An 84,507-nucleotide genomic window follows, 5' to 3' on the forward strand; every position below is an offset into this window, starting at 1 on the left:
ACGAAGGTCCCCGAGACCCGCGACATGACCGGCGACGAACTCTCGGCCGACGAGGCGCTGACGGCGCTGCGCCGCTACGGCCGCTGGCCGCTGGTGCGCGACTCCTTCATCCGGTTCCGCTACGCCGACGGCTTCAGCCATTCCCGCGCGCTCGCCCTCCAGACGGTGCTGTCGGTGATCCCGCTGGCCATCGCCTTCGTCGGGCTCTCCACCGCGCTGCACACGGAGAACATCGGCAGACTCGCCGAACTGACCATCCACCGGCTCGCTCAGGGTCCCAGCGCCGAAGTCGTCGACGACGCGCTGGACCGCAGCCGCCACAGTGCGGGAAACGGTGCCCAGATCGCCCTCTGGTTCGGCCTGCTCTTCTCCCTGGTCAACGTCACCACCGCGATGTGCCAGATCGAACGCGGTGCCAACCGGATCTACGGCAACGAACGGGACCGCCCCTTCCACCGGAAGTACCTGCGCGGGCTCGTGATGGCCCTCAGCGCCGGGATCCCGCTCGGCCTCGGGTTCATCACGATGGTGGCCGGCGGCGACCTGGCCGCCGCGGTCGTGACGGTGTATGACCTCGACGGCGACGCCAAGACTGTCTGCGAGATCCTGCGCTGGCCGTTCGGCCTGCTGCTCGCCCTCCTCTCGGCCAGCGTGATCTTCCGCCGCTCCCCCCGGCGCCGACAGCCCGGCTACACCTGGCTGGCATTCGGCGCCGCCGTGTATCTCGTGCTGTGGACGGTCCTCACCTGGCTGCTGAGCCTGTACCTGGGCATCAGCGGGTCCTTCGACACGATCTACGGACCGCTCAGCGCCTTCATGTCGCTGCTGATCTGGGCCTACCTGACCTCCATCGCACTCTTTCTGGGACTGTCCTTCGCCGCGCAGCTGGAGGCAGCGCGGGCGATGCGGCCCGGCCCGATCACTGCCGACCCGGGAGTCTGAATGGTGGTCCGCGCCACAGCTCAGCGCCTTCGTGACCGTCGCCGCCGGGCGGCCGACCGGAGATTCGGCGTCCGCCTGCTCGGTTCGGCCGCCGTCGCCGCCGTCGCCGCCGTCCCCTTCGGCCTGCTGCTCGTCCTGGTCGAGGGGCACTGGCAGCCGCTGCGCCGTCTCGACGCGGGTGCGGCACGGAGGTTGCACGAGGCCGCCCTCGAACACCCGGCGTGGACGGACACCCTCCGCTTCCTGTCCGACTGGGTGTGGGACCCGTTCACCCTGCGGACGGCCGTCGCGCTGCTGACGGTGTGGCTGCTGTACCGACGTGCGTGGCGGCTCGCCGCCTGGTCCGCCGTGACGGCCGTGGCCGGCGGGCTCATCGGGCTGCTGGTCAAAATCGTGGTCGAGCGGGCCAGACCGTCCTTGGCGGACCCGGTCGCGCACGCACCCGGATTCTCCTTCCCCTCGGGGCACGCGATGACCGCGACCACCTCGTTCGCCATCTTCCTGCTGGTCCTGCTGCCCATGGTGCCGCGCGCTCTGCGGGCGCTGTGCTGGTGCGCCGCGGTCGTGTCCGTGCTCGGCGTCGGCTTCACCCGGATCGCGCTCGGCGTGCACTGGTTCAGCGACGTCGTGGGCGGCTGGCTCCTGGGCCTCGCCGTCGTCGCCCTCACCGCCTGGGCCTTCGAGGCCTGGCGCAGCGACGCGGGCCGCGGACATGCCGACCTGCGGGAGGGCCTGGAGCCCGAACTCACCGACGCCCACCCCGAGCCCGGCCCCTCCGGCCGGGAACATCACGAAGGATCCCTACGCGACCGGCGGCCGAGCCCGAGCGATTCCTGAACCGAACGGAGCAGCGAGCCCACCGACGACGCGAACCGGCTCCTCGACCGCGAGTTCGCCGGCCTTCGTCCGCTCCGGAGCCGAGTCCAAGAGCTGCGGAGAGTCCTCGGCGCCGCCGCACGCACGAGCCTGCGGCGGGTGTTCCGTGAGGGGACCGGGCGCAGCACGCCCAGATGGCCACCAGAGCATCGGCAGGCGGGCCACTCCGTGTAACGTTCCACGAACCAATCCTGCGCACCAGTGCGACCGGCAAGCGGCTCGAAGCAGGTCACCATCACCGACGTCGGCTGCCGTGCGGGCGTGTCGCCTAACAGGCTTCGGACTCGCGCCGAGTACCGCCAAAATTCCCCCCGCGTACCCGCCAGGTTTTTTCCTGGACCTCTCCTCTTGACGTGCCGGACTTCTTCACCTCAGGGTTGAGTCGTTTCAAACGTAGAACGTGCCACACAATGCAGGGGAGCGAAGGTCGGCATGAGCCTTGAGCGTCCGGAACCCGACACCACGGTGGTCTCCGTCCGGTTCGAGCACCGGGAGAACGCACTCGGCGTCGGTACCCCGGAGCCCCGTCTGTCCTGGCAGGTCCGCACCGACGACCCCGCCTGGCAGCAGACGGCGTACGAGATGGAGCTGGACGGCGCCACCGTCGTACGGGTCGGGTCGGCCGAACAGATCCTGGTGCCCTGGCCGTTCGAGTCCCTGCCTCCCCGCAGCCGGGCGAGCGTCCGGATACGGGTGGCCTCCGGCGGGCGCTGGAGCGAGTGGAGCGCACCCGCCACCGTGGAGACGGGACTGCTGCACCCCGCCGACTGGAGCGCCCGGTTCATCACCCCCCGCGACCACGGTGCCCTGGACGCGCCCGCCCCGGAACTCGTCCGGACGGTCACGCTGCGGGCGGAGGTCGCCTCGGCCCGCCTCTACGCAACCGCCCACGGCGTCTACACCGCCTCCCTCAACGGCATCCGGATCGGTGACGAGGTTCTGGCGCCCGGCTGGACCAGCTACCGCCACCGGCTGCGCTACCAGACCCACGACGTCACCGCACTGCTGGCGAAGGGTGACAACACCCTCACGGTCCTCCTCGGCAACGGCTGGTACCGGGGCCGTCTCGGCTGGTGGGGCGCCCGCGCCCGGTACGGCGACCGGCTCGCCCTCCTCGCCCAGCTGGAAGTCCGCTACGCCGACGGGTCGGTGGAGACGTTCGGCACCGACGAACAGTGGCGGGCCCGCGACACCGGGATCCTCGCCGACGACCTCTACCAGGGGCAGCGCACCGATCTGCGGTTCACGCCCGGCGAAGCGACCGGCGCGGTGGAGGTGCTGCCCGACGTGGACGCGGATCCGGCGCGGCTCGTCGCCCCGGAAGGGCCCCCCGTACGGGTCACCGAGGTGCTGCCCGCGCTGAAGGTCTGGCAGTCGCCGTCCGGCCGTACTCTCGCCGACTTCGGCCAGAACGTCGTCGGCTGGGTCCGGTTGCGGGTGCGCGGTGCCACGGACGGCCGGGAGGTCACGGTCCGGCACGCCGAGGTCCTGGAGGACGGGGAACTGTGCACCAGGCCCCTGCGCACGGCCGACGCCACCGACACCTACCTCCTGGCGGAGGCCGCCGAGTCCGTCGTCGAACCCTCGTTCACCTTCCACGGGTTCCGTTACGCCGAGATCAGCGGCGTGCCGGACCTGACGGCCGAGGACCTGCACGCCGTGGTCGTGGGCACCGACCTGCGGCGCACCGGCTGGTTCTCCTGCTCCGACCCGGACCTGGAGCAGTTCCACGAGAACGTCGTCCGTGGCGCCCGCGGCAACTTCCTCGACGTGCCCACGGACTGCCCGCAGCGCGACGAGCGGCTCGGCTGGACCGGCGACATCCAGGTCTTCTCCCCCACCGCCGCCTTCCTCTTCGACACCGCGGGCTTCCTCTCCTCCTGGCTCGCCGATCTCGCCGCCGACCAGCACCCCGACGGCGCGGTCCCCTGGGTGATCCCCGACATCCTGGACGACCCGGCCCCGACCGCCGCGGCCTGGGGCGACGCCGCCCCCGTGGTGCCCTGGGTGCTGTACGAGCGCTACGCCGACCTCGGCCTCCTGCGGCGGCAGTTCGCCAGTGCGCGCGCCTGGGTCGACAAGGCGGCCTCGCTGACCACCGACGGGGTGTGGGCGGGCGGCTTCCAGTTCGGCGACTGGCTCGACCCCACCGCACCGCCCGACGACCCGTTCGCCGCCCGCACCCCCACGGACGTCGTCGCCACCGCGTGTCTGATCCGCTGCGCCGACGTCGTCGCCCGCACCGCCGGGGTACTGGGCCGTACGCAGGAGGAGGCACGGTACTCCGCGCTCGCCGCCCGGACCCGGGAGGCGTTCGCCCGGGCCTTCGTCACCCCGGCCGGCCGGATCGTGGGCGACTCACCGACCGCGTACGCCATGGCACTTCAGTGGGAACTGGTGTCCCTTCCCGAGCAGCGCGAGACCGCCGGGCGCAGACTCGCCGACCTGGTCCGCACGAACGGCTTCCGGATCGCCACCGGATTCGTCGGCACCCCGCTGATGACCGACGCCCTCACCACCGCCGGCCGCCCCGACCTCGCCCACCGGCTGCTGCTGGAGAAGGGCTGCCCCTCCTGGCTGTATCCCGTGACGATGGGCGCCACCACCGTCTGGGAACGCTGGGACAGCATGCTGCCCGACGGCACCGTCAATCCCGGCCGGATGACCTCCTTCAACCACTACGCCCTCGGAGCGGTCGCCGACTGGATGCACCGCACGGTGGCGGGACTCGCCCCCGCCGCGCCCGGATACCGGGAGCTCACCGTGCGCCCGCTGCCGCACCGGTCCCTGACCCACGCCACCGCCGCGCATCTCACCCCGTACGGCGAGGCGTCGGTGTGCTGGCGGCGCGAGGCCGGCCGCTTCCACCTGGACGTCGTCGTCCCCGTGGGCACACGCGCCACCGTCCACCTGCCCGGTTCCGCACAGCCTCCCGTGACCGTGGCCCACGGCACGCACACCTGGACCACCGACGATCCCTGCCCCGACCCGGCACCGTCCGAGGTGGTCAGCGTGCGGGATCTCATGGACGAGCCCGGCCTCTGGGGACGCACGGCCGACGCCCTGACCCGGCACGGCATGGGTGACGACTCCGCACAACTGGCCCGACGGCTCGCGCCCTTCCTGGACGTACCGGCACGTGAGCTGCCCGCGCTGCTGAACAGGGTCCTCTTCGAAGACGGCGGCGCCGGCGCGACCGCCGCTCTGGAGACCCTGCTGAGCGGTACCACTGACTGACCTCCACACCGCGCAACGCGCTTCGCGGCGACACCCGCCGCGGGCACATCACGGCGTCAAACAATTCACCTGGGGATGCCATGCTCCGTAAACGCTCGCTCCTGTTCCTTTTCCTCAGAGGCTTCCTCGTGTTCGCCGTGGTCGGCGGCACAGCGGTCGTGCCCGCGTCCGCGTCTCCCGCCTCATCGGCCCGGGCCGCCGCGTTCTCCGTGACGACTCCGACCACCAACGGCCGGGTGGACCCCCTGGGCATCCCGGGTGAGGACCCGGTCTTCGGCTGGCAGTCGACGTCGGCCCGGCGGGCGGCCTCGCAGAAGGCGTACGAGATCCAGGTCGGACACACACCGGGGACCGCCGACGTGTGGAAGTCCGGCAAGGTCGCGTCCGACCGCCAGGTCGGCGTCCGGTACGGCGGTCCCGCCCTGAAGGCGGCCACCCGCTACTCCTGGCGCGTACGGGCCTGGGACGACAAGAACGCCGTGAGCCCGTGGAGTGCGCCCGCGTACTTCGAGACGGGCCTGCTGAAGTCCGGCGACTGGGACGGCGCCCAGTGGATCACTCGGCCCGAGGCCGCGAGTGAACTCGACACATGGACCGACTACGTCGCCACGGTCGATTTCAGGATCGACAGCGCCGCCCTCGGCATCTTCCTGCGCGCCTCCGACACGAGCAACGGCTACATGTGGCAGTTCAACGTCACGGGCCCGACTCCGATGCTGAGACTGCACAAGCAGGTCCAGGGCAACTACAGCGTGCTGCGGGAGGTGGACCTCGCGCCGTACGGCTTCACCAACGCGAGTCTCCTCGCCGACCGGCACACCGTCCGCTACGACGTGGTGGGCAGCACCATCAGGACGACCCTCGACGGCAAGCTGGTCAGCACCTTCACGGACACCACGTTCGGCAAGGGCTACATCGGTTTCCGCACCCACGGATGCTGCGGCGAGAAGGGAACCGTCTACGACGCCGTCGTGACCGGAACCGACGGCGGCACGCTGCTCGACGCCGACTTCGCCGCCGACCGGAACCCGTTCACCGGCGGTGAGATCGTCGGCTCCGCCCTCGTGGTGTCCGGCACCACGGACGCCCTCAAAGAGCCCGCGGTCCGGCCACTGCCGCTGCTGCGCAAGGGCTTCGCGACCAGGACCGTCAAGAAGCTCGCCTCCGCACGGGTCTACGCGTCGGCGCTCGGCGTCTACGAGCTGGAGATCAACGGCAAGCCGGTCGGCGACCAGGTGCTCGCCCCGGGCTGGACGAACTACCACCAGCGCATCCAGTCCCAGACCTACGACGTGACGAAGCTGCTCGCCCGCGGCCACAACGCGATCGGCGCGTCCCTGGCGACCGGCTGGTGGGCCGGCAAGGTCGGGATCGGCTGGAGCCGTCAGTACGGTGACACCCCCGCTCTCGTGGCGAAGCTGCGCATCACCTACACCGACGGCTCGGTCCAGTGGATCGCCACCGACGGTTCGTGGAGCACGGCGGAAGGCCCCTACACCAAGGCCGACCTGCAGGACGGCGAGACCTACGACGCCGGTCTGAAGCAGCCGGGCTGGAGTCGGCCCGGATTCGACGACTCGACGTGGGAACCCGCCACGAGCGTGGAGTCCCGGACCGCCCTCCTGGTCCCGCAGAGCGACGAACCGGTGCGCGCGACCCAGGTGCTCAGCTCCCGCACGATGACCGAGCCCACCCCCGGCGCCTACGTCTACGACCTCGGTCAGAACATGGTCGGCGTGTCCCGGCTGACCCTCACCGGTTCAGCGGACCAGACGGTGAAGATCCGGTACGCGGAAGTGCTCAACAAGAACGGCACCCTCTACACCGAGAACTTCCGCACCGCCCGGGTGACCGACCGCTACGTCTTCGCCAAGACCGGAACGGTGACCTACGAGCCCGCCTTCACCCAGCACGGATTCCGCTACATCGAGATCACCGGCGTGAGCGAACCTCCCGCGCTGTCCGACGTCAAGGGCGTCGTGTGGGGATCCGACCTCCCGTCCACCGGGACCCTGAAAACCTCGGACACCATGCTCGACCAGCTGGTGAGCAACATCTCCTGGAGCCAGCGGGGCAACTTCCTGTCCATCCCCACCGACACCCCCGCCCGCGACGAGCGTCTGGGCTGGACCGGAGACATCAGCCTGTTCGCGCCGACGGCCAACTACCTGGTCGACACCCGGGCGTTCCTGTCCCACTGGATGGCGGACGTCCGCAACTCCCAGTACGCCAACGGTGATCTGCCCGCGGTCGTACCGACCCCTCAGGGCCAGTTCGGCGACAGCGGTGTCGGCTGGTCCGACGTGATGATCACCGTGCCGTACTCCGTGTGGCGTTCGTACGACGACACCCGCATCCTGCGGGAGAACTACCCCGCCATGAAGAAGTTCTTCCAGTTCGTGCGCGACAGCGCCGGACCGGACCTTCTCGAACCCGGCCGCACCACGTTCTTCACCAACGACTGGCTGCACCTGGACGACCCGACCGAACAGGGCATCCTGGGCACGGCCTACTACGCCGAGAACGCCCGCATGATGGCGGAGACGGCCAAGGCCCTGGGCGACGAGGCGGCGGCCTCCGACTACGGCAGGCTCTCCGCCGACATCCGTGACGCCTTCACCAAGGCGTACGTCGCGGCCGACGGCACCGTCAAGGGCAACTCGCAGACCGGGTACGCCATGGCCCTCGGCATGAACCTCGTCCCGGACCCGGCACTGGTCGCGAAGGTCGGCGAGAGGTTCGTCGCCAAGCTCGCGCTCACCGACCATCACCTCAGGACCGGCTTCATCGGCACACCGCTGCTGCTGCCCGCACTGAGCAGGATCGGCCGGGACGACCTCGCCTACAGGATGCTGCTCCACAAGGACTACCCGTCCTGGGGTTACGAGGTCGCCAGCGGTGCCACCACCATGTGGGAGCGCTGGAACTCGATCATGCCCAACGGCGACTTCGGCCCGGTCGACATGAACTCCTTCAACCACTACGCCTACGGCGCCGTGGGCGACTGGATGTTCCAGAACATCGGCGGTCTCTCCTCGATCGAGCCGGGCTACAAGCGCTCACGGATCGCTCCGGTTCCCGGCGGGGGCCTGACCGAGGGCTCCGGCAGCCTCAAGACCGTCTACGGGCTCCTCGCCTCGAAGTGGAGCACCCGCGACGGCACGCTGGACCTGAAGGTGACCGTGCCGGTCAACACCGTCGCGGAGGTTCACGTGCCCGCCACGTCCCGTTCCGCGGTCACCGAGGGCGGGCGGCCGGCCCGGGCGGCCAAGGGAGTCCGGTTCCTCCGGATGGAGAACGGGGCTGCCGTGTTCGAGGTCGGGTCGGGCTCCTACCGCTTCGGCGCCCGCAGCACCCTCGGCTAGGCCAAGGAAACCTCCGGAGAACAACAAGCCTGGACCTCCGCCGGGCGCACCGACCGCGAGTCGGTGGGCCCGGCGGGTCCAGACCTCGGCCCGCGAACTCGCGCCCCGGCACCGGTGTTCGCGCACCAGCCCGCAGAACGGCACTTACGTCAGCGTGGTCGGCCCTGGGGAGTCGGCGGGGGCCAACCGGTCGGGCCGATACGGGTGGTGACGAGCACTTGGTTCGTGGCCGGCGCGGAACTGCCCGTCGGCGCGGCCACGGTGGGGCGAACGGTGCTCGTCATCGGCCTGTCAGGGATCATTCCCCGGTGCGAGGACACGGCATACCGCTCCCGGTCTTCACGTTCACCGTCGTCGGCGGCGGATCGAACGGGCTGGGCTGACAGGCCTGACTGGGCTGACCACCACACGCGACGCCCGCCTCATCCGCCACAGACGTCGGCTGAGTGGAGCCCGGATCATCCTGGCTCCACTCAGCCGGTGGTGCGGACATGTCACTGGAACTGTGCGAAGAACCTCCAGATCTCTGCTTTGGTCCAGGTGGTGACGCCGCTCTCGCCGGAGGAGCCGTCGACCGGACCGGGTATGTGGCCTCCGTCGAACGCGGCCCATTGGACCGGGTATCCGGCACGGCAGCCCGAGTAGGTGGTGGTGATGTGTGTTCGGCTGCCCGACGCGGGCTCGCGCGGGCTCTGGGAGGTGCAGCCGTTGTTGGCGACGAACTTGTCGCGCAGGGACCGTCCTTGCGCGATGCCGAGGACGTTGTCGCTGATGCCGTGGATTCCGAAGTAGGCGATGGGCTGGGTGCCGCCGCTGCACCCGCTGATCTGAGCGCCGGAAATGACCGCTACGGCCCTGAAGACATTCGCCCGGCCGCATGCGAGGGCGTAACTCATACCGCCGCCCCAGCTGAATCCCGTGGCGAAGCGCTGTGCCGGGTTGACACAGAGGCCGCCCTCGATTCGCCGGATCATGTCGTCGACGAAGGTGATGTCCTCACCGCCCGAATTGGCCCAGCCGTTGCCGAGGCCCTGCGGGGCGACAAGGATCGCGGCGTTGTTCGACTGTTCCTGTTGGCCGTAGTAGGACCAGGCGTTCCCGCTCGTGCCACCCGAGGCGACGTCGCCGGCGGTTCCGCCCCGCCAGTGGAACGCGAAGATCAGCCGGTAGGGGCGGCTGTTGTCGTAGTTGGCGGGAACCCTGAGGATGAAGCTGCGGCTCTTGCCACCGCTCTGAATCGTGTGCGTACCGCTCGCCAGAGTCGGGGTGCTGCCGCATCCACCGCCGCCACCACCACCGGACGACAGCTTGATCATCTGCCATTGCTGGTTGGCTCCGCCCCAGTCGGAGTACTGGACGACGTTGCCGCCGTCGGCGGTGGAGGCACCCTGCACCTCCACCGCCTTGCCGCTGGTGCGGTTGATCAGCCGGACGTGGCCGGCGTCGGAGTCGGCCAGGCGGAACTGCTGGTTGGCCCCGTTGGCGTCGGCCCACTGCTGGATCGCGGCGCCGTCCGCGGTCGAGGCGCCGGCCACGTCGAGGACCTTGCCCGAATGCCGGGCCTTGAGGCGGTAGAAGCCGCCGCCGGAGTCCACGAACTGCCACTGCTGGTTCGTTCCGTCGCTGCGCGTCCACTGGCCGACCCGCGCGCCGTCGGCGGTGGACGTGCCAGAGACGTCCAGCGCCTTGCCGCTGTTGCGATTGACCAGGACGTACCAGGCGTTGGTGTCCACCGTCGCCGCCTCGGCGGGCGCCGGATTCACCGCGACGAGCATGCCGATCGCGAGGGTCGCCGCCACCACGGCGGCGATCCGGGACCACCAGCGGTGTCTGCGTGGAGGGGCGGGGGAAGCCGCACCGTAGGCCTTCATCGATTCACCCTTTCGTTGGTGGCAGGTGCCATCAGGCCCGGGTCCAGCGTTGGTTGCTGCCGTTCGAGCAGGAGTAGAGCTGGATCAGGGTGCCGTTGGCGGTGCCGCCCGCGACGGCGTCGAGGCAGAGGCCGGACTGGACGCCGACGATGGATCCGTCGGAGTTGAGGCGCCATTTCTGGTTGTCGCCGCCCCAGCAGCTGTAGAGCTGGACCTTGGTGCCGTTGCCGGTGCCGGCGGCGTCCAGACACTTGTTGCCGTAGACCCTGAGCTCGCCGGCGGCGGTGGACGTCCACTGCTGGTTGCTGCCGTTACCGCAGTCCCACAGGTTGAGCTGGGTGCCGTCGGTGGTACTGGTGCCGGGCACGTCCAGGCAGCGGCCCGAACCGACGCCCTTGATCGGTCCGGAATCCGAAGGGGGCGTGGTGGAGCCGCCGTTGAGTGCGTTGAGGACGGCGGTGTAGGCGGCCTTCTTGCTGCCGTTGCCGTTGAACAGCAGCGGTGTGTCCCCCGGTCGCCAGGAGTCGGTGTCGCGCACACCCCAGACGGTGATGCCGAGGCAGCGCGGGACGGCCAGGCAGTCGTTGGTCACGTTGGCGTAGGTCGTGGCCGAGGCGCCCTGGATGTCGAGTTCGGTGATGGCCACGTCGACGCCGAGGGCGGCGAAGTTCTGCAGGGTGGTGCGGAAGTTGCTGTTGTAGGGGCTGCCGCTGTTGAAGTGCGACTGGAAGCCGACGCAGTCGATCGGCACGCCGCGCTGCTTGAAGTCCCGGACCATGCGGTACATGCCCTGGGTCTTGGCCCAGGTCCAGTCCTCGACGTTGTAGTCGTTGTAGCAGAGCTTGGCGGCCGGGTCGGCGGCGCGCGCGGTGCGGAAGGCGACCTCGATCCAGTCGTTGCCGGTGCGTTGCAGGTTGGAGTCGCGCCGGGCTCCCGAACTTCCGTCGGCGAACGCCTCGTTCACGACGTCCCACTGGGCGATCTTGCCCTTGTAGTGGGCCATCACGCCGTTGATGTGGCCGATCATCGCCTGGCGCAGGTTGCTGCCGCTGAGGCTCTGCATCCAGCCGGGCTGCTGGGAGTGCCAGGCCAGGGTGTGGCCGCGCACCTGCTTGCCGTTCTGCACCGCCCAGTTGTAGACGCGGTCACCGGCGGTGAAGTTGAACTGGCCCCGCTGTGGTTCGGTGGCGTCGATCTTCATCTCGTTCTCGGCCGTCACCGAATTGAACTCACGGCTCGCGATCGACGTGTACGCCGAGTCGCCCAGCCTGCCCGACGCGATGGCGGTGCCGAAGTAGCGGCCGCTCTGCGCCGCCGCGGCGCCGAGCGTGCTCTCGGCGGCGTGTGCGGTCGGCGGCGCGACCAGTGTGGCGACCGCAGCGAGGGCGCCGACGACCAGCGCCAGCAGCAGGCTGCGGATCCTCCGGCGGACAGCGGGTCTGGGAAGGGCATACGAACCCATGACTGTGCCTCCAAGATAGACATCACGGAAGGACTGAAGCGCGGGGGAACGCGTCGTCCGCTCCCCCTCGGCGGACGGACGGGCGGGCCGGAACCCGGGCAGCACGGAATCGCCGGACATCGCGGTCATGGGACCGGGACGCTCCCGACCGGCACGGACGGCACCCGGTCGGCCCTCGGGTGAGGTACGGCGGCCGGTCGGCGGCGGTGTGTCGGCACAGGCATCGGGGTCCTCCATCGCGGCTCAGCCGGGAGACCGCCACCCGGCGTCGCGCACCTCTCCACTGCGCGAAGAGCCAGGACACGCTGGTGCGATCCTCGCCGGAACGAAACGGGGTGGCGCAGGTGCTCTGGTGCGCGGAACTGTCGTGCGGTGTGCGTGGATCTGCCGTGCGGCACAGATCGCCCCAGGGCCGGAATGGTTCGATATCTCGAATTCTCTGGCCGGCTGCTCAGACAGGGATGATTGAGGCGTTGACGATGGATCGTCAATACTCCCCGCAGAAAAAGTTTCGACTCCTCGACCGAAACTTTTCGGAACCCGGTGAGCCGGAAGGCGCACCCTCGGCGCCGCCATGAGGGATGCCGTAGAGCCGGGCCGGAACGAGTGCGCGGAAGCTGTCACTCGGCTCCCCTCCGCCGCTCGGAGGCCTTGGACCGGCGAGCCGCATCCGCGGACTCGGGAGAGGAATCCGATCGGCGCGACAGCTTGCCAAGCCCAAAGGGGAGGCGCTGTTTGTGGACAGATCAGCGCCAGGCCTTGACCAGATGGCCCTACATTCCTAGCTTGTGGCGTCAAAGCATCCGGGAATTCTTCGAAACTTTCGAGATTTTCCCTGTCCCCGGCCCGTCCGGCTCCGGCGGTTCATCGGGGTCCCCTCACCCCCAAAAAAAGGAGGCCCTCCGATGTGGTTTCGCCATCCGTCCCCCGTCCGCCCAAGACGCTTACTCGCCGTCCTTGCGCCCTTGCTGCTCGTGGCTACTTTCCTGGGTGCCCAGCCCGCCGGCGCGGCGACCGTAGACCCCAACGCCTCGTATGTGCTGGTCAACCGCAACAGCGGCAAGGCCCTGGACGTCTACAACATGGCGACCGGCGACGGCGCCCGCATCACCCAGTGGGCCAGGAACGACCAGGCCCAGCAGCAGTGGCAGTTCGTCGATTCCGGGGGCGGCTACTACCGCGTCAAGTCCCGCCACTCGGGCAAGGTGCTGAACGTCCAGAACGGGTCCACCGCCAACGGCGGCGCGATCGTCCAGTGGACCGACACGAACAGCACCAACCAGCAGTGGCGGCTGGCCGACAGCCCGGACGGCCACGTGAGGTTGATCGCGCGCCACAGCAACAGGGCCCTCGAAGTACAAGGCGGCTCCACCGCCGACAACGCGAACATCGTCCAGTACGACGACTGGGGCGGCACCAACCAGCAGTGGCAGTTCGTCAAGGTCGGCGGCGGCACCCCCGGCACGTGCGATCTTCCGTCGACATACCGCTGGACATCAACGGGCGCGCTGGCGCAGCCCAAGTCCGGGTGGGCCTCGCTCAAGGACTTCACCGTCGTTCCCTACAACGGCAGGCATCTCGTCTATGCGACGACGCACGGCGCCCCGGGAACGGGAGTGGGCTGGGGTTCGATGAACTTCGGCCTGTTCGGCAACTGGCCGGAGATGGCCTCGGCCAGCCAGAACACGATGTCGAACTCCGTCGTGGCACCCACGCTCTTCTACTTCGCGCCGAAGAACATCTGGGTGATGGCCTACCAGTGGGGAGGTGGGAGCGCCTTCTCCTACCGGACGTCCAGTGACCCCTCCAACCCCAATGGCTGGTCCGCACAGCAGGTGCTCTTCTCCGGAAGCATCACCGGCTCCGGCACCGGCCCCATCGACCAGACGCTCATCGCCGACGGCCAGAACATGTACCTGTTCTTCGCCGGTGACAACGGCAAGATCTACCGGGCCAGCATGCCGATCGGGAACTTCCCGAGCAGTTTCGGTTCGAGCTACACCACGATCATGAGCGATACGACGAACAACCTGTTCGAAGCCCCGCAGGTCTACAAGCTGCAGGGCCAGAACCGCTACCTCATGATCGTCGAGGCGATCGGCTCGCAGGGCCGCTACTTCCGCTCGTTCACGGCCACCAGTCTGAACGGCTCATGGACACCCCAGGCCGCGACCGAGAGCAACCCCTTCGCCGGCAAGGCCAACAGCGGCGCCACCTGGACCAACGACATCAGCCATGGCGAACTGGTCCGCGCCGGCGCCGATCAGACCTTCACCGTCGATCCGTGCAACCTTCAGTTCCTCTACCAGGGACGCAGCCCCAACTCCGGCGGCGAGTACGGCCACTGGCCGTACCGTCCGGGTCTGCTGACACTGCAGCGCTGACGGCGTGACACAAGTCCGGCACCGGTAGGGAGCCGGCGTGGCGGGCTCGGCGGAAGGCCGAGCCCGCCAGGGTCACGCGACAACGTCAGCGCCCCTGCGGCGACAGAAAGCGGTGCCGGGGCCACGTTCACGAGCCCGAGGGCCATCCCGTAACCTCCCGCAGCAGGCCGGCGACCGTGTCGGCGGAAACGCGGTGGCCCTGCCTGGTCAGCTCCGCTGCCGGCTTCCGGGTCGGCTTCGTCGTCCACCGCGGCGGCGGCATCGGGCCGCCCCGCTCGTCGGGCTCGACCAACGCCAGCAGTGCCGGCCGCGGTCCCGGATCAAGGTCCACAGCCTTCTTCCGGCCCCAGCAGGACGACGGACCCGCTCCAACAGAGCCTGACCAGAATCCGGTTCAGCCGCTCCGCGCAAGACCGTGCCCTCCCGAACCCCAGCCGCGGCAGCGACGAGCCTGATCCCACCATCCCCCAGCGACAGCGCTTCCGCCCATACGGCCATCCGACGCTGACACTCGTCGAGGTGCGGCAACAACACCTGGAACTTCGCAGCCAGGACGGCCTCGGTCCCCTCCGGTCTCCCCATGCCAGAGCAACGAGCCGCACAGCTGGAAGCCGCGACTCGTTTCCCGGCGAGCCCTGACCGCTCCGGTGTCAGAGCCCGTACCCGCGTACCCCACCGCGCGGGATATCGGGAAGCGGCGTCATCCGCGGCCTCCTCGAAGTCGGCGTGAATGCCGGTACCCGTCAGGGCCCGGGCGCAGGCCGATCGACATCGCCACCCGACTGGTGGACACCGTCGTCGGCATACGGCTGCCACCGGTCACGCCGACACCCGCATCCCGAACCCGAACCCGAACCCTCGCGAAAATTAGTTGAGTTAGGCAAGCGGAACGGTAGGGTGGAGCGCATGCACGGCAGTAGCGCCCGAGCGAAACCGGCACACGCCCGGGGAGCCGGTCAACACCTCCTGCTCGTCGTCCATGAGCCGGGTGTCGCCGAACTCCTCTCCACCACGCTGGAGTTGGCGGGATACCGCACCGCCCTGTCCGGGACCGGGGGTGAGGCTCTGGAGCGGCTCGCGGAGCAGCGGTTCGACCTGATGGTCGTCGACACGGCGCTGCCGGACATGGCGAGCCTGGCCCGGGAACGGCCCGTCGTGGCCCACCGCCCCCCGGTGCTCGTCCTGACGGAGTACGACTCGCTGGGCGACCTCGTGCCCGAACTGGGCCCGGGCGAGCGGGACTACGTCACCAAGCCCTTCCGGGTGGCCGAGGTGCTGGCCCGGGTACAGGTCCTGCTACGGGACGCGCACCCCGAACATCCGCGGGACGGCGCGCTCAGCTACCGCGACCTGGTCCTGGACGACACCCTGTGCAAGGCACGCCGCGGCACCCGCACCCTGGACCTGACGCCGGCCGAGTACCGGCTGCTGCGCCATCTGCTGGTCAACGCGCACCGGGTGCTCTCCAAGGAGCAGATCGGACAGCACGTCTGGGGCGACCACCGCGGCGACAACTCCATCGAGCAACTCGTCTCCCGGCTGCGGCGCAAGATCGACCGTGACGCGCCCGGCCTGATTCACACACGCCGAGGGTTCGGCTACTGGCTCGGGCACGCCGACGCCGAGCACTGACCTGCCACACCGAACGGCGCCTGCGCATACAACTCCTCTATACAGCAAGGCATTTAGACACCTTAGCGCAGCTGTGATCTGGGTCACGTCAGCTTTCTGTCAGGAAACTGATCAGAAGCCGTCAGCCCGCTCTGTTTGCATGTGCTCATCGAGGCCTCGACCACTTCACCCCGGCGCTCCCACTCGTCGAGCGGTGCCCCCACCACCGAGGAGAACCATGGCCGACACCCTGGCAGGACCCGTTCCCGAGGCACCGGACTCGCCCCCCGAGTTCCCGATGCCCCGGGAGGCCCGCTGTCCCTTCGACCCGCCGCCCGCCCTGAAGGACCTCCAGGCGAAGACGCCGCTGGCGAAGGTGCGGCTGTGGGACGGCAGTGAACCGTGGCTCGTGACCCGGTACGCCGACCAGCGCGCCATCCTCGGCGACCCCCGAGTCAGCGCCGACACCGACAGCCCCGGCTACCCGACCAAGGCCAGTCCCGAGGGCGGCGAGGGCAAGCTCAGCTTCATCATGATGGACGACCCCGAACACGCCCGGCTGCGCCGGATGGTGACGGCCCCGTTCGCCGTGAAGAAGGTGGAGGCCCTGCGGCCAGCCGTGCAGAGGATCGTCGACGACCTGATCGACGGGATGCTGAGCCGGCCGGGCCCGCTGGACCTCGTGGAGGAGTTCGCCCTGCCGATCCCCTCCCTGGTGATCTGCGAACTGCTCGGCGTGCCCTACGACGACCACGCGATGTTCCAGGAGAACACCAAGACGATGGTCCGCACGACCGCGACCCCCGAGCAGCGCGGTGTGGCGACCCGGGAGACGGCCGGATACCTGGCCGGTCAGATCGCCAGGCGGCTCGCCGAGCCGAGGGACGACCTGCTCTCCAGCATCGCGGGGCGCGTCACGGCCGGGGAGATCGACCACCAACAGGCCACGGAGATGGCCCTGCTCCTGCTGATCGCGGGCCACGAGACCACCGCGAACATGATCGCCCTCGGCACCCTCGCCCTCTTCCAGAACCCCGGCCAGCTCGCCCTGCTGCGCGAGAGCGACGACCCGAAGTTCGTCGCGGGCGCGGTCGAGGAAATGCTGCGCTACCTGCACATCACCCACCTCGGGCGGCGCCGCGCGGTGACCGCGGACATCGAGGTCGCCGGCCAGGTCGTCAGGGCCGGCGAGGGCGTCATCATGGCCAACGAGATCGCCAACCGCGACCCCGGGGTGTTCCCCGACCCCGACCGCCTCGACCTCACCCGCGACGCCCGCCGCCACGTCGCCTTCGGCTTCGGCGTCCACCAGTGCCTGGGCCAGCCGCTGGCCCGGATGGAACTCCAAGTCGTGTACGGCACCCTCTACAAACGCATTCCCACGCTGAAGCCGGCCTGTGCGCTGGAGGACGTCCGGTTCAAGAACGACGCGTTCATCTACGGCGTGCACGCACTGCCCGTCTCCTGGTGACAGCTCCCCGTCCCGCGAACGAACCAGGAACCACGAGCGAAGCGAGTAAGGGGAATCCCATGAAGGTGGAACTGGAAGCCGACAAGTGCGTCGCCTCCGGGCAGTGCGTGCTCGCCGCGATGGACGTCTTCGACCAGGACGACGACGGCATCGCGATCCTCCTGGAGGAGCAGGTCGGCGACGACCGGCTCGACGACGTCAAGGAGGCCGTCGCGGTCTGCCCGGCCGCCGCCATCCGGCTGGTCGAGCAGTGAGGCGGATCGTCGTCGTCGGTGCCTCGGCCGCCGGACTCTCGGCGGCCGAGACCCTCCGCCGGGAGGGCTACGACGGCACGCTCACCCTCGTCGGCGACGAACCGCTCGCCCCGTACGACCGCCCGCCCCTGTCGAAGCAGATCCTGGCCGCGGAGTGGGAGCCCGAACGGCTGGCGCTGCGCACCCCCGACGCGCTGGCCGCGCTCGGCCTCGACCTGCGGCTCGGCGTGGCGGCCACCGCCCTCGAACCGGCCGACCGGACCGTCGAGCTGGCCGACGGATCCGCCCTCCCGTACGACGGGCTGGTCATCGCCACCGGGGTCCGGCCGCGCCGACTGCCCGGCGAGGGCGCGCACGTCCTGCGCACCGTCGACGACGCGCTGACCCTGCGGGAGCGGCTCACCCCGGGCCGACGGCTGGTCGTGGTGGGCGCCGGATTCCTCGGCGCGGAGGCCGCCGCCGTCGCCTGGCGGCTCGGCTGCGAGGTCACGCTCCTCGAACCCGCCCCGGTGCCACTGACCCACGCCGTCGGCATGGAGGTCGGCAGGGTCCTGACGAACGCCCATCTGGAGCGGGGCGTGAAACTGCGCTGCGGGGTCACCGTCACCGAGGTGACCGAGGACGGCGTGCGGCTCGCGGACGGCGCGCAGATCGAGGCCGACGAGGTGCTGGTCGCCGTCGGCTCCCTGCCCAACACCGAGTGGCTCGCGGGCAGCGGCCTGACCGTCGGGGACGGCGTGGTGTGCGACGAGTACTGCGAGGCCGCCCCGAACGTGTACGCGGCCGGTGACGTCGTCCGCTGGTACAACCCGCTGTTCGGCACCTCGATGCGCATCGAGCACCGCACCACCGCCGCCGAACAGGGCATGGCCGCCGCCCGCAACCTGTTCGCCGCCCCGCAGGCGCGCAAGCCGTTCGCGCCGGTGCCCTACTTCTGGTCCGACCAGTACGACATGAAGATCCAGGCATACGGTTACCTCCGCGGTCATGACGAAGTCGCCGTGGTGGAAGGGGACTTGGCGGACAGCCGGTTCGTCGCCGCGTACCGCGCCGGCGACCGCGTCACCGGCGCCCTCGCCGTCGGCATGCCGCCCAAGGCGATCCGCCAGTGGCGTCAGGCGATCGCGACCGGAGCGGCGTGGCACGACAGCGTGCGCACCACCGTCCCCGCAGTGGAGTCCTGACCTGCGACCCATGAGAACGCGGCGGCCTGGGGACGCTTCGTGCCTGATCAGGCACACATACGCCGGGCGCGACGCCGATCCCTCGCCCGCGCACCGCACAACGGCGTCCGGCCATTCCCAGCCTCCCGAGCCGCCCGTGCCGCACCTCGACAACTTCGGCCCCCCGCATGAGGAGATAGACGATGTCCCCTACTCCATCAGGTCCGCCGTCGACAGCGTCTCCGCACGAGGAGCGCCTGCTGATCGACGGAGAGCTCCGCAGCGCCGCGGGCAGCGCCACGTTCGAGGTCCTCAACCCGGCGGACGGCGCCGTTCTGGGCAAGGTCGCCGACGCCGGCCGGGAAGACATGCTCGACGCGATCGCCGCGGCCCGGCGCGCGTTCGAGGAGACGGACTGGGCCGTCGACCGGCAGTTCCGCAAGCGCGCCCTGACCCAGCTCCTCGACGCGCTGGTCGAGGAGAAGGACGAGCTGCGCGAGGAACTCATCGCGGAGGTCGGAGCTCCGCGCATGCTCACCCACGGTGCTCAGCTGGAGGAGCCTCTGCGGAAGTTCCGATGGCACATCGACCACATCGACCGGTTCGAGTGGGTGCGCCGACTCGACGACGCCGTCAACCGGTTCACCAACGAGCCCAGTGAGCGGTGGGTGGTCAAGGAGCCCATCGGCGTCGTCGCCGCCATCACGCCCTGGAACTTCCCCTTCGGGTTGCTGCTCGTCAAGCTCGCCGGCGCTCTCGCCACCGGCAACACGGTCGTCGCGAAGCCCGCCCCCGAGACACCGTGGAACGCCACTCGCATCGGTCGGCTCATCGTCGAGCGCACCGACATCCCGGCCGGCGTGGTCAACGTGGTGCCGACCAGGAACCTCGACACGGCCGAACTCCTCCTGACCGACCCGCGCGTCGACATGGTGTCGTTCACCGGCTCCACGGCCACGGGGCAGCGCATCCTCGAACTCGCCGCGCCCACCTTCAAGCGCACGATGCTGGAGCTCGGCGGCAAAAGCGCGTCGATCATCCTCGACGACGCGGACCTCACGCAGGCCATCCCGCAGGCGCTCGGCGCACTCGCCCACTCGGGCCAGGGGTGCGCGCTGCCGACCCGGCTGCTCGTGCACCGCAAGGTCTACGACCAGGTCGTCGCCGGCCTTACGCAGGCGTTCCCACAGGTGCCCTGGGGTGAGCCTCAGGACCGGGGCACGCTGGCCGGCCCGATCATCTCGGCCCGGCAGCGCGACCGCGTCGCCGACTACATCCACATCGGCCGGGAGGAGGGCGCGAGGCTCGCGGTCGGCGGCGGCGTCCCCGACCGCGCGGGCTTCTGGGTGGAGCCGACACTCTTCGTCGACGTCGACAACGACTCCACCATCGCGCAGGAGGAGATCTTCGGACCGGTGCTCACCGTGACCCCGTTCGACACCGACGAAGAGGCGATCCGGCTGGCCAACGCCAGCCGGTACGGCCTCGCCGGATACGTCGCCTCGGCCTCGACGGAGCGCGCTCTGCGCATCGCCCGCGCCGTCCGAGCCGGCAGTTTCATGATCAACGGTGGCTCGTTCTCCGGCGGGGACGCCCCCTTCGGCGGTTACAAGGCCAGCGGCATCGGCCGCGAGGGTGGCCGCGAGGGCTTCGAGATCTACACCGAGACCAAGACCATCGGGTCCGCGCTCTCGCTCCCGCTCTCCTGACGCACCACTCCCCCAGCCACGGCAGACCCGCGCCCCGCCATAGGGCGCGGGCGAGAGGAATCGGACACATGGACGACTACCTTCAGTACACCGGCAAGACGGCGGTCGTGACCGGCACCGCCTCCGGGATCGGCAGGGCGACGGCGAGGCGCCTCGTCGAACTGGGCGCGGCGGTCCACGCCATCGACCACGCGCCGACCGACTTGCCGGGGCTCGCCTCAGCGATCCAGGCGGACCTGGCGCTGCGCGACGACATCGACCGTGCTTTCGCGAAGCTCCCCGACCACATCGACGCGTTCTTCGGCGTGGCCGGAGTCTCAGGTCTCCATCATGACTACAACACCACACTGCTGATCAACTTCGGCGCCTACAAGTACATCTCGGACACGTACCTGGAGGCGCGGATGGGCGACGGCGGCGCCGTCGTCTATGTGACCTCCACCGGCGGTATCAACTGGGAGCACTACCAGGAGGAACTCGAAGGGCTGATCCACGTCGCCGGGTGGGATGCCATCGTCCATGCGATCGAAGGACTCGGTCTCAACGGCCGGCCCGGGCCGGCCGCTTATCCACTCTCGAAGCGGGTGCTCAACCTGTTCATGGCGCACAGCGCCACCGCACTCGGGAGCCGCGGCATCCGGGTGAACGCCGTGCTCCCGACGAGCACCGAGACCGGTCTGACGTCGGACTTCGCCGTAATGGCCGGCGGACGCGCATCGCTCGAGTCGCGTGCCGGCCTCAACCAACGCCTGGCCGCGCCGGAGGAGATGGCGGACCCCGTCGTGTTCCTCAACTCTTATGCGGCTCGGTACATCTCCGGGCACCCGCTCACGGTCGACTTCGGCGCCCGCAACCTGCAACTCCTCGGCCGCACTGCCGACGCGCTGGACCGCCCGCTCATCGGGAACGCGCAGGCCGCACGCTCCTGACTCCCCGTACGCCTGCCTGCCGCGGGGGTGCGCGAAGGCCGACGCCCGTCCTGGCCCGCGCGCACCCCTCTCCCCTCACGTCAGGTGAGCGTGACGCACAGCAAACCGGTGACCTGAACCCGTCGAGGAGCACAGTGAACGAGTCGACTCTCACGGAGGCGTCCCCCACGTCCCGACGGCAGGTACTGAAGGCGCTCAGCGGCCTGCTCCTCGCACTCTTCGTCTCGACCCTCAGCAGTACGGTGGTCTCCAGCGCGCTACCGAAGATCATCGAAGACGTGCACGGGACACAGACCCAGTACACGTGGGTCGTCACCGCGAGCCTCCTCACCACGACGGCGACGACCCCGATCTGGGGCAAACTCGCCGACCTCTTCAGCAAGAAGACCCTTCTCCACGTCTCCATCGTCATCTTCGTGCTCGGCACCGTAGCGTCCGGGATCAGCCAGACGGGCGGGCAGCTGATCGCCGCGCGGGCCCTCCAGGGCGTCGGCGTGGGAGGCGCGCAGGCGCTCGTCCAAATCGCCATCGCCGCCATCATCCCGCCTCGCGAGCGCGGCCGTTACAGCGCTTACCTCAGCGGCACCACCTCGACATCGACCATCGGTGGGCCGCTCCTCGGCGGTGTCATCGTCGACACCTCGTGGCTGGGCTGGCGGTGGAGCTTCTTCATCGCCATTCCGCTGGCCGCCGTCGCGTCCTTCCTGCTCCAGCGGACGCTGAACCTTCCTCTCCTGCGCCGCGAGAACGTGCGGATCGACTATCTGGGGGCCACCCTCATCGCCTCCGGGGTCAGTGTTCTGCTCATCTGGGTGTCCTTCGTCGACAACTCCTTCGCCTGGGCCTCGTGGCAGACCGGCGCCATGCTGTCCGGCGGGCTGGCCCTGCTCACCGCCGCCCTGTGGGTGGAGAAGCACGCCACCGAACCGATCGTCCCGCTCGCCATCGTGCGGCAGCGCACCACCGCCCTGGCCATCCTCGGCAGCCTGGCCGTCGGCACGGCCATGTTCGGCGCCTCGGTCTTCCTCAGCCAGTACTTCCAGCTCAGCCGCGGCCGCACCCCCACCGAAGCCGGCCTGCTGACCATTCCGATGATGGCCGGCATCCTGATCGCCTCCATCGTCGCCGGCCGGCTGATCAGCCGCAGCGGGAAGATCAAGCCGTTCCTCGTCACCGGTGCCGCACTGCTCACCGTCGGCTGCGCGGGCCTCGGCGTCATCGACAACAAGACCCCCATGGTCTTCCTGGCCGTGTCGATGCTGTGTGTCGGGATGGGCGTGGGCATGACCCTGCAGAACTTCGTGCTCGCCGTGCAGAACACCGTGCCGCTGAAGGACATCGGGGCGGCGAGCTCCACGGTGACGTTCTTCCGCTCCCTCGGCGGCACGATCGGCGTCTCCGTCCTCGGCGCCGTCCTGGCCCGCCAGGTCGAGGAGGGGACCGCGAGCGGTCTTGCCTCCGCCGGGCCGTCCGGCGCGGACTCGACATCTCCCGCAGTGCGGGAGATCATCCGCGTCGCGTACGGTGACGCGACGGCACACGTCTTCCTCCTCGCGGCCGCCGCGGCCCTTCTCGCCGTCATCGCCGCCGTCCTCCTCGAACCGGTCAACCTGCGCAGCAGCCTCGATCTGCCCGAGAAGACCGATGAAGCAGTGGCCGCGGCGCCCGATCCCGAACAGGGCACGCGTTCGAGCGCGTGATGCCGAGGTGCCCCGTCGCCGCCGTACCGGGAGGATCACGGAACAGCACGAGGGCGCTGGGCTCCCGCTACGACGCGTTCGAGGTTCTCGCCGCGCTGCGCGATCGCATCGAGACGACGCCTTGGCGCGGGGAGCGGGGACGGACCGCGCTACGGGTGCTGCGGGCGCATCTGAACTTCGCCGAAACCGCGGGCGGCCTCCTGCACCACGCCAGTGAGCGTCAGACCGCGGAAGAGGCCGGCATCTCCCGTACGACGTTGCGGGCCGTCTACGAGAAGGTTCTCAAGCCGCAGGGCTGGCTACGTCGACTGCGCGTCGGCCACGGCCGCGAGGGCTCGACCTGGTACCTCAACGAGAGCAGCGCCCCCAGTCACGGTGCCCCTGCTCCGTCGTCTCGTTTCTGGACCACTCAGTTCCCCCCCGACCTGGCACTTGAGGAGTGGCCCACCCCTGAGACGGCCACGACAGCCGACATCGACTCCACCCTCCTCGGCCGGCTGATGGGCCACGACGCCTTCGCCCACCACGGCCTCGACAGCGCCGCCCTCATGATCATCAGCGCTCTGCACCAGCGCCCCCACCAGACCATCAGCGAGCTCATCGGCACCTCCTCGGTCGCCCGCGCGACCGCCTACCGGACCCTTCGGCGCCTCGCCGAGCACGGTCTCGTAGCCCAGATCGGGGAGACCTGGGCCCTCGCGCCCCAGGCGCTGGAGGGCATCGGCAACAGCCACCCCGCAACTGATGCCGGCCGGGCCGCTGCGCCGACGCAGGGCTGGGACACGGTGGCTGAGGAATACGGCACCACGAGTCTCGCCGCCCGGCGCAAGGCTCTCCACGCCGCCCAACGCGCCGCATACCAGCAGGCGTTGGACCGGCGTGCGGAGCACCGCCGCCAGGCCGTGGTGATCGTCCGCGACGGCCGTCAGGTCCTCGTCCCCGCGCCACGCCCCGACGAGATCCCGCCCGCATGGCACACCTCCAGCGGCCGTGTCCTCGATCCGGTCGCCGGCCACGCCGCTCCCGACTGGCGTGTCGCCACCGACGGCCGCCTGATTCTCATCACCCCTGCCGACCAGCGCAGTTACGACGAGCTGGCCGCAGCCCATGCCGAAGCCCTCAGCGAATGGGAGTCCGCAGCATGAACCCACGTCCCGCGAGCACGCCTACCGTGATCGATTCGCCAACCCCGGAAGCCCTGCGCACACAGTACGAGTCCGGTGCGACAGTCGACGAACTCGCGGCTGCCAGCGGCCTCTCGTACGGCACGGTTCTCAACCGGCTTCACGAGGCTGGGACCGAGATGCGCACGTCGTGGCAGACCCGCCGCATGCGCAACGACCCACAAGCGCGCAGGCCGCCCCCTCAGGCCGGACACGTCGATGGTCGGCGGCGGGTACTGACTGGCGCGGTCACCGCGATGATCGTGCTCGGGTTGTGTCTGTTCCGGCGCGAGAGCGTCGCCGTGGTGATCGCCGGGTGACCGAACCGATCCCGCGGGTCCGGGTGGAGGGCACCCCGAGCGGGTCCGCGGTGTCCAAGACCCGTGCCCGGGTGCCGGCTGCGGTCTGGGAACACCTGTTTGTCGCCGCCGCCGGGTGGCGTGCAACCGGATTTACGCCTTCTCGGCGGCAGTGCGCTCGCGGACTGGGAAGCTTGGCCGCGGGGATCCGTCGATGCGGTCCGCCGCCCTCGGCGGACCGCATCAGCTGGTCCGGCGGTCTCACATCATGCTGAGGCCGAGCCACCAGGCGTACGCGGTGTAGCCCTCCTTGGTCGGGTGGAAGATCTCGGTGTACCTGTTCGGGTCGACGTTGTTGATGAACGGACTGGCGGAGCAGGCGCCGTGCTCAGCGAAGGCGAGACGGACGTCGATGAACTCGTAGCCGGCCTTCTCGGTAGCCTGCTTCATGATCTCGGCCGCCTGGTCCGCGGCGTAGTTCATGTATTCGCGCTTCTTGGCTCCGGGTGTGATCACGCCGCAACTGCCGGTGCCGGGGTCGACGAGCCGGGGGTATCCCAGGAAGGCGACGTGGGCATTCGGTGCGCGCCGCCGGACGTCGGCGAAGAGATCCCGCAACCTGCTTGGCAGGTCTTCCCGGATGGCGAGGACGCTGAAGAAGGCTGCCCGGAGGCACTCGTCGTCGGTGCCGGTGAGACATGTCGTGGCGCTTTTCGCGAAGCCTACGTCGTTGCCGCCGACGGTGATCGTGACCAGTTTGGTGCCATTGTCGAGGCCGCCGAGTTGCTTGGTGCGTACGTCCTGGACGGTGGCGCCGCTACAGGTCTGGTCGTCCAGGACGAATTTCGGCCATACCTTCGCCCATTGCCGCGGGTAGCTGTTCGGGCTCTGCCGGCAGTCGCCGCTGGCTTGCAGGTAGGGTTCGGCGCCGACTCCCGAGGCGTACGAGTCGCCGAGAGCGACGTACTCTCCGGAAGACACGGCGGCCTGCGCGGGCGAGGTCATGGCCAGTGTTGCGAGGGCAGCCGCCGCAGTGACGGCCGCGAGAATTCTTCGCATGAGTTCCTTCGATCGTCTTGAGTGCTACCCGATAGACGGATTCGGCGAAGGTTTGGTTCATGCGGGCCTGGCCCATTGACCTAGCTACTTGCCCCTGGAAAAGGGGTTGGCCCGGTGGCAGGGCTGTTGCTGTGGAGTGGTCCGGTTGTCGGGCTGCGGGTGCCGTCGTCGTTCACCGGGCGATGACGGTCATCCGGTGGAGTTGCAGGCGAAGATCCCGAGTCCGGCCCAGGTCTGAGCGCCGGCGAGCCGGCGGAGGCGGGTGCGGCGGAATCCGAGGGGGGTCCGGGCACTTGCGCATGTCCCGGTACAGGTAGTTGAGGCCGTCCAGAACCTGGCCCATCTCTTCAACCGGGAGAGCGCGGGCAGGCAGGCGGTGACGGCTCCGTATTCCTAGCTCGGACACCCACCGCCCGAGACCTGCTCTCCGGAGGCGTTGCCGGCGTTGGCGTGGCTGAGCCAGGTCCCGCCGGCATGGGGCGGCGGGTCTCACTTCTCGACTGTTCCGGGTTCCCCGCTGATGGATTCCTGGTAGACGTCCGCATAGGTGGGACAGTCCTTGACCAGGTCATCACAGAACCCGGCGACGTCGTTGCCGATGAGTTCCAAGACCCCCTTGCCCGCGGCGACGCCCTCCTCGAAGAAGTCGACGATCCCGGTGAGCAGGGGCCCGTCAGGCAGGTCGACCGGTCCGACCTTGAACAGGTACCTCTGCATCTCCTTGTGGACGATCTGGTAGTCCGGCGGGAGTGCCTTGACCCGAGCCGTGTGTGCCCGCCACTGCTTCTTGCCCTCGATGATGTCCTGGATGCCCACGTCAGCCTCCCAGCCGGCTCAGTTTCCTTGCGCCGTTCCTGTTCAACTGCTCGCGCCACCGGTCGCGATAGGTTCGAGCCCCTTCTCCACCGGCCAGCGCCGTGCAGAAGCCTCGGATGTCGTCGCCGAGCACCTCGTGGGCGCTCTGCCCGTCCGCCGCTGTTTCTTCGAGCAGCCCCAGGGCGGCGTCGAGGATCGGCATCAGGTTGCGGCCGGTGAAGCCCCCATGGGGAAAGAGGTGGCCCTTGATCTGTTCCCACGCCGCCCGGTAGTCGTCCGGCAGGGCCTCGGCCCGGGCTTCGAACGCCTTGCATTCCCTGGTGAGATCGCTGCCTGTGATCGTCTCCCAGAAGTTCATCTCCCGCCCTCCTTGAGCCTGTCGATGCGTGATGACTGGCCTGGCAGCGGGACCGTGAACAGGCCGACCTGTGGCCCTACTTCCGCCGGTACGACACCGCCCTCACCACCCGGGCCACCGCCGTGTCCGACACCGGCGTGATCACCCACGGCCCCGACTTCGGCGGCCAGGACTACCTGTCCCTCACCGGCCACCCCGCCGTCCTCGACGCGGCACACCAGGCCCTGCGCGACTACGGCCCGCTCACCGCGGGTTCCCCCGCCCTCGGCGGTGCCAACCCGGTCAGCAAGGCCCTGGAAGCCGGACTCGCCGAGGCCCTGCACACCGACCACGTGGCACTGTTTCCGACCGGCTGGGCCTCGGGCTTCGGCACCATCCTCTCGCTGATGCACCGCCGCGACCACATCCTGCTCGACAGCCTCTCCCACGACTCGCTGCGCCAGGGCGCCGCCGCCAGCGGAGCCACAGTTCTTCCGCCACCTCGACAACGACGCCGTACGACGCCACCTGAAGGGCATCCGCGCCACCGACACCAAGAACGCCGTCCTCGTCGTCACCGAGGGTGTCTTCTCCATGGGCTCCGACACCCCGCAACTGGCCGAACTCCTCGGCTTCTGCCGCGAGTTCGGCGCCCAGCTGATGGTCGACGTGGCCCACGACTTCGGCGCCATGGGCGAACACGGCGGCGGCCAGCTGGAGGCGCACGGCGTCCTCCGCCAGGTGGACTTCGTCGTCGGCCCTTTCTCCAAGACGTTCGCCACGGCCGGCGGCTTCCTGGCGACGCCGTCCGCGTCCGCGCGGGAGTTCGTGCGGATGTTCGGCGGGCCGCAGACCTTCTCCAGCGCGATCACCCCCGTGCAGACCGCGGTCGCTCTCGCGGCCCTCGGCATCGTCACCTCGCCGGAGGGGGCGCGTCGGCGGGCGTCCGTCGCGGCGGTCGCCACCCGGCTGCGCGAGGGCCTCACCGCACACGGGCTGGAGGTCATGGGCGACGTGGTCTGCCCGGTCGTCCTGGTCCTCATAGGCGACACCCCCACCGGCCGCACCGCCTCCGGCCTCATCGCCCGCGCCGGACTCATCGCCCATCTCGTCGAGCAGCCGGCTCTGTCGCCTCGGACGCGGCCCGCTTCCGCCTGCAGGCCATGGTGGACCACAGCGACGCCGACGTCGACACCGCGATCGCCATCCTCGACACCTGCATACGGGAGGCCCGGCTGGCCGCCGCGCCCACCCGCTGAGCCCTCGCTCACACCCCGTGGCCGGGCGCGACCCTCTCGAAGAGGCTCAGCCCGGCCGGCGGGTACCGGGCGCCTTGTGCCCGGTACCTGAGTGTTCGGTGTCCTGGCCTCCTGACCCGATGCGCCGTCGACTCACGCCCGGTCGCTCCTAACGGCATCTTGACGCACATGGAGCACGCTCCCGTGGGCCCGGGCGTCACTCTCTGCTTACGCTGGTGCCGCCGTCCGGGTGATGGCCGGAACCGCACGCCGAGCCACACACCGGGAGCACGCCGATGGTCACAAGCGAACACCCACATCGACGTCTGCGAACGTGGATGCTTCAGGGCCTGTCCGACATGGGCAAGGCCGGCGGCCACACCGGCCCGCACGCCCAGCCGGAGCCCCCGCACAAGGGCCAGCCCTGGTACCGGGTGATGTGCCTGACCGGCGTCGACTACTACTCCACCCTCGGCTACCAGCCCGGCATCGCCGCCCTCGCCGTCGGCCTGCTCTCCCCCATCGCGACCATCGTGCTCGTCATCGTCACCCTGGCCGGCGCCCTGCCGGTCTACCGCCGGGTGGCCGAGGAGAGCCCGCACGGCGATCGACGCCACCGGTCGTCTACGCTCTGACCTGGCATTTCGTGGACCCGTCTGCTCCCACTGGACCGGTATGGACGGCGTTTCCAACCTCTGCCAAGTGGGACCGTCCCGTCAGAGCGTTTGCCCACCGCCTGCGGCCACGGCCAGCGGACGTCGCCCTGCGGTAGCAGCATGCGGGCAGTGTTGGCCGCCGGTGCCACTGCCTGGCCGGAAGTGTGAACAGTTGCCGCTGTACCACCAGCAGGCCAAGAAAGCCGGTGACCACCCCTCAGCACTCGGGCTCGGCATCCGCTCGCGCGACAAGGCGCCATGGCGTCTGATCATCCTGTTGACCTGCAACAACCCACCGCGCCGGGCGAGTGGATGGCGAATTCGACCCGGATTCGCCCCCGCCCCCTCCCCTCACGGCAACGACCAACCTTGATCTGCAGCTATACGAATTCTGCCGCTGTACCAGCCGTACGCAGCCGAGAAGTCGCCACGAAGAATCCAAATCGGCCACTCGTCGCAATTCATCGAAGCTGCAGCGACACGAGTCGTGGGCCAAGAACAGAAAGCACGGCTGCACGTCCCACTCGGCTCGAACACCGAGGCGCATCCGCATCAACCCTCTGACCAGGAATTTTACATCGACCCTTCCGTGAGGCGGAAGCAGCATTGCGCCCCGTGACGCCTTTCCGGACGATGTCGCCATCACCCAACGACGGGAGCCGCAGCCATGCCGCACATGACCGCCTTCGCCAGGAACCAGTGGTACGTCGCCGCCTACAGTCACGAGGTGGGGCGGGAGTTGCTCGGCCGCACGATCCTCGGTGAGCCGCTCGTCTTCTACCGTACCGAGGGCGAGGGAACGCCCGTCGCCCTGCACGACCGCTGTGTGCACCGGCGTTACCCGCTCTCCGAGAGCGGGCTGGACGGCGACCGGATCGTGTGCGGCTACCACGGCTTCACCTACGACACCACGGGCACGTGCGTGTACGTTCCCGGGCAGAAACGCATCCCGCGCACCGCCCGTGTCGCCTCCTACCCGGTGGTCGAGCAGGACGCCCTGATCTGGGTGTGGATCGGCGACCCGGCCCTCGCCGACGCCGACACGATTCCGCGGGCCCGGCACCTCGACTCCCCCGGCTGGGTCACCGTGAAGGGCATGGAGCCGATCGACGCCGACTACGGTCTGCTCGTCGACAACCTCCTCGACCTCTCCCACGAGACCTATCTGCACGGCGGCTACATCGGCACCCCCGAGGTCGCCGAGACGCCGATCAACACCGAGGTCGACGAGAGCGCCGGCATCGTACGGGTGAGCCGGCACATGGACGACGCCGAGTGCCCGCCGTTCTACGCCAGGTCGACCGGCATCGAGGGACGGATCACGCGCTGGCAGGACATCGAGTACCACGCGCCGTGCCTGTATCTGCTGCACAGCCGGATCGCGCCGGTGGGTGTCCTGCCCGAGGCCGACGGCAGCGACCCGAACGGCTTCCACACCGAGATCACGTACGCCATCACGCCGTCGGCCGACGGCAAGGTGTACGACTTCTGGATGGTCTCGCGCGACTGGGCGACGGACGACGACGAGGTCACCGAGTTCCTGCGGGGCAACAACCACACCGTGGTCATGCAGGACGTCGACGCGCTCAACCTCCTTCAGCGGACGCTGGGTTCGGAACGGTCCGGGTACCAGGAGCTGAGCATCAACATCGACACCGGCGGTCTCGCCGCCCGCCGTATCCTCGCCCGGCTGGTCGAGGAGGGCGACAAGCCCGTGGAGAAGGTCCTGTGAGCGGCCGACCCCTTTCCGACCTACCGCGCGAGATCTACCGCATCGCCTGGCTGCCGGGCACGGACGTCCTGCACGGCACCTGTCACTGCGGCCGTGAACACAGCTCGCAGGACCCCATCGAGATGTGGGACTGGATGCTCGCCCACCCGCAGGGACACGAACCGCGGGCAGACCGGACGGACCAGGCGCGAGGAAGCAGCTCATGAGCGCATACGAAGCCGAACTCGTCGTCGAGCGAAGGGAGTCGGCCGCCGACGGCGTGCTGGCGCTCACCCTGCGGCACCCTCTGGGCGAGGAGCTGCCGGACTGGGAGCCGGGCGCGCATGTCGATGTCGTGCTCGGACCGGAGCTGGAGCGACAGTACTCGCTGTGCGGCGACCCCGCCGACCGGTCGGCGTGGCGCATCGCGGTGCTGCGCGAGCCGGACGGGCGCGGTGGATCGGCGTACGTGCACGGGCAGTTGGGGCTCGGTGACAAGGTGCGGGTACGCGGGCCCCGGAACCACTTCGCCCTCAAGCCGGCACCCCGCTACCGATTCGTCGCGGGCGGGATCGGCATCACGCCGATTCTGCCGATGCTCGCCGCCGCCGAGGCCGCGGGCGCCGAGTGGACGCTGCTGTACGGCGGGCGCACCCGCAACTCCATGGCGTTCACCGAGGAGTTGGGGCGGTACGGGGACAGGGTCACGTTCGCTCCACAGGACGAGACCGGGCTCCTGGACCTCGACTCGGAGATCGGGCAGTTGCCGGAAGGCACCCTTGTCTACTGCTGTGGCCCCGGGGCCCTCCTCGACGCGGTGGAGTCGGTCTGCCCGGCCGGTGCGCTGCACGTCGAGCGGTTCGCGCCCAAGGTCCAACAGGGCGGTGAGGACAGTGAGTTCGAGGTCGTGCTGCAGCGCAGCGGTCGTACGCTGACCGTGCCGGTGGAGGTGTCCGTGCTGGACGCCGTGCGCGGCGCCGGGGTCGAGGTGCTCTTCTCGTGCACCGAGGGCACCTGTGGCACCTGTGAGACGGACGTGCTCGAAGGCACCCCGGACCACCGGGACTCGGTGCTCTCGGACGAGGAGCGGGAGGCGGGCGAGACGATGCTCATCTGTGTGTCCCGGTGCCGTGGTCCGCGGCTCGTCCTCGATCTCTAGAGTCCACCTCCTCGCCGCCCCGGTGCCGCACCGGGGCGGCGAGCTTGCACGGCAAGGGCATTGACCCTGCTTCCCCCGGGGCTTTACGTTCCCGCTGAGAACGACCGAGAACGATCCAGCACGTTCGTGCTGGCCGCGCACAACTCTCCACCACCTGGCACACCCTGGCACAACCTGTCGGAGCACCTCGATCGGTCCCACAGGAGGAGTCTTGCGTCGTCTGTTCACCGGTCTCACGGCCGTCACGCTCCTGGTCACCGCGACGGCCTGTGGTTCGTCGGACGGTTCCGGTTCTCCGGACGGCACCACGCCGTCCGGCGGCACCACCACTCTCAAGGTCGGCATCATCCCCATCGTCGATGTCGCACCCCTCTATCTCGGCCAGCGGAAGGGCTTCTTCAGCGAGCGTGGGCTCAAGCTGTCCCTGTCCCTCGCGCAGGGCGGCGCGGCGATCGTGCCCGGTGTCGTCAGCGGGCAGTTCCAGTTCGGCTTCAGCAACGTGACGTCACTGATGATCGCCCAGTCGAACAACGTGCCCGTCAAGGCCGTCGCCAACGGCATCGCGTCGACCGGTGTGCAGGGCAAGGACTTCAGCGCCCTCACGGTGCAGAAGGACAGCCCGATCAGGTCGGCGAAGGACCTGGAGGGCAAGAAGGTCGCCGTCAACACCCTGAAGAACATCAACGAGACCTCGGTGCGCGAGTCGGTGCGCAAGGCGGGCGGCGACCCGGACAAGGTGACCTTCGTCGAGCTCGCCTTCGACCAGATGCCCGCCGCTCTCGACGGCGGGCGGATCGACGCGGCCCAGGTCGTCGAACCGGCCCTCGCGACCGTCAAGAGCCAGGGAGGCCGTGAGATCGCCTGGCCGCTGGTGGACGTCGCGCCGAACTGCACCGTCGCGATGTACTTCACCTCGACCCGGTACGCCCAGCAGAACCCGGAGGTGGTGAGGAAGTTCCAGGCGGCCACCGCCGAGTCCCTCGCCTACGCCGACGCCCACCCTGACGAGGCCCGCCAGGCCGTCACGACGTACACCAAGATCCCGGCGGACGTGCTGGCGAAGGTGACCCTGCCGAAGTGGCCGGCCGAGGCGAACCGTGCCTCGATCGAGGCGCTGGAGAAGCTGGGTGAGACGGACGGTCTCTTCAAGCAGTCCCCCGACCTGGACAAGCTGCTGCCGTGAGGGCGACGAACGCCTGGCTCGGCGCGACCGGGCTCGCGGTCCTCCTTGCCCCGGGCGAGGCGGTACCGCGGCTCGGTCTCGTCGGGGAGGCGTACTTCCCGCCCGTCACCCGGATCACCGGCGCCCTCGGCGACGGACTGTCCGACGACACGTCCGGACGCCCCTCGGCGACGTGCTTCCCGGCTGGGCGCTGGGGCCGGCGGTCGCGGTGAGGGCCGGCATCGTCGTCGGGGTGACCGTCCCGCTCGCGCCGTATCCGCGCGAGGCGACGGCGTCGACGATCGAGTTCCCGCGCCCGACCCCGTCGGTCGCGCTGATCCCGCTCGGCGTCCTCCTGTACGCCAGCGAGCTCCGCTCGGTGCTCCTCCTCCTCGTCGTCTACGCCTCCTTCCGGCAGGTGCTCGTCCAGGTCCTCCACGGCGTCCAGGACGTGGACCCGGTCGCGGACGAGACGGCACGTTCGTACGGGATCACGAGCGCCGCCCGGCTGCGGAACGTGGTGCTGCCCTCGGCTGGCCCGCAGATATTCGCGGCCCTGCGCCAGGCGCTGTCCGTCGCCGTCCTCCAGCTCGTCGAGCGGCACGTGCTCGGCCGGAACCACGGCCTGCGCGCCTCGGCCCGGCGGTCGCAGTACACCTCGTGAACGTGAAAGGGCGATCCATGGGCGCGCTTCTCGATGTATCCGGCCTCAACAAGGTCTACGAGGGTGCGGGCCGCCGGGTCGAGGCGGTGCGGGACCTCACCTTCACCGTCGAGGCGGGTGAACTCGTCTGTCTGGTCGGGCCGTCGGGGTGCGGCAAGACGACGCTGCTGAAGTGCATGAGCGGTCTGCTGGCCCCCACGGCGGGCCGGGTGACGCTCGCGGGGCGGGTGGTGAACGGGCCGCCGCCCGGGATGGCGTTCGTCTTCCAGGAGTACGGCCGCAGCCTGCTCCCCTGGATGCGCGTCGGCGACAACGTCGAACTCCCGCTCAGGCAGAAGACCTTGACCAAGGCCAGGCGCCGCGAGCTGGTCGTGGACGCGCTGCACTCGGTCGGCCTCGCGGACGCCGCCGGGGCCTACCCCTGGCAGCTGTCCGGCGGGATGCAGCAGCGGGTCGCGATCGCCCGCGCGCTCGCCTACGAGCCCGACGTCCTGCTGATGGACGAGCCGTTCGCCGCGGTCGACGCCCAGACGCGCGCCGACCTGGAGGATCTCGTACGGGGGCTGTGGCGGGAGCGCGGGATGACGATCCTGTTCGTCACCCACGACATCGACGAAGCGGTCTATCTCGGTGAGCGGGTGATCGTTCTGTCCGGGTCCCCGACCGTCGTCAGGGAGGAACTCACGATCGATCTGCCGGACGGGCGCGACCAGTTGCACACCCGGGTCGCCCCGCGCTTCGCCGAACTGCGAACCCGCGTGTACGAGCAGATCCAGGCGGCCAAGCGCGGAACACCGGCACCGGGTCCGGTGGACAGGATCGAGGGCGTGCCTCAGGACAGGATCTGAGCCGGTGAAAAGGGCGGTGGCCCCGGTGCCGTCGGCGACCTGAACGCCGACGGTTCCGGGGCCGGATCCCGTCTCACGCCTCCGGGGCCGGCACCACGCTCAGGTGGCTCGCCGAGCGCCGCGGGCGGCGTGGTCCGCGTGCGGCGTCCGCCGGGCGCCGCGTCTCGCGAAGCACCAGCGTCAGCCTCGTATAGCCCATGTTCTCGAGGGACTTGGGGGTTTCACCCACGATTCGGCACTCGGTGGCGCCCCAGCGCGGGTCGGGGTGCAGCAGCGGGCGTACGGCCCCGTCGTGCTCGACGGCCTCCGCGCCGACCGCCCGGATCCAGTGCGGCAGGCCCTGCCGGTAGGCGGCCTCCATGATCGGGTCCTGGGCGATGTCCCGGCGGATGGCCTGGAGGCCCCGGTCCTGGGCGTGCCGCTCCACGGCCGCGGCGAAGCGCGCGAGCATCGGCAGGCACCAGCTCGACTCGTGCTCGCCGAGGACCGTGCCCGCGTCCGGGTGGAAGAGGACGAAACGAAGGAAGTTGTCGCCGGGCATGGCCGTGGGATGCGGGCCGACGGCGCGGAAAAGTGTCTCGAACGCGGTGTTGGAGAGGACCACGTCCCAGCGGTGGTCGAGGACGACGGACGGAAAGTTCACGGCGTCCAGGAGCGTGGCGTAGTCCCGCAGGTACGCCTGGGCCTCGGTGCCCTCGGGGACGGGCCGCGGCGCCGGCCGCTGCCCTCCTGCCTGAAATGCCATCGGGAGGTCACCCCTCTTGCCTATGCGGCCTTCACGCGGCGCCCTGATCCTGCTGCCCTGGAATGAGCCGTGTCAACTATCGTGGCATTTCATGCCTGTTGACGGCTGAATCTGGCCACAGATGTGGCGAGAGCTGGATGTGAGTTCGAACAACCCGCTACTCTCTCCGGGCAGTTCACGGCGACTGACGACGTCGTGGAAGCCGCTCGCGGAGACACAGACACAAAGGCACAAAAACGGTAGGAGACCTGTCGGTGACGGATGGCTACGAGGTTCCGGGCGCCACGGCGACGGTTCTGCTGTCCGCCGTCGTGGCCCGGGTCACCGCGCTCGCGGACCGGCTCGGCGTACCGCACGCCGAGGTCTTCCACACCGGGCGGCTCTCCGTCGCGTCCGGCGTTCCGGAGAGCGTCGTCAAGGCCCTGCTGAGCGGACAGAGCGCCGGCGAACCCGATCTCCAGGCCCGATTCCTCCAGCGTCTCGGCCTGCTGCGCCGCACCCGGCTCAAACCGAACGGCCGCAAGTACACACAGCAGGAGATCGCCGACGGCGCCGGTATGTCACGTCAACAGGCGGGCGCCCTCATCAACGGGGACCGGCGCCCCACCATGGAGCACTGCGACGCCATCCAGCGCTTCTTCAGAGTGCACGCCGGTTTCCTCACCGCGGAGGACCCAGAAGCGCTCGCGGGCGCCCTCCAGCGCTCCGAACAGGAGCTGCTCCAGCAACTCGCCGACCGTGAGCGCGAGGCGGCGAAAGCCGCCAGTGACCCGCTGGAGCGGCTGCTGCAGGACCACGGCGTCCGCGGAATCGCCTGGCGGGCCGCGCAGCTGCCCTCCGACCAGCACCGCGACAAGGTCGCCGAATGGCTGGACATGCTTCTGGAGAGTGTCAAGCGGCCGGAGTCGTGATCCGAGGGATGACTGTGAACATCGGCAAGGAAATGCGCCGCCTGTGCGGCGAGTTGGTGACCGAGCTGAGGCTCCCGGCACCGGCCGAACCCGCCGAGCTCTACGCCGCGCTGTGTGACGCCATGAGCAGACGCCGCGGCCGTCCCGTCGTGTTCCGCGCGGCCCCCTTCCCGCCCGGCACAGCCAGTGGGCTGTGGCTCGACATGGCCGACCAGGACCTCATCGTCGTCGAGGAACGCACCGCTCCCGACCACCAGTTGGTGATCCTGGGCCACGAGCTGTGGCACATGCAGGCCGGGCACTGCGGCCACCATGTCGCGGGCGCCGCGGTCGCCGCGCGGCTGCTCAGCGACACCGCGGACCTCCAGGCCACGGTCCGCAAGGTGGCCGCCCGCACCCGCTCCGACCTCGCCGACGAGCAGGACGCCGAGAGCTTCGGACTGCTGCTGGCCAGCAAGTGCCGTACGTGGCTCAGGGGTTCGGCGCGCCAGCCGGTACGGCGCGACCAGCTCGCGGGCCGGATCGAGGCCTCCCTGGGCTATCGCGGGCCGCAGAGCTGAGGCGGCGCCCGCCGTGAACGACTCCAGCTACTACGTGCCGTCCGCCGCGATGGTGATCGTCCTCCTCCTCAAGGGCCGGGCGGTGCTGCGCGCCTGGCGCGACCCGCTGTTGCGGTCGGTGTACGCGCTGCTCCTGCTGTCCGTGCTGGTGTTCTTCTTCGCGGCCCCGCCGACCATCGCGTGGGTCAACCGCGTCACCGCCGTCCCGAACTTCTCGGCGCCGCTCGTGTACTGCCTGCTGAGCGCCTTCAGCGCCTCCTGCCTGGTGCTGATCATCAACTGGCGCGGCGGTCCGCCCGAGGCCGCCCGGCGCGCCTCGCGCCGCTGGATCGCCGGGTACGCGGTGGTGATCGTGGCCACGGCCGCCCTGTTCGTCCTCGGGGACGCGCCCGAGCAGCGGCTGCGCGACTTCGACACGCACTACGCCAACACGCCGTTCATCCGCGAGATGATCGTGCTGTACCTGGTCGCGCTCACGGTCTCGAACATCGCGATGAACATGGTGTGCTGGCCGTGGGCACTGCAGGTGCGCGGCTGGCTGCGGGTGGGGCTGCTCGTGATCGTGGCCGGCTTCTTCTGCAACATCGCCTTCGCGGCCACGAAGCTGACGGCTGTCGTCGCCCGCTGGAACGGCGAGAACCTCGACTATCTGAGTACGTATGTCGCCCCCGCGATGGCCGCCGCCGCCGAGGTCGTCACCGCGGCCGGCTTCTGCATCCCGCTGGCCTTCCAGCGCGTCGGGGACGTGTGGAGCACCTGGTCGACGTACCGCAGCCTCAGCCCGCTGTGGCGGGAGCTCGCCCCCCTGTCGGACCACGGCGACCGCACGGTCCGGATCGCCTGGTGGTCCCCGGCCGAACTCCAGGTCACCCAGCGGGAGTCCGACATCCACGACGGCATGCTCAGCCTGTACCCGTACTTCGACCCGACGGTCCGGACCCGCGCCTACGAGGCCGCCCGCACCGCGGGCTCCGCCCCCGACGCCGCCCGGGCCGAGGCGGACGCGGCCATGGTGACGGCGGCCCTACGGGCCAGGGCGGCAGACCCGGAAGGCACGGTCATCAGTGCGGCGGCAGCAGGGAACGACGGCCCCCCGTCGGCGGCCGAGGGCCCGCGCGACCTGGTGGCGATGTCCCACGCCCTGCGCCGGTCCCCGGTCGTCGCGGCGGTACGAGAAGGAGCGGTGGCCTGGTAGGAGAGGGCTGCGCAGCCGTTTTCAGGGGCGCGGGGCTGTGTCGATGTGCGGCTCCGCCGCGTGGGCGCGACAAACCACGGCGGCGCCGCAGCCGAAAAACTACGTCGCACTACGCTCACTGACCTCACGCAAACCCTGTTCCACCGCCTGCGCCGGTCGCCCGTCGATCAACAGCTCACGCCAATGCTCCCGACTCCAGTCGGCCGGCGCACTCCCCCCGGTGAACTCCTCCACCAGTGCCACGAACCGCGCCGGATCACTGTGGAACGGAAAATGCCCCGCCCCCTCGAATATCTCCAGCCGGCTCCCGGGCATCGCCTCGTGCGCCCCGTACGCGTGCCGCACCGGCACCACGCTGTCCCGGTCCCCCCACAGCAACATCGTCGGCATGCCCTCGGTGAGATAGCACCGGTCGAGCATGGTCACCACCTGCCCGCGCCAGTCGACCACCGCGCGCAACGTACGGATGAAGGCGTTGCGCGAGGTCTCGTCGGGCAACGCGTCCACGAGGGTCAGCAACTCGGGTGCGTCCCGCCCCAGATCGGTGTCCAGGAGCTTCATCAACTGTACGACGAGCCCGACTTGGAGCCGCATTCCGGGCAACCGCAGTGCGGAGAGCGCGAGGTGGGCTCCGGGCAGCGAGGCCGCCCGCAGTACCGGGTTGACCTCGCGGCCCACGCCGCCCGCGCTGACCAGGATGAGCCGCTCGGTGCGCTCGGGGAACTGGTAGGCGAACTGCATGGCCACCCCGCCGCCGAGGGAGTGTCCGACGAACGTCGCGGACTCGATGCCGAGGGTGGTGAGCAGATCGCGCACGCCGTTGGCGTAGGCGGCCACCGAGTAGTCGGCGCGCGGTTTGTCGGAGGCGCCGTGGCCGAGCAGGTCGGGGGCGATCACGGTGTGGCTGCGGGCGAGGTCGGGGATCAGTTCGGCCCAGGTCGCCGAGGAGTCCCCGATGCCGTGGATCAGGACGAGGGCGGGGCCCTCGCCGGCCATGCGGAAGGCCCGGCGGTACCCGTGCACGACGCGGTACCGCAGTTCCAGTTCGCCGTCGCCGACCGGTCGCAGTCGTACGGCGCGTGCCGGTCCGTGCCGCGGGACGTCCGTCACACCGCTCACCTCCCCGCTTCCTGTGCTCTGAGTCCTTTGCCGAAGACCCTTTCCCCTCCAGCGTAGAAGCCCATTTCCACCAGGCGTTTCGACGAGGTTTCGCGTCCGCTAACCGGGCGAACCGACGTGTACGGAACCGGGATTGTCAGTGGCGGGCGGCAAGCTGGGAGGTGCAGGCATGAGCAGAGATGACGCCGACATGGGGAGAGCCGTCCGATGCCGACCGCCGTACTGACCGACCGTGAGCGCACCGCCGTACAGGCCTACTTGCGGCTGCTGCACACCGTCCGCGCAGCCTTCGACGTACCGCCGGGAAGCCATCGACCACCCGTCGTGCCGCCCGCCGTCCTCGCGGAGGCGGAGGCGGCCCTGGCGGAGGCGGGTCTGACGGGCAACGAGGAGAGGTTCTTCCGGTTGCTCAGACAGGCTGGTGCGGCACGCTGACCGCCGTCGCCAGCAGCCCGCGCCGTACGGTCCAGCGCCCGTCGAAGTACCCGAGTTCCCGGCCGTCGACGACCGGTCCGGGCACCAGCAGACGGGCCCGGAAGGTGCCGTACGGATGCGGGCCGGGGACGGCCGTGAACGCGATGTCGGCCTCGCTGAAGTCCAGCCACTTGCCGGTGAGCGGGAACCACGCCTTGTAGACCGCTTCCTTGGCGCTGAACAGCAGCCGGTCCCAGTGCACACGGTTTCCGTGCGCGCCGGGGTCGTCCGCCGTCAGTGCGCGCAGACGCGCCTGTTCCGTGGGCAGGGCCACGGAGTCGAGGACGCCTTCGGGCAGCGGCTGGTGGGGTTCGGCGTCGATGCCGACGGAGGCCAGGTCGGTGGCGCGGACCAGTGCGGCGGCGCAGTAGCCCTCGCAGTGGGTCATGCTGCCGACCAGTCCGGCCGGCCACCGCGGGGCTCCCCGCTCACCGGGCAGCACGGGCTGCGGCGGTACGCCGAGCTTCTCCATGGCCCGGCGGGCACACGCGCGGACGAGGGTGAACTCGCGGACGCGCTTGGGCACCGCCCTGGCCACGAGCTCCTGTTCCTCGGGATACAGCGTCGCGCCCCCGGGCCCACCGGCTGCCCCGTACGCTCCGTCGGCCGGCTCGTCACCGTACGCCTCCACGGCCACCACCGTGGCCGGAAGCAGCTCCTCGATCATCGGATCCGACCTCCATCGGCAGTATGCGGCGCAGCCTTCCCGGGTCGCCCGGGCGCTTCTGCCATTCGCGGGGGTAGCCCACGGAGACTTCTTCGAAGCGGACGCCCTCGTGCCAGGTGGTCCGAGGGATGTGCAGATGGCCGTAGACCATCGTCGTGACGCGGAACCGGCGGTGCCAGTCGGCGGTCAGGGTGGTGCCGCACCACATGGCGAACTCGGGGTGCCACAGCACGTCCGTCGGATGCCGGTCCAGCGGATAGTGGTTGACGAGCACCGTCGGCAGGTCCTCGGGCAGCTCGGCGAGCCGCCGCTCCGTCTGCGCGACCCGCGCCCGGCACCAGGCCTCGCGGGTCGGGTAGGGGTCGGGGTGCAGGAGGTACTCGTCGGTGCAGACGATGCCCGTGCCCTCCGCGTACGCGAGCCCCTCCTCCTTGGTCGCGCAGCCCTGCGGCAGGAAGGAGTAGTCGTACAGGAGGAAGAGCGGCGCGACGGCGACGGGACCGCCGGGGCCCTCCCACACGGGGTACGGGTCCTCGGGCGACGTCACACCCAGCTCGCGGCACAGGTCGACCAGGTGTTCGTAGCGGGCGACGCCGCGCAGGGTGACCGGGTCCTTGGGGTGGGTCCACAGTTCGTGGTTGCCGGGTGCCCAGATCACCTTGCGGAACCGGCCGGCGAGGGTTTCGAGGACCCAGCGGACGTCGGCCACCGACTCCGACACGTCGCCGGCGACCAGTAGCCAGTCGTCGTCCGTCTCCGGGCGCATCTGTTCGACCAGGGCGCGGTTCTCCGGGTAGCCGATGTGCAGATCGCTGATCGCCAGCAGTTGCCCGGTACCGCCGGCCGTCGTCTCCACTCCCGCCCGCCCTTCCGCATCCGAACTCCGCCCCCGCGGGCGCACGTTCGGATCAACAAGAACACATCCCCGACAGCCGGACAAGTACGGCTTCCCGCCCTCCGGACACCCTCTCCGCGCAGCTCACCGGGCGGACCGAAGATCATTACAGGCGACCACTCGGGGTGCGCAGGACAACACACGGGGTACTGCTGTCAATTCCGTAACACGCGCGTAGCAGGAACAGGGTCTGCGGAGCCTTATGATCGCCTCAACACTTCCGCCAAAAACCCGGTTCGCACCCGGGTGGCTTGTCGTGTTCCCAACTCTCCCATGGCCGGGCTCGGCCTTGCTCCGCCGTGCCCGTGAACCCTGAAAGGTGGCCCTGCATGGTCTCTCGCGTACGCGTCTGGCTCAACCGCACGTACGCGGAGAACGTGTTCTTCATGGAACAGCTGCGGAGAAATCCCAGCGACCGCGCGGTCGAGATCCACGCCACCCACGGGGACGCCGACTCCCCCGTCCTGGCCGCCGCCGACACCGCCGCCATGGAGCCCGAGGGCCTGTCCCCCGCCGCGTACGTGGAGTACGCGCTCGACCAGTGCGACCGTCGCGAGATCGACGTGTTCGTGCCGCGCCTGCACCAGGACGCGATCGTCGAGCACCGCGCGGACTTCGAGGCCGTCGGCACCAAGCTCCTCGCGCCGACGCCCGAGGCGGTGGCCGTCTTCCAGGACAAGGCGACCGCGTACCAGGCCGTCGAGGCGGTCGGGGTTCCGACGCCGCCGTGGTGGCGGGTGCGCAGCGCCGACGAACTCCTCGTCGCCGTCGAGCAGTTGGAGGCCGACGGTCACAAGGCGTGCTTCAAGCCGGCGGTGGGCGCGGGCGGGGTGGGCTTCCGCGTGATCACGCGTGCCCCCTTCTCGATGTCGCATCTCAACGGGTTCCCCTCCCCCTACGTCCAGTTGGACATGGTCCTCGACGTGCTGCGGAACACCGACGAGGACGTCGACTGGCTGGTGATGCCCCGTCTGGAGCAGCCCGAGGTGTCGGTGGACTGCCTCACCGGCCCCGACTCGCGCATCCGGATGGCGATCGGCCGCACCAAGAACGGCCGGCGGCGCGGCTTCACCCTCGACGAGGCCTGGCTGCGGCCCGCGCGGCTCATCGCCGAGGGCTTCGGCCTGCACCACCTGAGCAACATCCAGTTCCGGATGTACGAGGACCGGCCGGTGCTGATGGACGTCAACACGCGCCCGGCCGGCGGCCTGCACCAGCTCCAGCTGTGCGGTATCAACGCCCCTTGGGCAGCAGTGCAGTTGGCGCTCGGCGAGGACCCGGGCGACCTGGTGCCGCCGTTCCTCGGCCAGGACTACGCGGTGATCTCCGCGCCGCGCCCGGTGCGCGCGGTGTCGGCACACGCGGACGAGGCCCCGGCGCACACGTCCACGCTGCCCGCCGTACCGGCGACGACAGCCGTCGAGGAGCCGGTCGCGGAAGCGACGGCAGAGGCATCCGCGGGAGCCCCGGCGACTGCCACCGCGTAACACCCTTCCCGGCCAGGCTGTTCACAGCGGTAGGGCCCGGTGACGGTGACTCGATCCGACACCACCACCGGGTCCTGCCATCGGGTCCGTGCACCTCTGCGCTCCCGGGCGACCACCTCTGAGCAGTCACCAGGAGTTCACCTCGACCACGGTCGGCTCACAGGCTGAGCCGACCGGAGGGAAGCAAAAAAGGACGGGGTCCGGCCGGTAGGCCGGGCCCCGTCCCCATCCGTGGGCCGCGCGTCAGCCGCGCGTCAGCCGCAGCGTCTGCACCTCGAACGGCCGCAGCGTCACCGGTACCGAGTCACCGTCCGTCCGCGCGTCGGACAGCGGACGCTCCAGCAGGTCGGTGATCCTGGCGCCCGCGAGCGGGAACCCGGTGCACAGCGCACCCTCCGCCCGGCCGCCGCGCGACTCGTAGAGACGGACGACGACGTCGCCGGACGCGTCGTCGGCGAGCTTCACCGCCTCGATCGTCACACCGTCGCCGTCCGCCCACACGACCGGCTCCGGGGCACCCGCGGCGTCCGCGACACGCAGCGGCAGGTTGAGGGAGTAGCCCTCGGCGACCGCGTCCTCGATGCTCGCGCCGGGCAGCAGCGAGTAGGTGAAGCGGTGCTTGCCCTGGTCGGCGCCGGGGTCGGGGATGCGCGGGGCGCGAACCAGCGACAGGCGGACCGTGGTCGTCGTACCGCCGTCCTCGCGGACCGTGCGGGAGACGTCGTGGCCGTACGTCGAGTCGTTGAGGACCGCGACGCCGTAGCCGGGCTCGGAGATGTGCACCCAGCGGTGGCCGGAGACCTCGAAGCGGGCCGACTCCCAGGTGGTGTTGGTGTGCGTGGGCCGCTGAACGTGGCCGAACTGGATCTCCGCGCTGGAGTGGGCAGCGCGGACGTCCACCGGGAAGGCCGCCTTGAGGATCTTCTCGGCCTCGTGCCAGTCGATCTCCGTCTCGAAGTCGATCCGGGGGCTGCCGGCCCGCACGGTGATCGTCTGGACGATCTTCGAGCCCTTGCCGAAGGCACGCTCCACGCGGACGGCACCGAGGAGCGGGTCCTCGTCGGTCACCGTGACGGAGGACGTCTCCAGCAGGTCCGTGTAGCGGTTCTGGTAGTGCTTGTCGATGTCCCAGGCGTCCCAGTAGTTCGGGAGGTCCGTGTGCAGGCGGAGCAGGTTGCCCTTGTCGGCGAGAACCTCGCGGTCCGCCTTCAGGTCGCGCACCGAGGCCAGTGTGCCGTCCTCGGCCACCTCCACCCGTACGAGCCCGTTGTCGAGGATCCGCCCGGCGGTGATCGTCACCGGCCGCGGCGGCTCGGCGACGGCCAGCGGGGCGCTGCCGCTCGCCGGGACCTCCACATACATGGGGACACCCGTCGAGGTGCGGACCACCTCGGCCCGGTCGTACGGGCTGGTGTTGAAGGCGCGGGACTCGCCGCCGCCGAGCGCGGCCACCGCCTCGGCGGTCAGCGCCTCCAACTCCTCGGCCACACGGGCGTATTCGGCCTCCGCCTCGCGGTGCACCCAGGCGATGGACGAGCCCGGCAGGATGTCATGGAACTGGTGGAGCAGGACCGTCTTCCAGAGGCGGTCCAGGTGCTCGTACGGGTACGCGTAGCCCGGCGCGTGCAGCGCGGCCGTCGTCGCCCACAACTCGGCCTCGCGCAGCTTGTGTTCACTGCGCCGGTTGCCCTGCTTGGTGCGGGCCTGGGAGGTGTACGTGGCCCGGTGCAGCTCCAGGTACAGCTCGCCGACCCAGACCGGGGCGTCGGGGTACTCCTCGCGGGCCTTGGCGAAGAACTCGTCGGGGTGCTCGATCTCGACCGTCGCCGAGCCCTCCAGGTCGGCGAGCCTGCGCGCCCGTTCCATGATCTCGCGGGTGGGGCCGCCGCCGCCGTCGCCCCAGCCGAAGGGGGCCAGCGAGCGGTTCGCGACGCCCTTCTCCTGGTAGTTGCGCGACGCGCGGGACATCTCCTCGCCGCTGAAACGGGCGTTGTAGGTGTCGACCGGCGGGAAGTGGGTGAAGATGCGGGTGCCGTCGATGCCCTCCCACCAGAAGGTGTGGTGGGGGAACTTGTTGGTCTGGTTCCAGGAGATCTTCTGGGTGAGGAACCACTCGTTGCCGGCGAGCTTGGCGAGCTGCGGATAGGCCGCGGTGTAGCCGAAGGAGTCCGGCAGCCACACGCCCTTGGTCTCGACGCCGAAGTGCTCGATGAAGAACCGCTTGCCGTGGATCAGCTGGCGGGCCATCGCCTCGCCGCCGGGCAGGTTGCCGTCGGCCTCGACCCACATGCCCCCGACCGGCGCCCACTGGCCCTTCTTCACCGACTCCTGGATGCGCGCCCACACCTTGGGGTAGTTGTCGCGCACCCACTCGTACTGCTGGGCCTGCGAGCAGGCGAAGACAAAGTCCTCGTACTCGTCGGCCAGCGAGGTGACGTTGGAGAAGGTGCGGGACGTCTTGCGCTTCGTCTCGCGGATCGGCCACAGCCACGCCGAGTCGATGTGCGCGTGGCCCACACCCGAGATCTTGTGGGCGCTGGCGTTGGCCGGCTTGGCCAGCGCGGGCGCCAGGGCCGCTCGTACCGCCGCCGCCGAACCGGCCACGTCGTCCAGGTCCAGCAGGTCGAGCGCGCGGTCCAGGGTGTGCGCGATCTCGTGGCGGCGCGGGTCGTGGTCGCCCAGCTCCAGCATCAGCTCGCGCAGCACCTGGACGTCGAGGTCGAGGTGGAAGACCTCCTCGTCGAGGATGGCGAGGTCGGCGCGCTGGAAGGTGTAGATCGGCTTGTCGCCGGCCGTGAGGATGTCACCCATGGGGGTGATCTTGGAGAAGTTGTCGGCGAGGATGTCCGGGTTCGAGGCCGCCTCGACGAGGTAGTCGATCTCCTCGCCGCCCGTGGCCGGGTTGGCGATCGGCACGTACTGGTTGAGCGGGTTGACCGCCTTCAGCGGGGTGCCGTCGGTGAGGTGGACCAGGGCCTCGGCCTGGTTGCCGGGCCAGTCGCCGACGAAGCCGAGGTCGATGACCGCCTCGACGCGCCGGCCGGCCCACTCGGCGGGCACCCGGCCGCGCATCCGGAACCAGGTGGTGCCCCAGGGCGGGCCCCAGGGGGTGTCCATGGCGAAGGGCGCGTACGACGCGGCCGCCGCCTCCTCGAAGGAGACCGGCTCGCCCGGCGCCTGCCAGGCCTCGACCTCGAAGGGAACCGTGGCCGCGTAGATCGCCGCCTTGATCCGCTGGTCGTGGAGACGCTGGACGCGCTCCTCGATCCGCCGGCGTTCGTCGTGCATGAGAAGTCTCCAGACCAGATTCGAGCAGACCGGATGTGAGCAGACCGGACATGAGTGGGAAAGCGCTTACTTAAGGTACGCCAGGCCAGGGTGGACCGCGGTGTATCCCTCGACCAGTCTGCGGGCCACGTTCACGGAGTCGACCAGCGGGTGCAGGGCGAACGCCTTGACCGCCGTAGCACGGGAGCCGGACTCGGCGGCGGCGAGCACCTCGCGTTCGACCGCCTTGACCGAGCAGACCAGGCCTGAGGCGTGGTCGGGCAGCGGGTCGACGGTGACGGGGTGGGCGCCGCCCGCGTCGACCAGGCAGGGCACCTCGATGACGGCCTCTGCGTCCAGCACCGAGAGCGTCGTGCGGTTGCGGACGTTGAGGATCAGGGTGGTGCGCTCGTCGCGGGCGATGGCCCGCATCAGGGCGAGGGCGACCTTCTCGTAGCCCCCGGAGAGGTCGTCGGCGTCGCGTTCGCCCGCGCCCGCCGTCTCGCGGGCCTCGGCCATGTAGGTCGCCTCGCGCTCGGCGCGGGTGCGGTCCCAGGCGGTGAGGGCGGCGGTACCCGGCCGCTTCATCTCGTCGTAGAAGCCGGCCTGCTGGTCGCGCAGGAAGGCGCCACGGGTCCTCTCGGCCTGACTGTAGGCGCGTACGGCCTCGCGGTTGAAGTAGTAGTAGTGCAGGTACTCGTTCGGGACGGCGCCCAGGGACTGGAGCCAGTCGGTGCCGAAGAGCTTGCCCTCCTCGAAGGAGCCGAGGAGGTCGGGGTCGGCGAGCAGCCGCGGGAGTTCGTCGCGGCCGTTGATCCGCAGCCCTCGCACCCAGCCGAGGTGGTTGAGGCCGACGTAGTCGATCCACGCCTCCCCGGGGTTGGCGCCGAGCACCCGGGCGATACGGCGGCCGAGGCCCACCGGGGAGTCGCAGATGCCGATGACGCGGTCGCCGAGGTGGCGGGACATGGCCTCGGTGACCAGGCCCGCCGGGTTGGTGAAGTTGATGACCCAGGCGTCGGGGGCGACCCGCGCGACGCGACGCGCGATGTCCTCGGCCACCGGGACCGTGCGCAGGCCGTAGGCGATGCCGCCCGCGCCGACCGTCTCCTGACCGAGGACGCCTTCGGCGAGGGCCACCCGCTCGTCGTTCGCGCGGCCCTCCAGGCCGCCGACCCGGATCGCGGAGAAGACGAAGTCGGCGCCGGTGAGCGCCTCGTCGAGGTCGGTCGTGGCGCTCACCTCGGGGGCGTCGGGCACCCCCGCCGCCTGCTCGGCCAGGACCCGGGTGACCGCCGAGAGGCGGCCCGCGTCCAGGTCGTGCAGGACGACACGCGTCACCCGGCCCTCGGCGTGGTCGCCCAGGAGCGCCCCGTACACGAGCGGCACGCGGAATCCGCCGCCGCCCAGAATCGTCAGCTTCACGGTTGCACCTTTCCTGCCGTGATGACCTGCACCCCGGCCTCCTGCAGAGAGGACTGCGTCGCCGGGTCCACCGGCGCGTTCGTCACCACCATGTCCAGATCCTCGGGACCGCAGACCCTCGCCATTCCCGTGCCGGGGAACTTGGCGCGGTCGGCGAGCAGGACGACCCGGTCGGCGGCCTTGATCATGGCGCGCTTGACCGGCACCTCGACCACGGTCGTGTCCATCACCTGGCCGCCGGGCCGGACGCCGCTGGTGCCGAGGAAGAGCCAGTCGGCGTGCAGCTGGCGCAGGTTGTCCTCGGTGAGGAAGCCGACCAGGGAGCGGTACTCGCGCCGGACCATGCCGCCGAGGAGCACCAGTTCGATGCCCTCGTCGTCCACCAGTTCCTCGAAGACCACCAGGTTGCTGGTGATCACGGTGAGCCGGCGGCCGTGCAGCTGCCGGGCCAGCCGGTAGGCGGTGGTGCCGATGTCGAGCAGCACGGAGGAGCCGTCCTCGACGAGGGAGGCGGCCTTGGCGGCTATCGCGTCCTTCTCGGCCACGCGCACCTCGGCGACCTCGGCGAAGGGCTGGTCGCCCTCCTCGACCACGGCGCCGCCGTGTACACGGGTGAGCAGGCCCTCCTCCTCCAGTCTGACCAGGTCACGCCGGACGGTGGCGGGGCTCACGCCCAGTTGCTCGGAGAGATCGGTCACGGCTGCGGGGCCCCCTGAACGCAGGGCCCGCAGGATGAGTTGATGTCGTCGTTCTGCCAGCACGCGCTGAACAGTACTCGTCATCATCAATCATTTCTATGCTTACTTCTGCTCGACTCTTGCCAAATCTTCCGAAGGCGCGCACGATTCCGGTCATCAAATGACGAGTTTTGACGAGAGGATGCACGCGTGGACGACGAACGGCCCGATGTGCTGCTGACCGGGCTGCTCTTCTTCGACCTCGTCCTCACCGGCCTGGGCAAGCCCCCGACACCCGGCGAGGAGATCTGGACGTCGGGGATGGGCACCAGCCCCGGCGGGATCGCGAACCTCGCCGTGGCCGCCTCCCGGTACGGTCTGCGGACCTCCCTGGCCACGGTCTTCGGCGACGACGCGTACGGCGCCCACTGCCGTGACGTCCTCGCCGGCCAGGAGGGCGTCGACCTCTCGCTCTCGCGCACCGCGGACGACTGGCACACCCCCGTCACCGTCTCGCTCGCCTACGACGGCGACCGCGCCCTGATCACCCACGGCCGGCCGCCGCCGTACTCGCAGGACGTCCTGCTGGGCGACCCGCCCGAGGCACGCACCGCCCTCGTCCACCTGGAGGCCGAGCCCCACCGGTGGCTGGCCAAGGCGGCGGCCAACGGCACGCAGATCTACGCGGACGTCGGCTGGGACCCCACCCAGGTGTGGTCCTCCGACCTGCTCGACCAGCTCGCCCTGTGCCACGCCTTCCTCCCCAACGAGACCGAGGCGATGGCGTACACCCGCACGGACACCGCGGTCGCCGCGCTGGGCACACTCAGTGAGCTCGTCCCGGTGACCGTCGTCACCCGCGGCGGTGACGGCGCGATCGCCGTGGACCAGACGACGGGCGAGTACGCCGAGGTCCCGGCCCCCGCCGTGGACCTCGTGGACTCGACGGGCGCCGGTGACGTGTTCGGCGCCAGTTTCGTCGCCGCCTCGCTCGGCGGCTGGCCGCTGGAGGAACGGCTGCGGTTCGCCGTACTGGCCGCGAGCCTGTCGGTGCGGCACCAGGGCGGTGCGCTCGCCGCCCCCGGCTGGTACGGCGTCGACCGCTGGTGGCGCTCGCTGACCGACCCCGGCCTCACGAAGGCATACGGCTTCCTCGCTGACCGCATCCCGGCGGACGTCGGCCCGCCGGTGCACCACGCCCCGGTCACCCCGCCCGCACCGCTGCCCTGATCCCCCTCAGAAAAACGCCCCTCAGTACCACGAACAGGAACAAACAGGAGTGACTCGTGGACCTTTCTCGTAGAGGCTTCCTCCAGGCCGCCGTACTCACCGCGGCTGCCTCCGGCCTGACCGTCGCCTGTGGCGGCGACTCGGGATCCGGCGGTACCAAGAACGGCAAGAACCTCACCATGTGGTACTGGGGCGGCGCCCTCAGCGACAAGGTGGTCGCAGAGGCCAAGACGCACTTCAGCGGCACGACCAAGCTGACCTCCGCCTCCATCGGCGGCGACTTCAAGCAGAAGCTCACCACCACCCTCGCGGCGGGCGGCTCCTCGGTCCCCGACATCACCGGCATCAAGGGGGAGGACATCGCCTCCTTCCTGCCCAACGCCGACCGCTTCCTCGACCTGAACGACCTGGGCTTCAAGAAGATCTCGTCCCAGTACCTGGAGTGGAAGACCAAGCTCGCCCAGACCGAGGACGGCAAGCAGATCGGGTTCCCGATCGACATCGGTCCCACCGCGCTGTTCTACCGCGCGGACCTGTTCGAGCAGGCGGGGCTGCCCAGCGACCCGGCCAAGGTCGCGGCCGAGGCCAAGACCTGGGACGACTACTTCGCCCTCGGCTCCGAGCTGAAGAAGGCGCTGCCCGGCACCTTCCTGGTCAACAACATGGGCTCGGTGTTCAACATCGCGGTCGGCCAGGGCACCAAGCGGTTCATCGACCAGGACAACCACTTCATCGGCGACCAGGACCACATCCGCGCCGCGTGGGACACAGCGGTCCGCGCCTACACTCTCGGCCTCGACGCCAAGATCAACGACCAGAGCTGGAACGCCGCCATCGGCAAGAGCCTGACCACCGAGGTCGGCGCCGCCTGGCACGCGCTGGACATCGAGTCGGCGGCCCCGGCCACCAAGGGGAAGTGGCGGGTCTGCGCGACGCCGGGCGGGCCGGCCAACCAGGGCGGCTCCTATCTGACCCTGCCCAAGCAGTGCCGGAACCCCGAAGAGGCATTCAAGATCATCAGCTGGATCCTCAGCCCGGACAACAACGCCAAGAGCTTCACCGACGCCGCCATCTTCCCCGCCTCCCCGGCCACGTACGCGATGGGGGCCATGACGGGCCCCGACGCCTTCTTCGGCGGACAGAAGATCATCGAGGTGTTCGGCCCGGCCGCCGAGGCCATCCCCGTGAGCTACGAGGCACCCGCCGACTCCGCGGTCATGGCTCCCTTCATGGCCGAGCTGACCAGCGTCGAGGCCAAGGGCAAGAAGCCCGACGACGCCTGGAACGACGCGGTCGGCCAGGCCAAGCAGATCGCCCGGCGACAGGGGGTGAACTGAGGTGTCGTCACCTCCGGTCACCGGACCCGCCACGGTGCCAGAGCACCGTGGCGGGCCGGGCCCGGCCCGCTTCCGCCCGCGGCGCACCCCGCCCGCGGGCGTCGCGCGGCCCGAACGTCGCGGAGTGCTGTCGTACTGGCGGCAGTACCTGGCGATCTCGCCCTTCTACCTGGTCTTCATCGTCTTCTCGTTCGTCCCCGTCTTCTATTCGCTGTATCTGGCCTTCCAGCGCTACGACGGCCTGGGCACCAAGCAGTTCGTGGGCCTCCAGCAGTTCGAGTTCCTCTGGAGCGACCCGGTCTTCTGGCTGTCGATCCGCAACACCCTGGCGATCTGGGTCCTGTCGACCGTGCCCACGCTCTTCGGCGCCCTGGTCCTGGCGACCGTGCTGCATTCGGTGCGCCGCTTCAAGGGCTTCTACCGCATCGCCCTCTACCTGCCGAACGTCACGTCGATCGTCGCCGTGGCGATCTTCTTCGGCGCGGTGTTCAGCAACGACTTCGGCCTGGTCAACGCGATTCTGGGCATGGTCGGCATCTCACCTGTCCCATGGCTGAGCAACCCATGGCTGATCAAGGTGGTCATCGCCCTGCTGATGACCTGGATGTGGACCGGCTACAACATGATCATCTACCTGGCCGGCCTCCAGGCCATCCCGCAGTCGGTCTACGAGGCGGCCAGGATGGACGGCGCGGGCCCCGTCCGCACGTTCTTCCAGATCACCATCCCGATCATGCGGCCGATCATCCTGTTCACCGTCGTCATCTCGACCATCAACGGTCTGCAGAGCTTCAGCGAACCCCAGGTCCTCTTCGCCAGCAACGCCGCCAACCAGAACCTCGGCGGCCCGGGCCAGGCGGGCCTGACCACGCTGCTGTACTTCTACCAGTCGGCCTTCCTCGACAACGACTACGGCTACGGCGCGGCCATCGTGTGGGCCTTCTTCGTACTGATCATCGTGCTCGTCGTCATCAACTGGCGCATCGTGCAACGAGGGAGGAAGTCATGACGACAGCCGCCACGCCACGGCCGGCCACGGGCGCGAAGCGACCCCGCCGCCCCAAGGGCCTGTCCGCGCACTTCTTCCTCGTCCTGGCCGTCCTGATCTCGGTCTTCCCGTTCGTGTGGACGATCGTGATGGCGACCAACACCACCCGTGACATCTACAAGAGCCCACCGAAGCTGACCTTCGGCTCCCATCTGCTGGAGAACATCCGGGGTGTGCTCAACACCATCGACTTCTTCGGGTCGATGCTCAACACGGTCGTCATCGCGTGCGTCACCACGGTCCTGGTGCTGTTCGTCGACTCCCTGGCGGCCTTCGCCTTCGCCAAGTTCGACTTCCCCGGGCGCAAGGTGCTCTTCGGCACGCTGCTGGTGTTCATGATGCTGCCGCTCCAGCTGGCCGTCCTGCCGCAGTTCATCCTGATGTCCGAGCTCGGCTGGGTCGGCATGCTCAAGGCACTGGTCTGGCCCGCCCTCTCCAACGCCTTCGGTATCTTCTGGCTGCGCCAGTACATCGAGAACGGTGTGCCCGACGAACTGCTGGACGCGGCGCGCATCGACGGCGCCGGGTTCTTCCGTCAGTACTGGAACGTCGCGCTGCCGATGATCAAGCCCGCGATGTCCTTCCTCGCCATCTACGCCTTCGTCGGTGCCTGGAACGACTACGTCTGGCCCCTCATCGTGCTCACCGACCCCGCACACGTCACGCTCCAGGTGGAGCTGGCCCAGCTCAACGTCGGCCACAACACCGACTACAGCATGGTCATGGCCGGTGTACTCATGGCGTCCATCCCGCTGGTCGTGGTCTTCGCGATCTTCGCGCGCGGGTTCATCGCCGGCGCCACCGAAGGCGCGGTACAGGGCAGCTGAACCGCTCACGAGAAGGGTGCGCGATGGTGGACGGCGACGGACGGCCGGGACGCGGCAAGGTGCTCGTGGTGGGTATGGACGGGGTGCGCTTCGACCGGCTGCCCCTCCCCCGGCCGGCGGCCGGGGGGACCCCCGCCCCGCTTCGCCCGCCGTCCGCGGCACCCGTGCTGCACGGCCTGATGGCCACGGGCTCCCACGGCAGCAGCCTGCTGCCCTACGGCGAGGTGGACGGCCAGGCCGGGGACGGACCGTCCACCAGCATGGCCTACACCGACTCCGGCCCCGGCTGGTCGAGCGTGCTGACCGGGGTGTGGCCCGACCGGCACGGGGTGACCGGCAACGACTTCACGGGCGCCGACTACACCCGCTACCCCGACTTCCTCAGCCGTGCCGCCACCGCGCGGCCCGGTCTGCGCACGGCGGCGGCGGTGTCCTGGCCCGAACTGGTCGACCGCGGCACCCTGGGCCCCGCCATCGGCGAGCGCGTGCGGTACGACGGCGAGTCCGACGGCTACGAGGGCGCGGACCGCCTCGTCGCCGACACCGCAGTGCGCTGGCTCACCGAGGACGACCCGGACATCCTGTTCGTGTACTTCGGCGCCACCGACGAGGCCGGCCATGCCACCGGCCCCCTCAGCCCCGCCTACGATCGGGCCCTCCTCGCCCAGGACACCCACCTCGGGCGGCTGCTGGCCGCCGTCGACGCCCGGCGCTCCCACCCCGCCCGTGCGGACGAGCACTGGACGGTGCTGGTCACCACCGACCACGGCCATCTCGACACCGGCGGCCACGGAGGCGACACGCATGCCGAGCGCGAGGTCTTCGTCGTCCTCGCCGAGCCCGGCACGCCCGGCGGCACCCGGCTGGACGCACCCCGCCTCGTCGACATCGCCCCCACCGTCCTGGACCGTCTCGGCATCCCCGCCGACCCCGCCTGGGGCCTGTGGGGCCACGTCCTGCCCCGGCCCACCACGTCCCCCCTCTCACCACCGACTTCGGAATGGTCATGACCGACGATCCCCTGTTCGCCCTGCGCCCCTGGGAGTCACCCGAGGTGACCTCCTGGGGGCGGCTGCCCATGAACGCCGTCGACCGGCGCGCGCGGGCGCTCTCCCTGGACGGCGACTGGCGTTTCCAGCTGCTCCCGGCACCGACGGCCGAGGCGGGCGACGACTGGTCCTCGGCCCGGGTCCCCGGCGCCTGGACTCTCCAGGACACCGACGACCTGCCCTGGTACACCAACGTCCGGATGCCGTGGCCCGACTTCCCGCCCGCGTCGCCCGCCGCCAACCCGACGGGCGTGTACGAGCGTGAGGTCGACGTTCCGGCCGACTGGGCGGGCCGGCGGATCGTGCTCCAGGTGGGCGCCGCCGAGAGCGTGCTGCTCGTGCACGTCGACGGGCGGCCGGTCGGCATCTCCAAGGACTCCCATCTGGCGGGCGAGTTCGACCTCTCCGACCTCGTAGGCCCCGGCACGTCCGCGACCGTACGGCTGACGGTCGTCAAGTGGTCCGACGCCACCCACATCGAGGACCAGGACCAGTGGTGGCACGGCGGCGTCACCCGCTCGGTGCTGCTGTACTCGACGGACCCGCTGTACCTCGCGGACATCACCGTCCGGGCGCCCGCCTCCGGTGAGCTGCGGGTCGACTGCCGGGTGCGGAACGCGGGCGGCGCGCTGCCCGAGGGGTGGTACGTCACCGGCGAGATCGACGGTCAACTGCTCCTCCAGGATGCCGAGTTCGACCGCGCCAACGCCGAGGACGACCGCGTCTCCGACTTCCTCGGCGAGCCCCGGCTGGGCGCGCACGTGTCCGACGTACGCACCTGGACCGCCGAGACGCCCGAGCTGTACGACCTGACCGTCCGGCTGCACCGCGCCGACGGAACGGTCGCCGACACCGCGTACCAGCGCGTCGGTTTCCGGGACGTCGAGATCGTCGGGCGGGACCTGCTGGTCAACGGGGAGCGGATCTACGTCCGGGGCGTCAACCGGCACGACTTCCATCCGCTGACCGGGCGGACCGTGTCGTACGACGACATGCGCGCCGATCTCGCGCTGCTGAAGCGGTTCGGGTTCAACGCGATCCGCACCGCGCACTATCCGAACGACCCGACGCTGTACGACCTCGCGGACGAGCTCGGTCTCTACGTGGTCGACGAGGCGGACATCGAGTCGCACGACCACGCCCACGAGATCGCGGACGACCCGCGCTATCTGAACGCCTTCGTGGACCGGGTCTCGCGGATGGTCCTGCGGGACAGGAACCATCCCTCGATCATCATCTGGTCGCTGGGCAACGAGTCCGACTACGGCGCGAACCACGACGCGGCGGCGGGCTGGCTGCGCCGGCACGATCCGACCCGGCCGCTCCAGTACGAGGGCGCGGCCAAGCTCGGCTGGGCCGACCCGGCGGTCGCCTCCGACATCGCCTGCCCGATGTACGCGCCGCTGGAGGACTGTGTCACGCACGCGCTGTCCGGTGAGCAGACCAAGCCGCTCATCCAGTGCGAGTACTCGCACGCCATGGGCAACAGCAACGGCACGCTCGCGGACCACTGGGCCGCCATCGAGTCAACTCCGGGACTTCAGGGCGGGTTCATCTGGGAGTTCTGGGACCACGGAATTCTTCAGTGCGTGAACAGCGGCAGACCTCTCGGACGCTCGGGCGCCGGGCTCTATGACAACGGTGTCGCCGCCCCGGGCCTGCGCTGGGCGTACGGCGGCGACTTCGGCGAGACGATCCACGACGGCGCCTTCATCGCCGACGGTGTCGTCCTCCCCGACGGCACCCCCAAGCCCGTCATGTACGAGCACCGGGAGATCGCGGCTCCGGTGCGCCTGGGGGCCTTCCGGCACGAGGGGCTCGTCGTCGCCAACCACCAGTGCTTCCGGGGCCTGGACTGGCTCGCGGCCACCTGGGAACTGGCGCTCGCGGACGGCCGTACCCTGACCGCGCCCGCCGAACTGCCGGATCTGCGCCCGGGCGAGACGGCGGCCGTGCCGTTGCCCTTCGAGCTGCCGGCGGACGGCGGCGAGGCCTGGCTGACCCTGCGGGTGACGACGGCCGGCGACGAGCCGTGGGCGCCGCGCGGTACCGAGATCTGCACGCCCCAGCTGCTGCTGCGGGCCGCGCCCGACGCGTCGGAGGCGGCGGTCGCGGGACCGCGCGTCACGGTCGACGCGGACGGGCTGCTGGTCCACCCGCTGCTGACGTCCGCGCCCGTGCTGTCCCTGTGGCGGGCACCGACCGACAACGACGAGCTGGGCGGCATGGCGGCCCGCTGGCAGGACTGGGGTCTCGACACCCTCGTACGCAAGGCCGTCGACGTGCGGCGCGACGGCGGGAGCGTGACCGTGCTCGCCGAGTACGCCGCGAACGCGGGCGTGATCCGCCACGAGCAGGTGTTCACCCCGGTCCGGGGCGGCATCCGCGTCGAGGAGAGCGTCGGCCTGCCGGACGCGTACGCCGATGTGGCCCGGGTCGGTTCCGTGTTCGAGACGGTGTCCGGGCTGGACCTGCTGGAGTGGTTCGGGCAGGGCCCCTGGGAGTCCTATCCGGACCGCGCCGCCGGAGCGCCCGTCGGGCATCACTCGGCCCCCGTGGACTCCCTGTTCACCCCCTATCTGCGACCGCAGGAGAGCGGCGGACGGCACGGTGTACGACAGTTCAGGCTGTCGGCGCCGGACGCCACCGGTCTCTCGGTCGTGCTGGACCGGCCGCGCCAGGTCTCCGTGACCCGGTTCCGCGCCGAGGATCTGGCTGCCGCCACGCACCACGACCAGCTGACGCCCCGGCCCGGCTGCGTGGTCCACATCGACGCGGCGCACCGGGGGCTCGGCACGGCGTCGTGCGGCCCCGACACCTTCCCCTCCTATCTTCTGCAGCCGGGCACCCACCGCTGGGCCTGGACTCTTCGCACCCTCTGACCCCCCACACACCTCCCCTCAACTCACGGAACCACTTACGGAGTTAGTTGTGTGCACCTCGCACGAGTCCGGGCACGTGCCTGCCCTCGAAGCGCCCCAGGCGGGCGCCGGACGGCGTACCTTCCTGCGGGCGACCGCGCTGATCGGGGCGGCGGCGACCACGTCCGTCGCCCTGCCGACGGCCGCCGAGGCCCTGTCGGATCAGGCACGTTCGTCGTCGCGGCCCGACACCGAGAGCCGCCGGTTCACGCTCGCCGTGATGCCCGACACCCAGTACCTCTTCGACGGGCCGAGCATCGACAAGGCGCCCGTCGAGGCGTCACTGCGCTATCTGCTGGAGCACGGGCGGGACGAGAACATCGTGTTCCTGTCCCACCTGGGCGACCTCACCCAGAACGGCACCGCGCCGGAGGTCACCGCGATCGGTGAGGCGTTCCGGCTGCTGGACCGGAAGGGCGTCGGCTACAGCGTCCTGGCGGGCAACCACGACGTGAAGTCCTCCACCACCGACCAGCGGGGCGCCTCCCCGTACCTCGACGTGTTCGGGCCGAAGCGGTTCAAGGGGAAGAAGACCTTCGGCGGAGCGTCGGCCGACGGCTACAACACCTTCCACGTCTTCCGGGCGGCCGGGCGGGAGTGGCTGGTCCTGGCACTGGACTGGCGGCTGTCGGACAAGGGGTACGCGTGGGCGAAGGACGTCCTGGCGAAACACCCGACCCTGCCGGTGATCCTGACGACGCACGAACTGGTCGTCGAGGACGACTCCCTGTCGGCGTACGGGCAGCAGCTGTGGGACCGGCTGATCGCCGACCACGACCAGATTTTCCTCACCCTCAACGGGCACTACTGGCCCGCCGGCCGCGCGACGCGCAAGAACGCGGCAGGACATGAGGTCGAGCTTCATCTGACGAACTATCAGAACCGCTATTTCGGCGGCGCGGCGATGATCCGCCTCTACCGGTTCGACCTCGACCGCAACACCATCGACGTGGAGACGGTCTCCCCGTGGATCCTGGGCCGGACCGCGAAGGGGCTCAACGAGCTGGAGCGGCAGGAGATCGAACTCAGCGGAGAGGCCGACCGGTTCTCCGTCGACATCGACTTCGCGGAGCGCTTCGCCGGCTTCGCCCCGGTGCCCGCACGTCCCGCCCGCCCGGCGTCGAAGATGGTGATCCCGGGCACGGTGGCGTACTGGCGCTTCGACGGGCAGACCGACGGGGCCGCCCTCACCGGCACGGTCCGTGACCGGTCCGGCCGCGGCAACGATCTCGCGCTGGTGTCGGTCGGGGGCGCCACGCTGAACTGGTCGAGCGACCACCACCCGGACCAGCCGGGCCACGGCAGCCTGGACTTCAACGGCTTCAAGTCACCGCTCAAGGGCGCCTATCTGCGCACGGTCGACGACGCGCCTCTCAACTCGGCCACGTTCAGGGCCGGTTACACCATCGAGGCGTTCTACCGGCTGCCCGCCGACTGGGACCCCTCGCACCACGCCTGGGCCGGAGTGGTCAGCCGTACCGGTACGGGCGGCGCCGCGGGCAGGACCGGCGACGATCCGGACGAGCCGCTCGCCACGCTGTCCCTCTCCAACGACCGCGAGCCCCAGTGGGCCATGCGGCCCCTCAACCAGCAGGGCATCGCCACCAACTGGGGCCAGGAGACACCGCTGGAGACCTGGTGGCACCTGGCGGTCGTCAACGACGGCAGGCACACCACGCTGTACGTCCAGGGCTGCCCGGTCGTCCGCAACCCGACGGCGACCTCGACCGGCATCACCTCGGTCGGGCTGCCGTGGCTGCTCGGCGGCTACGAGTACGCGGGGAAGATCGACCAGATCCTGCACGCCCGCCTGGGCGACGTACGGATCGTCGAACGCGCCCTGCCCGTCAGCTCGTTCATGAACCACTGACCCACACCCGTCGGGCTCCGCCAAGCCTCCTGGACTCCACGACTCTCCAGATCCCAAGGAACCCACAGACCATGACAGAGCAACAGCTGCCCGCCTGGGCCGACCCCGCCGTCTCCCCGGCCGGCCTCGACGCGCAGGGTGTCTCGCGGCGTCAGCTCCTGCACCGGGCAGGCCTGTTCGGCGCCGTCTTCGCCGCCGGGTCGCTGGCGACGCCCGCCGCCGCAGCCGCCGGCCCGCGCCGGCTCGGCGGCAGCGACCCGCGTCTCGCCTACCTCGTCGGCGACCATCACATCCACACCGTGTACAGCCACGACGCCAAGTACACGTTCTCCCAACTGGCGGCGGCGGGCGAGAAGTTCGGCCTCGACTGGATGGTGTTCACCGAGCACTCCAACTTCGGGCACGCCCAGTACGGGGCCCCGCTGGAGCACGCCGAGATCCTCAGGGCACGGGCCGAGAACCCCCGTCAGCTGATCTTCCAGGGCCTGGAGTGGTACATCCCGGGTGCCGAGCACTGCACGGTCTTCTCACCGCCCGGCCGTCACGAGGTGGACCTGCTCACGAAGTTCGAGAGCGCCTACGACGGCAAGCTCCTCGGCTACACCGAGGGCTCGGCCGGCGCCGCGGACACCGCCCGCAACGAGGCACACGCCGTCAAGGCGATCAAGTGGCTGGCCGAGCAACGCCGCACCGGTTACGTCGACGACGTGCTGGTCCTCGCCAACCACCCGATGCGCCTGGGTATCGACTCCCCGCACGAGTTGCGCAACTGGCGGGACGCAGGGCGGGTTGGCGGGAAGGACGGGGACCCCGGGATCATGATCGGTATGGAGGGCGCGCCCGGCGCACAGGGTGCGGCCATCCCCGGCTGGCGCGGGGCCACCTCGGTCCGCGGCGAGTACGAGAACAAGCCCTCGGCGCAGTCCTGGCAGGGCTATCCGGCGGACGGGTACCTGACGTACGGCGGCTTCGACTGGGCGACCGCGACGGTCGGCGGGCTGTGGGACTCGATGCTGGCGGAAGGCAGCCTGTTCTCGATCACCACGAACTCCGACGCGCACCGGATCGTCTTCGACACCTGGAAGAACGGCGACTGGCCGGCCGGGAAGAACTTCGACAACACCGGCAGGCTGCCCGACCCGGTGAACACCGACACGCCGCAGCCCGGCAGCGACTTCTGGCCCGGCCAGTTCAGCCGCACCCACGTGGGCGTCACGCGCTACGGCTACCGCGCGGTGATGGACGGTATGCGCGCGGGCCGGATCTGGCTGGACCACGGGCATCTGCTGGACGGGCTCGACGTACGGCTGACGCGTGACTGCGACGTCGGCCGGGGTGTCACGCTGGGTGGCCGGCTCCGGGTCCGCAGGGGCGAGAAGCTCACGCTGAACATCACCGTGACCACCGCCTCCCGTCTCAACCCCCAGGGAATCCTGCCCGAGTTGGCGCACGTCGACGTGATCCGGGGAGCGGTGCGCGGCCCGGTCGCCGACCGGGACACCTGGAAGGCGCCGGACACGAAGGTCGTGAAGTCGAAGGACGTCACGGGGCGCACGGGGACGTACACCCTGCGCGTGCCGCTGACCGCCGGCGCCGAGTCGTTCTACGTCCGGCTGCGCGGCAGCGACGGCAACCGGCACGGCCCCGGATACCTCGGCGCCTCCATCGACCCGCACGGGCCGATCACTCACGCGCCCGGAAACGGTGACCCGTGGGCCGATACGTGGTTCTATTCCAACCCGGTGTTCGTCGACGTCGTGGGTGGCTGACTGATGAAGCGTCAACTTCTGTCCCTCAGCGCGTTATTAGGTCTGTCCGGGGCGCTGGTGTTCGGCGGTGGCGGAACAGCGTCCGCCGCCGACGCGCAGTGGACGGAGACGGGCTCGGCCCAGGTCGACACCCTGGGCAGCGGTCAGGGGCCGGCCTCCCGTGCGGACGGCACGCTCCTGTACCGGGGCCTCGCCTCCATCCCGCTGGACCTGCGCATCGCCGGCTGGAACCACATCGGTGACCCGGACATCGCGAACGGGTACGTGTTCGACGCCTACCAGGGTCCGGACACGGCGACGTCGAAGATGTTCGCGGTCACCACCCCGGCGGGGCAGCGGTACCAGTACGTGCACCGGCTCGACCCGGGCGAGAAGCTGAACAACTCCTTCGCCACCGTCTCGCCCGACAACCAGTGGCTGGTCTCGGGCGAGTGGGGCGACCAGTCCCGCCTGCAGGTGTTCCCGGCCCCGCTCCTCAACGCGTCCACCCCCGCCACGGGCGGCGCGCTGGCGCAGGCCGGGCAGATCACGCTGGACAGGACCGTCCGGGACGTCCAGGGCTGCGACTTCGTCACCGCGACCCGGCTGCTGTGCGCCTCGGACGACGACTCGGGCACCCTGTTCCCCCAGGTCCGGCCGCTCCTCCAGGTCGATCTGGAACGCGCGGTGGACGGGAAACAGGTCACGGGCCACGTCACGAGCCTGTTCGCCCTCCCCCAGCGCAGCACCTGCTCGGGGACGGCGTACGAGGCGGAGGGCGTCGACTACGACACGAACACCGGCACCCTGCGCGCCGAGGTCATCCAGCCGGGCATCTGCGCACTGGCGACCACCGTCTACGCGTACCGGCAGGTCACGGGCTGACGGACTGATCGTCGGGGCGTACCGTGGGCCGCGTGACCACCGAGGAGTCGCTGCGGCCGCAGTCCCTGATGCTGACGTTCCTGGGCGACCAGGTTCTCGGGCGCGACGTCTGTGTGTACTCGGGCAGTGTCATCGACGTGTTCGCGCGGGCGGGCGTCGGCGAGCAGGCGACCCGTTCGACGCTGACCCGGATGGTGAGCCGTGGTCTGTTGCGCCGCCAACGCGAGGGCCGCCGGATGTACTTCGGGCTGACCGGGCGTTCGGCCGCCGTGCTGGCGGACGGTGAGCGGCGCATCTGGCACACCGGCGCGGTCAACCGGCACTGGGACGGCACCTGGACCCTGCTCGGTTTCTCCCTCCCGGAGTCCTGGCAGCGTCAACGCCACGATCTGCGCTCCAAGTTGACGTGGAGCGGGTTCGGCCCGCTGTTCAGCGGCCTGTGGATCGCGCCGGGCGAGGTCGACGTCTCCGCCCTGCTGGCCGAACTCGGCCTGTCCGCCCATGTGAAGGTGTTCCGGGCGCACGCCGACGCGGGCATGGACATCGGCGAGATGATCGAGGAGAGCTGGGAACTGGCCGAACTGGCCGCGCGGTACGGGGCGTTCACGCGGCGGTGGCAGCCCTGGGAGACGGAGCTGCCGGCGGCGGACGACTCGCTCTCCCTGCGCCTCGTGCTGCAGGCCGAGTGGTTGGGGGTCATTCGCCGCGATCCGCGCCTCCCGGTCGCGCATCTCCCGGGCGACTGGCCGGCGGAACAGGCCGAGAAGACGTTCCGGGCGGTGCACGAACGGCTCACACCGCTCGCCCGGGAAGCCTCGGAACGCCTTCTCGACCTCGTGCCCGTACGCAAGGACGCCGACGAGGACGCGGATGCGGATGCGGATGCGGATCAGCCGTAGAAACGGGACAGGCTCTGCAGCACCGCCGCCGGCTTCGGGGCGCCCTCGATCTCGATCGTGCCGTCGACGGTGATCTGCACCCCGCCCGGCACCTCCTCGACGTCGGCCAGCCTGCCGACCAGCCGGATCTTCGAGCCGACCTTCACGGGCGAGGGGAAACGCACCTTGTTGAGGCCGTAGTTGACCTTCGTGGTGACGCCCTGGACGTCCAGCAGTTCGGTGAAGAGCGGGATGAAGAGGGAGAGGGTGAGGTATCCGTGGGCGATCGGGGCGCCGAAGGGTCCCTCGGCGGCCTTCTCCGGGTCCACGTGGATCCACTGGTGGTCGCCGGTCGCGTCGGCGAAGGTGTTGATGCGCTCCTGCGTGACCTCGATCCACTCACTGGTGCCCAGGTCGCTGCCGGCGAGCTTCTTGAGTTCGTCGATGCCGTTGACCGTGATGCTCATGTCGTGTTCCTTAACTGGGAGTCGGGCGGGAAGCAGATGGGTGCCGGAGCGGGCTACGAACCCGCGCCGAAGGCCTTGCGCACCCGGGCCTTGAGGAGCTTTCCGGAGGCGGTGCGCGGGAGTTCGTCCGCGATGACGACCGACTTCGGGATCTTGTACTTGGCAAGCCGGCCGGACAGTGAGGCCAATACCTCGTCCGCGTCCAGGGCCGCGCCCTCGCGGGGCACGACGACCGCGCGCGGTACCTCGCCCCACTTCTCGTCGGCGACGCCGATGACCGCGCACTCGACGATGTCGGGGTGGGCCAGGAGGAGGTCCTCGATCTCGGCGGGGTAGATGTTCTCCCCGCCCGAGATGATCATGTCCTTGATCCGGTCGACGACGAAGACGTACCCGTCCTCGTCGATCCGGGCGGCGTCCCCGCTGCGGAACCAGCCGTCCGTGAAGGAGGCGGCCGTCTCCTCGGGCAGCCCCCAGTAGCCCGGCATGACATGCGGACCGTGGACCACGATCTCGCCGGGCTCGCCGACCTCCGCGAGAGTCAGGTCCGGGCGTACCACCCGTACATCGCTGAAGAAGTGCGGTACGCCCGCCGAGCCGGCCTTGCTGACCGCGTGCTCGGCGTCCAGGAACAGGGTGCCGGGCGAGGCCTCGGTCATGCCGTAGCCCTGGAGGAAGGTGAGCCCGCGTTCCTGGAAGCGCGCGATGAGCGGGGTCGGCACCGGCGAGCCGCCGCAGGAGAGCATGCGCAGCGACGACAGGTCGGCGTCGGCCCAGCGCGGGTGTCTGGCCACCTGGTCGAACATGGTCGGCACGCCGAACATGAAGGTGATCCGGTGCTGTTCGATCAGGTCGAAGGTGGCCTCCGGGACGAAGGACTCGACCAGGACGCACGCACCGCCCTTGAGCAGCACGGGCAGGGTGAGCATGTTCAGCCCGGCCGTGTGGAACAACGGGGCGGAGACCAGGGCGCGTTCGTCGGTGATGACGTCCTGGTCGACGAGCACGTTGACGGCGTTCCAGGTGAGGTTGCCGTGCGTGAGCATGGCGCCCTTGGGGCGGCCCGTCGTGCCCGAGGTGTACATGATGATGCAGGTGTCGTCGGCGGTGACCGGCGCGTCGATCGGCTCGGCGGAGGAACCGGCGAGCGCCTCCTCGTACTCGGCGCCGACCTCGACGTACGTCCGCACGTCCGTGTTGCCGGGCAGTCCGGCGACGAGGCCGGCGTGCGAGGGGCCGTAGACGAGGGCCTTGGTGCCGGAGTCGGCGAGCTGGTAGGCGATCTCCGGGCCGGCGAGGCGGGTGTTGAGCGGCACGAAGACCGCGCCGAGGGTGCCCGCCGCGAACAGTGTCTCCAGGTAGGAGGGGTGGTTCGGGCCGAGATAGGCGATCCGGTCGCCGCGGCGCACACCCCGGTCGCGCAGGGCGTGCGCGAGCCGGGTGGTGCGCTCGTACAGCTGTGCGTAGGTGAGCGTGGTGTCACCGTGGATCAGGGCGGTGCGTTGGGGGGTCTTGCGGGCCCGGCGGGCGGGCCAAGACCCCAGTCCCTCGTTGCGCATCGTTGCGCCCCTCTACGAGTTACGAGACATGGGACAGGACTTATGGCTTCGTGAGTCCGAGCAGCCGGGCCGCGTTCTCCTTGAGGATCTTCGGCCTGACCTCGTCCTTGATCGGCAGCTTCTCGAAGTCGGCGAGCCAGCGGTCCGGGGTCAGCACCGGGTAGTCCGAGCCGAACAGGACCTTGTCCTTGAGCAGCGTGTTCGCGTACTGGACCAGCTGCGGCGGGAAGTACTTCGGCGACCAGCCGGACAGGTCGATGTGCACACCGGGCTTGTGCGTCGCGACGGCGAGCGCCTCGTCCTGCCAGGGGAACGACGGGTGCGCCAGGATGATCTTCATCTGCGGAAAGTCGGCGGACACGTCGTCGATGTGCAGCGGGTTCGAGTACTTGAGCCGGATCCCGCCGCCACCGGGGACTCCGGCACCGATGCCGGTCTGGCCGGTGTGGAAGAGCGCGATCGTGCCGGTCTCCTCGATCACCTCGTAGAGCTCGTAGGCGACCGAGCGGTCGTTGGGGAAGAAGCCCTGGATGCTGGGGTGGAACTTGAAGCCCCTGACCCCGTACTCCTCGACCAGTCGGCGGGCCTGCTTGACGCCCGCCCTGCCCCGGAAGGGGTCGATGGAGGCGAAGGGGATCAGCACGTCCGGGTTGGCCGCGGCGGCCTCGGCGACCTCCTCGTTCGGGACGGGCGCGGTGCCGGTCGCGGACTCGGCGTCCACCGTGAAGATGACGGCGGCCATCTTCCGCTCGCGGTAGTACGCGGCGGTCTCCTCCAGGGTCGGCTTCCGCTTGCCCTCGACCTTGAAGTAGGCCGACGAGGCGTCGTGGAGGTCGTCGTCCAGGGACGAGGTGCCCTTGGAGGAGATCTCGGCGTGGGTGTGGACGTCGATCGCGACGAGTTCCTCGACGTTGAGGTGCGCCATGGTTACGCCTCCGGGAACTTGGGGGCGGGGATGCCCACCGACTGGAGCTCGGCGCCGACCGAGGTGGACCAGGCGTCGGCCAGGGTCTCGGGGGTCCAGCCGCCGTCCGCGTACGCCGCCCTGACCTCCTGCGGATGCGACCAGAGTGCCACCTTGTCGCCGCCGATGCCGATGGCCTGGCCGGTGATGCCCCGGGCGGCCTCGGAGGCGAGGAAGGGGACGAGGGCGGCGCAGTCCTCGGGGGTACCGAAGCCCTCGCCCTTGCGCAGGAAGGCCGGGAACGGCTCGCCGTTCTTCAGGGCCTCGATGTACGGGGCGAAGGCGGGGATCGTCTCGGTCATGGCGGTGGCGGCCACCGGCACGATCGCGTTGACGGTGATGTTCGCCCGGCCCAGCTCCATCGACCAGGTACGGGCGAAGGCGGCGATGCCGGCCTTGGCGGCGGCGTAGTTCGTCTGCCCGAAGTTGCCGCGCTGGCCGGCCGGGGAGCCGACCAGGATCAGCGTGCCGCCCTCGCCCTGCTCGCGCATGCGTACGGCGGCGGCGCGGGCGCAGGTGAAGGTGCCCTTGAGGTGGGTGGAGATCACCGCGTCGAAGTCGTCGTCGGTCATCTTCCACAGCACCTTGTCGCGCAGGATGCCCGCGTTGGTGACCAGGATGTCGAGCCGGCCGAACTCCTCCACCGCACGGTTCACGAGCCGCTCGGCGGCCTCCGTCGTGCCGACCGGGACCACCTCGGCCACGGCGGTGCCGCCCGCCGCGGTGATGGACTTCACGGCCTGCTCGGCCACGGTCTCGTCGATGTCGTTGACGACCACGGAGGCGCCGGCGGCGGCGAGAGCGTGCGCGTAGGCGAGGCCGAGGCCACGGCCACTGCCGGTGACGACGGCGACCTTGCCGGTCAGATCGATGCTGGGCACGAGGGGGGTCCCTTTCACGAGACGACGGCTCACGAGACAGCGGCCCACAGGACGACTGCCGCTGGATCGAAGCTAAGAGCAATAATTGTTGACGTCAATAGTTGTTGCCATCAGATGCGTGCGCCATGCTGGAATCGGCAACACGGAACCGCCCCACCCGGGGCCTCGACGAGGGAGCACGCCATCGCCCGCCAGCAGGACGTCCAGAACCCCGCCCCGATCGACGCCCACGAGCCCTGGATGCGCGGCCTGCACGCGGACACCGGCTACCTCCTGTACCGGCTGGGCCTGCGCTCCGGCCAGTTGTTCAACACCTTCCTCCAGGAATCGGGGCTGCGACTGCGCCACTACGCGGTACTGCGCTTCCTGGCCACCTCCAGGGGTGCGCTCCAGCGCGAACTGAGCACGTCGCTCGGATACGACCCGAGCGCGATCGTCGGCCTGGTCGACGACCTGGAGAAGCTCGGCTTCGCCGAACGCCGCCCCTCCCCCGACGACCGCCGCAGCCGGCTCGTCGCCCTGACCGCGAACGGCCGCGCCTTCCTCCGCGACACCGACGAGGCCGGCCAGCGCGTGACCAACGAACTGCTTGCCCCGCTCGACGCGACCGAGAGGGAGTCCCTGCACACACTCCTCCAGCGGATCACGGAGGACGGACGCACCTGATATTGGGCATGTTCTTGACTGCCGTTCCATTGATGCCTAACTTCACCCGGGCACCGGTGCAGTCCCCTCACCGGTGACGTCCCCCACGACATCGGCATCAGGGAGCTCCCCGTGCAGCCATCCCGCTCGTCCTCCGACGCCGCCCCCCAACTCGCGCCGGACACAAAGGAGTTGCGCCGCGTCGCACTCTCCGGACTGCTCGGCACCACCGTCGAGTTCTACGACTTCCTCGTGTACGGCACGGTCGCCGCGCTCGTCTTCGGCGAGCTGTTCTTCCCCCAGGCCGACCCCGCGGTCGGCACCATCGCCGCCTTCGGCACCTTCGCCGCCGGCTATGTCGCCCGGCCGCTCGGCGGCATCGTCTTCGGCCACTTCGGCGACCGGCTCGGCCGCAAGTCGATGATGCTGCTGACGATGACCCTGATGGGCTGCGGCAGCTTCCTCATCGGGCTGTTGCCGACGTACGACGCGATCGGCGTCTGGGCCCCGGTTCTGCTGGTCGTCCTCCGTGTCGTCCAGGGCCTCGCGATCGGCGGCGAGTGGGGCGGCGCGACCCTGATGGTCGTCGAGCACGCCGAACGCACCCAGGGTTCCCGGCGCGGCCTGTGGTCCAGCTTCACGCAGCTCGGCGCCCCGCTCGGCTCCGTGATCTCTGCCGGAGTGGTCACCCTCGTCTCCACGCTGCCCGACGACCAGTTCCGCTCCTGGGGCTGGCGCGTACCGTTCCTGCTCAGTTTCGTCCTGCTCGGCGTCGGTCTGTTCATCCGGCTGCGGGTCGCGGAGAGCCCGCTGTTCGTGGAGGGCAAGCGGGAGACCTCCGCCAAGCCGCCGATCATCGAGGTGCTGCGCCGCCCCAAGCCGGTGCTGCTCGCCTGCTGCGTCGGCATCGGAGCCTTCACCGCGCAGTCACTGCTGACCGGCTTCATGATCTCCTACGCCACCGACAACGGGTACAGCGGGCCACAGGTACTCAGCGCCGTGACCATCGCCTCCTGCGTGGCGCTCGTCGTCCTGCCCGCCGCCTCCGCGCTCACCGACCACGTCGGCCGCCGCCCGGTGGTCCTCGCCGGTGCCGTCACCTCGGCCGCGCTCGCCTTTCCCGTGCTGTGGCTGGTCGACTCCGGCTCGCCCGGCCTGCTGATCCTCGCCCTCGTTCTCGGTCACGGCATCGCCCAGTCCACGATGTACGGGCCGCTGGGCGCCCTGTTCTCCGAGATGTTCGGCACCAGGGTGCGCTACACGGGCGCCTCGCTCGGCTACCAGGCGGCGACCCTGGTCGGTGCCGGCTTCTCGCCGCTGATCGCGACCAGCCTGCTCGCCTCGAACGGCGGCGGAAGTACCCCCGTGTCGCTGCTGCTGTGCGGCGGCGCGCTGATCACCGCGGTCACCGTGTGGCGGATGCCCGAGACACACACCGACACACTCGGCCCCTCCGCCCTCTTCCAGGAAACCCCGGCTCGTGAGGGGATCCGCCCGTGAACTCGCGCACTCCCGTCGCGGACACGGGCGGCCCGCACACGCGGCTGCCGCACCGGTCCTCGGTATACAAGGACGTGACGTCCACACCCCGGGGAGCTGCCCGCCCATGACCACCCGCTCCGCGCCCGACCGGCTGCTGTCCGTGCTCAGCGCCTTCGACCACGAGCATCCGGCGCTGTCCCTCACGGACATCAGCCGTCGGGCCGGGCTGACCCTCACCACCACGCACCGTCTCGTGGGCGCCCTCGCCCGCTGGGGCGCCCTGGAGCGGGACGAGGCCGGCGTCTACCACGTAGGTCTCAGACTCTGGGAGGTCGCGGCGCTCGCCCCGCGCGGGCTGGCGCTGCGGCAGATCGCGCTGCCGTATCTGGAGGACCTGTACGAAGCCACGCACGAGAACGTGCAGTTGGCGGTACGGGACGGCGGTGAGGTCGTCTACATCGAGTGGCTGTCGGGCCGTTCGGCGGTCGGGGTGCACATCCGGGTCGGCGCCCGCTGGCCGCTGCACGCCACGGGTGTCGGCCTCGCCCTCCTCGCCCACGGCGACCCGGCGGCCCAACAGCACTACTGCGAGGGCCCGTTGACCGCCTTTACCCCGCACACGATCACCGATCCGGCCCAGTTGCGCCGTGTCCTGGCCGAAGTCCGGCGCACGGGCGTGGCGGTGAGCAGCCGTCAGGTCACCGACGACGCCCTGTCCGTGGCAGCCCCGGTGCACGGCCCGGGTGGCACGGTGATCGCCGCGGTGTCGGTCGTGGTGCCCCAGGCGGACGCCCAGGTACCGGTGCTGGTGCCCGCGGTGCGACTGGCGGCGCGGGGCATCTCACGGGCACTGGGCTGGCGCCCTTGAGGGGGGGCGCAGCCCCCGACAGGGGCGCGGGGAACTGCGCGACAAGCCCTGCCGCCCCGCTGGTGGCGGCCGGCGACTCGCTCCTGGCCCCCACGGTACGCGCCGCCTGGTCGCGGACCCGTCCGCAGCCGCCGCGCGAAGGCCACCGCCAAGCCAATTCCGCAGCGTCTGGAGGTCGTCACCGGCCGCGAGGAGGAGACGCTGCGGCTGCTGGCGCGCGGCCTGTCGAACGCGGAGATCGCCACGGCACTGTTCGTGAGCGAACACACCGTCAAGACACATGTGAGCAACGTACTGAGCACACCGGGGCTCAGGGACCGGGTACAGGCGGGTGATCTGCGCGTACGAGACGGGGTTGGTGACGCCAGAGACGCTCTGCCAGCACGTCGCCTCACGGGCTGACAACAACTCCCTTATCAGCGTGAACCGGCCCGCAGCGGGCCGAAGTCGCGCTAACGTCCCCCGCGTGACGATCAGACGATCCGCTCTTCTCATCGGGGTGGCTGACACCCCGCGTGCCGCGTCGAGGTTCGGTTCCCTCGCGGAGCCGGTGGCGCGCGATCTCGAAGCGATGAGTACACAGCTTGCCGCGTCAGGGTACTCCGTCCGCACCCTGGGGCGGGGCGACGACGGCCCCGTGGAACGGAACGACATCACCACCGCACTGGAACAGGCGGCTCAGGAGGAGTGCGAGCTGCTGCTCGTGTACTTCACGGGGCACGGGGTGCATGTCAGGGACACCGACTATCTGGTTCCCGGGGACGCGCTCGCTCCGGAGCAGGGGCAGCCGTGGTCGAAGGCACAGACCGACTCACTGTTACCCGTCGACGTGACGTCGTACCTGGCCGGGTGCAGAGCCGAGTCGGTCGTCTACGTGGTGGACGCGTGCCGCAACAGCGGTCCCGATGACGTGTCGGCAGGTTTCGGGGCCCCCACCGTCCATGCCCCGTCGAAGCGGCTGGCGCTGCTCGTCGGCTGTGGCAGGGGGCAGCGGTGCCACTACGACGACTCCGGGAGCTACTTCACGCGGGCGCTCGCGGAGGTTCTTGACCCCTACGCCCCGAAGCAGTCCCTCGAAAAGGTCTTCCGCGAGGCCAAGCACAACACCACCGCCTACGCGCAACGGGCGGGCGAGCAGCAGCCTCACATGAGCTGCGCACCCCGCGACGAAGAGCTGTCTGACTTCCAGGACCTGTGCGAGGGCACGGAGATCCCGCTGCTGTGGCGCGAGGAGGCGGAGAAGTCCTCGCTGTGGGCCGCCCGACGGGGCGAGGAGGGGCAGGACTCCGCCATGCGGAAGCGAGTCGCCGCGTTCGCACACGAGTGCGCCGTCTCCGTCCTGAAGGACCGACCCCGCTTCGACGATCCCTGGAGCGATCCCAACCTGCCGACCCGGACGGTGAACCGGGTGCTGCCGGAGCTGCTGCGCGGCGATGCCGACCGTTCCCCGATGGAGACCGGCCTCCTGGTGGGGCTGCCGTTCCTGCGGGAGGCCATGTGGGCCCGCAAGCTCAGCCGGCTGTACGAGGCCGAGCCGTTCGACCTCGACCCGGTGCCCGGGGACGCGCCCCTTTCGAAGATCCGCGCCGACCTGCAGTACGTCCACGAGAGTCACCCGCAACTGCTGCGCAAGGCCCGCGGGCACAGCCGACGGGACGAGACCGAGGCCCACCGGGCGCTGGCGGCGTGGCTGGCCCACCGCTGGGTGGCCGAGCAGCTCATCGATCCACCGGACTCCGGCGGCCGGGAACTGATCGGCCGGCTCGCCACCGCGCTGCTCGGTCCGGGGCAGGAACACGGGGACCGGGCGGAGGAGTTCCGCTGGTTGCTGGAGAACGGTATGCAGCTCCTCGCCGACGAGCCGGTCGATCTGCCCGCGTACAACAGGCATTTCCGCAAGGCACCCCCAGAGCTGACGACCTCCGAAGGCCCCCAGCCCGTGCGCTGGTGGGGCGTGCTGAGTCTGGTACGGCTCGCCGGGCTCCTCGCGGCGGACGTACGGCAGTTCCCCGACGTACTGCCCGATCATGTGGGGGTGGCGGACCCGCTCCTTCCCGCCGAGATCGTGGAGACACTTCAGTCCGAATGGCGATGGGCCCCTGAGGAGGACGGCCTGGACCTGAATCTGGTGTGTCCACACCCCGCCCTCCACGAAGGCCTCACCGACCTCGCGCGGCGCGCGGAAGCCGTGCTGCGCTCCCTTCGCGCCACTCAGGTTCAGCTCCGGGACGGCCTGCCGGGCAAGTGGCCGAGCGCGATCACCACCCACCAGCTGCGCCCCTCGATCCGGCGGCCGTCCACGGACCCGCTGTACTCCACGCCGCTGTTGCGTTTCGAGCTGGCGCAGGACGAGATCCGCGAGCTGCTGATGGGCCATCAGCTGTACGGCGACCGGTCGCTGGCCGTACGGGAGCTGTACCAGAACGCCGCCGACGCGTGCCGCTACCGCGAACTGAGACGGAAGTACCTCGATCTCAAGGGTGGTGCCCCGCACCAGAAGCCGGCGGAGATCCGGATCACCCAGGGCCGCGAACCGTCCGGCCGAGCCTACATCGAGTGCCGTGACAACGGAGTCGGCATGGGCCGGACCCAGTTGGAGCAGACGTTCAGCCGGGCGGGCCGCCGATTCTCCCAGACCCGTGCTTTCCGGCAGGAACAGGCACGCTGGCTGGAGCAGGATCCGGAACTGCGGCTGTATCCCTACAGCCGGTTCGGCATCGGTGTCCTCAGCTATTTCATGATCGCCGACGAGGTCACCCTGGTGACCCGGGAGGTGGACGCGGAGGGTCACCCCGTCCAGGACCCGCTCGTCGTCAACATCTCCAGCAGCAGCGGTCTGTTCCGCATTCGCCGGTACGAGGGCGACGACGATCCGATGCGAGAGGGCGGTACCCGGGTCCGGCTGATGCTGAGCGAGCCCGAGGGTGACGAGGACCAGGTGTCCGCGTTCGACGTACTCAGAGATCAAGTGCGTTGGAACGAGTACGAGTTGGTACTCACCGAGGACAGCGGCAGGAATCCTGAAATCTGGAGTGCCGGGGAACTGCGGCACCCGGTGAGCGGGGACGCCTCCGGCCATGTGGATCCACTCAACGCGCGTGGCCCCGTCTGGTGGGTGGCGGACAACGGCATGGTGCTCGCCGACGGCATCGTCACGTCGGAGGAACCCTTCGGCTATGTCGTCAATCTGACGGGCCCGCAAGCTCCGCAGCTCAGCGTGAACCGCAACAGTCTGCTGAGCTGGAACGAGGACTGGGCCACGGAGCAGGTACGCCGAGCCGCCGCGGACCTGCCGGGGTGGGTGGGGCTGGACCTGGAGTGGCTGTGGCGCCTGGAGAACAACGACGTCGAACTGGCCCGCGCGATTGCCGCCGAACTGGCCGGGAAGGGGCTCAGTCTCCCCGCCCGCCGCTCCTCCTCGCACCACTGGCCGGACGTCTTCCTGGACTCCGTCGGCTGGTTTCCCGACGACTCCATGCTCCTGGCTCACGAACCCGGCGACAGACGGGCACGCCTGCGCCTCAACAACGTCAGAGACTCTCCCACCGTGGCCTGGCGACTCGCGGTCCTGCGCAGCCAGGGCCTGAAGCTGAGTGTCGAAGACCCGGGCGTCATGCCCAAGGACGTGACGGGGTATCCCGTTCCGCGGCCGGGCGACAGCGTCCTGCTCAACCGGGCCACCGGCAGTCCGCGCAATCTGGTGACGTACTCGTTCGACAACGACCGGTCCGTCGCCGAGGCACTCCGTGAACTGCGGCGGTTCGCGTTGGTCGGCCCCGGCATCAGAGTTCACCCCGTCACGGCCGAAGGAACCCCCGAGCTGGACATCGTTCCGGACCGTGTCGACATGGACCTGGTCAACTGGATGCGCGACTGGTCGAAGCCGGACCGGGCCGGGCGCCAGCCCGCCGCAGGCGCTCTCCTCTCCATCTCGGCCGCCAGCCGCGTGAAGGTGGGCCAACTGCTGGAGCGCTGCCGTCGGTTCGCGCCGCTGGGCCTGGAAGTGCCCATCGTGCCCGCCGACCGAATCGCCGATCATGTCGCGACGATCAGAGATGCCGAGCTGCTGGCCGGGTGGACCGAGAACGAGCACGCGTACTGTCCCCACGGCCTGCCCAGGAACGTCCTGCCGGTCCACATCGCCCGGCTCGCGGACCGGCTTCGTCTCACCAGTGCCGAGGTGCTTGCCGAACTGCGGGACTGGGAATTCCTCGGCTACCGGCTCCCCTCCGAAGCACAACTGCTGTCCGCCGCCCCCACGTCCGACCAGTGGGACCGGTTCAGTAAGCTCTGGGACCCGCGCAGAGAAATCCCTGATCCCACTCTCCGGGACCTGCTGGTCGAGGCCACGCAGCAGGAGATGACCATCGACGCCTACCTGCGCTCGGTCGGGGATCTCGCCGGGCAGGCCGGGGTCCAACTGCCGGAGATACACCCGCGTTCCGACGGCCTTCCGCGCCTGGAGCAGGACGACCTGAAGCTGCTCGTCCGGCGCGGGACGAGCCGCGAGCTGCTGCCCGGACAGTCGATCCCCATCGACTTCCTGGCCTCCTGTTACATCCGCAGCAAAACGGCGCCGGGCCTCGGGGCGGACCTGGACTACGAAGAGTGGGACGTCGTCGACTCCCGCGTACGGCGCGTGGCGGCGCTCGGAATGACCGTCCCCACGAACCTCGATCCGCTGCGGCGCTGGATGGATCTCCCTCCTCGCGACCGGGTCGCTCTCTTCGTCGGCAGCCTCGATCCGGACGTCCCCTGGACGACGGCCACCCTCGTCCATGCGGCGGGTGAACTCGGAGAGTCCCTGAAGCGGTGTGCTCGGCGGCTGGCCGTTCACGAGTCCACGTTCGGCAAGAAGGTGCCGGCCCTTCCCGAAGAGGCTCTCTCCTTCAAGCCCAGCGGAGCCGAAGCCACCCTGATGACGAAACTGCACGGCAGGGGGATGGCCGAGCCGATCCAGGTCTCCTGGATCGAGATCACACCGTTCCACCTCGCCCGCTACGCCCACGAGGCCGCCCTCACCATCATCGAGGCACTCGACCAACTCGCCCCGTACCGTGCGCTCGGCGCCCTGGTTCCCGAGCTCACCGACGACCAGGCCGCGTTGATGGCCAAACTCAGACCCGACCAACACGATCTGCTCGCCCTGTCCGAGCGTATGGCCCTCGGCAGCCCGCGTGAGGCCTCTCCCTTTAAGCCTCTGGAGCTGGTGGCCGTGGCAGGCCGCCTGGGCCGACCGGTCCGGGCGGTGTACGAACGGCTGCGCCTCTACGAACCCCTTGGCGTCACCCTGGACGTGCCCCATGCTCCGAACACTCTTCCCCTCTGGCAGGATCTTGTCCTCCTCAGCGAAGGCCTCAATGGCCAGGAACCGGCTCTGCACGGCGCCGTCTCCGCGGCGCAGGTCGAGGCACTGGCCCGTGAACTGGACACCACCAGCCACTGGGTGACAGAGCGCCTGAGCCTCTACGCGGGCATGTTCCAGCTGCACGTCACACCGACCGAGAGCACCACCGACTCGAACGAACCCCAGGAGCAAGAGACTTGAGCACGCCCTCCCACCAGCATGACCTGGAGTACCAGCAGGTCCCCCTCGGCGCCGTGGACACCCCGTTCCAGGTCAGCGCGGATGCCGAGGGAGTGACGGTCACGGGTTCCTGCCCCCGCTGCCACGGCCACTCCACCACCACGATTCCCAGGGGGATGGCGGGTACGAAGGGGTTGTTCCCCTGGTCCAAGGCCAAGCCGCCGTCCGAGGCCGAGCAGGCCGCGCTGGTGGTCTCCGAGACGTTCTTCTGCGAATGCGGTTTCGCACATGCCGACCAGCCGGAGATCCTCTTCTTCGTGGGCTGCGGCGCGCAGTGGGAGCTGAAGCCGAACTCCGGGAGTACACCGTGAACCAGCGCCCCCTGAGCCCCGGTCTCGTCCGCCGCTGGACCGAGCTGGGCCGTGAACTCGAGTTCAGCCAGCTCGAACTGCTCCGCAAGCAGGCGGAGGGCTGGCGCAACGGCCTGATCGGGCTCACCGCCCTGATCACGGTCCTCGCTGCACTGAAGGGCCGCGACGACCTGTCCAAACTGCCTTCGCCCTGGCAGACCGTCGCGTCCTCGCTGCTGGGTACCGCTTTCCTGCTCCTCGTCGTTGGCACACTGCTCGCCGTCCGCGCCTCTTTCGGCAAGCCCGGCGAGGAAACCTTCATCTACGGGCGTTCCCTGCGCTCATGGACTCTTACGGAGGTCGGCCGCGTACGCCGGGCGATCTACCTCAGCGTGACCGCCTTCGCCCTCGGCATGACCCTGGTTGCCGCCGCCGTAGGCGTCTCCTGGACCCACACCGAGGACCCCGCCACCGACCTCGTCAAAGTCGCCACCACCACAGGAGACTTCTGCGGACAGCTCGTCTCCTACGCCCCCTCGAACGTCACCCTTCTCCCCACCACCGGCGACACCACCAAACCCCTCGTCCTCCGCACCGCCGACGTTCGGAAGATCACCCCGGCGACCGCCTGCTGACCCCTACGCGGCGGCCACTCCCCCGACGACCGACAATGCTCCTCCCCCGCACGAGCGAGCCCTCAGAACCCCTCCCCCGGTGATCCGCCCGCCCCCCTTCATCTGGTCGGTGCTGATCCCGCTGCGAACCATCGCCACGACCCTGCTCAGCCTCGGCGCCGCGCCGGTGTGGTGGTCTGGGTGTTCCAGGAGGGGCATCTGGCGGGTCTCCTCGGCTCCGAGGAACTGGGCTCGCTCAGCCTGCGGCGCACCCCGGAGGCCGACTCCACCTCCGGCGCCGGAATGCCGGTGCCGGTCAACTTCACGGAGGCGGTCACCGACCGGGCCGCGGTGCAGCGGGCGATCACCGTGACCGCCGAGCCGGCCGTCGAGGTGGTCGGGCACTGGTTCAGCGACACCCGGCTCGACTTCCGGCCGGAGACGTACTGGGCCGTCGGCACGAAGATCACCCTCGGACTGCGTCTCAAGGACGTCAAGGGCGCGGACGGTGTCTACGGCACCCCAGTCCAAGGACGTCACCTTCCACATCGGCCGCGAGCAGATCAGCACGGTCGACCTGGCGGCGAAGACCATGACCGTACGGCGGGACGGTGCGACCACGGCCACCTATCCCGTCTCCGGCGACGATGCCGAGCACACCACCTGGTCCGGGATCATGGTGATCAGCGAGCGGTTCAAGCAGACTCGGATGGAGTCCTCGACGGTAGGACTCGGTGACGAGTACGACATCTCCGACGTCCCGCACGCCCAGCTCCTGACCACCTCCGGCACCTTCGTGCACAGCAACTACTGGACCTCGGCCGCAGTGTTCGGCGACAGCAACACCAGCCACGGCTGTGTCGGCCTGCACGACACGAAGGGCGCGAACGACACCTCCGTACAGGGCTACAGGTTCTACGACAGCTCCATGCTCGGGGACGTCGTCATCGTCGAGAACTCGGACGAGGAGACGGCCGCAACGGGCCGCAACCTCTCCTGGGCGGTCTGGAAGTCGGGCAGCGCGCTCTGCGCCCTCTTCGGCGCTATCACATTCATGTCTTCATCGGGTGAACTCACCTGTGCCGGAGGGAAATTCTGGGTTTCACCTCTTGACGGCCGGAGCCACCGGGAGCACATTGGGCCCACTTTGAGAGCGCTCTCAACCGCCCTCGAAGGCACCCCCGCACCCCCACCCCGTACCCGAAGAGGCACCCATGAGGGACACTTCAGGCACTTCGCCCACTTCAGGCCCGCCCGTCGGACGCGGCCCCCTCCGTCGCGTGCTCGTCGCCGTAGGCGCCGTCCTCAGCCTCGCGGCAGCCGCCGTGTCGGTGGCACAGGCGGACGCGCCGACGCCGCCGACCGGCTGGACCCAGGTCTTCCTCGACGACTTCAACGGCACCGCTGGGACCGGCGTCAACACCGCCAACTGGCAGTACGCGACCGGGACTTCGTATCCCGGCGGCCCCGCCAACTGGGGCACCGGCGAGATCGAGACGATGACGAACAGCACCACCAACGTCTCGCTCGACGGCAGCGGCAACCTTCGGATCACCCCGGTGCGCAACTCCGCCGGCAACTGGACCTCGGGCCGCATCGAGACCAACCGCACCGACTTCCAGCCCCCGGCCGGCGGCAAGCTGCGCGTCGAGGCCCGCCTCCAGGTGCCGAACGTCACCGGCGCGTCCGCCCTCGGCTACTGGCCCGCCTTCTGGATGCTCGGGGCGCCCTACCGGGGCAACTACCAGAACTGGCCGAGCGTCGGCGAGATCGACATCATGGAGAACACCCAGGGCCTCAACACCATCTGGGGCACCCTGCACTGCGGCACCAGCCCGGGCGGTCCCTGCAACGAGACGACCGGCCTCGGCGGTACCACCAGCTGCACCGGCACCACCTGTCAGGCCGGTTTCCACACCTACCGCATGGAGTGGGACCGTTCGGTGAGCCCGGAGGCGATCCGTTTCTACGTCGACGGCACCAACTACCACACGGTGACCGCGAACCAGGTCGACGCGACGACCTGGGCCAACGCCACGAACCACGGCTTCTTCATCATCCTGAACGTGGCGATGGGCGGCGCCTTCCCGGCGGCGTTCGGCGGCGGCCCGGACGCGAACACGGTCTCCGGGCGCCCGATGGTCGTCGACTATGTGCAGGTGCTCCAGTCGACAACCGGCGGCGGCACGACCACACCCCCGCCGACCGGGACCCGGGACGCGTACAGCGCCATCCAGGCCGAGTCGCACAACAGCCAGTCGGGCACCAGCACGGAGACCACCACCGACACCGGCGGCGGACAGAACATCGGCTCGCTCGCCAATGGCGACTGGGCGCTGTACCAGAACGTCAACTTCGGCTCCACGGCCGCCACCCAGTTCGTCGGCAGGGTCGCGAGCGGGGCCGGCTCGGGCGTGAGCGGACTGGTCGAGGTACGCCTCGACAGCCGTACGAGCACACCGATCGGCAGCTTCTCGATCGGCAGCACGGGCGGCTGGCAGAGCTGGCGGACGGTTCCGGCGAACATCAGCTCCGTCACCGGCACCCATGACGTCTATCTGACCTTCACCAGCGGTCAGGCGCAGGACTTCGTCAACGTGAACTGGTTCAACTTCGGCCGCTGAGGCGGTCGTCGGCAGTAAGCAGTCAGGCAGTCGCTGTACGAGCTTTCACCGAGGGGCGGACCGACAGGTCCGCCCCTCGCCCTTCTCCCGAAGCACTCCCCTCAGCGCAGCTCCGCCCGGAACGCCACCGGCGTGGTCCCCGTGTGCAGGTGGAAGAACTTGGAGAAGTTCGCCGCGTCCGGGAATCCGACAGCGGCCCCGACGCGCCCGATCGGCAGGGACGTGTGCGCGAGCAGACGCTTGGCCTCCAGGATCACGCGCTTGTCGATGAACCCCTTGGGCGTCTCACCGGTCGCCGCGCGCACCGCGCGGACGAGGGTGCGACGGGAGTAACCGAGGGCGTCCGCGTACGCGCTGACGCTGTGACTGGTGGCGAAGCCCTGCTCCACCGCGTCCCTGAAAAGCGTGAACGTGGTGTCGGTCCGGCCTCCCGCCGCCTCCGCCGAACTCGTCGCGAGGTGGGACAGACGCAGCAGGAACGCGGTGAGGGAGTGGCGCAGTACCGAGGTGTGCAGGCCGATCGGAAGAGTCGCCGTGTCCTCGTACTCGCGGCCCAGCTGGGCCAGGGCCGCCCGCAGACCGGCGAGTTGGGGAGCGTCCGGGCGCAGCAGCGGGGGCAGGTCGTAGTGGTAGAGGCCGGTCGCCTCGACCGTGGCCCGGGGCAGGAAACCGGGTTGCATGGTGAGGACGGTGCCGCGGTACTCGGTGGTGCGGGAGAAGCGGTGGACCTGGCCGGGGCGGATCCACAGGAGGTCGCCCGCTGTCGCCCGGTATTCGGCGAAGTCGACCATGTGGGTCACCGGGCCGTCGTCGAACAGCATCACGATGTGGAAGTCGATGCGGTGGACGCGTTCCAGCGGGGCGTCCTCGTGCCAGGTGCGGTCGGGTGACATCGCGCCGACCTGCATACCTACACCCAGGACGCTCAGATCGACCGGGAAGGGAAACGTCCTGATGCCGTCTCCGTCGCGCAGGGTGTCGTGGCTGGTGTTTTGGATGATGTCTCGGGTGGTGTCTTGGGTGGTTCTGTCCGCCATGTCCTTCTCTTGCCGTCCGGTCCCCGCCGTCCGTGTCCCACATTCACCAAAGGGTGACACACAGGCACCTGGCCCCTTAAAAGTCAGACTTTTAAGGTTGAACACGTCCGAGCAGTTCATCCACCTCGATCGAGGACTTCTTGAAGATGAGTACGCAGACATCCGGCAGCCTCCAGTGGACCGATCTCGACCAGCGTGCCGTCGACACGGCCCGTGTACTCGCGGCCGATGCCGTGCAGAAGGTCGGCAACGGCCACCCCGGTACCGCGATGAGCCTGGCCCCCGCCGCGTACACGATCTTTCAGAAGGTGATGCGACACGACCCCGCGGACCCCGAGTGGACGGGCCGTGACCGCTTCGTCCTCTCCCCCGGACACACCTCGCTGACCCTTTACACGCAGCTGTTCCTGTCCGGGTACGAGCTGGAGCTGGACGACCTCAAGGCGTTCCGGACGCACGGTTCGAAGACGCCGGGCCACCCCGAGTACGGCCACACCGCAGGCGTCGAGACGACGACCGGCCCGCTCGGCCAGGGTGTCGCCAACGCGGTCGGCATGGCGATGGCCGCCCGCTACGAACGCGGCCTCTTCGACCCCGAGGCACCCGAGGGCACCTCGCCCTTCGACCACACCGTCTGGGCGATCGTCTCCGACGGCGACCTGGAGGAGGGCATCTCCGCCGAGGCGTCCTCGCTGGCCGGTCACCAGAAGCTCGGCAACCTCGTCTTCGTCTACGACGACAACCACATCTCCATCGAGGGCGACACGGCGACGGCGTTCTCCGAGGACGTGCTGAAGCGGTACGAGGCGTACGGCTGGCACGTGCAGCGGATCGAGCCCGAACTCGGCGGCGACATCGATGTGCGCGCGCTGTACACGGCGCTCAAGGAGGCGCAGGCCGAGACCGCGCGCCCCTCGATCATCGCGATGCGCACGATCATCGCGTGGCCCGCCCCGAACGCCCAGAACACCGAGGCGGCCCATGGCTCGGCCCTCGGCGACGACGAGATCGCGGCCACCAAGCGTGTCCTCGGCTTCGACCCGGAGCGGACCTTCGAGGTCGCCGACGAGGTGCTGGCCCACGCCCGCCAGGCCCTCGACCGGGGTGCCGAGGCGCATGCCGCCTGGGACAAGCGGCTCACCGAGTGGCGCACCGCGCAGCCCGAGCGGGCGAAGCTGTTCGACCGGGTCGTGGCAGGTCAGCTCCCCGATGGCTGGGAGGAAGCCCTGCCGGTGTTCGAGGAGGGCGCGTCCGTCGCCACCCGCGCGGCCTCCGGCAAGGTCCTCCAGGCCCTGGGCCCAATCCTGCCCGAGCTGTGGGGCGGCTCCGCCGACCTGGCCGGCTCGAACAACACGACCATCGACAAGACCTCCTCCTTCCTCCCCGAGGGCAACCCGCTCCCGGAGGCGGACCCGTACGGCCGTACCGTCCACTTCGGCATCCGCGAGCACTCGATGGCCGCCGAGATGAACGGCATCGCACTGCACGGCAACACCCGTATCTACGGCGGCACCTTCCTCGTCTTCTCCGACTACATGCGTAATGCCGTACGTCTGTCGGCGCTGATGCAGCTGCCCGTGACCTACGTCTGGACGCACGACTCCATCGGCCTCGGCGAGGACGGCCCCACCCACCAGCCGGTCGAACACCTGGCCTCCCTGCGCGCGATCCCGGGCTTGAACGTCGTGCGCCCGGCCGACGCCAACGAGACGGCCGTCGCCTGGGCCGAGATCCTCAAGCGGCACGCCACCAACCCGGCCCCGCACGGCCTGGCGCTCACCCGGCAGGGTGTGCCGACGTACGCCCGCAACGAGGATGCCGCGAAGGGCGGTTACGTCCTGCGGGAGGCCTCCACCGGCACCCCGGACGTCGTCCTGATCGCCACCGGTTCCGAGGTCCAGCTCGCCGTCGCCGCACGTGAGTCGCTGGAGGCCGAGGGGGTGGGTACGCGGGTGGTGTCGATGCCGTCCGTGGAGTGGTTCGAGGAGCAGTCCGCCGAATACCGCGCGCGTGTCCTTCCGCCGTCCGTGAAGGCGCGCGTGGCGGTCGAGGCGGGCATCGGTCTGACCTGGTACCGCTACGTCGGTGACGCAGGACGCATCGTCTCCCTCGAGCACTTCGGCGCCTCCGCCGATGCCAAGACCCTGTTCGCCGAGTTCGGCTTCACCCCCGAGAACGTCGCCCGGGCCGCGCGGGCTGTGCTCAATTCAACTACCGGCAATTCCGCCGCCCGCGGTTGATCCGCACGCCAGAAGGAAGATGATCACAGTGACGACCGAAACAACCCCCACCGCGGGAACACTCAAGCGCCTCTCCGACGAGGGCGTCTCGATCTGGCTGGACGACCTCTCCCGGGGCCGCATCGCCTCCGGCAACCTCGCCGCACTCATCGACACCCACCACGTGGTCGGCGTGACCACCAACCCGTCGATCTTCCAGGCCGCCATCGGCTCCGGCGAGGGATACGAGGAGCAGCTCGCCGACCTGGCCGTGCGCGGCGTCACGGTCGAAGAGGCCGTACGCATGATGACCACCGCCGACGTGCGGGCCGCCGCCGACGTCCTGCGCCCGGTGTACGACGCCACGGGCGGCCGGGACGGCCGTGTCTCGATCGAGGTCGACCCGCGTCTCGCCCACGAGACCGCGGCGACGATCGCCGAGGCCAAGCAGCTGGCCTGGCTGGTCGACCGGCCCAACGTGATGATCAAGATCCCGGCGACGAAGGCCGGCCTGCCGGCGATCACCGAGGTCATCGGCCTCGGTATCAGCGTCAACGTCACGCTGATCTTCTCCCTGGAGCGCTACCGCGAGGTCATGGCCGCCTATCTGGCCGGCCTGGAGAAGGCGCAGGCAGCGGGCATCGACCTGGCGTCGATCCACTCCGTCGCCTCCTTCTTCGTCTCCCGCGTCGACTCCGAGATCGACAAGCGCCTGACGGTGCTCGGCACCGACGAGGCCCTCGCGCTCAAGGGCAGGGCGGCGCTGGCCAACGCGCGGCTCGCCTACGAGGCGTACGAGGAGGTCTTCGACGGTGAGCGCTGGACCGCCCTCGGCGGCGCCCACGCCAACAAGCAGCGCCCGCTGTGGGCCTCGACCGGCGTCAAGGACCCCGCGTACAAGGACACGCTGTACGTCGACGAACTGGTCGCGCCCGGCACCGTCAACACGATGCCGGAGGCCACCCTCAACGCGACCGCCGACCACGGCGACATCCACGGCGACGCGGTGAGCGGCGGCTACGCCCAGGCCCGCGCCGACCTCGCGGCCGTCGAAGGGCTCGGGATCAGTTACGACGAGGTCGTGAACCTGCTGGAGGACGAGGGCGTCGCGAAGTTCGAGATCGCCTGGAACGACCTGCTGAACGCCGTCACCAAGTCGCTGGACAGCAAGGGAGTTGACGGGGAATGAGCGACGAGTCGACCCTGCCCGCGGCCACCGTCGAGGCACCTGCCGCTGACGCTCCGCCGAAGCCGGAGCAGGCAGCGAAGCCGGAGAAGGCAGCGAAGGCAGCGAAGGCATTCGAAGGGGACTTGGGCAGCGAGGACGACTGGGACAACCCGCTGCGCGATCCCGGCGACCGCCGTCTCCCCCTGATCGCCGGCCCGTCCGGGCTGGTCATCTTCGGGGTGACCGGTGACCTGTCCCGCAAGAAGCTGATGCCGGCCGTCTACGACCTGGCCAACCGGGGCCTGCTCCCGCCGGGCTTCTCGCTCGTCGGCTTCGCCCGCCGGGACTGGGAGGACGAGGACTTCGCGCAGATCGTCCACGACTCGGTGCGCGACCACGCCCGTACGGAGTTCCGCGAGGAGGTCTGGCAGCAGCTCGCCGAGGGCATGCGGTTCATCCCCGGCGACTTCGACGACGACGCGGCGTTCGAGCAGCTGCGCGCGGCCGTCGAGGAGCTGGACGCGTCCCGGGGTACGAGCGGCAACTACGCCTTCTACCTGTCCGTACCGCCGAAGTTCTTCCCGAAGGTCGTCCAGCAGCTGAAGAAGCACGGCCTGGCGAACGCGCCGGAGGGTTCCTGGCGGCGCGGGGTGATCGAGAAGCCGTTCGGACACAACCTGAAGAGCGCGCGTGAGCTGAACCGGGTCCTGCACGACGTGTTCGACCCGGAGCAGGTCTTCCGGATCGACCACTACCTCGGCAAGGAGACCGTCCAGAACATCCTGGCGCTCCGCTTCGCCAACCAGATGTACGAGCCCGTCTGGAACCGGTCGTACGTCGACCACGTCCAGATCACGATGGCCGAGGACATCGGCATCGGCGGCCGGGCCGGCTACTACGACGGCATCGGGTCCGCGCGCGATGTGATCCAGAATCACCTCCTCCAGCTGATGGCCCTGACGGCCATGGAGGAGCCGATCGCCTTCGACGCCGAGTCGCTGCTGACCGAGAAGCTCAAGGTCCTCAAGTCGGTGAAGCTGCCCGAGGACCTGGGCGAGCACACCGTGCGCGGGCAGTACGCGGCGGGCTGGCAGGGCGGTGAGCAGGTGTCCGGCTATCTCGAAGAGGACGGCATCGACCCGCAGTCGAGCACCGACACGTACGCGGCCGTCAAGCTGGAGGTCGACAACCGCCGCTGGGCGGGCGTCCCCTTCTATCTGCGGACCGGCAAGCGGCTGGGGCGGCGCGTGACGGAGATCGCGGTCGTCTTCCAGCGCGCCCCGCACTCCCCGTTCGACTCGACGGCCACCGAGGAACTCGGCGCGAACGCGATCGTCATCCGCGTCCAGCCCGACGAGGGCATGACCGTGCGCTTCGGTTCCAAGGTCCCGGGTACCTCGATGGAGATCAGGGACGTCACGATGGACTTCGCCTACGGCGAGTCCTTCACGGAGTCCAGCCCGGAGGCGTACGAACGGCTCATCCTGGACGTCCTGCTCGGCGACGCCAATTTGTTCCCCCGTCACCAGGAAGTGGAAGAGTCCTGGAAGATCCTCGACCCGATCGAGGAGTACTGGGGCACGCACGGCAGGCCCGCGCAGTACGCCTCGGGCAGTTGGGGCCCGGAGGAAGCCGACGAGATGCTCGCACGAGACGGACGGAGCTGGCGCAGGCCATGAAAATCGACCTCACCGACACCACGGCAAGCAAGATCAACAAGGCACTGGTGAAGGGGCGGCGCGCCATCGGCACCCCTGCCGTGGGCATGGTCCTGACGATGGTGATCGTCACGGACGAGGAGAACGCCTACGACTCGATCAAGGCGGCCGAGGACGCCTCGCACGAGCACCCCGCGCGCACCCTGGTCGTCATCAAGCGGCACGCCCGCAGCCCGCGCGACCGCACCAAGTCCCACCTCGACGCCGAGGTACGGGTGGGCGCCGACGCCGGCACCGGCGAGACGGTCATCCTGCGGACGTACGGCGAGGTGTCCGACCACGCCGACTCGGTGGTCCTGCCGCTGCTGCTGCCGGACGCGCCGGTCGTCGTCTGGTGGCCGGTGAACGCCCCCGAGGTGCCCGCCAAGGACCCGCTGGGCTCGCTGGCCCAGCGCCGGATCACCGACATGTACGCGGTCGAGCAGCCGCTGGTCGCACTGGAGGCCCGGGTGCGCTCGTACGCGCCCGGCGACACCGACCTGGCGTGGACGCGCCTCACCCCGTGGCGCTCGATGCTGGCCGCGGCCCTCGACCAGGCCCGTACGAAGATCATCTCGGCGGCCGTCGAGAGCGAGGCCGAGAACCCGAGCGCCGAACTGCTGGCCCGCTGGCTCGGCGCCCGCCTGGACGTGAAGGTGGACCGCGTCGTCACCGCGGGCCCGGTCGTCACGGCTGTCCGCCTCGGCACCGACAAGGGCGAGATCGTCATCGACCGCCCCGAGGGCCCGCTCGCCACGCTCACCCTGCCCGGCCAGCCCTCCCGCACGCTCGCGCTGAAGGTGCGGCCCACGTCCGAACTCATCGCCGAGGAGCTGCGCCGCCTCGACGCCGACGAGATGTACGCGGTCGCTCTGCGGGGCGGCGGCACCAAGGAGACCCCCCGTCATGTCTGACTCCCCCACGCTCAGCCGGCGCCCCGAGTGGACCGCGCTGGAGGACCACCACGCCGGTGCGCTCAACCGGCCGCGGCTGCGCGAGCTGTTCGCCGCCGATCCCGGGCGCGCGGAGCGGTACGTCGTGCGGGTCGGTGATCTGCACATCGACTACTCCAAGCACCTGATCACGGACGAGACCCTCACCCTC

At 69.9% G+C, this 84,507-nt stretch carries 66 protein-coding genes and 5 pseudogenes (1 of these 71 only partly in view); 52 read left to right on the forward strand and 19 right to left on the reverse strand.

The features are described 5' to 3' along the window. From IEY89_RS05085 to IEY89_RS05100, 4 genes are all read left to right on the forward strand, one after another. Positions 1-942 carry the 3' portion of a YihY/virulence factor BrkB family protein gene (locus IEY89_RS05085; RefSeq protein ID WP_189146027.1) on the forward strand. It extends 12 nt beyond the left edge of the window, so the window shows 942 of its 954 coding nt (coding positions 13-954); its start codon lies beyond the left edge, outside the window; it ends in the stop codon at positions 940-942. Beyond that, the gene (locus tag IEY89_RS05090; protein WP_189146028.1) at positions 943-1,779 is read left to right on the forward strand and encodes a phosphatase PAP2 family protein; all 837 of its coding nucleotides are present in this window, start codon (positions 943-945) and stop codon (positions 1,777-1,779) included. Positions 1,780-2,250: 471 nt separating this feature from the next. Next, a complete protein-coding gene (locus IEY89_RS05095; protein ID WP_189146029.1) occupies positions 2,251-5,055 on the forward strand; it encodes a family 78 glycoside hydrolase catalytic domain in 2,805 nt (934 codons plus the stop codon). A gap of 80 nt (positions 5,056-5,135) precedes the next feature. Beyond that, positions 5,136-8,420 carry a family 78 glycoside hydrolase catalytic domain gene (locus tag IEY89_RS05100; protein WP_189146030.1) on the forward strand — a complete coding sequence of 1,095 codons (3,285 nt, stop codon included), beginning with the start codon at positions 5,136-5,138 and terminating at the stop codon, positions 8,418-8,420. A gap of 494 nt (positions 8,421-8,914) precedes the next feature. On the opposite strand, the gene IEY89_RS05105 is transcribed toward IEY89_RS05100, so the two are convergent. Next, positions 8,915-10,291, reverse strand: coding sequence for an RICIN domain-containing protein (locus tag IEY89_RS05105; RefSeq protein ID WP_373287192.1), 1,377 nt, complete (start codon positions 10,289-10,291; stop codon positions 8,915-8,917). Between the two features lie 31 nt (positions 10,292-10,322). Then, positions 10,323-11,753: an endo-1,4-beta-xylanase gene (locus IEY89_RS05110; RefSeq protein ID WP_189146031.1), complete on the reverse strand. Its 1,431-nt coding sequence runs from the start codon at positions 11,751-11,753 to the stop codon at positions 10,323-10,325. Positions 11,754-12,658: 905 nt separating this feature from the next. Between IEY89_RS05110 and IEY89_RS05115 the strand changes: the two genes are divergently transcribed. Then, complete coding sequence (locus IEY89_RS05115; protein WP_189146032.1) at positions 12,659-14,137, forward strand: non-reducing end alpha-L-arabinofuranosidase family hydrolase; 1,479 nt, start codon at positions 12,659-12,661, stop codon at positions 14,135-14,137. A 154-nt stretch (positions 14,138-14,291) separates the two neighbouring features. Here the strand turns inward: IEY89_RS05115 and IEY89_RS05120 are convergent. Then, positions 14,292-14,719 (reverse strand): annotated as a pseudogene (locus IEY89_RS05120) (ISAzo13-like element transposase-related protein); the annotation flags it as partial. A gap of 324 nt (positions 14,720-15,043) precedes the next feature. Between IEY89_RS05120 and IEY89_RS05125 the strand changes: the two are divergent. The 9 genes from IEY89_RS05125 (at position 15,044) to IEY89_RS40420 (ending at position 24,457) form a co-directional block, all read left to right on the forward strand. Beyond that, a complete protein-coding gene (locus tag IEY89_RS05125; RefSeq protein ID WP_189146033.1) occupies positions 15,044-15,769 on the forward strand; it encodes a response regulator transcription factor in 726 nt (241 codons plus the stop codon). A 217-nt stretch (positions 15,770-15,986) separates the two neighbouring features. Beyond that, on the forward strand, positions 15,987-17,219 hold the full coding sequence (locus IEY89_RS05130; RefSeq protein ID WP_189146034.1) for a cytochrome P450: 1,233 nt from the start codon (positions 15,987-15,989) through the stop codon (positions 17,217-17,219). 59 nt (positions 17,220-17,278) lie between these two features. Continuing rightward, on the forward strand, positions 17,279-17,473 hold the full coding sequence (locus IEY89_RS05135) for a ferredoxin (RefSeq protein WP_189146035.1): 195 nt from the start codon (positions 17,279-17,281) through the stop codon (positions 17,471-17,473). Then, positions 17,470-18,657 (forward strand): NAD(P)/FAD-dependent oxidoreductase, encoded by a 1,188-nt coding sequence (locus IEY89_RS05140; protein ID WP_189146036.1) that lies wholly within the window; start codon positions 17,470-17,472, stop codon positions 18,655-18,657. The genes IEY89_RS05135 and IEY89_RS05140 overlap by 4 nt, the downstream gene beginning before the upstream one ends. 182 nt (positions 18,658-18,839) lie before the next feature. Continuing rightward, positions 18,840-20,345 carry an aldehyde dehydrogenase family protein gene (locus IEY89_RS05145; protein ID WP_189146037.1) on the forward strand — a complete coding sequence of 502 codons (1,506 nt, stop codon included), beginning with the start codon at positions 18,840-18,842 and terminating at the stop codon, positions 20,343-20,345. A 68-nt stretch (positions 20,346-20,413) separates the two neighbouring features. Then, complete coding sequence (locus tag IEY89_RS05150) at positions 20,414-21,274, forward strand: SDR family oxidoreductase (protein ID WP_189146038.1); 861 nt, start codon at positions 20,414-20,416, stop codon at positions 21,272-21,274. Between the two features lie 134 nt (positions 21,275-21,408). Beyond that, on the forward strand, positions 21,409-22,974 hold the full coding sequence (locus tag IEY89_RS05155; RefSeq protein WP_189146039.1) for an MFS transporter: 1,566 nt from the start codon (positions 21,409-21,411) through the stop codon (positions 22,972-22,974). Next, positions 22,974-24,119 (forward strand): helix-turn-helix domain-containing protein, encoded by a 1,146-nt coding sequence (locus IEY89_RS05160; protein ID WP_189146040.1) that lies wholly within the window; start codon positions 22,974-22,976, stop codon positions 24,117-24,119. Before IEY89_RS05155 ends, IEY89_RS05160 begins: the two co-directional genes overlap by 1 nt. 26 nt (positions 24,120-24,145) lie before the next feature. Beyond that, positions 24,146-24,457, forward strand: a complete 312-nt coding sequence (locus IEY89_RS40420) for a helix-turn-helix domain-containing protein (RefSeq protein ID WP_229695056.1) — start codon at positions 24,146-24,148, stop codon at positions 24,455-24,457. 240 nt (positions 24,458-24,697) lie between these two features. On the opposite strand, the gene IEY89_RS05170 is transcribed toward IEY89_RS40420, so the two are convergent. The 4 genes from IEY89_RS05170 to IEY89_RS40425 all read right to left on the reverse strand — a co-directional run bounded on the left by IEY89_RS05170 (position 24,698) and on the right by IEY89_RS40425 (position 27,001). Then, a complete protein-coding gene (locus tag IEY89_RS05170) occupies positions 24,698-25,495 on the reverse strand; it encodes an SGNH/GDSL hydrolase family protein (protein WP_189146041.1) in 798 nt (265 codons plus the stop codon). A gap of 489 nt (positions 25,496-25,984) precedes the next feature. After that, complete coding sequence (locus tag IEY89_RS05175; protein ID WP_189146042.1) at positions 25,985-26,311, reverse strand: DUF1048 domain-containing protein; 327 nt, start codon at positions 26,309-26,311, stop codon at positions 25,985-25,987. Between the two features lies 1 nt (position 26,312). Continuing rightward, positions 26,313-26,669, reverse strand: a complete 357-nt coding sequence (locus IEY89_RS05180) for a DUF1048 domain-containing protein (RefSeq protein ID WP_189146043.1) — start codon at positions 26,667-26,669, stop codon at positions 26,313-26,315. Then, positions 26,666-27,001, reverse strand: coding sequence for a hypothetical protein (locus IEY89_RS40425; RefSeq protein WP_229695057.1), 336 nt, complete (start codon positions 26,999-27,001; stop codon positions 26,666-26,668). Before IEY89_RS40425 ends, IEY89_RS05180 begins: the two co-directional genes overlap by 4 nt. Positions 27,002-27,185: 184 nt before the next feature. Between IEY89_RS40425 and IEY89_RS40430 the strand changes: the two genes are divergently transcribed. The 9 genes and pseudogenes from IEY89_RS40430 (at position 27,186) to IEY89_RS05220 (ending at position 34,086) form a co-directional block, all read left to right on the forward strand. Further along, positions 27,186-27,998, forward strand: coding sequence for an aminotransferase class I/II-fold pyridoxal phosphate-dependent enzyme (locus IEY89_RS40430; RefSeq protein WP_229695065.1), 813 nt, complete (start codon positions 27,186-27,188; stop codon positions 27,996-27,998). Positions 27,999-28,182: 184 nt separating this feature from the next. Continuing rightward, positions 28,183-28,494 (forward strand): annotated as a pseudogene (locus tag IEY89_RS05190) (amino acid transporter); the annotation flags it as partial. A 715-nt stretch (positions 28,495-29,209) separates the two neighbouring features. Beyond that, positions 29,210-30,274, forward strand: coding sequence for an aromatic ring-hydroxylating dioxygenase subunit alpha (locus IEY89_RS05195; protein ID WP_189146044.1), 1,065 nt, complete (start codon positions 29,210-29,212; stop codon positions 30,272-30,274). Next, entirely contained in the window at positions 30,271-30,480 is a 210-nt protein-coding gene (locus IEY89_RS05200; RefSeq protein ID WP_189146045.1) for a hypothetical protein, read from the forward strand. The genes IEY89_RS05195 and IEY89_RS05200 overlap by 4 nt, the downstream gene beginning before the upstream one ends. Beyond that, entirely contained in the window at positions 30,477-31,412 is a 936-nt protein-coding gene (locus tag IEY89_RS05205; RefSeq protein WP_189146046.1) for a PDR/VanB family oxidoreductase, read from the forward strand. The genes IEY89_RS05200 and IEY89_RS05205 overlap by 4 nt, the downstream gene beginning before the upstream one ends. Positions 31,413-31,623: 211 nt before the next feature. Next, positions 31,624-32,595 carry an ABC transporter substrate-binding protein gene (locus tag IEY89_RS05210; protein ID WP_189146047.1) on the forward strand — a complete coding sequence of 324 codons (972 nt, stop codon included), beginning with the start codon at positions 31,624-31,626 and terminating at the stop codon, positions 32,593-32,595. Further along, positions 32,592-32,807, forward strand: coding sequence for a hypothetical protein (locus IEY89_RS41870; protein ID WP_373287193.1), 216 nt, complete (start codon positions 32,592-32,594; stop codon positions 32,805-32,807). Before IEY89_RS05210 ends, IEY89_RS41870 begins: the two co-directional genes overlap by 4 nt. Continuing rightward, positions 32,768-33,238, forward strand: coding sequence for an ABC transporter permease (locus IEY89_RS41875; protein WP_373287194.1), 471 nt, complete (start codon positions 32,768-32,770; stop codon positions 33,236-33,238). The genes IEY89_RS41870 and IEY89_RS41875 overlap by 40 nt, the downstream gene beginning before the upstream one ends. Before the next feature lie 17 nt (positions 33,239-33,255). Further along, positions 33,256-34,086: an ABC transporter ATP-binding protein gene (locus IEY89_RS05220; RefSeq protein ID WP_189146048.1), complete on the forward strand. Its 831-nt coding sequence runs from the start codon at positions 33,256-33,258 to the stop codon at positions 34,084-34,086. Between the two features lie 73 nt (positions 34,087-34,159). Here IEY89_RS05220 and IEY89_RS05225 read toward each other — a convergent pair whose 3' ends face one another. Then, on the reverse strand, positions 34,160-34,831 hold the full coding sequence (locus IEY89_RS05225) for an MmyB family transcriptional regulator (protein WP_189146049.1): 672 nt from the start codon (positions 34,829-34,831) through the stop codon (positions 34,160-34,162). A gap of 254 nt (positions 34,832-35,085) precedes the next feature. Between IEY89_RS05225 and IEY89_RS05230 the strand changes: the two genes are divergently transcribed. From IEY89_RS05230 to IEY89_RS05240, 3 genes are read left to right on the forward strand one after another with little or no spacing between them, the layout of a single operon-like run. Beyond that, the gene (locus IEY89_RS05230; RefSeq protein WP_189146050.1) at positions 35,086-35,742 is read left to right on the forward strand and encodes a helix-turn-helix domain-containing protein; all 657 of its coding nucleotides are present in this window, start codon (positions 35,086-35,088) and stop codon (positions 35,740-35,742) included. A 32-nt stretch (positions 35,743-35,774) separates the two neighbouring features. Next, on the forward strand, positions 35,775-36,302 hold the full coding sequence (locus tag IEY89_RS05235; RefSeq protein ID WP_189146111.1) for a toxin-antitoxin system, toxin component: 528 nt from the start codon (positions 35,775-35,777) through the stop codon (positions 36,300-36,302). A 13-nt stretch (positions 36,303-36,315) separates the two neighbouring features. After that, positions 36,316-37,497 carry an MAB_1171c family putative transporter gene (locus IEY89_RS05240; RefSeq protein ID WP_189146051.1) on the forward strand — a complete coding sequence of 394 codons (1,182 nt, stop codon included), beginning with the start codon at positions 36,316-36,318 and terminating at the stop codon, positions 37,495-37,497. Positions 37,498-37,596: 99 nt separating this feature from the next. Here IEY89_RS05240 and IEY89_RS05245 read toward each other — a convergent pair whose 3' ends face one another. After that, positions 37,597-38,607 (reverse strand): alpha/beta fold hydrolase, encoded by a 1,011-nt coding sequence (locus tag IEY89_RS05245; RefSeq protein WP_189146052.1) that lies wholly within the window; start codon positions 38,605-38,607, stop codon positions 37,597-37,599. A 216-nt stretch (positions 38,608-38,823) separates the two neighbouring features. Between IEY89_RS05245 and IEY89_RS05250 the strand changes: the two genes are divergently transcribed. Continuing rightward, positions 38,824-39,051, forward strand: a complete 228-nt coding sequence (locus IEY89_RS05250; RefSeq protein WP_164313335.1) for a hypothetical protein — start codon at positions 38,824-38,826, stop codon at positions 39,049-39,051. Here the strand turns inward: IEY89_RS05250 and IEY89_RS05255 are convergent. Both IEY89_RS05255 and IEY89_RS05260 read right to left on the reverse strand, forming a co-directional pair. Further along, entirely contained in the window at positions 39,026-39,757 is a 732-nt protein-coding gene (locus IEY89_RS05255) for a 4'-phosphopantetheinyl transferase family protein (RefSeq protein WP_189146053.1), read from the reverse strand. The genes IEY89_RS05250 and IEY89_RS05255 overlap by 26 nt on opposite strands. Then, positions 39,705-40,613, reverse strand: coding sequence for a metallophosphoesterase family protein (locus IEY89_RS05260; protein WP_189146054.1), 909 nt, complete (start codon positions 40,611-40,613; stop codon positions 39,705-39,707). The genes IEY89_RS05255 and IEY89_RS05260 overlap by 53 nt, the downstream gene beginning before the upstream one ends. Positions 40,614-40,981: 368 nt before the next feature. Between IEY89_RS05260 and IEY89_RS05265 the strand changes: the two genes are divergently transcribed. Then, positions 40,982-42,139 (forward strand): ATP-grasp domain-containing protein, encoded by a 1,158-nt coding sequence (locus tag IEY89_RS05265; RefSeq protein WP_189146055.1) that lies wholly within the window; start codon positions 40,982-40,984, stop codon positions 42,137-42,139. 243 nt (positions 42,140-42,382) lie between these two features. Here IEY89_RS05265 and IEY89_RS05270 read toward each other — a convergent pair whose 3' ends face one another. From IEY89_RS05270 to IEY89_RS05280, 3 genes are all read right to left on the reverse strand, one after another. Then, positions 42,383-45,427, reverse strand: coding sequence for an alpha-mannosidase (locus IEY89_RS05270; RefSeq protein WP_189146056.1), 3,045 nt, complete (start codon positions 45,425-45,427; stop codon positions 42,383-42,385). Positions 45,428-45,493: 66 nt separating this feature from the next. Beyond that, positions 45,494-46,831 carry a 6-phospho-beta-glucosidase gene (locus IEY89_RS05275; RefSeq protein ID WP_189146057.1) on the reverse strand — a complete coding sequence of 446 codons (1,338 nt, stop codon included), beginning with the start codon at positions 46,829-46,831 and terminating at the stop codon, positions 45,494-45,496. Next, on the reverse strand, positions 46,828-47,592 hold the full coding sequence (locus tag IEY89_RS05280; RefSeq protein ID WP_189146058.1) for a DeoR/GlpR family DNA-binding transcription regulator: 765 nt from the start codon (positions 47,590-47,592) through the stop codon (positions 46,828-46,830). Before IEY89_RS05280 ends, IEY89_RS05275 begins: the two co-directional genes overlap by 4 nt. Positions 47,593-47,718: 126 nt before the next feature. On the opposite strand from IEY89_RS05280, the gene IEY89_RS05285 reads away from it, so the two are divergent. The 10 genes from IEY89_RS05285 to IEY89_RS05330 all read left to right on the forward strand — a co-directional run bounded on the left by IEY89_RS05285 (position 47,719) and on the right by IEY89_RS05330 (position 61,322). Then, positions 47,719-48,738, forward strand: coding sequence for a carbohydrate kinase family protein (locus IEY89_RS05285; RefSeq protein WP_189146059.1), 1,020 nt, complete (start codon positions 47,719-47,721; stop codon positions 48,736-48,738). Between the two features lie 56 nt (positions 48,739-48,794). Continuing rightward, a complete protein-coding gene (locus IEY89_RS05290) occupies positions 48,795-50,075 on the forward strand; it encodes an ABC transporter substrate-binding protein (RefSeq protein ID WP_189146060.1) in 1,281 nt (426 codons plus the stop codon). A gap of 124 nt (positions 50,076-50,199) precedes the next feature. Beyond that, positions 50,200-51,084 carry a carbohydrate ABC transporter permease gene (locus tag IEY89_RS05295; protein ID WP_189146112.1) on the forward strand — a complete coding sequence of 295 codons (885 nt, stop codon included), beginning with the start codon at positions 50,200-50,202 and terminating at the stop codon, positions 51,082-51,084. Further along, positions 51,081-51,950, forward strand: a complete 870-nt coding sequence (locus IEY89_RS05300) for a carbohydrate ABC transporter permease (RefSeq protein ID WP_189146061.1) — start codon at positions 51,081-51,083, stop codon at positions 51,948-51,950. Before IEY89_RS05295 ends, IEY89_RS05300 begins: the two co-directional genes overlap by 4 nt. 23 nt (positions 51,951-51,973) lie before the next feature. Continuing rightward, positions 51,974-52,960, forward strand: a complete 987-nt coding sequence (locus IEY89_RS05305; protein ID WP_189146062.1) for an alkaline phosphatase family protein — start codon at positions 51,974-51,976, stop codon at positions 52,958-52,960. Then, entirely contained in the window at positions 52,957-55,881 is a 2,925-nt protein-coding gene (locus IEY89_RS05310) for a glycoside hydrolase family 2 TIM barrel-domain containing protein (RefSeq protein WP_189146063.1), read from the forward strand. Before IEY89_RS05305 ends, IEY89_RS05310 begins: the two co-directional genes overlap by 4 nt. A gap of 49 nt (positions 55,882-55,930) precedes the next feature. Beyond that, the gene (locus tag IEY89_RS05315; RefSeq protein ID WP_189146064.1) at positions 55,931-57,790 is read left to right on the forward strand and encodes a LamG-like jellyroll fold domain-containing protein; all 1,860 of its coding nucleotides are present in this window, start codon (positions 55,931-55,933) and stop codon (positions 57,788-57,790) included. A 71-nt stretch (positions 57,791-57,861) separates the two neighbouring features. After that, a complete protein-coding gene (locus IEY89_RS05320) occupies positions 57,862-59,559 on the forward strand; it encodes a PHP domain-containing protein (protein ID WP_189146065.1) in 1,698 nt (565 codons plus the stop codon). 3 nt (positions 59,560-59,562) lie between these two features. Further along, positions 59,563-60,423 carry a hypothetical protein gene (locus IEY89_RS05325; protein WP_189146066.1) on the forward strand — a complete coding sequence of 287 codons (861 nt, stop codon included), beginning with the start codon at positions 59,563-59,565 and terminating at the stop codon, positions 60,421-60,423. Positions 60,424-60,455: 32 nt separating this feature from the next. Then, positions 60,456-61,322: a PaaX family transcriptional regulator gene (locus tag IEY89_RS05330; protein WP_229695058.1), complete on the forward strand. Its 867-nt coding sequence runs from the start codon at positions 60,456-60,458 to the stop codon at positions 61,320-61,322. Here the strand turns inward: IEY89_RS05330 and IEY89_RS05335 are convergent. The 4 genes from IEY89_RS05335 to IEY89_RS05350 are packed head-to-tail and all read right to left on the reverse strand — an operon-like array spanning position 61,313 to position 65,172. Beyond that, positions 61,313-61,768 carry a MaoC family dehydratase gene (locus IEY89_RS05335; protein ID WP_189146067.1) on the reverse strand — a complete coding sequence of 152 codons (456 nt, stop codon included), beginning with the start codon at positions 61,766-61,768 and terminating at the stop codon, positions 61,313-61,315. The two genes, IEY89_RS05330 and IEY89_RS05335, sit on opposite strands and share 10 nt — an antisense overlap. A 53-nt stretch (positions 61,769-61,821) precedes the next feature. Next, positions 61,822-63,327 carry an o-succinylbenzoate--CoA ligase gene (gene menE / locus IEY89_RS05340; protein WP_189146068.1) on the reverse strand — a complete coding sequence of 502 codons (1,506 nt, stop codon included), beginning with the start codon at positions 63,325-63,327 and terminating at the stop codon, positions 61,822-61,824. Between the two features lie 40 nt (positions 63,328-63,367). Next, on the reverse strand, positions 63,368-64,252 hold the full coding sequence (locus IEY89_RS05345) for an amidohydrolase family protein (protein ID WP_189146069.1): 885 nt from the start codon (positions 64,250-64,252) through the stop codon (positions 63,368-63,370). A 2-nt stretch (positions 64,253-64,254) separates the two neighbouring features. Further along, positions 64,255-65,172 carry an SDR family NAD(P)-dependent oxidoreductase gene (locus IEY89_RS05350; protein ID WP_308437418.1) on the reverse strand — a complete coding sequence of 306 codons (918 nt, stop codon included), beginning with the start codon at positions 65,170-65,172 and terminating at the stop codon, positions 64,255-64,257. A gap of 114 nt (positions 65,173-65,286) precedes the next feature. Here IEY89_RS05350 and IEY89_RS05355 point away from each other — a divergent pair, with 114 nt between their 5' ends. The 9 genes and pseudogenes from IEY89_RS05355 (at position 65,287) to IEY89_RS05395 (ending at position 77,282) form a co-directional block, all read left to right on the forward strand. Continuing rightward, a complete protein-coding gene (locus IEY89_RS05355) occupies positions 65,287-65,838 on the forward strand; it encodes a MarR family winged helix-turn-helix transcriptional regulator (protein ID WP_373287195.1) in 552 nt (183 codons plus the stop codon). Between the two features lie 111 nt (positions 65,839-65,949). Beyond that, entirely contained in the window at positions 65,950-67,317 is a 1,368-nt protein-coding gene (locus IEY89_RS05360) for an MFS transporter (RefSeq protein WP_189146070.1), read from the forward strand. A 106-nt stretch (positions 67,318-67,423) separates the two neighbouring features. Continuing rightward, positions 67,424-68,167 (forward strand): IclR family transcriptional regulator, encoded by a 744-nt coding sequence (locus IEY89_RS05365; protein ID WP_189146071.1) that lies wholly within the window; start codon positions 67,424-67,426, stop codon positions 68,165-68,167. 50 nt (positions 68,168-68,217) lie between these two features. Beyond that, a pseudogene (locus IEY89_RS05370) lies at positions 68,218-68,534 on the forward strand (response regulator transcription factor); the annotation flags it as partial. A 99-nt stretch (positions 68,535-68,633) separates the two neighbouring features. Then, the gene (locus IEY89_RS40435; protein ID WP_229695066.1) at positions 68,634-73,715 is read left to right on the forward strand and encodes a wHTH domain-containing protein; all 5,082 of its coding nucleotides are present in this window, start codon (positions 68,634-68,636) and stop codon (positions 73,713-73,715) included. Further along, on the forward strand, positions 73,712-74,065 hold the full coding sequence (locus IEY89_RS05380) for a hypothetical protein (RefSeq protein WP_189146072.1): 354 nt from the start codon (positions 73,712-73,714) through the stop codon (positions 74,063-74,065). Before IEY89_RS40435 ends, IEY89_RS05380 begins: the two co-directional genes overlap by 4 nt. After that, the gene (locus IEY89_RS05385) at positions 74,062-74,679 is read left to right on the forward strand and encodes a hypothetical protein (RefSeq protein WP_189146073.1); all 618 of its coding nucleotides are present in this window, start codon (positions 74,062-74,064) and stop codon (positions 74,677-74,679) included. The genes IEY89_RS05380 and IEY89_RS05385 overlap by 4 nt, the downstream gene beginning before the upstream one ends. A 249-nt stretch (positions 74,680-74,928) precedes the next feature. Further along, positions 74,929-75,685 (forward strand): annotated as a pseudogene (locus tag IEY89_RS05390) (L,D-transpeptidase); the annotation flags it as partial. 187 nt (positions 75,686-75,872) lie between these two features. After that, entirely contained in the window at positions 75,873-77,282 is a 1,410-nt protein-coding gene (locus IEY89_RS05395; protein WP_189146074.1) for a glycoside hydrolase family 16 protein, read from the forward strand. A gap of 101 nt (positions 77,283-77,383) precedes the next feature. Here IEY89_RS05395 and IEY89_RS05400 read toward each other — a convergent pair whose 3' ends face one another. Beyond that, positions 77,384-78,319: a helix-turn-helix domain-containing protein gene (locus tag IEY89_RS05400; RefSeq protein WP_229695059.1), complete on the reverse strand. Its 936-nt coding sequence runs from the start codon at positions 78,317-78,319 to the stop codon at positions 77,384-77,386. Positions 78,320-78,465: 146 nt separating this feature from the next. Here IEY89_RS05400 and tkt point away from each other — a divergent pair, with 146 nt between their 5' ends. The 5 genes and pseudogenes from tkt to IEY89_RS05425 form a co-directional block, all read left to right on the forward strand. Continuing rightward, positions 78,466-80,559 (forward strand): transketolase, encoded by a 2,094-nt coding sequence (gene tkt, locus IEY89_RS05405; RefSeq protein ID WP_189146075.1) that lies wholly within the window; start codon positions 78,466-78,468, stop codon positions 80,557-80,559. Between the two features lie 19 nt (positions 80,560-80,578). Further along, on the forward strand, positions 80,579-81,727 hold the full coding sequence (gene tal / locus IEY89_RS05410) for a transaldolase (RefSeq protein ID WP_189146076.1): 1,149 nt from the start codon (positions 80,579-80,581) through the stop codon (positions 81,725-81,727). Continuing rightward, positions 81,724-83,385, forward strand: coding sequence for a glucose-6-phosphate dehydrogenase (zwf, locus tag IEY89_RS05415; protein ID WP_229695060.1), 1,662 nt, complete (start codon positions 81,724-81,726; stop codon positions 83,383-83,385). The genes tal and zwf overlap by 4 nt, the downstream gene beginning before the upstream one ends. Further along, a complete protein-coding gene (gene opcA, locus IEY89_RS05420; RefSeq protein WP_189146077.1) occupies positions 83,382-84,317 on the forward strand; it encodes a glucose-6-phosphate dehydrogenase assembly protein OpcA in 936 nt (311 codons plus the stop codon). Before zwf ends, opcA begins: the two co-directional genes overlap by 4 nt. Then, a pseudogene (locus tag IEY89_RS05425) lies at positions 84,310-84,507 on the forward strand (glucose-6-phosphate isomerase); the annotation flags it as partial. The gene opcA and the pseudogene IEY89_RS05425, both read left to right, overlap by 8 nt.

The sequence above is a fragment of the Streptomyces lacrimifluminis genome, assembly GCF_014646095.1.
Lineage (GTDB): Bacteria > Actinomycetota > Actinomycetes > Streptomycetales > Streptomycetaceae > Streptomyces > Streptomyces lacrimifluminis.

Coding starts and splice junctions, on each gene's coding strand:
- IEY89_RS05170 (WP_189146041.1), bottom strand. CDS start 25,495: ATGCGAAGAATTCTCGCGGCCGTCACTGCGGCGGCTGCCCTCGCAACA.
- IEY89_RS05265 (WP_189146055.1), top strand. CDS start 40,982: ATGGTCTCTCGCGTACGCGTCTGGCTCAACCGCACGTACGCGGAGAAC.
- IEY89_RS05090 (WP_189146028.1), top strand. CDS start 943: ATGGTGGTCCGCGCCACAGCTCAGCGCCTTCGTGACCGTCGCCGCCGG.
- tkt (WP_189146075.1), top strand. CDS start 78,466: ATGAGTACGCAGACATCCGGCAGCCTCCAGTGGACCGATCTCGACCAG.
- IEY89_RS05195 (WP_189146044.1), top strand. CDS start 29,210: ATGCCGCACATGACCGCCTTCGCCAGGAACCAGTGGTACGTCGCCGCC.
- IEY89_RS05395 (WP_189146074.1), top strand. CDS start 75,873: ATGAGGGACACTTCAGGCACTTCGCCCACTTCAGGCCCGCCCGTCGGA.
- IEY89_RS05095 (WP_189146029.1), top strand. CDS start 2,251: ATGAGCCTTGAGCGTCCGGAACCCGACACCACGGTGGTCTCCGTCCGG.
- IEY89_RS05160 (WP_189146040.1), top strand. CDS start 22,974: ATGCCGAGGTGCCCCGTCGCCGCCGTACCGGGAGGATCACGGAACAGC.
- IEY89_RS05345 (WP_189146069.1), bottom strand. CDS start 64,252: ATGGCGCACCTCAACGTCGAGGAACTCGTCGCGATCGACGTCCACACC.
- tal (WP_189146076.1), top strand. CDS start 80,579: ATGATCACAGTGACGACCGAAACAACCCCCACCGCGGGAACACTCAAG.
- IEY89_RS05135 (WP_189146035.1), top strand. CDS start 17,279: ATGAAGGTGGAACTGGAAGCCGACAAGTGCGTCGCCTCCGGGCAGTGC.
- IEY89_RS05300 (WP_189146061.1), top strand. CDS start 51,081: ATGACGACAGCCGCCACGCCACGGCCGGCCACGGGCGCGAAGCGACCC.
- IEY89_RS05130 (WP_189146034.1), top strand. CDS start 15,987: ATGGCCGACACCCTGGCAGGACCCGTTCCCGAGGCACCGGACTCGCCC.
- IEY89_RS05335 (WP_189146067.1), bottom strand. CDS start 61,768: ATGAGCATCACGGTCAACGGCATCGACGAACTCAAGAAGCTCGCCGGC.
- IEY89_RS05115 (WP_189146032.1), top strand. CDS start 12,659: ATGTGGTTTCGCCATCCGTCCCCCGTCCGCCCAAGACGCTTACTCGCC.
- menE (WP_189146068.1), bottom strand. CDS start 63,327: ATGCGCAACGAGGGACTGGGGTCTTGGCCCGCCCGCCGGGCCCGCAAG.
- IEY89_RS05145 (WP_189146037.1), top strand. CDS start 18,840: ATGTCCCCTACTCCATCAGGTCCGCCGTCGACAGCGTCTCCGCACGAG.
- IEY89_RS05305 (WP_189146062.1), top strand. CDS start 51,974: ATGGTGGACGGCGACGGACGGCCGGGACGCGGCAAGGTGCTCGTGGTG.
- opcA (WP_189146077.1), top strand. CDS start 83,382: ATGAAAATCGACCTCACCGACACCACGGCAAGCAAGATCAACAAGGCA.
- IEY89_RS05235 (WP_189146111.1), top strand. CDS start 35,775: ATGCGCCGCCTGTGCGGCGAGTTGGTGACCGAGCTGAGGCTCCCGGCA.
- IEY89_RS05150 (WP_189146038.1), top strand. CDS start 20,414: ATGGACGACTACCTTCAGTACACCGGCAAGACGGCGGTCGTGACCGGC.
- IEY89_RS05365 (WP_189146071.1), top strand. CDS start 67,424: ATGACCACCCGCTCCGCGCCCGACCGGCTGCTGTCCGTGCTCAGCGCC.
- IEY89_RS05205 (WP_189146046.1), top strand. CDS start 30,477: ATGAGCGCATACGAAGCCGAACTCGTCGTCGAGCGAAGGGAGTCGGCC.
- IEY89_RS05355 (WP_373287195.1), top strand. CDS start 65,287: ATGCGTGCGCCATGCTGGAATCGGCAACACGGAACCGCCCCACCCGGG.
- IEY89_RS05310 (WP_189146063.1), top strand. CDS start 52,957: ATGACCGACGATCCCCTGTTCGCCCTGCGCCCCTGGGAGTCACCCGAG.
- IEY89_RS05110 (WP_189146031.1), bottom strand. CDS start 11,753: ATGGGTTCGTATGCCCTTCCCAGACCCGCTGTCCGCCGGAGGATCCGC.
- IEY89_RS05325 (WP_189146066.1), top strand. CDS start 59,563: ATGAAGCGTCAACTTCTGTCCCTCAGCGCGTTATTAGGTCTGTCCGGG.
- IEY89_RS05270 (WP_189146056.1), bottom strand. CDS start 45,427: ATGCACGACGAACGCCGGCGGATCGAGGAGCGCGTCCAGCGTCTCCAC.
- IEY89_RS05255 (WP_189146053.1), bottom strand. CDS start 39,757: ATGATCGAGGAGCTGCTTCCGGCCACGGTGGTGGCCGTGGAGGCGTAC.
- IEY89_RS05105 (WP_373287192.1), bottom strand. CDS start 10,291: ATGAAGGCCTACGGTGCGGCTTCCCCCGCCCCTCCACGCAGACACCGC.
- IEY89_RS05320 (WP_189146065.1), top strand. CDS start 57,862: ATGACAGAGCAACAGCTGCCCGCCTGGGCCGACCCCGCCGTCTCCCCG.
- zwf (WP_229695060.1), top strand. CDS start 81,724: ATGAGCGACGAGTCGACCCTGCCCGCGGCCACCGTCGAGGCACCTGCC.
- IEY89_RS05400 (WP_229695059.1), bottom strand. CDS start 78,319: ATGGCGGACAGAACCACCCAAGACACCACCCGAGACATCATCCAAAAC.
- IEY89_RS05100 (WP_189146030.1), top strand. CDS start 5,136: ATGCTCCGTAAACGCTCGCTCCTGTTCCTTTTCCTCAGAGGCTTCCTC.
- IEY89_RS05225 (WP_189146049.1), bottom strand. CDS start 34,831: ATGGCATTTCAGGCAGGAGGGCAGCGGCCGGCGCCGCGGCCCGTCCCC.
- IEY89_RS05220 (WP_189146048.1), top strand. CDS start 33,256: ATGGGCGCGCTTCTCGATGTATCCGGCCTCAACAAGGTCTACGAGGGT.
- IEY89_RS05125 (WP_189146033.1), top strand. CDS start 15,044: ATGCACGGCAGTAGCGCCCGAGCGAAACCGGCACACGCCCGGGGAGCC.
- IEY89_RS05250 (WP_164313335.1), top strand. CDS start 38,824: ATGCCGACCGCCGTACTGACCGACCGTGAGCGCACCGCCGTACAGGCC.
- IEY89_RS05180 (WP_189146043.1), bottom strand. CDS start 26,669: ATGAACTTCTGGGAGACGATCACAGGCAGCGATCTCACCAGGGAATGC.